The sequence below is a fragment of the Streptomyces sp. NPDC087787 genome, from assembly GCF_044743035.1.
GTDB lineage: Bacteria > Actinomycetota > Actinomycetes > Streptomycetales > Streptomycetaceae > Streptomyces.
Genome location: NZ_JBIUVQ010000022.1, coordinates 1 through 115,343, shown reverse-complemented (window position 1 = coordinate 115,343; position 115,343 = coordinate 1). Strand labels below are relative to the sequence as shown.

Here is a 115,343-nt window from a genome sequence, read left to right as displayed (position 1 = left end):
TGCCTCGGGCGGGAAGCACCAGCACCGTCACCACCACAGGAGCGAGCACCGACAGCGCCCAGCCGATCGCGGCGCGCCGGGCCGACAGAGGCGTCCGGCCCCGGTGCGTGGGGCGGACGAGGCGGGGCAGCCGGGCGGTCAGCGGGTGCTTGGACGGCCTGTGCGGCGGGATGACGTGGACCTCCACCGGCCCGGCCGCCCGGACGACTCGGTTGATCACGGAGCCGTACAGCATCTGGTAGCCGTGACTGCGGCGGCTCGCGCCCAGCACGAGCTGGCTCGCCGGCTCCGCGCGCGTGAAGTCGAGGATCGCACGGGCCACGTCCTCGCCGGCGACCTGGACATACCGCCCCCCGAGCTCGGCGAGCAGCCGGCGCTGGCCGCTCAGCCAGGGCGGGTCGGGCTCCTTCAGACCACTGGGGTTACGGACGTGGACGCCGACGAGTTCGGCCCCTGTACCGGTGGCCAGTTGGGCGGCCCGGTGGAGGACTCGATCGCCCTCCGTCTCGCCCGTCAGCGCGGCGACGATCCGCGAGCCGCGTCGGAGCGGTCGGACGGCCCCCGGCCGTGACCTCCCACCGCAGTTCACCACCGATCAGCTGCGCGAGGTCCGCACACAGACGCGGCACCAGACCGGTGACCGGAACCAGGGCACCGACAACCTCCCTCGCTTCGACGTCGAGGGGACCGTGATCGGCCAGCCGGATCCCGACCCGGCCGTCAGCCGTCCCCACGGCCACGGCGGGCGGCTCGCCGTCGGGGCTGCGGCGCAGCGCATGGGCCGCCAGATCGGTCACCACCCGGGTGAGCACCGTGGCATCCGCGATCACGTCCGGGAGATCCTCGGTCATCTCCAGCGTCAGGATGTGCCCGCCCGGCCCGAGGTCGCCGAGCGCGACCGCCATGACCTCATCCATGTCGACCGGTCGCAGATGCACGTCCGGGGCTCCGGCGTGCGCCCGGCTCAGGTACAGCACGTCGCCGACGAGCGCCCCGATCCGGCGAACGGCCGCCGCGGCACCGGCTCCAGCCCCTCGGCCATCTCCAACGTCAGCCGACGGCCGTACGGTTCCACCAGACCGATCACCACATCGGTACCGCGCCCCCTGCGACGCTGCCCCTCGGCCAGCATGGCGTACGTCTTGCCCACCCCGGGAGCCGCTCCCAGGTACACCCGCAGACGCCCACGAGCCACCACCGACCACCTCCCTGCCCCGGTCCCACGGCAGCCCGGCCACCGGTCGCATCCGGCAGCTGATCCACTGCCCATACTGCGACCGCCTGGGCGCGTGCCACGAAGGCCGACCGGAACTGTCACCCCCCCCAAGCAGCCGGTCGATCAGCGCGTCCTTGTCCTCCGGCGCCGTCCTCCCCGCCCGCTTGGCCCGCGAGACCCAGCTCGCCGGCGTCGTCTCGTTGACCCCACGCTACGAGGGCATGGTCAAAGTGATCGAGAAAATCCTCCACCACGGTCGGTGTCACCGAATTCAGCTTCCGCGATCCGATCACCAGGTTGATCTGTGCCCTGAAGTGGCTCGCCAGGGTTTTCGCGGTCGAGTACTCGGTTTTCTTGCGCTGCCGAGGCAACCACGCCTGGGCGCACTCCTCCATCGTCTGCTGCCCCAGTTGACGGCGCGCCTCCGCCACCGAGGGAGCCGTCTTCTTCCGGTTGGCGTAGAGCACCGTCAGCCTTTCGACCGCCGCGTCCTGGGTCCGATACCCGGTTTCCTCTGGCTTTTTCCCCGAGCGTCGCGAAACCGGATGGTGTAGTCGTGCGGGCACCGGCTGGGCTTGGAGCAGTCACAGGGCTCGAAGAAGGAGCCCATGCCGCGGGCGAGCCGGCGGGCCAAGGAGCGACACCTTCCGGAGGACGAGTGAACCAGCGGACCTGGTCCTGCTGACGCGCCCCGCGGTCGGCAAGTCGGGCGCCCGACGGCCGGCGCGCTGCGGATCTTCGGTGCGGCCCCGGGTTCGACGGAGGCGGTCCTGCGCACCGCGTTCCTCACCCAGGAGAAGCCACTGTTCCGGCGCTTCACCGTGGCCGAGACGCTGCGGCTCGGCCACGAGCTGAACCCCCACTGGAACCAGGGGGTCGCCGAGGGCATTGTCCGCGCGGGCCAGGTGCCGCCGGCGGCGAGGATCGGCACCCTGTCCGGCGGTCAGCGCACCCGCGTCGCCTTCGCCCTGGCCTTCGGGAAGTGCCCTGACCTGCTCATCCTCGACGAGCCGATGGCCGACCTGGACCCGCTGGTCCGCCGCGAGCTCATGGCCACGCTGACGGCGGCGGCAGCTGAACGCGGCACGACGGTACTGATCTCCTCGCACATGATCGCCGAGCTGGAACACATCTGCGACTACCTTCTCGTCGTCGCGAACGGTGGCCTGCGTCTCGCGGGCGAGGTGAACGAACTACGGGCGGCACACGCCCTGTTCGCGGTCCCGCCGGGCACCTCGTTCGCGGCCGGGAGCCCGCACCGGGTCATCGGTTCCGAGTCGCCCGGTGTCGAGGGCCGGCCCGGCGTCCTCGTACGGCTCGGCGCCCCGATCCAGCACGGCGGACAGGCCGAGACGCCCACTCTGGAGGAGCTGCTGCTCGCCTACCTGCGCTCACCCGACGCGCCCCCGCCCCGCTCCCACGGCCTCGCGTGCCCTCCGCTGCACCGGTGTCCCTCGACGAGGCGAAGCCCGTCCACCCGGCCGAGATGCGCCTCGAACCGCTGCCTCTGAACTCATGGGCATGAGCAGGTCTTCGGAGCTCTGGTCCAGCACGGCCAACCCCGGTGCTCTGCCCTCTCGGATCCGCCGGGCGATGTCCGCCGGGGCGAAGTGCGCCGGACTCGCAGTGGCCCACGCTTTCCTCTCAGCGGTGAAGGCGTGGGGCAGCAGCGTCCGTTATTCCTCTCGGAGATGCTCATGCGAGGTGCCGAGCCCGTCGGCCGGCTCCGGAAGGGCGTGCAGGCCGTTGAGGCCGAGTAGCGCAGCCGGGCAGGGCGCGTCGGAAAGCTCCGACCCGTGGCGGAGCGGAGCCTCCGCCGTCAGAGAACGCGGCCTGACCGCCGTCGGCTTGGCGGGCGGTAGTGATCTCGCTGGAGCGCCCCATGAGCGTGCTGACCACCTCGACCGGGGTGCCGTCGCGCAGCAGCCGAGTCGCACGGGTGCGCCGCCACCGGTGCGGGTCCAAGCCGATGCTGGTCCGCCGCCGCAGCCGGCGGACCAAGGCGTAGATGGCTGGACAGGCCAACGGCCGGCCCTGCGAATGCCCCCAGAGGTTGACGAAGACGTAGTCGGAGTCGAGGTCGCCGTACTCCCTGTGGAGGACTTCCGCGAACAGTCGCACCAACTCGGCGCTGACCGGGATCGTGCGCTGGGTGACGGACTTGGTGCGGGCGCCGTTCGCGTTCAGCCGGGGCCGCACCGTCACCGTGCGCTCGGCCGCGGCGATGTCCTCGTGCCACAGTCCGAGCGCCTCGACGGTGCGCATCCCGGTGTCCGTAGAGCACGGCGAACAGCAGCCGGTCCCGTAACCGCTCGCAGGCATCGAGGATCTGCCGCACCTCGGTCGCGGTCAGCACCCGGGGCAGCTTGCGCGGCTCCCTGAGGGAGATCGCCCGCCGTGGCGCGGCCATCGACTTGCTGATGTGGTGCAGGAACGGCTTCCACGAGCCCCCGCGGCCCCGGCCGGGCTGCCAGGTCACCAGCAGATCGCCCAGTTCGCCGCCGCCGCGTGCAGCGTGCTGGTAGAACGCGGACAGCTTCCGGTTGATCGTCCGCTCGGTGCACTGCGCTGACACCGCCGGCAGCACCGCCACCTCACCGCCGGCAAGCACCCGCGAGCGTCAGACATACACGCTCACCCTCGAGTTGATCAAAGACGGACGCCTTGACAACCCCAACCTCTCCTAGAAACAGCGGTGTTGCACTACAAGGAACGTGGCCGCCTGCCAGGGCGTGGCCGCCCGACCGGAGGTCACCCGACAGCCCTCTGAGGCCACCCGTTACGTTACGTGCGCTCGGGCAGGCGGCCGCGACCGATACGCCCAGCCGAGTCTGCGGGCCGGCCACCTCGTGCCGACCGCCGGCGGTCCCTCCCGGCCCGGCACGAAGCCCCGTAGCCGAAGAAAGTCTGGATTGCCGTCTCCACATGCTGAGTTACGAGGGCCGCGCCGGGCGTCCCACGCCTCCGGCCCACGATGCAAGGAGCCGGTGCGGGGCCTCTACTGCCTCCCGGATGGCGGCCACCGGGCACCGGCGCACCGGGCGCGGCCCGCCCGCGAAGCGGCCGGAAATTCACGAGACCAAAACCTAGACACCTGTCAATTTTTGGCGTTAGCTTGGCCGCACTTCACCGCTGAAAGGCAGGCCTCGCCGTGCTGCGGAAGGTCCTGGCCTCAATGACGAGGGGATCGACGATGGAACTCGACGGCAGGATCGCGGTCGTCACCGGAGCGGCGTCGGGCATGGGCCTGGCAGCCGTGAAGACCCTGGCCGGAGCCGGTGCCACGGTCTACGGCATGGACCTGCGGCAGGAGGACCTCGACCGCGCGTTCGACGGCCTGGAGCGGGTTCAGGGCCATGCGGCGGACGTGTCCGACTCCGCCGCCGTGAACCGGGTCTTCGCCCGGGTCCGGGAGGACCACGGCCGACTGAACATCCTCGTGAACGCCGCCGGCGTCGCCACACCGAACAAGGCGAAGCAAGCGTGGGTGGACGGGATCAACCACAGGATGACCGAATCCTTCAAGACCGGCGAGGTCTACCACCCGGAGTTCCTGGACGGCATCTCCGACGAGGACTTCGACCGCGTCGTCGCGATCAACCTCAACGGCACCTTCTACACGATCCGTGCCGCCGTACCGCTGCTCAAGGAGAGCGGCAGCGGCACGATCATCAACTTCGCCTCCGTGGCGGGCCTCATCGGCCTGCCGATGCCCGCCTACTACCCGGCGTCCAAGGCCGCGGTCGTGGGCCTCACCAAGGCGGTCGCGGCCGAGCTCGCCCCCTTCGACATCCGGGTCAACGCCCTGGCACCAGCCGGCATCAGGACCCCCATGCTCACGGCGTCCGGCGACGACCACGTCCAGGCACTTCTCGCCCTCCAGCCGCTGAAGCGGCTGGCCGAGCCGGATGAGATCGGCCGCACGGTCCTCTTCCTCGCCTCGGACGCAGCAGGGCACTACACCGGCCAGACACTGGCGCCCTCCGGCGGCGCCCTCATGCTCTGACGCCCTTCACCACATCGGACGGAGAAGAACCAGTGCAGCACACCGAGGCCCCGGAACCCACTGTCGCCCTCACCGACACACCTGGCGTCGAACGCCGCTTCCTCGAGGTCCTTGACGACACCATCCGCGCCGACATCGAGGCCGGCGCCTACCACGGGGCGAACATCATCGTGGCCCGGCACGGCAGCATCGCCCTGCGCGGTACCTACGGACTGGCCGACGTCGAGACCGGCCGCCCGACCCGACGCGACGACGTCTACCGCATCCTGTCCATGTCCAAGGGCTTCACCAACGCCCTGGTCTTCCGGGCCCTCAGCGAGGGCAGGCTGATGCTCTCCACCCGCGTCGTCGACCTCATCCCCGAGTTCTTCGGCACCGAGCCGTTCCGCGCGGCGCGCAAGGACCGGATCAATCTGGCCCACCTGCTCACCCACCGGGCCGGCATGCCCGCCACGCCCAATCCAGGGCTCGGCCCGGAGGGCTTCGCCGTGCTCGCCGATGTCATCGAGGCACTGGCCGGCGTGGACGTCGTGCACGAGCCGGGCACGAACCTGAACTACTCGGCGGCCATCAACCACGCCCTCATGGGCGAGATGGCCCGGCGCGCCTACGGCGCAGCCTCGTTCCGGGAGCTCATGCGGGAGAAGGTCTTCGACCCCGTCGGCATGGCGCACACCCGGTTCGGAATGCCCGAGAAGTGGCGTGACCTGGGCGTGCCGCTGAAGGTCATCGTCGCCAACGACTCCTGGCTCAAGCCCGAGGACATCGAGTGCCTCAACGACGTCATCGACCGCGACGACGCCGAGATGCCGTGGGTCGGCGCCGTATCCACCATCGACGACGTCTTCGCTTTCACCGAGATGCTGCGGAACAAGGGGCGCACCCCTTCCGGGGAGCAGCTCATCGGAGAGTCGGTGCTCGACTTCGCCGTGACCAACCAGACCGGCGACCAGATCAACGACCTCTACGGCATGGTCGCCGCCGCCCGCAAGTGGGACCTCCCGCCGGGGAACATGGGCCTGGGCCTGGCCCTGGCCGGCACCGGGACGCACGCGCGCTTCTTCGGCCCGTTCGTCTCCCCCGGCACTTTCGGCTCCTACGGGGCCGGTTCGTCCCTGCTGTGGGTGGACCCCGTCTCAGGCATGTCCTTCTGCTTCCTCTCCTCCGGAGTGATGGACGAGGGGGACAACGTCGCCCGGTTCCAGAGGCTTTCGTCGATCGCCGCCTCCGCGGCAACCAGCGTCTGACCCGAGAAAGGACCAGGCCATGACGTCACTGCAGGAAGATGTCCGTCCCAAGGGCCGCTGCCCCGTCGCCCACGGATTCGACGCGATGGGCGACGACTACTACCGAGACCCGGCCCGTCACCTGGCCACGGTCCGGGACACCTCGCCGGTGTTCTGGTACCCGCATCTCAACGCGTGGATCGTTACGCGGCGGGACGACTGCCTCACCGTCCTCTCGGACTGGCAGACCTACTCGTCTGCGGCGAACTCGGCCGCGGACGTGCCCGAGAAGCACCGTGGGATCTACCCGCCTGATCTCGTGTCGAAGATGATCGTGGGGCAGGACCCGCCCGGTCACACCGATACTCGTTCCGTGGCCCAGCGGGGCTTCGTCAAGGAGCGGATGGACCGGCTGCAGCCGGAGATCGAGGCCAGGGCCCACCGCATCATCGACCGGTTCGAGAACCAGGGTTCGGCGAATCTGCTCGAGGAGTACTCGCTGGAGCTGACCACCCAGACCATCATGGCGTTGCTGGGTCTCGGCTACGAACACGAGCCGATGATGCGGCAGTTGCGCGACGACCTGTTCGCCGTGCTGTCGTCCGCGCACGAGCCGCTGCCCGAGCCGCGACGCAGCGAGGTGTGGGACCGGTTCGTCGAGGCCAACCTGACGCTGCGTGCCATCGTGGAGGAGCGCCGCGAATCCGACGCCGACGACATCATCTCCGTGATGGCGTCGGCCAGGTCGAAGGACGGCTCGTACGCACTGCCCACACCGCAGATCGCCCTGCACGTCTCCGAGTTCGCCGCGGCCGGCACGGACACCACCGCCCAGGCGATGACCAACGCGGTGATCTTCCTGTCCCAGAACCCGCAGGCGCTGCAGGACGCTCTCACCGAGCCGGAGCTGTGGCCCCGGATCTTCGAGGAGACGGTGCGGCGCCGCCCGTCCTCGACCTTCACCTCCCGCCGGGTGACGCGCGATGTGGAGCTGTCGGGCGTGAAGATCTCCGCCGGTGACATGGTGTGGGTCGCGCTGGCCTCGGCCAACACCGATCCCCGGTACGTCGACCGGCCCTTCGACTTCGACATCCACCGCGCCGATCCCACGGACCATCTGGCCTTCACCGCCGGACGGCACACCTGCCTCGGCAATCCGCTCGCCCGCGTCCAGGGGGCCACGGGTCTGCGCGTGCTCTTCGAGCGGCTGCCGTCGCTGCGTCCGGACGACACCAATGAACTCGACTTCCTGCGCATGGCCCTGCTCCCGGTGCGCCGGTCACTGCACGTGCACTGGGACGTCGCAGACGTCGAGCGGTCCCGGACTCGCACCGTGCGGACACTCGACCTGGAGGTGACGGAACGCGTCGAGGTGTCGGACGGCGTCGTCGCCCTGACGCTGAGCCACCCGGACGGCGGGGACCTGCCGCCGTGGAAGGCCGGAGCCCACATCGATGTCCACGTGCCCGGCGGGAACGACGGGAACGGTGACCGGTGGGTGCGTCAGTACTCGCTGGCCTCCGACCCCGAGGACCACACCACGTACCGCATCGGTGTGCTGCGGGAGCCGTCCGGCCGGGGCGGGTCGGCGGCGGTGCACGACGTGCTGGTCACCGGATCCCGGGTCACCGTGTCCTGGCCGCGCAACAACTTCCGGCTGCTGCCCTCACCCCGCTACCTGTTCATCGCCGGCGGCATCGGCATCACTCCGGTTCTGCCCATGATCCGGGAGGCCGAGCGTGCCGGCGCCGAGTGGGAGCTCGTCTACGGCGGGCGCACCCACGCGTCGATGGCCTTCCGCGACGAGCTGGCCACCCACGGCGACCGGGTCACGCTGGTCCCGCAGGACCGGCACGGGCTGATCGACCTGGCCGGTCTGCTCGGTGCCGTGCGCGAGGGCACGCTCGTCTACGCGTGCGGCCCCGAGCCCCTGCTGCGCGCCGTCGAGGAGAACACCGCCCACTGGCCGAAGAACTCCCTGCGCATGGAGCGGTTCGCCCCGAAGCCCGTGGAGCGCACCGTTCCCGACACCCCGTTCCAGGTGGAGTTCGATGAGTCCGGAACGGTCGTCGAGGTCGGCCCGGACGAGACGATCCTCGAGGCCGCGGAAAGGGCCGGAATGCCCGTGGTGTCCTCGTGCAAGACCGGTACCTGCGGGACCTGCGAGACGCCCATCGTCTCCGGCCGCGCCGACCACCGGGACTCGATCCTCACCGCGTCGGAGCAGGAGGCCAACCAGACCATGCTGATCTGTGTGTCCCGGGCCGAGGCCGGATGCCCGCGCCTGGTGCTGGGCGGCTGACGGCGGACCAGCTCGCTCCCTCGCACACTCCGTCGGGAAACCCGTGCCGGGTTTCCCGACGGAGTCACGTCACGCTCGGTCGTCGAACAGTTGGGACCACTGCCGGGCCAACGCGGTGAGGATGAGTTCCTCCTGCTCCTTGTACCCGCGGATGTACATGAAGTAGAAATTGCGTTCCAGGCTCATCATGAGCGTGGCCATGTGAACTTCGCGTTCCTTCCGCTCGTCCTCCGTCGCGCCCTCCCGGTCGAGCGCCGCCTGGGCCGACGAGATGCGCCGGATCAGACTCAGCCACTCTTCGAGCACGTCCTGGTCTATGGCCATCGCCTGGTTGACGGCCTCGAACTCCGTGGCATAGCGCGCCCACATCCCGCGGGCGATCCCCAGCCATTCACGCAGGGCCTCAGGGGTGTGCGCCGGCATTCCGTCCAGCACTCCGTACAACTCGGCCACCTCGGCCTCGATCTCGGTCATGCGGGCCCTGATGATCTGGGACTTGCTGCTGAAGTACAGGTAGAGATTGGCCCGGCTGCTGCTGGCCGCGGCCGCGATCTGGGCCATGGACGTGCTCTCGTAGCCGCGGTCCTTGAACAGACGCAAGGCCTCGTCGACGAAACGCTGGCGCGTGGCGATGCTCTTGGCCGTGCGGTTGGTTGCCATACGGAGTACCTGGCTCACAGGGAGAAGCTGACAGATCGAGGAACACCCATGCGCGGACCTGAGCCGCGTGCGGTCACCTGGCGCCCACTTCCGGCAGGCGGCAGTCGGCACTGCCGGTGAAGTCTAGTGCCGAATCAGGCAACGTTTCCCTGTTGTGATGTGACGCGCAGTCCGGGGTCCTTCTCGGTGCGGGCACCGCGCGCACCGACGGTTGGGAGGCATTTCCGGCCGGTTCCCGTACCCGCTCTCCATCAGCGTACTGCCTCCGCGAAGTCGGATCTCGTCCAGGGCGGCGGGTGGCCCGAACGGACGATACGCACACACCGACCTGGCCGGCGTGATGCCACCCCGCCCAGGCGCTCGCGCTTGCCGCCAACGCGCTCGCGGGGCTCGGTGGACGCGTCCATGCAGGCCGGATCGTGTTGACAGGTGGCCTTGCCGATGCGGTTCCCATCCATGCGGGCGAGACGACCCTGATCAGCGCGTCGGGAGCCATCGCCGGCGCCCTGGGCGCCTACCTGGTGCTCTACCCGAGGGTACGGGTCTGGATCCTCGTCCCCTTCCTCCTCTTCCTGCCGCTGCGGCTTCCGGCCTGGGTCGTACTGGGCTTCTGGTTCGTCCTCCAGGCGTTCTACTCCACCGGCGAGGCCGTCGCCGAGTCGGGCACCGTGGCGTACACCGCCCACGTCGTCGGCTTCATCGTGGGCATGATCCTCGCCTGGCCCCTCAAACCGGGCACTCCCCCACCACCCGAACCGCGCGGCATCCCCTTCGGACGACAGACGCGACGAGCCCGGTAGGGCCACACGCCAGAGGCCGGGCAACGCGAGGACAGCCTGGATTGTTGCCGATTTTTTGAGCCTCCAGCAGGGCTCCGCTGACTCATCGCCGACTTTCCTGACACGCGGTCAGGCGATAAGCGCCCCACCTTCGAGCGGAGAGCAAACAGAGGGCAGGGTTCTCGCGTACCCGATGGGATGCCGAAAATCCGATCAACCCTCACACCGTTCACTGTCAGGTCATACCGAACCTGAGCGACCGTCATGAATCACTCGCGAACCGCTGACTTCGGCGCGGGAGTGACCGCCCGGGGTGCCGGTGGCAACCGTCACGTCTGCACCTGCTCAGCAGGCCTTGTGAAGGAGTCGGTGTGTTCGGCCATTGCATGGTCACACTGGTGAAGGCGCATTTCGCTCTGCCTCCCGTCCGGCGCTTGGGGACTGGTCGCCTCATGGTCGGCATGCTTTGATCCTTCGCGTAGCGCCAACTCGCGGACACGAATTCCGGTAACGGGAGCCGAGCGAGCGGACGCTGTCATTCAAAAGTGCTCATTCGAAGGGAACCGCGCGTGATGAACTCCGCCCCCCAGGTTGCGACAGCCGAGATCTCCGACGCTGAGCTGGACAACGTCTCCGGCGGCCTCGCGGTCGGCGGCTCCGGCGCTCTCTGTGTCGAGACCCCGATCGCAACCGTCACCTCCGGCGTCCTGGCCATCGCCTCCCCCGAGGGCGTTGCGGTGAGCACGGCCCTCCACACCGCCGCTCACTGACAGCGGCGATCAGCTACCGATGGGTTCCGGATCACCTGATCCGGAACCCATCGTGGTCTTTGCCGCGCAGTCGGCGGAAGGGACCCCACTTCCACGGCTGGGCGTGGGACGCATTTGGGCGCGTGGGGCGTAGGGCGCGCAGCGGTGCTGGACGCGGCCACACCCCGGACCGGATGCCGCGCACAGTCCTTCCCACCACCCGGCGAGTGGCTGCGCGCTGCCCGGCCATGGAGCCGGCCACAGCCCCCGCAACCCTGCCAGACCCCGACCACGTGGCCGCGAGGTCGGCGGGTCGTCGGCTGAAAGCGGGACATTCCGGTGGGTCAGCCCGGCGCATCAAGCCCCCGCTTCCCTGCGAGTCACATGTGGAGTAGCGCAATCCAGTTCAGGAACTTGGCGATCTTGTAGGGTTGGGCCGCCACCCGTGACACGCAAGACCTGGAACGCGTGGGCGGCGCCCCGGCGGCTCACGCCGCCTGCAGTCCGGGGGAGGTACGCGGACGGCACCAAGACAGGGGCGGGGCCGTTCATCCCCCTGGCGGGCACGCCACCTGTTCACCTCGCAGCGTTTCGAGCGGAGTTCACATGCAGCGCCATGACATGCCCATGATTTCGGCGACGGTGGCGTTCTCCTCCGCGTGAGCGGCCGGCAAGGCATCTGCCGTCCGTCCGTGCCCCGCTCAGTGAAAGCCGCCACGTCGTGACCGTCTCCTTGTACGACGCCGAGCCAGCCGGCCGGCACGCCGCCCTCCCTGCGGGCGGCCTGTTCCGGCGGGTCTACGCACCCCGCGCGTGCGACGCCCTCGCCTATTCCATGTCGACCTATGCCATGCCGCTCGTCGTGCTGGCCACCACCGGCTCCGCCTCCCTGACGGGCCTGGCGTTCGCGCTGGAGTGGATACCCCGGGTGGCCGCGTTCGGCTTCGCCGGCACCCTGGTCGACCGCAGCGGCGCGGCGATCGTGTGCTTCATCGCCTCGCTCGCCCGCGCCCTGCTGGTGGCGGGCGCCGCTGCCGTACTGGTCGTCCTGCCGCCGGGTACGGCCGAGACGGTCACCGTCATGGCACTGGCCGCTGTGACCGGGGCGCTGACACAGTTCAGCTTCATCGCCAACGAAGCGGTCGGCGCCGTCGTCAGCCGCCGCACCAACGGGCAGACCCACAAGGTGCAGTCGGTGCTGATCGGCATCGACCAGACGGCCACCCTCATAGGCCCCGCGCTGGGCGGCGTCCTGCTGCTCACCGGCCCGACGCGCATGCTGGCGTGCTTGAGCGTGCTGTCCTTCCTGTCCGCCGCCCTCGCCCTGCAGACCCCGCCCACGCCCCTGCGCGCCGCCCGCCGTGGCGGCCCGGCGCCGGGCGGTGGCCTGCGGGAAGGATGGCAGACCCTGCGCTCCCTGCCGTCCCTGCGCCGGCTCGTGGCCGGACTGGCCTGCTCCAACCTCACCCTCGGGCTGCTGCAATCGGCCAGCCCCATCATCGTGGAGGACCGCTTCGGCCACTCCGCGGCCGCCGCCGGCGCGCTCTGGTCCATCGCCGCGGCCGCCACCCTGGTCGCGGTCGCCTGCTGCCGGACCGGCCTCGACCGGCTGGGCCTGTGGGGGGTCGGCGCCATCAGCGCGACCCTCGCGGCCGCCGCCTGCCTCGCCGTACCCCAAGCCCCCTCCTGCACCGGCTACGTGACCCTCGTGGCCCTCTTCATGGCCGCCGACGGAGGGCTCACCGTCGTCCTGCGCACCCTCCGCTCACAGGTCATCCCACCCGCAGCCTTCGGCACGACCCTCTCCCTGACCATCCTGCTCCTCCTGCTGCCCTTCCCCGTCGCAGGCATCCTGCTCGCCCTCACCCCGCCGCCGTACCTGAACAACCTCATCGGAGCGTGTGCCCTGCTGCAGGCACTCACCCTGCTCCTCACCTTCATGCGACTGCGCAACGACCCCGCCCTCCGAGCCGGGACATCACCATCCCGCCACAATGCCTGACCTGCCCATTCAGCAGTCCCAGCCCGTATGGCGGCGGGTCCAGGATCCCGGCAGAACAGCCGGCTGGAGCAAGCGTCACTCTGCGTGGTCGCCCGGTCGAACTGGTGGGCGGGTTCTGATAGCCTGCCGTGATCTTGGAAATGGGACCCCCGTCGGTGTGCGCCGGCGGCCCGGCTACCGCGCGGCCGCTGCCCTTGACCGGGCGGTATCTCATCGCGTGAACGAGAGAAACCCTGGTGCCCCCGGCCTGGCAGGGTACGGTCCTGGCAGTCCACTTGGAGGGCGTTCAGCGTGCTGTTGGCGGCTCGGTACCAGCTCGAGGAGCTTCTCGGCCGAGGGGGGATGGGAGAGGTCTGGCGCGCGCGAGACGAGGTCCTTGGCCGTCCGGTCGCGGTCAAGCTGCTCCTGGCCGGCGGCATCGACCCGTCGGCCGCGGCCCGCTTCCGGCAGGAGGCGCAGACGACCGCGCGTCTGAACCACCCCAACATCGTCGCCATCTACGACTTCGGCCAGGCCGACGACCGTCTGTACCTGGTCATGGAAATCGTCCAGGGGTACAGCCTGGCCGACCGGCTGGCCTCAGCGGGGGCGCTCACACCCCGCGAGGTGGCCGCCATCGGCAGCCAGACCGCCTCAGGCCTGGCCGCAGCACACCGGCAGAACGTCATCCACCGTGACATCAAGCCCGCCAACCTCCTGCTCACCCCCGACGGCACGGTCAAGGTGGTGGACTTCGGTATCGCCCGCCTCGCCGACGACACGGCGGCCGGGCTCACCAGCGCAGGCATGATCGTGGGCTCCGTCTCCTACCTCGCCCCGGAACGAGCCCTCGGAAAGGACGCCGGCCCGGCCTCCGACATGTACGCCCTCGGCTGCGTCCTGTACGAACTCATCGTGGGATACTCCCCCTTCCGCGCGGACACCCCGACCGCACTGCTCTACCAGCACGTCCAGGAACTGCCCGCACCACCACGCAGCATGGGCGTGGAGCTTCCGGCGGAGCTCGAACAACTCATCCTGGCGCTGCTCGCCAAGGAACCGGAAGCGCGCCCCGACGCCGAACAGGTCGCGGACTGGCTGTCCGCTCCGGAAAGGTGGAGCGCGGCCGCGACGGCACAGCCCACACCACCGCCGCCCTCACGACAGGCCGCCGCGGTGGGGCGCACGGCCGTGCTGCCGGCTCCTGCCGCACGACGATCCCGCAGGCGTGACTCCCGGTCGCGCACGGTCGCCATCTCGGGACTCGCAGCGGCCGCCCTCGCGACCGCGGGATATCTCCTCTTCCAGCCGGACTCCGCACAGGTGGCCGCTGCCGACCCCCCTGCCACGGCCCAGGGAGCGACGCCGTCCACCACCGACCCCGCTTCCTCGTCGCCCGCCGGCTCAGCTGCTTCTCCTCCGCCGAGCCCGCTTGCTGCGTCGGGCGTTGCCGTCGACACGCCCGCAGCGTTGTCCAACGACCCCGGGGTGCTGTTCGGCCAGGTGTCCCAGGAGCTGAGCACTGCCGCCGGCGAAGGTCGGCTCGACCCGCGCCTCGCCGACGATCTGGAACACAAGGTCTCCCAGGCCCGGGGCAAGCTGGCTGAGGGCAGGGAGAAGGGGAAGGACAAGACCAAGGACGTTCGCAAACGGGTCCGCGACATCCGGCACAAACTCGCCGACGCCGAGAAGCGCCAGGAGTTCACCAGTACCCCCGAGTTCGACCGGCTCCTCGATCACCTCGCATCCGTGGTCGGGGAAACCGACTAGGCGATCAGGTCTGGGCGCGGCCCGAACGGGGTGGGAGATCGGCCGGCGGGCGCCCTCGATCCCACCCAGCCGCTGGGCTGCCACCCACGCCGGATCAGCGACCGCGTCTGACGCAGGCCCGGAAGGCGTCCTGCCGCTGTCCCACGCCCTGACGCTTGCCGCGCCCGGTGGTCGGCCGACCGCCATGAGTCGTCCCCGCGTCCCAGGACGGCGTCTCAGGGCATCCCAGGGACCTCTGTTTCCGCAGTGCAGCAGGGGTGGGATCGTTCCATCGTCGCAGGTGTGGCGGCAGGCGTTGTGTGGATCCCCGCCGTCCTCGAAGCTCTGGGTGTCGCACCGGCCGACGCAGAACGACCGCCCCGGCAACAGCACCTGCCCTGCGCCTGCGTACCAGGACACCTGTGTGCCCGAGTACTCAAGGTGCGGCGTTGGGCGACAAGCCGGCAGGCGACTTCGGCACGAAAGCCGGAATCGGCCGAGAGCAACCACATACGGACCAGAGAAGGAAGACGCACATGAACAGGAAGTCCTCCGCACACCGTCGTCCGGGCCGCCGCGCGGCCGTCGCCGCCGGCCTCGTCCTGGCTGTCGGACTCGGTGTGTCGACACAGGTGTCGGCACAGGCGTCCGTGCCTGCCCCCGCAAAGGCGTCCGCCGCCGCATCGCAGTCGGTCAGCGGCACGTTCGGCCAGGCGGTCACCCGGGTCGCCGACTTCTACGGCGCGTACATCGACGCGAAGGGCGACTACGCGGACCCGGACGCCACGCTGGCCACGGCGCTCCGCACTCACTACCTGACGCCCGACTTCGCCAAGCGGCTGGCGGCGTGGGAGAAAAAGAACGGGGCGGACGGCGTCCTGCGTGCCCAGAATGTCCCGGCGCAGTGGACGGTGAGCGACAACGGCGCCGTGGGTAACGGCCATGAGGTCATCGTCACCCTGGCCTTCGGCAGTGGGGAGACGACGCAGAAGACCAAGCTTTTCGTGCTGCTGGAGCGCTACGACCACATCAGCGACATCGCCACCACGAGCGCCCGCTGACAGCGGAGCGGTGCCCTCTGCCGGAAGCCCGGGCAGCCGACCGTTGCTCACGCCGGACCCGCCGCCTGCTCGGACGCGTTGTGTCACGATCTTTTGTCAGGGCTTCCAAGAGTCGACGGGCAGCCATTGACGCACACCGTCGCCGTTCGTGCCGTACCAGTAGTGGGGCAGGCCCTTGATGCTGCTGGTGCGGAACGGGCGGCCGTGGTCGTCGATGCGGACCGTGCCGGTGCGGCCCTGGGAGGACCAGTCGAGTTCCAGGTACCAGTCGCAGTCGTAAGCCTCGGTCGTCGCGGTGACCAGCAGCACCTCCGGATCCTCGGCGGAGACGCGGTAGGGGAACCGCACCGCAGGGACGGGCTTTCCGCTGTCATTGCCGCGGCCCGCGTGGGCGATCGGGCGGTCGACGTCCAGGTCGACGGAGAACTCACGGGGCGCCAGGTCGCTGCCGCAACCCTGGCCCATGGCGTACGCGTTGCCGGTGACCGGGGTGCCGCGGCTGACGATACGGACCTCGAGAGCCTCCAGGACCACGGCCGTGGACGACTTCCCCTGCACCGAGATCTGCACCCTCGTCTGCCGCCCGGGCACCGCCCCCTGCGTCGCCGCCCACACCCCGGCGTCCTGCCGCACCGGCGGCGGGGGCACCTCGGCCGGCTTCTTCGCGATGACGTAGTCGTGCCCGCAACCGCCCTGCCAGATCTGCGAGTCGGCGGTCCAGGCGAGCGGCACACCGGTCGACACCGGGGCGTCGCTCTTCGTGGCCGCCGACGGTCCGCCCTTCGGCTCGGGGCTCCCCGAAGCCCGTACTCCCGCGGAGGGCGAGGCCGATGAACGACTGGAGGAGGGGCTGGTTGCGGTGGCAGAGGGGCGATGTGACGTACCGGTTCCTGTTGTACGGGACCCGGGGGCCTTGCCGGAGCTGTCGTGAGACCGACCGGCCGACAGCGCTTGCAGACTGCCCAGCGTCACCAGCAACACGGTCGCCGCGGCGGCACCGACGGCGGTGCGGCGACGGCGGTACCAGGGCCGTCCGGTCGAGCGGGCCGCATCCCGCCGGGCCGTCGGCTCGGGACTTCCCGGTCCGGGAGCGCCGGGAAGGGGCGGCCGGGCGTCGGGTGCGCCCGTGTCGAGTGGCGGCGGTGCACCGCTCGTGCCGCCCCCGTCACCACCGATGCCGTCCGCGCCGTCACCCACGCACTGCACCGTCCGGATGTCGGGGCCCGAAGCCCGCTCGCCCCCTGCCTGCTCCAGCGCCCCCTCGGCCTTCGCCGGCTCCGCTGTCTCCTCGGCCCGAGTCGGCTCCGTCGCCCCCTCACCCGCCCGAGACCGCTGTCGTGCCGCCACCGCGAGCAGCCACAGGCGGTGCAGTTCGAGGCGTTCCTCCGGTGTCGCCCCGCAGAAGGCGGCCAGACGCTCCACCGGGGCGTAGTCCTGCGGGACCGCCTCACCCGCGCAGTAGCGGTGCAGCGTGGAGGTGTTCATGTTGAGGCGCCGGGCCAGGGAGCCGTAGCTCCGGTCCGTGCGGTCCTTCAGTCGGCGCAGCAGCGCCGCGAACTGCTCGACGTCATCCCCGGCCGGCCCCGTTCCCCGTCCTCCCACATGTCCCCCAATCCCAGGCGGTCCATGTAACTGCACGTCAGATGGGCTGGGTTGGTTCCACCGTCGCCGGACGGACGTCCGGCGTCGCGCCGGGCCGCATCCTCTTCGGCCGGCGGACGCGACGGGCTTGGCAGGGCCATGCGCGCGGACCTTCACGGCCTGACGGCGAGAAGGTCCGCCGGGCGCGTGTTCGACTGCTCAGGTCTGGCACTGCGCCGTGCCGGCGGTGGACCAGCCGCTCCAGGCGGCCCCGTCGGCACGGGCGTGTACGCGAATCTCGACCTTCACGGGCCCGCACGGCCGGGTCGAACTCCCCACCTCCGTGGGCTCGATGGCCCCACCCGCCGGGACATGGGTACGACCGCTGCCCAGCTTCACCCAGTAACCGCCGCTGACGACACGAAAGAACGCCTCATAGGAGATGTTCACCGCCCTTGACCCCGTGTTGCGTGCCTTGACGTACGCCGTGATCTCCCGAACGTAGACCCGGCCTTCCTTTCCGCGTTGGGCGCTGACGAAGCCGTTGATCGCCACCCGGCCGGTCGACACACCGCCGCCTCACACAGGGCTTCATGGGGCAGTTCCCGCGCGTGGTCCAGGCGGCCCAGCCCTTTACTCAACTCGGCTTGAGTACGCGCGCTCATGTCCGGCGAGGCCTCGCGCGGCGAGTATCGGTGCAGCGCCGCAGCCGAGTGGCGCAGCCCGATCCAGGGCTGAGACAGTTACGGAGATTCCCATGTCCCGACGTGTTGCCCTGTCCGTGGTCGCCGGTGCCGTTCTCCTCGGTGGCGCCGGTGCCTTCGTTCTCGCCCAGGCCGGGGAACGGACCCGTGCGTCGGCGCACAGCACCGCCCGCTACTCGGCTCCCGACGGCAACCGCGACGGCTCGCTGGTCTTCGTCACCGACGTCACGGAGTCCTCCGATGTCAAGAGCGTGAAGGTGCTGGCCTGGCCGCAGCACTCGTCCTTCGCCGAGAAGAGGCCGACCGCCGAGGACATGGCCGCCGCGGAGACGGCCGTCTGCAAGCCCGCCGGGCAGGACACCGTGCGCTGCACCTACACCGCCCGGGTCACCGACGCCGACGCCAAGTCGTCCCCGCGCGGTACCTGGCACGTCGCCGTCCTGGTCACCGCGAAGGACGGCACCACGACACTGAACACCGAGGCGGCCGACTTCACCGTGCGGTGAGCAAGCGGTCAACCGGGCGCGTCCACCGGATGGGCCCGCCAGGACCCCTCACGCCAGCGCGGCCTGTGTGGAGCCGTAGATCGGGAAGATCTGGTCGAGGCTTGTGATGGTGAAGATCTGACGGATGTCGGGGTTGACGATGACCAGTCTCAGGGCGCGGATGCGTTTGTGGATGCTGACGAGGAGGCCGAGGCCGGTCGAGTCCATGAAGGTCGTGCCCGTCAGGTCGACGATGAGCCGGTGGCGGCCCGCCTGGATCTTCTTGCCCAGGTCCTCACGGATGCCGGGCACGGTGTGCACGTCGACCTCCCCGCGGATCTCGATGACGGTCCAGTCGCTCTCGTCGTGGTGACGGATGTGGAATTCGGGGTGCATGCCTCGCTCAACTGCACAACCTTGGGCAGAGGTTGCGGGCAGTGCCTGGCGCACGCGCGTTCTGCATATGCGCGAACGACTGGCCATGGCTTCGCCTTCCAGGACGCGGCGATCACGGGGTCCCGTTGTCCGGGTGCCCGGCACTGGGCAGGCGGACGGTGAACACCGCCCCGTTGCCGGGCTCGCTGTCGGCGGTGACGGTCCCGCCGTGGGCCTCCACGAAGTGGCGGACGACGGAGAGACCGAGTCCGCTGCCGCCGGCGTGTCTGCTGCGGGACTTCTCGGCTCGCCAGAACCGGTCGAAGACGTGCGGCAGATCGCCGGGTGCGATGCCGCTTCCGGTGTCCCTCACCGTGAGGACGACCAGGTCAGCGGAGTGATGGGCGGTGAGCGTGACCGTGCCTCCCGCCGGGGTGTGCCGCAGTGCGTTGGAGATCAGGTTGCCCAGCGACTGGCGGATCCTGACCGGGTCGGCGTCCAGCCGGAGACCGGGTTCGGCGCGGGTGTCCAGGCGGATCCCGGCGGCTTCGGCGCGGGCACGGTGGGCCGAGACGACCTGGGCGAGGAGTTCGTCCGTCCGTACGGTCTCCCGGTGCAGTTTCAGCGTGCCGGCGTCCGCCGCGGCGAGGTCCTGCAGATCGTCGATGATGTGCTGCAGGAGGAGTGCCTCGTCGTGCAGGGAGGCGATGAGGTCCGGGTCCGGTTCGAGCAGCCCGTCGCGGGTGACCTCCAGCCAGCCGCGGATGTTGGTCAGCGGGGTGCGCAGCTCGTGGGCGATGTCGCTGACCATGGCCTTGCGCTGGGCCTCCAGTTGCTCGCGGCGCGCGGTGAGGTCGTTGAAGGCGGCGGCCAGATGCCCGGTCTCGTCCTGGGTGGTGACGACGACACGCGTGTGCCGCTGCGGCGGTTGGAGGGCCGCGGCCGTCAGGGCGCGCAGGGGCTGGACGAGGCGGACGGCGACGACGGTGGTCATGGCGACGGTGACGACCAGGACCAGCCCCGCCACGCCGGCGATCCTGGCCTTGTCGCCGGGTGAGAGGTCGAAGCCCGCGGGCTGCCCGCCCAGGTTGCCCAGATACAGCCGGGCCCTGGGGGCGACGTACGGGTCGAGTTGTGTGCGGCGTGCGGTCTCGACACAGGCCTGACGCTGCCGGCCTCCACCGAGCCGGATGACCTGGCCGTCCGGCAGCCAGCCGGGAACGTTCTCCAGCATGTACGTGAGGACCTGGGCCCGCCCCTCCTCGAAGCAGGACTCGGCCAGCACACTGAGTTCGCCCAGCGCCTTCTGCTCGGTGGACACGGGCATCCTGAGTACCTTGTCCTGGCAGTCCGGTGGCATGGACGTCGCCCCGGCGTCGCGCACAACCACCGTACGACCGCTGGGAATCCGTCGGAGGCCGGCCTCGCTGTCGTGCTTCCGCACGCACAACAGACGCTTCTCGGCGAGCGCCTTCACCAGTGACCGTTCGGTCGCGGTGAGCCGGTACGGTCCCACCGCGCGCGGGTCGATGCCGGCGAGTTGAGCTCCGGGTTCGCTGTAGGTGTCGGTGGTCAGCGGGTCGACGGAGGCCGAGGCGCGGACGGGCAGTTCGGTGCCGGGGCCGGCGGAGTCGGCGATGACATGTCCGGTCTCGTCCGTCAGGGCGATCCGTCGCCCCATGGTGCGGGAGAGCGAACGCACCATGGGGCGCACGCCGTTCCATTCGGCGTGCGTCGCGGCGTAACCGCTGATCTGCCGCAGGATGTCGGTGTCGTCGGAGAGCACCTGGCCGTGCTCCTCCTGGATGGCCCGCGCCGTGTTCTCCATGGCCAGCCAGGCGGTGGCGCCCACGGAGAGCGCGGCTATGGTCACGGAGGTGAGGAGGAGCCGCACCAGCAGGCTCTTGCGCCACGGTATGCGCGGACCGGGAGTCACGACGGCCGGCCGGTGAGCTTGTAGCCGACGCCGAAGACCGTCAGGAGCCGGACGGGTCTGCCGGGGTCCGCCTCGATCTTCTTGCGCAGGTTCAGGATGTGGACGTCGATGGCGCGTTCGGTGGAGGCCCGGTCCTGGCCCTTGGTGTGCTGGAGCAGTTGACGGCGTGAGAAGACCCGGTCGGGTTCCGCGGTCATGGCGTGCAGGATGGCGAACTCGCCCGGGGTGCAAGGGATCGGGACCCCGTCGCAGGTCACCTCGTGCCGCAGCGGATCGACGTTGATGCCGCCCGCGCGCAGCACCGGTGAGGCGTCCGCGGTGCGGAGGGTCCGGCGCAGCACCGTGCGGATTCGGGCCAGCAACTCGCGCGGGCTGTACGGCTTGGTCATGTAGTCGTCCGCGCCGAGTTCCAGGCCGAGCAGCAGGTCGTCCTCGGTGGAGCGGGCGGTCAGCATGAGAACGGGTACGTCCCCGTCCCGGCGCAGCGCGCGGCACACGCCCAGTCCGTCGACCTCGGGCAGCATCAGGTCCAGGACGACCAGGTCGGGCCTGCGGCGCCGGGCTTCGTCGAGCGCGGCGCGCCCGTCGTGGACCACGACGGGGGTGTGGCCCTCCTGAAGCAGCAGCCGCCGTACGAGCTCAGCCTGCAGGGTGTCGTCCTCGACGACGAGAATTCGTGCGCACACGCGGTGACTATAGGCACGGGCGAGGGGGGTTCAGGCCCGTGTGCGGGGCTTCCCACACCCTGACAACTTCCTGACGGCGGTGGGCAGGGTCGGGTCGTTCCCACGACGCGGTGGGAGACATCGCGGCCCAGGACTCCGGTCGGAGCTGACCGGTTCCTGATATGTCTCGTCCAGGCTGTGGTTCATGGCTTCATCGACTCGCCGCCCGCCGCGACGGCAGCTTCCGCGTGCCCCGTTCGGCGACCACCGGGCGGTCACCTCCACCCCTGCGGGCCTGAACCGTCCGGGAATACCGGCCGCCGTACTGGTCCTGTCCCTCACCCTCGCCGGATGCGCAGGGCCGGGGACGGACGCGGACCCGGCCGGAGCACTCGACGCACCGGCCGCCACGGCACAGGCCGCACCGGCCAAGCCCTCCACGGGGACGACGTCCGCGGGCGGCGACGCGTCCGCGGCCGCGTCTCTGCCGGGTCTCGGCCCCAGGACGCTCGCTGAGATCCCCGCGGACACGCGCCAGGTGGTGCTGGTCACCGGGCAGGACAAGAACTCCCCCACCTCGCAGGTGATCTTCTACCGGCGTACCGATGCGAGCTGGGCACCTGGAGCCCCGTGGCCGGCGCACAACGCCCTCAAGGGCTGGACGGACGACCATCACCTCAATGATCTGCGGTCGCCCATCGGCGTGTTCTCCCTCACCGACGCCGGGGGGCTGCTCCCCGATCCCGGCACCAGGCTGCCGTACGACCAGTCGCGTGGCTTCACGATCAGCGGCACCGGCTTCGACGGAGAGCCGCTGTCGGGTGCCTTCGACTACGTCGTCGCCATCAACTACAACCACAAGCCTGGTACTTCACCCCTCGACTGGACCAGGCCGCTCGGCGCGGACAAGGGCGGCGGCATCTGGCTCCACGTCGACCACGGCGGTCCCACGCACGCCTGCGTGAGCCTGAAGCAGGAGCACATGAAAGAACTCCTGCTGCAACTCGACCCCGCCGCGCATCCGGTGATCGTCATGGGGGACGCCGCCTCCCTCGAACGCTGACTCGGTGTACTCGCGCAAAGGTTGAACGCGTGCCGGACCGCGCCGGGGCCGTTCCCGGCGCGGTCCGGCGGTCAGAGGTCCAGCACCAGCCGGGGGCAGCGGGCGCGGCCGACGCAGATCATCATGGTGTCGTTGGCGGCGCGCTCCTCCTCGGACAGGAGGCTGTCCCGGTGGTCGGGCACCCCCTCGACGACCTTGGTCTCGCAAGTGCCGCAGATGCCCTCCCGGCAGGAGTTCGCGGCGTCGATCCCCTGGTCCTCCAGCGCCTGGAGGATCGTTGTGCCGGCGGGCACGGTGACGCTGCGGCCGGAGCGCTGGAGCACCACCTCGAACTCCCCGTCGGCGTCCGTGGCGGCGGCCTCCCGGGGTGCCGCGGCGAACCGCTCGGTATGCAGGGTGCCCGTGGGCCACGGGGCGCAGAGCCGCTCGACGGCGGTGAGCAGGGGCTCGGGGCCGCAGCAGTAGACCTTCGTCCCCTCCCGCGGCGTGCCGAGGAAGGGCTCCAGGTCGAGGAGGCCGTACTCGTCCTGCGGGCGCACCAGCACCCGGTCGCCGTAGCGGGCGAGCGCCGGCAGGAACGCCATGCTCGCTCGCGTCCGCCCGCCGTACAGCAGGGTCCAGTGGGCGCCGGCGGCGGTGGCCCGGTCCAGCATCGGCAGCAGCGGGGTGATGCCGATGCCTCCGGCGACGAAGAGGTACTCGGGGGCGTCGACCAGCCGGAACCGGTTGCGCGGCCCGGTCACCTCGACCTCCTCGCCCGGGCGCAGGGCCTCGTGAACGGCCCGGGAGCCGCCGCGGGACGCCGGTTCCCTGAGCACGGAGACCTGCCAGAGGGACCGGTCCTCGGGCGATCCGTTGAGCGAGTACTGCCGGGTGAGGTCCCCGGGCAGGTGCAGGTCGACATGCGCCCCCGGCTCCCAGGCCGGCAACTCGCCGCCGTCGGACCGCCGCAGGCGCACGGAGACCACGCCGTCGGCCTCCCACACCAGGGCGGAGACACGAAGTCGCAGCCGCTGCTCCCCGTCCGCGACGGGTGCCGCCGCCATCAGGGCACCCAGCTCAGGGTGCGGCCCAGGGCGGAGCCGAGGCGGACCACGGCGACCCGGGCGTCCGGGCCGTCGCAGGAGACTGCGTCGTCGCAGGATGGGCCGTCGCAGGATGGGCCGCCGCAGGATGGACCGTCCGGGTGCCGGACGTCCACGTGCAGGGGGTCGTCCCCCGCCAGCACCATCGCGTCGGCGTCCGCCAGCAGGTGCCGTCCCTCCACCAGCAGCCGTCCCCCGGTGGAGACCAGGACCAGCACGTCGTCCTCGGCACGGTCCACGGTCGTGCCGGCGCCGGGGTCGAGGACCTCCACGCGGGCGGTGACCGCGGCCGGGTCGGCCGCCACCTCCAGCAACGCCCCGTCCGGCAGGGCTTCGGTGACCCGCCGTGCGCCGGGCAGTGGGGCGGTGGTGGGGCCGTGCCCTGGGGCGAGCAGCCGCACCTGCCACTGCCAGGTCTCTCGGCGGGGCGTGTCCGGTGCGGCCGCGACCTCCCGGCAGCCGCCGTCCACCTGCCGGTGGGCGTTGGCGCGGAGCAGGAGTCTCATCGGTCGTCCTCCTTCGTCGTCACTCGGGGAACTCGAGGTGGTTTCCTCAAGGGTGGGTGCCAGGGGCGCTCACCGCACGGCGGCCAGGAAGGCCTTGGTCCGCTCGTGCCGGGGCTCGGTGATGACCTGCCGGGCGGGACCGGTCTCGACGACCTGGCCGCCGTCGAAGAAGACCACCCGGTCGGCGACCTCGCGGGCGAAGCCCATCTCGTGGGTGACCACGATCATGGTCATGCCGGACGCGGCCAGGTCCCGCATCACCCTGAGCACGTCGCCGACGAGTTCGGGGTCCAGGGCCGAGGTCGGCTCGTCGAACAGCATCAGCTTGGGCCGCATGCACAGTGCCCTGGCGATGGCCACGCGCTGCTGCTGCCCGCCGGACAGGTGGCGGGGGTAGGCCTGGGCCTTGTCCCTGAGACCCACCTGGTCGAGCAGGCCCAGGGCCCGCTCGGTGACGGCCTCCTTGGACTCCTTCAGCGCCCGCCGCGGCGCCTCGACGAGGTTCTCCAGCACGGTCATGTGCGGGAAGAGGTTGAAGTGCTGGAACACCATGCCGATCCGGGTGCGCCGGCGGCAGATCTCCTTGTCGCCGAGCTCGTGCAGCTTGTTTCCGCGCTGCTCGTAGCCCATGACCTCGCCGTCCACCCACATCCGGCCGCCGTCGACGGTCTCCAGGTGGTTGATGCAGCGCAGGAAGGTGCTCTTGCCCGAGCCGGAGGGGCCGATGAGGCAGACCACCTCGCCCCGGCGGACCTCCAGGTCGACGCCCTTGAGGACCTCCAGACGCCCGAAGTGCTTGCGGACCTTCTCGGCCCGGACCATCGGGACGAGGTCCGCGGCGGCATCGTCGACGGTCATGACTGCCTCCCGGTGGCGATCGGCGCGTGGGTGCTGAGCATCTGCCTCAGCCGCTGCAGCGGGGTCGGGGGCAGTGTGCGGTTGCCGCGTGCGAACCGGCGCTCGATGTAGAACTGACCGATCGTGAGGACGCTGGTGACGACCATGTACCAGATGCTGGCGACGATGAGCAGCGGGATGGTCTGGAAGTTGCGTGAGTACAGGATCTGCGCGGAGTAGAGCAGGTCGGGCACGGCCAGTACGCTCACCAGGGCGGTGGTCTTGAGCATGCCGATCGTCTCGTTGCCGGTCGGCGGGATGATCACCCGCATCGCCTGCGGGAGGATCACCCGGCGCATGGTCTGCGTCCGGGTCAGGCCCAGCGCCCCGGCGGCCTCGGCCTGGCCCTGTTCGACGGACAGGATGCCGGCCCGGACGATCTCCGACATGTAGGCCGCCTCGTTCAGTCCAAGGCCGAGGATGGCCGCGACCAGCGGGGTGATCAGCCGGTTGGCGTCGAGGGACAGGCCCGGGATGCCGAAGGACAGCGTGGGGTAGAGCGCCGCCAGGTTGTACCAGAACAGCAGTTGCACGAGCACCGGTGTGCCGCGGAAGAAGGAGACGTACAGGAACGCCGCCGACCGTACGACCGGGTTGACCGACAGGCGCATCACCGCGAGGACGACGCCCAGGGCGACGCCGAGGACCATGCAGATGGCGGTGAGTTCCAGGGTGACGGCCAGCCCGCGGCCGATGGAGATGTCCCGCAGGTAGGTGTTGACGACGTCCCACTGGAAACGGGGGTTGGTGAACACCGACCCCAGTGTCGCCGCGCTGATCAGCAGCAGCACGGCTGCCGTGAGCCAGCGGACCGGGTGCCGTTGGGGAACGACGGTCAGGTCGGAGTCGGGCACCTTGTCGATGTCCAGTGCTGAAGGGGCCGGCAGGGTGGCCATGTCAGCTCCCGGACTTCAGGAGCAGGCCGGCCGGGATGTCCCACTTCTTCATGAGCGACTCCATGGTGCCGTCGTTCAGGAGCGTCTTCATGGCCGCGTCCAGAGCCGGCTTGAGCGGGGAGTCCTTGAGCAGGGCGATGCCGGTGGGGGTCGGCTCGTAGTCGGTGCCGGGTGCGAGCTCGAACTGGCCGTTGGACGCCTTGGCCTGCAGCGCGAGCGAGACCGAGTCGGCCATGACCGCGTCGACCCGGCCGCTGACGACCGCCAGGTTGGCGCCGTCCTGCGAGGGGAACAGGTCGATCTTGACGGGAGCCTTGCCGGCGCCGGTGCACTTCTTGGAGATCGCCGGGAGTTGTTCGAGGCCCTGGAGGCTGCCCTTCTGGGCGGAGATGGTACGCCCGCACAGCACCGCCGGATCCATCCTGAGTCCCAGCGGGTTGCCCGTCCTGACCGCGATACCCGATCCGCCGTTGAGGTAGGGCACGAAGTCCACGGTCTTGGACCGTTCGGGGGTGATGGAGAAGGCGGAGGCACCGACGTCGAACTTACGGGCGGCCAGGCCGGGCAGGATGCCGTCGAATCCGGCGTTGACGTGGTCGGCCTTCAGGCCCAGCTTGGCGCCGAGGGCGTCGGTCAGGTCGATGTCGAAGCCGATCATCGTCTTGTTGTCGGTGTCGAAGTACTCGAACGGCCGGTAGGACGCGTCGCTCGCCACCGCGAGCACACCCTTGGCCTTGACGTCGGCCGGGAGCAGGGCCGCGGCCGCGGCGTCCACCTCTGCCGCGGCGGCTGGCCCGTCGGACGCCGGGCCGGACGGTCCCGGGGCGGCGGAATCGCCTTCGGCGGATGCGTTGGTGCAGCCCGCGACGGCCAGCGCGAGGACCGCGGCGAGAACGGGGAGTCGTATCGGATGGCGCACGGGGATCGTCCTTCTTGAGGGAGGGCAGGACAGGGGTGGGTGGTGCGTCAGCGGGAACGGTCGGAGCGGCGGCCGCGGATGGTCAGCCGGCGGCCGGAACGGCGGTGCCGGGGCGGTCGGCGGCCAGGTGGTAGAGGGCGTCGCCGAGGTCCACCAGCGGTGGTCGCCGGACGACGGCGACGATGCCCGCGCGGTGTGCGAGGACGGGGACGGAGGGCCGGGCGAGTTCCTCGACGGGGTGGACCCGGCCGATCGGATCACCCTCCTCGACCTGTTGGCCGATGCGGGCGATGGGCTCGAAGAGTCCCCGTGCGGGGGTGTACACGGCGCCGTCGGCGAGCAGGTCGATCCAGCGGGTCGGCGGGGCGGGCGGGGTGTCCGGCTCCGCCGGGAGGATTCCGGCTCCGGCCAGCACCCGGCGCAGTCCGTGGACCGCGTCGGACACGAAGGCGGGATTGACCTCACCGCCGCCGCCGAGCTCGGTGGAGATCATCGCGACCCCGGCGTCGTCGGCGGCGGTGGAGAACGAACCGGGTTCGAACCGGGCTGGCACGACCATCGTCCAGGGCAGCCCCATCTGCTCCGTCAGCCGCCGCTTCGCCTGCCATGCCTCGGGGGTCGGGCCGTCGTAGACGAAGGCCGACGGGAGGTAGTGGCTGCTCGATCCGCCGGAGTGCAGGTCCATCACCAGGTCGGCGTGCGGCAGCAGTTCGCCGGCCAGGGCGTGGGCGACCTGGTCGGTGGGGCCGCCCTTGTCGTTACCGGGGTAGCTGCGGTTGAGGTTCCCGCCGTCGAGCGGGGAGACCCGGGACGCGGTACGGACCGCGGGCAGGTTCAGCGCCGGCAGGACGATCAGCCGGCCGGTCAGCCGCTCGGGATCGGTCTCGCGCAGCAGGCGGTGCAGGACCACCTGCCCCTCGTACTCGTCGCCATGGGTACCGGCGACGAGCAGGGCCGTCGGGCCCGGTGCGCCGGAGAGCACCGCGACCGGGACCGGGACGACGCCGTTGTCGTGCCGGTTGTCCGAGTGGGTGAGGTGGATGGCGCCGATCTGGCGTCCGGGCGCGTCGAGGTCGATGCCGTGCAGTCGCGTCACGGCCCTCAGCCCTTCGCGGTCTGATCGGCGGCCTGCTCGGCAGCGAGCAGCCGGCCCAGGATCCGGCGGGCCTTGGCGACGCCGGCGTCCTGCCCGATGAGCACGTCGTGCTCGCCGTCGGGGCGCTCCCGCATCCCGATCTCCTGCTCGCGCAGCGCGTCGGCGTCCTCGCGCAGCACGGTCTCGAGGCCGACCTCCAGTTCCTTGGTGGCCCACTCGGCGTCGACCGCGAAGTTGCGGCTGAAGGCGTAGTAGTACCAGGTGGTCCGCTCGTCGACCGGGGTGATCCCGTTGAGCACCTTGATGAGGTGGCCCTCCTCGCGCGGGCGCCCCTGGCCGGTGATGCCGGAGTGCAGCACGTGGTAGCCCGGGATGTGGAACTCGGTGGCGTGGAACCGGTCGTACAGGCCCTCGGTGCCCATGGTCCGCGCGTACAGCGGAGGCGCCTCGACGCCGGGCATGAAGCGGTCCACGGTCACGACGGTGCCGTCCACCTCGACGGTGATGCCGTACTCGGGGATGTAGTCGTCGCCGACGGTCGTCTTGTGCAGAAACGTTTCGTGGGTGAGGTCGAGCAGGTTGTCGTGGATGAGGTCGTGGCGGCACTCGAAGAGCATCGTGTGGGTGACCGTCGCCCACGCGGGGTCGTTCATCCAGTGCGTGTCGGGGACCAGGCTCTCGTCGGCGAGGTCCTCGTCGCCGGTCCACACCCAGATCCAGCCGTCCTTCTCCACGACCGGGTAGCGGCGTACGCGGGCCCGGGCGGGGACGGCGGCCTGGGCGGGGACGCGGGTGCACACGCCGTCGGGGCCGTAGGCGAAACCGTGGTACCCGCACTCGACGGAGTCCCCCACGGTGCGGCCGGCGGACAGCGGGTAGGCGCGGTGGGCGCAGCGGTCGGCCAGGGCCACGGCCGCGCCGTCCTGGGTGCGGTACAGCACGAGGGGTTGCTTGCAGACGACCCGGCGTACGGGCTCGCGGGTGACTTCGGTGGACCAGGCAGCGACATACCAGGTGTTCAGAACGAACACGGCCAGACCTCCTCTGGATGCAGTGCGCACACCGTATACAGTGCGTTCAGGGAAGACAACGGTCCGCGCGAGGTGGAATTCTTCGGCGGAACGGAACCGGAATCCCGGTCCGGAACGGCGCTCAGGACGGAGAACAGAGGTGGTGGAGCCTTTGCGGAGCGACCCCAGGGACACCCGGCCGTTGGGAGTCCGGGTGTACGAACAACTCCGCGACGAGATCGTCTCGGGCGACCTGGAAGCCGACGCCACCCTGGTGCAGGAGCAGGTGGCGGAGCGGCTGGGCGTGTCCCGCACCCCGGTACGGGACGCGCTGAACCGCCTCGCCCACGAGGGGCTGGTCACCTGGCTTCCCGGCAGCGGATACATCGTCAACGCCCTGCAGCCCAAGGACATCGCCGAGGTCTACCAGGTGCGACAGTCCCTGGAGACGCTGGCCCTGCAACTGGCCTGCGGCCGGCACGACCGGGCCCGGCTGGCCCGGCTGTCCGCGGTGATCGAGGAGATGGCGGCCACGGATCCGGCCGACGCGGCGGCGCAGTTCGAACTCAACCGGTCCTTCCACCGGCTGCTGATCGAGCCCTGCGACAACGCGCTTCTCCTACGCATGATCGACACCCTCTGGGACCACCCGGTCAACCGCCGCATCACCCGCTCCTACGTCCACGAGCCGGGCAGCGTCCCGGTGATGGTGAGCGAGCACCGCGCCATCCTGGAGGCCGCCCGCGCTGCGGACGGTGACCGCCTGGCCCGCCTGGCGACCGAGCACATGTACACCGGCTACCGGCAGACCCTGCCCGCGGACAGCGGCCTGGAACTGGTACCGCGGCCGGAGTCGGAGAAGCCTGGCTGAGGTCGGGCCGCCTCACGCGGAGGGCAGGTCGAGTTCGGCGCGGACGGTCTTGCCGGGCAGGGCCACGCCCCGGGACACGCGGTCCAGCACCTCCCACCGGTCGGCGAGCGCGTCGACGAGGAACAGGCCCCGGCCGGTCTCGTCGAGCGGCGCCGGGGCCGTGGCCTCCTCACGCGCGGGCGGCCGGCGTTCACCGCGGGTGTCGGACACCTCGATGCGCAGCAGGACGCCCGGGGTGTGCGTCAGGCGCAGTTCGAAGTCGCGGCCCGGTACGCGGCCGTGGGTCACGGCGTTGGCGGCCAGCTCGCCGACGATCGTGGCGGCGGCGTCCGAGAGCGGAGTGCCGTGCGGGACACCCCAGGTGTGCAGCTGGACGAGGGCGAGGTGCCGGGCGAGGCGGGCGCCGAGCGGCGTGGAGCTGAAGCACTGGGTGAACGTACTGACAGTAACCGGCCGTTGAGGCGCGGATGGTGCGGTCATGGGCCCAATCTGGTGCCCCGGAACGGTCTTTCACCAGGCAGACACCGCGTACGCCGCGACGGCGTACACGGTCACGGCGCAGGCAGTACATGTGACTATCCGTGAGCGTGTTCGTTGTTCGACGTGTACGGCGGGGCGCGGGTGCACGGGAGGTGGCCGATGGCGGCGGACAGCTTGGCGGGGACGGGCACGGGCGGCGAGCCCGAGTGCTCGGACAGTCTGCGGACGTTCGGGGCGGTCGTCCAGGCGCTGCGGGAGCACGCCGGCCTGAGCAGGGCGGAGCTGGCCGAGCTGGTCCACTTCTCCAAACACACGGTGGCCTCGGTGGAGTTGGGCCGCCGCATGCCGGACCCGGTCTTCGTGGAGCGGGCGGAACAGGCCCTGGGCGACACGGGCGCGCTGCGGAAGGCCGCGGCCCATCTGGCTCGCCAGCCGGGGCTGGCGGCGTGGTTCCGGCAGTGGGCGCGGCTGGAGGCGATGGCGATCAGCCTGTGCACGTACGAATGCCGGGTCGTACCGGGGCTGTTGCAGACGGAGGGGTACGCGCGGGCGGTGTCGCTGAGTGTGCCACCGCTGCCGGACGAGGAGGAGATGAACGCGCGGATCGCTGCGCGGCTGGCTCGGCAGGAGCTGCTGTCGACCAGGCGGAAGCCTCCGACGGCGTTCAGTTTCATCCTGGAACAGGCGGTGCTGGAGCGGTACACGGGCGGGGAGGAGGTGACGCGGGAGCTGTTGGACCACTTGTTGGGGGTCGTAGAGCGGCATTGGAACGTGGAGGTTCAGGTGATGCCGCTGCGGCGACCGGTCCATGCCGGGCTGGATGGGCCCCTTCAGCTGCTGGAGACGCCGGAGAACCAGTGGTTCGCGTACTCGGAGGGACAGGAGAACGGCCGTCTCATTACGGGCCGGAAGGAGATCAGCATCCTCCAGCAGCGTTATGCGAAACTGCGCTCGCAGGCCCTCGCCCCCGAGGACTCCGTGAGCCTGCTGATGCGAATGCGAGGAGCGCTATGAGCACGTTCGAACTGGCCTGGTTCAAGAGCAGCTACAGCGGCTCGCAGGGCGACAGCTGCATCGAGATCGCCGTTGCCCGGGAGGAGTCAGGCACTGCGGAAGCGGTCCGCGTCCGGGACTCCAAGCAGCAGCACGGCCCACAGCTCGCCCTCTCCCCCGCCGCGTGGAACGGCTTCGTCTCGTACGCCGCCCACGCCTGACGACTTACGACAACGCGCCCCGCAACGGTCAACTCCGGTGCGGGGCGATTGCTTTGACTCGCTTACTCTTGGCCTGCGCCTCCTTCAGCCGCTTCTCGAAGCAGGTGTGCGGTACGCATCTCCTCCTCGTGGTTGGCCTTATAGAAGAAAACGGTGCAGCCCTCGGGAGTGAACGTGCACCACACCACCGCCGGCGACCGTTCCCAGCCGATATGCTCGGCGACCACAACGGCGGGCATCTGTGGATACTCGGTCGCCAGTTCACGGATCGCCGGCTAGGGCGGGCTGGCACCGGTGGCACGGCAGCGCCGGGAGGCGTGCGGATGCAGGCGGCGGAGCTGTCCGGCGTCGAGCTGGCGCCCATATCCCCCTGCACCAGGCCCGCGCGGCCGTGAAGACGCACAACGCAGGCAAGGTCCGCACACCGCGCCGTACGCCGGGAGCGGGCCGTATGGCGCGGGCCGGAGCCGGGCGAGTTCACCGCCGTGCTATTCGAACAACGCCCCGAACAGGGTCCTCACGGTCATTGAGACGTCGGGGTATTGGCACGCAGGAGTGCGGCTCCGAGCGGGGTAAGGGTGTGCAGCACGGATGTGGCGTGTCGGTGGCTGACGATGAGGCCGGCGTCCCGCAGGGCTGTGGCGTGCTGGCTGGCGGATGACGCTGAGACTCCTGCTGCACGGGCGAGTTCGCCGGTGGTGCCTCCTGCGGCGACGGCACGCAGGACGGAGGCCCTGGTGCGCCCAAGCAGGGCTGCCAGGGGCGCGCCGGAGCCGAAGCCTTCTGGAAGCGCGGAGTGGTGAGGCTCGTGCTTGAGCCCGTAGAGCAGGATGGGATCCAGCGTCGTGTCGCCGAAGGTCACAGGGTTTCCCCAGCAGAAGTAGGACGGGACCAGGAGAAGTCCGCGACCATTGAGACGCAGGTCACGATCCTCGGGATAGACCGTGTGCAGGACTGGGCGCCGCCATTGAAGGCTGGGCCCCAGGCTCTGGAGGATCCCTTCGGTTCCCTGGCTGAGTACGGCGCGGGCATGTGCGGACCGCTCGGCTTCGATGCGGGCTTGGATGTGGTCGCCGTAGGGGGCGATGACGATGTTGTAGTAGGTGCGCATTGCTCGAACCAGTTCCTGGCGTGTCTCCGGCTCGGCCAGGCGGGGCGCCCAGGTGGGGGCACCGCTGGTGCGGTCGAGGATGCTCACCTCGCGCAGGACCCGGCATCGCGGCGTGCTCAGGATGGCTTCGAGACCGGCGTCGAGTCCTTCAACGCCCTCGGGAGGGGTGAGGAAATCGGGGAAGTAGGTGGCGCGCGGGACCAGTGGAAGCAAGAGGGTGCGCAGGATGTGGCTGAACCCCGTGGCATGCAGCCGGGTGCGGACGGTGTGATACCAGTCCGCGTAGGCCCAACGTCCTTGGCGGGACTGGAAACGGTGGAGGCTCGCGCAGATCTCCCATAACGGATCGGGTGCGGCCGCAATACGTGTCCGGCTCAGATCGGCATCAGTGAAGTGGATCCGGAGCATTCTCTTCCCCCTTGTGGCCTGGGCTTTTCACGCAGAACCAAAAACCCTGGCTGGCCATGCTGGCGTCAAGGATGCTCAAGTTCAACGCAGCGGGGGGATGCGATCCCCGCCGGACCGTTTCCTTGTGGCGGCACCGACAGTGCCGGCATGAAGCGGTTCCACGACGAGAGGATGTTTCACATGACTGAGCGGACGAAGGCGGGCAGGGCTGCTGCCGCGATGGCGGGTGCGCTCCTGACGGTCGCAGCGGCAGGCCTCACGGCGCCGGCAGCCTCCGCCGCGCCGGCGCCCGGCCCCGCGAAGGGCGGGCCCTTCTGCGCGTACCTGATGGGCAAGAAGACCACCGCCGACACCAGTGTGTCGGTGGTCCGTCAGGCGTGCTCCACACAGTCGGACGCGGACGCCTACAACCGCCTGCAGGCCTCCAGCTCCACGCTCCTGATGACGTGGTACGCAGACGCCGGTTACAGCGGCACCAGCGCGAACATCTACGGCTCCTACGGCACCTGCGACACCGCGGGCTACGGCTTTACGCCCGACGACTGGTGGAAGAAGCACATGTCCTCCATCAAGGGCTCGGGGCAGTGCAACAAGGTCCGCCTGACCAACATCGCCGGCACGTACGCGGATTCCTACTCACTGCCGGTCTCCTTCGGGGCGACCATCTACAACGACAACGTGGGCTACGTGAAGGTCTGGCACGGGTAACAGGACCGCCCCCGGGCACCCGGCCCTGTCCGCCGCGGCGGACAGGGCCGGGAACCGCACCATCCGGACAAGGTCGTAGCCAAGGCGGCACTGTACAGGCAAGGCTTTGCCACCCCGCCTCGACGCCGGTGGCTCTGTCGGCAGTGGGCTCGGCCGGGTGCCGCGGCCAGGGGTGGAGCGTCCAGGCTGAGGAAGGTGCCGTACGCGCCAAAGTGCGGCTGGGCGGATTCCGGCATTCCGGGCTCGCGCAAGCTCGTCGCGCCATTCCGTCACACAGCCGGTACACTGCGTGTTCACCTCTCGGGTCGGTGACGGCACACCGCCTACACGTCTCCTTCACGGGGCCCTTACCTTCAGCCAGCCAGGGTGTCCGGCGGTTCGCCGGGGGCAGACGGGGTGTGTGTCGTCTGCCTAGCCTCCCGGGCCATGCGATCAACTCTGATGACACGTCTCGGTCTCGCCGCCGTCCTCGGGCTCGTCCTCGCCGTCTTCGGGCTGGCTCCCAGTGCGAGCGCGGAGTCCGAGCCGGCCTCGCTGACGTTCTCCACCGACACCGCCACCACCACGCCCGGCGGCACCGTTCAGTTGTCCATGACCATGACGAACCACAGGACGTACGACGTCTGGTTCGTCTACCAGACGATCGACCCGACCTGGCTGACCCCCCAGCGCCCCGACCTCAAGTACAGCTTCACCGGGTGCACCCTGGCGACGGCGGCCGGCAGCACCCCCTGTTCCGGTACCGGTCCCGCGAACCTCGGCGCCAACTACGGCCCGACCATTCCGCCCGGTCAGAGCCGGACCGTCACCCTGACCCTGCAGATCGCTCCCGACTCGGGCTGCAACGGCAACATCGGCTTCTACTCGTACTACTACGCCGAGTTCAGCGACAGCACGAACGCCACCGGCGGTCCCGTCTACACGCCGGAGACCCGTGTGGTCTGTTCCTGACGGCAGGACGACGGAACGAACAAAAGGACTTGACGACGCCCCCGCGGTGTCCGGATTCGACCGTATGAGCGGCCAAGTCGCGCGGGCGTCATCGACGGTACGGCCACCGGCGGACCCGACGGGTCCGCCGGTGCTTCGCGTCGGGCCCCGACCTGGGACGTCAGCCGCCGGACCATGCGGGGCACCGCGGCCTCGGCGCGTCATCGCGCGCCCCGGCGGACCGGTCCGCGACCGGGGCGCGTTCAGGTGGACACCTGCGTTTTTCCGTCACGCCTCGCAATTCGACCACAAAAGTCACACAAAGAAGTCACCCTATGACGTGACGGATGCGTCGACGACCGGCCTTCGAGGGGATGGCCGGCGTCGGCCGTGGGGGTGCGTCCGCTCCATGGGAGCTGTGCTCACCCCTGCCCGGGGGGAGGACTTCCGCATGAAGCGGACCATGCGCACCACCACGCTCACCTTAGGCGCGCTCATCGCCGCGCTCGGATTACCCGCGGGGGCCGCGCACGCCGACGGCAGCACGCCCCGTGTCGATCTGCGGACGCTGATCGTGAGCGACGGCGGCCCGGCCGTCGACGCGATCGCCGCCGAACTGGACACCGCGGGGACGCCCTACACGAAGATAGATCTGAACCAGTCCGGCAGACCCGTGATCGACGCCGGCTTCCTCGCGGACACGGTGGACGGCCGGCCGCGGGCCAAGTACCAGGCCGTCGTGCTGCCCAACGACAACCCGTTCCCGGCGAACTCGCCCGAGATGGCGGCGCTCACGGACTACGAGCGGACGTACGACGTTCCGCAGGTCGACGCCTACACCTACGCCCGCCCCGAGGCGGGGTTGCAGTATCCGGTCGCCGGTGTCGGCTACTCCGGAAGCCTCGACGGCGTCCGGGCGGAGGTGACGGCCGCCGGCAAGGCAGGCCCCTTCGGCTATCTGAAGGGCGCCGTGCCCTTCGAGGACATCTCCCCCACCGTGTCGGAGAGTTACGCCTATCTCTCGCAGCCGGCCGCCGGCGCGGACTTCACGCCGTACGTCGAGGCGCCGATCCCCGGGGAGTCGACGCGCGGCTCGCTGGTCGGCGAGTACCGGCACGACGGGCGGCGGGAGTTGGTCGTCACCTTCGTCTACAACCAGTACCAGCAACAGTTCCGGCTGCTGGCCCGCGGCATCGTCGAGTGGATGACCGGCGGGGTGCATCTGGGCGCCTCCCGCAACTACTTCGCCGTGCACGTCGACGACGTGTTCGCCGCCGACGACCGCTGGGACACCCAGCTCAACTGCACGCCCGGCGACGTCGACTGCCCGAACGGCGCGGGCACGCCCGACCCGATCCGCATGACCGCCGCCGACGTCGACCACGCCACCACCTGGCAGCGCGACCACGGCTTCACCCTCGACCTCGTCTACAACGGCGTCGGCAGTGTCGAGCAGCGCGCGGAGCACAACGGGGCCGACGCGCTGGCCGACCGGCTGATCGCCGAGCGCGGCAAGTTCCGCTGGGTCAACCACACCTACACCCACGCCTTCCTCGGTTGCGAGCAGAACGTCACCGTGGTGCCCTGGCGGTGCGCGACCAACGCGAACGGCAGTGTCAAATGGGTCAGCCGCCAGGCCATCTCCGATGAGATCGCCACCAACCGGGTGTGGGGGCAGAGCGTCGGACTGCCCCTGCAGAACGACGAGTTGGTCACCGGTGAGCACTCCGGTCTGAAGGTGCTGCCGCAGCAGCCGGACGACAATCCCAACCTGGGGCCGGCGCTCGCCGACAACGGCGTCTCCTGGCTCGCCTCGGACAACTCCCGTGACCCGGTGCTGCGCAAGGTGGGCGCCGCGACCACCGTCTCCCGCTACCCGATGAACATCTTCTACAACGCCGGGCGGGCGGCCGAGCAGGTCGACGAGTACAACTGGATCTACACCAGCCGCGCCCAGGGCGGCAGCGGCATCTGCGAGGACAACCCGGCGACCACCACCTGTCTGCCGGCCCCGCTGGACCCCGCCACCGGCTACGCCGACCACATCGTGCCGCTGGAGACGCGCATCGCCCTCGGGCACGTGCTCGCGGGCGACCCCAAGCCGCACTTCATCCATCAGTCCAACCTCGCCGAGGACCGCCTCGCCTACCCGGTCCTGGACGGCGTACTGGACGGCTACCACGCGCTGTTCGCGAACGACACCCCCGTGGTGAACCTGCGGATGAAGGACATCGGCGCGGAGCTGCAGCGCCGCGCGGCCTGGCAGACGGCCGTGCGCAACGGGCAGGTGACGGCGTACCGCGTCGGCGGCACGGTCACGGTGTCGGCACCGAACGGCGTGACGGTCACCGCCACCATGCCGGCCGGCACCACCCTGGCCGGCCGCGCCTTCGGCTCGGCGTACGCGGGCGCGCTGTCCGGCTGGACGGCCTCCACGGGGCGGCCGCTCACGCTCGGGCTGCCGTCGTCCGCCGCCGCGCCGCACACCGCCGCGAAGGCGGCGAAGCACGGCCCGGTCACCGTTCCCGCACCCCGTACCCGCGTACCCGCGGGTGTGAGCGAGCCACCGGCGCAGAACGCGGCGGGCTGAAGCGCGCAGCCCACAGGTCCCGGCCGCCACCCGGCGGCCGGGACCGGCACGACCACCCACACCTCGGCCGTGGAGCACTCCTATGCACGTTCACCGCGGCGCGCGCCCCACTGATCCGACGCGCGTCACCCTGCTCACCGAAGGAACGTATCCGCACAGTCACGGCGGCGTCAGTGTCTGGTGCGACCAACTCGTCCGCGGCATGCCCGACCTGGAGTTCGACGTCCTCGCCGTCACCGGCACCGGCCGCGAGCCGCTCGTGTGGGATCTGCCCGCGCACGTGTCCCGCATGACGTCCATCCCCATGTGGGGCACCCCGCCGGAGGGCCGGCCACCGCGAGGGCGCGCGCGCAACCGGCTCACCAGTGCCTACGAGCGGTTCCTGACCGCGCTGCTCGACCCGTGCGCCGAGGACGGGTTCGCGCCCGCGCTCCACACGATGGCACGGGCCGCCGCCGACGGCACCCTGAGCGCCTTCCTCCGCGGCGACCAGGCCATCTCCGTGCTGACCTCGGTGTGGAACCGGCCGGGACTGGTGGTGCGCGAGGCCCGGCCGACCCTGCACGACGCGCTCACCGCCACCGGCCTGCTCGAGCACGCGCTGCGTCCGCTGGCCGCGCCGCCGCCCACCAGCGGGGTGGCGCACGCGGTGAGCGGCGGAGTCGCCGTACTGCCGGGGCTGGCCGCGCTCGAACAGCACGGCGTGCCACTGCTGTTGACCGAGCACGGGGTGTACCTGCGCGAGCGCTACCTCGGCTACCGCACCGCGCCGTACCGCTGGCCGGTGAAGGCGGTCGTCCTGGGCTTCTTCCGGCTGCTGACCCAGGAGAGCTACCGCAGGGCCGCGCTGATCACCCCGGGCAACCGCTACAACCGGCTGTGGGAGGAGGAGGGCGGTGCCGCCCCGGAGTCGATCCGCACCGTCTACAACGGCGTGGACCCGGCCGCGTTCCCGCCGGCCGGACCGGAGCCCGCGGTGCCCACCCTCAGCTGGGCGGGCCGGGTGGACCCGATCAAGGACCTGGAGACCCTCATCCGCGCCTTCGCCCTGGTCCGGGCCGAACTGCCCGATGCCCGGCTGCGGTTGTTCGGCGGCACACCGCGCGGCGGAGAGGGGTACCGGGACCGCTGCGAGGCCCTGGCCGCCGCACTCGGACAGGCGGACGCCGTCCGGTTCGAGGGGCGGGTGGAGGACATCAAGGACGCCTACGCCGCCGGCAACGTGGTGATGCTCTCCAGCATCAGCGAGGGCTTCCCGTTCACGCTGATCGAGGCCATGTCGTGCGGTCGGGCGACCGTGTCCACCGACGTCGGCGGGGTACGGGAGGCCGTCGGCGACACCGGTGTCGTGGTCCCGCCGCGCGACCCGGCCACCATGGCCGCCGCCGCGCTGCGGCTGCTGCGCGACCCCGGGCGCCGCGGGGCGATGGGAGAGGCGGCCCGGCTCCGGGTGATCGAACAGTTCACCCTGCGCCGGACCATCGAAACGTTTCGCTCCATCTACCTGGACCTGGCGGCACGGGACCGGGCGGGCGCGCGACCGGTCCCGCGGCCCACGACGGACACGGGCACCACGGGGGCCACGGGCACCACGAGCGCCACGAGCGCCACGGCCGCTCCGGTCACGGAAGGCGTCGCGATATGAGCGGGCCCATGGCCCTCGAACCCGGTGGGTCCGAGCAGGACACGCTCGCGCTCCGGCTCGCCGGGACGCGGGCGCGGCGCCCGCGTCCGCGCTGGGCGAACGACAGCACGCTCGCCCTGCGGCTGCCCCGGCACGGACCGGACGAGCACGAGGTCAGCCGGCTCGCCGCAGAGCTGGCCGACCGCATCGGGCCCGCGGTGCACCCCTACGAGGTGGCCGCGCTGCTGGAGGCCGAGGGGCTGTCAGGCGACGTCATCAGGAACCAGTACGGGCATCCGAACCTGTTCTCGCTGGCCTCGGCGCTCTACGAGCGGGTGCCCCGGAGTTTCCCCGAGCCCGCCGCGGTCCCGGATCCATGGCGTCCGGACCATGTGCGCTGTCTGCTGCGTGGTGCCCTGTTCGCCCTGCCGGGACTGGCGTATCTGCTGGTCGCACCGCTGTGGCACGCCCAGGAGCACGCTTCCGCGCTCGTCGTGGCGTTGATCGTCTCCTGGGCCTGGGGGCAGGCGGTGGGGCACCGCGCGTACCTGCGGATGGCCGCTGGCCGCCGGGAGGCCGGCCGCACCCTGCTGGCGGGAGCCCCGCTGGGGGCGGTGCTGGCCACGGCCGTGGCGGTGCCGCTCTCCGGCGGGGGTCCGGTGGTCTGGGTGGTGGCCGCGCAGTCCGCGTACCTGGCCGCGGCGGGCGTCCTGCTGGTCCTCGCCCGTGAGCGGTGGCTGCTGGCCGCGCTCACTCCGCTCGTCGCCGGTGCCGTGCTGCTGCCTTGGTGGGAGCCGGGCCCGTCGGCGCGCGCCGGTCTGCCGCTGCTCGCGCTGCTGGCCACGCTCGCCGCCACGGCCCGGGCCCTGCGGGTCGTCCTCGTGGCCCCGGCCGCCGCCGACAGCCCACGGCCGCCACTCACGGCGTCCCTCCCCTACGCCCTGTTCGGCGTCGCGGCGGCGGTGCTGGTGCTGCTGGAGGGCCGCCGGCACCCGTACGCGGTGATCGTGCTGACCGTGAGCATGGGGCCGGCCGAGTTGCTGCTGTACCGCTACCGCGGCTGGTCGCTGGCCGCACTGCGCCGTACGGCGACACCCGCCGGGTTCCTGCTGCGCTCGGCCGGCGTACTCGGCCTCTGCCTGTCCGCCTACCTCCTCCCGCTGCTGCCCGCGGCCCTGCTCACCGGGGCCGGTCCGGCCGAACTGCTGCTCCTGGCCGCCACGTTGTGGACGGCGTTGCTGCTCCAGGCGTTCGGCGTGGCCTGGCCGCCCGCGGTCGTCTGCCTGCTCGCCGCGAGTTGCGCGGGCGCGGTCACCCTGCTGCGGCTGCCACCCGGGCCTGCGGCGCTCGCGTTGTGCTGCGGAGCGGCCGCGCTGTGCCTGTCGGGGTACGTGCTGTGGCTGCTCGGCCGGCCGGCCCCGCACCTGTGACCGCGCCGGGGCCGCGGAACCCGCCGGCCACCGCGGCTCCCCGTGCCACCGGCCCTCCTCCGCCCCACCGCGACTCCCGCCCCACCACGACCACATCCCACCGCGACCACGTCCCACCACGACTCCCGCAGCGCCTCAGCTCTCCGCAGCAACCCGCCGAACGCCCTGAAGGGACACAAGAGTTGACATCCGCACCGCTCGCCGCCGTCACCGGAGCCGAGGGCTTCATCGGCTCGCACCTCACCGAGGCGCTCGTCGCCTCCGGCCACCGGGTCAGGGCGATGGCCCAGTACAACTCCTTCTCCTCCTACGGGTGGCTGGAGACCCTGCCCGCCGACGTCCTGGACCACGTGGAGATCGTGCTCGGCGACGTGCGCGACCCCGGCTCGGTCCGCGGCCTGCTCGAAGGGGCCGACTGCGCCTACCACTTGGCGGCCCTCATCGCGATCCCGTACTCCTACCAGGCACCGCACAGCTACGTGGACACCAACGTCACCGGCACGCTCAACGTGCTGGAGGCGGTGCGCGCCCTGGGCACGCCCCGGCTGGTGCACACCTCCACCAGCGAGACGTACGGCACCGCGCGGACCGTGCCGATCACCGAGGACCACCCCATCAACACCCAGTCGCCGTACGCCGCTTCGAAGGCGGGAGCGGACCGGCTCGCCGACAGCTACTACGCGAGCTTCGGCACCCCCGTGGTGACGCTGCGGCCGTTCAACACCTTCGGACCGCGCCAGTCGATGCGCGCGGTGATCCCCACCGTCATCGGCCAGGTGGCGGCCGGACAGCGCACCATCACCCTCGGCGACCTGCGTCCCACCCGCGACTTCACCTACGTCAAGGACACCGCGCGGGCGTTCCTCGCGGTGGGCACCGGCGCGGCCGAACGGGTCGTGGGGCGCACCTTCAACGCCGGTACCGGCGGGGAGATCTCGGTCGGCGATCTGGTCGCGCTGATCGGCAAGGTCATGGACACCGCCCTCGACGTTCGCGAGGACTCCGAACGCCTGCGGCCCGCCGCCTCCGAGGTGATGCGCCTGGTCGCGGACGCGACGCGGCTCGCCGACGCGACCGGCTGGCGGCCCGCGCACACCCTGGAGCAGGGGCTCGCTCACACCGTGGAGTTCTTCCGCGACCCGGCCAACCTGGCCCGCTACAAGACCGGCATCTACAACATCTGACCCCGTACGGCCCGTCCACGAAGGAGAGAGGCCCCATGCACGCAGTCATCCTGGCAGGAGGCAAGGGTGTCCGGCTGCGGCCCTACACCACGGCGCTGCCCAAGCCGCTCGTGCCCATCGGCGACCAGCACGCCATCCTCGAGATCGTGCTGCGCCAGCTCTCCGCGGCTGGTTTCACCACGTGCACCATCGCCATCGGCCACCTGGGCGAGATCATCCGCGCCTACGTCGGCGACGGCTCGCAGTGGGGGATGAAGGTCGACTACTCCACCGAGGAGAGCCCGCTCGGGACCATGGGTCCCCTGCTGACGATGCGCGACCGGCTGCCGGAGACCTTCCTGGTGATGAACGGCGATGTCCTGACCGACCTCGACTACGCGGACATGCTGCGCAGGCACCGGGACTCGGGCGCGCCGCTGACCATCGCCACGTACACCCGCAAGGTGCACATCGACTTCGGGGTGCTGACCACCGACGCGAGCAGGGTCGTCGCCTTCACGGAGAAGCCCAGCCTGGACTACCGGGTCTCGATGGGGGTCTACGGGCTGTCCCGTTCGACGCTCGACGGCTACACGCCCGGACTGCCGCTGGGCTTCGACGAACTGGTCCTTGACCTGCTCGCGGACCGGCGTCCGCCGTACGCCTACGAGTTCGACGGATACTGGCTGGACATCGGCCGCCCCGACGACTACGACCAGGCCAACGCCGAGTTCACCACCCGCAAGTCACTGCTGCTCAAGGGAGCCTGAACCGCGCATGCGCATTCTCGTCCTGGGCTCCACCGGCTATCTGGGACAGCACGTCACCGCACGACTGCGCGCGCTGCCGGGCGCGCGGGTGCGTACGGCGGGCCGCTCCGCGGACGCCGACGTCGCGGTCGACCTGGCCGGTGACCCACCTGAGCGCCTGGCCGGGCTCCTCGCGCCCGAGGCGCCGGACGCCGTGGTCAACTGCGCGGGCGTGACCGGCGGCGACGCCGTCGCGCTCGCGGAGGTCAACGCCCGCGGCCCGGCCGCCCTGTGCGCGGCGCTGCGCGAGGCGGCCCCGGCCGCCCGCCTGGTGCACCTCGGCTCGGCCGCCGAGTACGGTCCGGGCCTGCCGGGGACAAAGGCGGCCGAGTCGGCCGCCACCTGCCCGCTCGGCCCGTACGGCGCCACCAAGCTCGCGGGCACGGTCGCGGTGACCGCCTCCGGTCTGGACGCGGTGGTGCTGCGTGTCGGCAACCCGGTGGGCCCGGGGGCACCGGTCACCGGACTGCCCGGCCGGATCACCGCGCTGCTGCGCGCGGCCGGTCCGGACCCGGACGCGGTGCTGCGGCTCGGCGACCTGTCCGCCCACCGCGACTTCGTGGACGTACGCGATGTGGCCCGCGCGGTGGAGCTGGCGGTCACGGCCGGCGGTCCGCTGCCGCCGGTGCTCAACATCGGCGGCGGCGAGGCCGTCCGGGTCCGCCGTCTGGTGCGCGAGCTGGCCGGGCGGGCCGGGTTCCGGGGCCGTGTCGAGGAGGACGGGGGCGGCTCCGCGCGCTCGGCGCGGGTGTCGTGGCAGTGCTCCGACATCGGCGCGGCCGCCGGGGCCCTGGGCTGGCGGCCGTCGCACACCCTCGACGAGTCGCTGGCCGCGCTGTGGGCGGCCGCCGGGCCGGCGTCCCACGCCCCGGAAGCCGAGGTCGTGCCGTGAGCCTGCTGGTTCCGTTGTACGTGCACCCGGCCGAGGATCCGGGTGCCTGGCACCGGCTGATCAGGTCGGCGGCCCGCACCTACGCGGTCGTGCTGAATCCGGCCAGCGGGCCGGGTCCGGGTCCGGATCCGGCGTTCACGGCGGTGGCCGAGGCGCTGCGGGCGGCCGGTGCCCGGCTGCTCGGCTACGTGGACACCGACTACGGAATGCGCGACGCGGCCGAGGTCGCCGACGACGTGCGCAGGCACCGCGAGTGGTACGGGGCCGACGGCTGCTTCCTGGACCGCGTGACGGCGGCGCCGGACGGGCTGCCGGCCTGCCGGAAACTGGTCCGGTCGACGCGCCGGCTCGGCGCCGGGACGGTGGTGCTGAACCCGGGCGTCCATCCGGCGCCAGGCTATGCCCGCATCGCCGATCTGACGGTCACCTTCGAGGGCCACTGGTCGACGTACGTGTCGGCCTTCAGCCGCCCGGCGTGGGCGGCCCGGCAGCCCGCCGAGCGGTTCTGCCACCTCGTCTACGGGGTGCCGGAGGCGCTCGTGCCGCTCGCGGTGCGGACCGCGTGCGCGCGCGGTGCGGCGGTGTGCGGGCCGGTGACGGGAGAACAACCGAATCCCTGGGCCGGGTTGACCCCGGCCCTGACCGGGACGGAGCGATGAGGATCAGGACACTGACGTGCGCGGCCGCTGTGACCGCGCTGGCCGCCTCCCTGCTGACGGGGTGCTCGGGCACCGACCGGGACGAGGGCGGGGCCCCGCGGCCCGGTCCGACCGGCACGGCACCGCAGGGCCCCGGCCACCCGACGACCCCGGAGGCGACGCGCTCTCCCACGGCAGCCACCACGGGGCCGGGGAGAACGAGCCCTCCCACGACGGCCGGGCCGACCCCCGGCACGCCTCGGAAGGCGCTGTGGCGGCCGCGCCCCGGACTCGCCTGGCAGTGGCAGCTCAACGGCAGAGCCGATCCGTCGGTCGACGTGCCCGTCTACGACATCGACGGCTTCGAGAACTCCGCGGCGGACGTGGCCCGTCTGCACCGGGACGGGCGCAAGGTGATCTGCTATGTCAACGTCGGCGCCTGGGAGAACTTCCGGCCCGACAAGGACGCCTTCCCGCGCTCGGTGCTCGGCGGGACCAACGGGTGGGACGGCGAGCGCTGGCTCGACATCCGCCGCCTCTCCGTGCTGCGCCCGATCATGGAGCGGCGGTTCGACATGTGCCGGGACAAGGGCTTCGACGCGGTGGAACCCGACCTGCTGGAGGCCTACTCCAACCGGACCGGCTTCCCGCTCACCGCGCGCGACCAGCTCCGCTACAACCGCATGATCGCCGAAGTCGCCCACGAGCGCGGCCTGTCGGCGGGTCTCAAGAACGACCTGCCGCAGATTCCGCAGCTCGTGGGCGACTTCGACTTCGCCGTCAACGAGGAGTGCGCGCAGTACCGGGAGTGCGAGCGGCTCACCCCGTTCGTGAAGGCCGGCAAGGCCGTCTTCCATGTGGAGTACGCGGTGTCCGCCGACGGCTTCTGTCCGATCTCGCGCAGGCTGGGCCTGTCGTCGATGCGGAAGAAGCTGGAGCTGGGGGTGTGGCGCGAGCCGTGCTGAACGGTCCCTGAGGGCCCGCGGCCTCCCGGTCAGACCGGTTCGGGGGTCCTGGTCTCCTCGGAGAAGTCGATCTCCGGCGGCGGGGTCCGGAACAGGCGGGTGAGGTAGGCGAGGTAGAGCACGCCCACGGCCAGCCAGATCAGGCCCAGGGTGATGGCCTTGCCGTCGAGCCGGGTCAGCAGCCAGATGTCGACCGCCGCGCCGATCAGCGGGAAGACGACGTGGGTGAGCGGGTTGAGTCCGCGGCCCTCGCGGCGCTCGCGCGCGAAGGTGGCGATCACGCTGAGGTTCACCGAGGTGAAGGCGGTGAAGGCACCGAAGTTGATGAACGAGGTGGAGGTCGTCACGTCGAGCCGCAGCGCGATGAGCCCGATCACGCCCGTCAGCACGATGTTGACGGCGGGGGTGCGGAACCGGGGATGGACGAACCCGAAGAAGCGGCGGGGCAGCACGCCGTCCCGGCCCATCGCGAACAGCAGGCGGGAGGCGCTGGCCTGGGCGGCGATGCCCGAGGCGAACTGGGCGACCACCAGGCCGGCCAGGAAGATCGAGGAGAACAGGCTCCCGGCGATCGTCTTGGCGATCTCGAAGGCGGCCGAGTCCGGGTCGGCGAAGGTGCTCCCGGGGTGGACGAGCTGGGTCGTGTAGGCGAGGAGGACGAAGATGCCGCCGCCGATCAGGGCGATGAGGATGATCGCGCGGGGGATGGTGCGGCGCGGGTCGACGGTCTCCTCGGTGAGGGTGGTGACGGCGTCGAAGCCGAGGAAGGAGTACGCGGCGATGGCCGCTCCGGCCGAGATGCCGACCAGGGTGCTGTTGTCGTTGAAGAACGGCGTGGCGCTGAACAGGCCCCCGGCTCCCGAGTGGTGGAAGACGTGGAGCAGCGAGAAGACCGCGAAGAAGCCGATGACCAGCACCTGGAAGGTCATGAGCAGGTCGTTGGTCTTCTCCGCGGTGCGGATGCCGCGCACGTTCAGCGCGGTGGTGATCGCGATGAAGCCGACGATCCAGACCCAGAAGGGCACGCCGGGGAACTGGGCGTGCAGATAGGCGCCGCCGATCAGCCAGATGACCATCGGCAGGAAGAAGTAGTCGAGGAGCGTCGCCCACCCGACGAGGAAGCCCGCCCTGGAGTCGATGGCCCGCCGCACGTAGGTGTAGGCCGAGCCCGCCACCGGATGGGCCGCGGCCATCTTGCCGTAGCTGTGCGCGGTGAAGATCATCGCGACCATGGCCAGCAGATAGGCGGTCGGCACGGTGCCGTTGGTCGTCTGTGCGATGACCCCGTACGTGCCGAGCACGATCAGGGGGGTCATGTAGGCGAGGCCGAAGGCGACGACTGATCTGAGGGTCAGGGTCCGGTTCAGCGTCGGGGTGGGTTGTTCCATGGCGTGGCTCCAGGAGGGCGGGTGGGGGCCGGGCGGGCTTCCGGGGAGGTGCGGGCGGGCGCCGGGGGACGGGGAGGGGGCGGACACGCGGGGCGGTCAGTCGCCGGGGCGGCGGTCCGGGTTCCAGCGGCGGGGGTCGATCCGGCCCTGGTACAGCGGCAGTTCGATGGGGGCGTCACCGTCGCGGAACTGGTCCCAGACGCGGTTGAGACCCGCCGTGCCGTGGGTTCTGACCCGGGTGACGTCGTCGAGGTCGAGCACATCGGTGAGGACGGTGGGCAGGGCGTCGGGGGACTCGACGCGTACCCGGCCCTCCGGGTCCACCACGAGGCTGCGGCCGGTGCCGACCGGGCCCGCGGTGTTGACGCTGATCACGTAGACCTGGTTGACCATGGCGTTGGCCCGGGCCAGGACCAGTTCCTGGGCGCGGTCGGCGGTCGTGGTCATGACCGGGTTGACGATCACTTCGGCGCCCATCCAGGCCAGGTGCCGGGAGACCTCGGGGAACCACGCGTCGTAGCAGATCGCGAAGCCGATCCGGCCCGCCTCGGCCAGGTCGGCCACGACGAAGCGGTCGCCGGGGTCGTACGGCTCGTAGGGGCGCCAGGGGAAGACCTTGCGGTAGGAGGCGGCGAGCCGGCCCTCGGGCGAGAAGGCCAGCGCGGTGTTGAACAGCTCGCCGCCCGCACCGCGCTCGCACACGCTGCCGGGCAGCAGCCAGACGCCCAGGTCGCCGGCGAGTTCGGCGAGCATCCTGGTCCGGGGGCCGTCCAGCGGCTCCGCGGCCTCCTGGAGCTGCGCCTCCCGTTCCTCCGCGGAACCCTCCACGCCGCACAGGTGCAGCTCGGGATACACCGCCAGACGGGTTCCGGGGAACCGTGCGACGAGGTCCTGGACCTCGTCGGCGAAGCCGGCCAGCGGCAGCCGGGAGGAGCGCGGAGGGGCCTGCGCGAGGGCGATGGGGAGGGGCCGTGACACGGGAGTCACCACTTTCGGACAGCAGGTGGCCTGATGGCGAAAAAATAGAGCACGATGAGCACTTAAACAAGAGTGTTCAAGATGAGCACTTTTGAGTACGGTGTCGCCATGCCCGACTCCCCCGTGAACTCCCGTGCGGCGCGCGCGGAGCAGGCTGCCCTCGGCCTGAACGCGCCACCGCTCACCGCCATCCGGCGGCTGTCAGCCCTGGACGCCGTGCGGGCCCGGATCGCGCTCGCCGTCGATCTCGGCCTGCTGGCGCCCGGTGAGCGGCTGCCCGGCAGCGACCGGATCGCCGAGGCGCTCGGTGTCTCCGAGATCACGGTCCGCCGCGCCCTGGTGGCACTGTGCAAGGAGGGCGTGCTCGAGCGCCGGCGCGGGCGCACCGGAGGAACACTGGTGGCCGAGCGGCCCGCCCACTCGACGGTCGGGGCCATCGAGACGTACCGGGCGGCGTCCGCGGACGTGCACCAGCTCATCGACCACCGGCTCGTCCTGGAGTGCGGGGTGGCCCATCTGGCCGCGCTCCGCGGCCTCGGCACGGAGTCCGCGCGGGAGCTGGACCGGCTGGTCGAGGAGATGGACCGGGCCCCGAGCTGGGCGGAGTTCCACGGCTGCGACGAGCGGTTCCACATGGCCGTGGCCGCCGCGACCGGACTGGACTCCGTCGCCGAGCCCTACGGCGCCGTGCTGCGGGAGCTGTACCGCTACTACCTGCCCTACCCGCTGGACTTCCTGCGCCACTCCAACGACGAGCACCGCGCCCTGGTGAAGGCGATCCTGCGCGGGGACGCGGTGGAGGCGGCCGAGGTGGCCCGCCGGCATGTCGAGGACCTCCACAAGACCATGTTCATGGACCTCCTCGACCGGCGCTGACCGGACGGGCGGTCCAGGGCCGCGCCGGGCGCACCCCCGCCCCGGCCGCCGCGGCCGGTTCCCGCACGCGCACGCCGACCGTCGGGCGACCACACTCGAGAGCACGAACGCGGAGCCGGTCACGGCCGCACGCGGTGAAGGAGGAGGCCATGTCCGCCGCGCGAGAGGAGCGGGGCCGGGCGGCGAAGGAGGCCGACCGGCTGACGGCGCAGGGAGTGAGCGGGGTCGCCCTCACCATGGTGGACACCGCCGGCATCACCCGCGTCAAGACGGTGCCGGTCACGGCGCTGGCCGACGCCGCGCGGTGGGGTGTCGCCATGCCGCCGGTCTTCGACCTGTTCCTGGCCGACGACTCCGTCACCTTCGGGGCGCCCTCCGGCACCCCCGAGGGCGATCTGCGGCTGCTGCCCGACCTGGACCGGCTGACCCCACTGGCCGCGCAGCCCGGCTGGGCCTGGGCGCCGGCCGACCGCCGCGACCAGCGGGGCACCGAGTACCCCGGCTGCCAGCGGCTGTTCGCCCGGCGGATGACCGAGCGGGCCGCCGAGCGCGGACTCGCCCTGCGCATGGGCTTCGAGACCGAGTGGGTGGTCGGCCGGGACGCTGACTTCTCCCCGTCGCCGTCCGGCCCGGCCTCGGGGCCCGCGTTCGGCATGGCACGGTTCGTCGAACTGTCCGACTACCTGCGCGACGTGCTGGACGCCCTCGTCGCGCAGGGGATCGACGTGCAGCAGCTTCACCCGGAGTACGCGCCCGGCCAGTTCGAGGTGTCCGTGGCACCGGCGGACCCGGTGGGGGCGGCCGATCTGGCGGTACTCGTGCGGGAGACGGTCAGGGCGGTCTCCGCGCGGCACGGGCTGACGGCCTCGTTCGCCCCGGTCGTCGAGGCGGGGACGGTCGGCAACGGACGCCATCTGCATCTGAGCCTGTGGCGGGACGGCCGGAACCTGTGCCGGGACGGGGACGGGCCGCACGGCATGACCGCGGTCTGCGAGGCGTTCCTCGCGGGTGTCCTCGGGGAGCTGCCCGCGCTGCTCGCCCTCGGCGCGCCCTCCGCCGCCAGCTATCTGCGGCTGGAGCCCTCGCGCTGGGCCGGCGCGTTCCAGTGCTGGGGCCCGGAGAACCGGGAGGCCGCGATCCGGTTCGTCGCCGGAGCCCCGGACGCCGTCTGGGCGGCGAACGCGGAGGTCAAGAGCTTCGACGCGGCGGCCAACCCCTATCTGGTGGTGGGCGCGGTCATCGCCGCGGGACTCGCCGGGATCGACGCCGCGGCGGCCCTCCCACCGCCCGTGGTGGACGATCCCGCCCAGGTGGGAGGGCAGACGCGGCTGCCCGGCTCGCTCACCGAGGCGCTGGCGCACTTCGAGCGGTCCGTGGTGCTGCGCGAGGCGCTGGGAGAGACGCTGTTCGGCGCGGTCGTCGCCGTACGCCGTGCGGAGGCCGCCCGGTTCGAGGGGGCGACGCCGCAGAGCGTCGTGGCGGCCACGCGCCTGCGGTACTGACGGCCGGCGAGCGGAGCACCGAAGGGCACGCCCCGGCCCGCCCCGGCGCGTCGGCGCCGGGGGAAGGGCGGCGGCTCAGCGGGCGGTCTGCGTGTGGACGTACTCGACGAGGTGGGTGAGCGCGTCGGGGTCGGTCGACGGCATGACGCCGTGGCCGAGGTTGAAGATGTGGCCCTCAAGCCCGGCGGCCGAGTCCAGTACCTCCTGGGCCTTGGCCTCCATGGCCTGCCGGGGGGCGAACACCGAGGTCGGGTCGAGGTTGCCCTGGAGCGCCTTGCCGGGGCCGACACGGCGGGCGGCCTCGTCGAGCGGGACCCGCCAGTCGACGCCGACGACGTCCGCGCCCGCGTCACCCATCAGGCCGAGCAGCTCGCCGGTGCCGACACCGAAGTGGATGCGCGGGACGCCGTACCCGGCGACCGCCTCGAAGACCTTGGCGGAGGCCGGCAGCACCGAGCGGCGGTAGTCGACGGGCGAGAGGGCGCCGGCCCAGGAGTCGAAGAGCTGCACGGCACTGGCGCCCGCCTCGATCTGCACCTTCAGGAAGGCGGTCGTGATGGCGGCGAGGCGGTCGAGCAGGTCGGCCCACAGCTCGGGGTCGCCGTACATCATCGCCTTGGCGTTCTCGTACGTCCGGGAGGGGCCGCCCTCCACGAGGTAGCTTGCGAGGGTGAAGGGGGCTCCGGCGAAGCCGATGAGCGGGGTGGACCCCAGTTCGCGGGTGAGCAGGCCGATCGCCTCGGTGACGTAGGAGACGTCCTCGGGGGTCAGGTCGCGCAGCCGGGCGAGGTCCTCGCGGGTGCGCACCGGACGCTCGACGACCGGGCCGATGCCGGGCTTGATGTCCAGGTCGATGCCGATGGCCTTGAGGGGCACGACGATGTCGCTGAAGTAGATCGCCGCGTCCACGTTGTGCCGGCGGACCGGCTGGAGCGTGATCTCGGCGACCAGCTCCGGACGCATGCAGGACTCGAGCATCGGGATGCCCTCGCGCACCTTGCGGTACTCCGGCAGGGAGCGCCCGGCCTGCCGCATGAACCACACCGGGGTGTGCGGCACGGGTTCACGCCTGCACGCCTTCAGGAAGGCGGAGTCGTAGGTGGCTGTCTGCGGCTGCCGGCTTGCGGGCGTCTCGTTGGCACTCACGTCCGCAAGTCTCGCATGCCCCCGATGACGCGAAGGCCCCGGTGTGCGGTCCCGGACGGCACCGCCGACGGCGGCGGGGTGTCTTGCCCTGCACGAAGGCCCGGTTCCCCTTAATCTTCCCGGCATGGCTGCGGCTCAGGGACGACTGTCGGACGGCACTGGCGGAATGGACGATCCAAAGGATCCGGGAAATCCAGGAAACCCGGAAAATACGGGAAATCCGGGAAATCCGGGAAAGGGGGACGGCGATACGAGCAGGAAACCCCAGGCTCCGTCGCCGTTCCGGGCGGCGGTCGACGCGCTGAGGGCCGCGCGGCTGCGGCCGCAGCTGGAGATCGAGCAGGTTCCGCCGCCGCAGCGGCTCGCCCCGTTCACGTACGCGCTGGAGGCCACGGTCGTCGACGGGGAGCAGGACCTGGCCGACGGCCGCCTCGTGCTGCTGCACGATCCCGCCGGGCACGACGCCTGGCGGGGCACCTTCCGGCTGGTGACGCTGGTGCGCGCGGAACTGGAGGCGGAGATGGCCGCCGACCCGCTGCTGCCGGAGGTGTGCTGGTCGTGGCTGACCGGGGCGCTCCAGGCGCGCGGGCTGATGTACGGCGAGCCGAGCGGGACCGTCACGCGCGCGAGTTCGCACTACTTCGGCGGGCTTTCGTCGCGCCCCGCCGCCTCACAGATCGAGATCCGCGCCTCCTGGACGCCCCGGGAGGGGATGGGCGGGGTGCCGGACACCGCGGCGCACCTGGCGTCCTGGTGCGATCTGCTCGCCCAGGTCGCCGGACTGCCGCCGGCCGGCCCCGGGGACGCGTCGGTGGTGACGCTGCCGCAGCGGCGCGGCCCGCAGCCGCGCTGACCCCGACCGGCCGCTGACGGCGGTCCCGCACCCTCGCTGACGACGGTCCCTCACCCATGCGCGTACACCTGTCCGGGTGGCCCACCGGCCTCTTGCCGTTTCTTTGTCGATACGGCCACTTTCAGGCAGGTATCGCTCTCGAACGGCCCCAAGCGGACCGATTCGACCTTCGGGTTATCGCCAATACGTTCGAATTAAACGCTCGGGCAGTCACCAGATCGTGATCATTCTCTAAAGGACACCGGGTTTGGTGCCGAAGACCACTGTGACCTTGCAAGCACGGTTCTTCCGGCTTCATCCCCACAAGCCGGCCCCGTCCCCCCACCCCCAGGAGGCCTGGTGTCCGTTCTCCTCGAGCAGCCCGCAAGCCTGGTCGCCTACCGTCCGAACAAGCCGACTGCCATGGTCGTCGTGGCGGACCCGCGCGTCCGTTCCACCGTCACCCGCCATCTGTGGGCGCTCGGAGTCCGTGACGTCATCGAGGCTTCGTCCGTCGCGGAGGCTCGTCCCCGTATCGGCAATCCGCGGGACATCTGCGTTGCCGACGTCCACCTGCCCGACGGCTCCGGGCTCACCCTGCTGTCCGAGACCCGAGCCGCCGGATGGCCCAACGGCCTGGCACTGTCCGCCGCCGACGACATCGGCGCCGTCCGCAACGCCCTGGCGGGCGGTGTGAAGGGCTATGTCGTCACCGGCACCCGCACCAACGTCGGGCTCCCCACCCGGCCCGGCGCCGCCCCCATCGGCGCCGCGGCGGCCCGGCTGCACCGCCGTCCCCCGGGTGCCCCGAGCCACCCGGGTGGTTTTCGTGAGCTGTCCGGCCGCGAGGTCGAGGTGCTGCGGCTGGTCGCGGAGGGCCAGTCGAACAAGGCCATCGGCGTCTCGATGGGCCTGTCCGCGCTGACCGTCAAGAGCCATCTCGCCCGCATCGCCCGCAAGCTCGGCACCGGCGACCGCGCCGGCATGGTCGCCGTGGCCCTGCGGACCGGCATCATCCACTGACCGCCCCGACCGTCCTGACCAGCATCTTTCTCGAATTGTCCGGCCCCGTCCCCGATTCCCCGCTCGCGCCCTTCCCCCCACTCCCCTCTCCACTCCCCTCTCCCCGCCGGCACGCACCGCAGCCGATCCGTCCGCCCCGGAAACCGTCCCCTCCCCCAGGTCGCGCCCCGCGTGTGTCCCTTGCCGGTCGTGCACCGGACGTCTCACCTGCCTGACCGGTTTACGACCACCCGGTGCCCGCCGACGGAACGTTCCGTCGGCGGGCGCCGTCCATCCACGGATACTCTTGACATGTGACCGACGCCCAAGAGACCGCAGCAGACAGCTCACTGCGAACCACCGGAGGCGCCCCTCCGGAAGACGGCGGATCTTCTGGTACCGGGGCGCCGATTCCCCTGCTCGAACCCCGTGAGGGCATCCCGCCCGTGATCGCCGACGCGGACACGCTCGCCGAGGTGACCGCCGCGTTCGCGGCCGGCTCCGGCCCCGTCGCCGTCGACGCCGAACGGGCCTCCGGCTATCGCTACGGCCAGCGCGCCTACCTGGTGCAGCTGCGCCGCGAGGGTGCCGGCACCGCGCTGATCGACCCCGTCGCCTGCCCCGACCTGTCCGGACTCGGCGAGGCGCTGTCCGGGGCCGAGTGGGTGCTGCACGCGGCCACCCAGGACCTGCCGTGCCTGCGCGGCATAGGCATGCAGCCGACCAGCCTGTTCGACACCGAACTGGCCGGCCGGCTCGCCGGGTTCCCGCGGGTCGGGCTCGGCGCGATGGTCGAGGGCGTGCTGGGCTACGTCCTGGAGAAGGGCCACTCCGCCGTCGACTGGTCGAACCGCCCGCTCCCCGAGCCCTGGCTGCGGTACGCGGCACTCGACGTGGAACTGCTCGTCGACCTGCGCGACGCCCTGGAGAAGGAACTGGACCGCCAGGGCAAGCTGGAGTGGGCCCTCCAGGAGTTCGACGCCATCGCCTCGGCACCGCCGGCCGAACCGCGCAAGGATCCCTGGCGGCGCACCTCCGGAATGCACAAGGTGCGGCGCCGGCGGCAGCTCGCGGTCGTCCGGGAGCTGTGGGAGACCCGGGACCGGATCGCCCAGCGCAGGGACGTCTCGCCGGGCAAGGTGCTCTCGGACGCGGCCATCGTGGAGGCCGCGCTCGCCGTGCCGGCCAACGCGCACGCGCTCGCCGCGCTGAACGGCTTCGGTCACCGGACCAGTCGGCGGCAGCTCGAGCAGTGGCAGAGCGCGGTGGACCGGGCCAAGGGCCTGCCCGAGTCGGCGCTGCCGCAGCAGGGACAGCAGGTGACCGGGCCTCCGCCGCCGCGGGCGTGGGCCGACAAGGACCCGGTGGCGGCGGCTCGGTTGGCCGCCGCCAAGGCCGGTGTGTCGGAGCTGGCCGAGAGGCTGAACATGCCCCAGGAGAACCTCATCTCGCCGGACACCGTACGGCGCCTGTGCTGGGAGCCGCCGCAGGGCGCCGACGCCGACGCGGTCGGCGCCGCCCTCGCCGGGTACGGTGCGCGGCCCTGGCAGGTGGAGCAGGTCACGCCGACGCTGGTGAAGGCGCTGGCGGCCCGGGACGTGTAGGGCCCGACCCGCGCCCTACCTGGTCGCCCCCTTCGTGAAGCCGTTGTAGATGAAGCGCTGGAGGAACAGGAAGACGACCAGCGTCGGCAGGATCACGAGCACCGCTCCCGCCGAGATCGTCTCCCAGTGGGCACCGAAGGGGCCGCGGAAGCGGAACAGCGACGTCGAGATCACGCCAAGGTCGTCGGAGGGCATGTACAGGAAGGGGATGTAGAAGTCGTTGTAGACGGTGATCCCCTTCACGATCACGACCGTCGCGATCGCGGGCTTCAACAGCGGGAAGATGATCTTCCGGTAGATCGTGAAGGAGTTGGCGCCGTCCAGGCGGGCCGCCTCGTCGAGGGACACGGGGATCGACCGGACGAACTGCAGGAAGATGTAGATCGACACGATGTCCGTGCCCATGTAGAGGGCGATCGGCGCCCAGCGCGTGTCGAAGAGGCCGAAGCTGTTGACGATCTGGAAGGTCGCCACCTGGGTGGTGACCCCGGGAACCAGCGCGGCGACCAGGAACAGCGTCACCACGAGCTTCTTGAAGCGGAAGGTGAACCGGTCGATGGCGTAGGCCGTCATCGAGCCGATCAGCACCGTGCCGCCGACGGCGAAGAACAGGATGAAGGCCGTGTTGCCGAACGCGGAGAGCATCCGGCCGTCCTGGAACGCCGTGCCGTAGTTGCCGAAGTTCAGCAGATCGGCGGGGAGCGTGAGCGCCCCACCGTCGTCGGCCATCTCCTCCGGCGTCTTCAGCGAGGTCAGCAGGACCGCGCCGAGCGGGAGCAGAACGACCACCGAAGCGGCGGCCAGCGAGACGTGGACCAGGGTGCGGGCGACGATGCGGCGCGTCATACGAGGTCCACCCTGTCGTCGGGGACGAGGCGCCGCTGCGCCCAGGTCACTGCCAGGACGATCAGCAGCAGCACGACCGCCGCCGCCGAGGCGAGCCCCGTCTTGTTGAACTGGAAGGCCAGCTTCACGGTCTGGATCACGAAGGTCTCGGTGCCGGTCGCCCCGCCGGTCATGATGTACGGGATCTCGAAGGCCGACAGCGAGCCGGAGACGGACAGGATCACGGTCAGCGTGAGCACCGGCTTGATGCCGGGCACGATGATGTGCCGGAACTGCTGCCGGCGGTTCGCCCCGTCCAGTTCGGCCGCCTCGTACAGCTCCCCCGGGATGGACTGGATCGCGCCCAGGAACAGGACGAAGTTCAGACCCAGGTAGCGCCAGACGGAGACCCCGGCGAGCGAGGTGTTCGCGGAGACGGGCGTACCCAGCCAGGCGTGCGAGGAGTGGTGGCCGAACAGGGCCAGGACGGAGTCGAGGGTGCCCCCGTCCTGGAAGAAATAGAGGAAGACGAAGCCGATCGCGACCCCGTTGACCAGGTACGGGAAGAAGAGCACGCCCTTGAAGAAGTTCCGGAACCGCACGTCGAAACTGAGCACGGTGGCGAAGTAGAGCGCTGCGGCGATCTGGACGGCGGAGGCGGCGAGGTAGTAGCCGCTGACGAAGAACACCTCGAACAGCTCGGGGCGGGTGAACAGCTCGGCGTAGTTGTGGGCGCCGGTGTACCGCAGTTCGGGGCTCACCCCGTCCCAGTCGGTGAAGCTGTACGCGACCATGTTGGCGACCGGCGCGTAGGTGAAGGTGATCAGCAGCGCGAGCGGGGCGAGCAGGAAGAGCCACGGGGTCAGCCCCCGCCGCACGCGCGCGCGGCGCGGGGCGGGGGCCGGGGCGGCGGCGACGGGTGGCGCGGCCGTCCGGGCGGTGGTGTCCGTCATCAGGACCCCGTGTTCTTCCGCGCCGCGTCCCACTTCCCGCCGAGGTCGCCGAGGAAGCCGTCCAGGCTGCCCTTGCGGGCGCCGCGCGCGAGGTCGACGAGGTTCTGCCGGTAGCCGGGCTTGTAGATGCCGACCTCGGACTCGTCGTCGATCAGCTTCACCCGGGCGCCGGCGGTGTCGTCCAGTTCGATGAGCTTCACGCCCGCGTCCGTGTAGGGGGTGAGGACCGCCGGCAGGGGCGCGTTCTTCAGCGGGGAGATGGCGAGGTTGTCCTTGTCGTAGCCGGACTTGTCGGTGAACCAGTCGATCCAGGCGCGGGCCGCCTCCTTGTGCGGGGAGTGGATGTTGACGGCCTGGTTGTAGTCGGGGCCCACGACCCCGCAGAACGTGCCGTCCTTCTGGGCCGGGAAGGGCATGAACCCGATGTCGGCGGTGTCCACTCCGGCCTTCTTCGCCGCGTCCTGGAACTGGATGATCGCCCAGGTGCCGAGCCACTGCGTGGCGATCTCGCCCTTGGCCAGCCGGGCCTTGGAGGCCTCCCAGTTGGTGGTGGTCGGGTCCCGCTCGGCCAGGCCCCGGCGCACGATGTCGTACAGCAGCGTGTCGCCGACCCGCAGGTCGGCGCCCTGCGCCCAGGGGTCGCCGTCGGCCAGCTTCGTGGTCGCGCCGGTGTCGCAGTGCACGGAGCCGTTGACGAAGGTCCAGGAGGTCAGCGGCCACTGGGCGGCGAAATTCGTGTAGTACGGGATCGCGCCGGTCCTGTCCTTGACGGCCTTCAGATCGGCCAGGAACTCGGCGGACGTGGTGGGCCAACGGGTGATCCCGGCCCGTTCCCAGACCTTCTTGTTGTAGACGAAGCCGGGCATCACGCCGATCGGGCTCTGCCCGTAGACCTTGCCGTCGACCGCGGTGAAGTCGGTGAACCGGTACTTCTCGGCGCGTTCGGCCCGGGTGCCGAGCGAGGCGAAGAACCTCGGGTAGTCGCTCTTCTTGATCACGCCGGGGATCATCAGGACGTCGCCGTAGTTCTCGGTGTTCATCCGGATCTTGACCTCGGACTCGTAGTCGGTGAGGGCCTGGAACTCCACCTTCACCTTCGGATACGTCCGGTTGAACGCGGCGGCGTACTTCTTCATCGTGCCGTCCTGCACCAGGTCGGTGCGCTGGGTGAGGACGGTGATGGTCCCGCTCACCTTCGCGGGGTCCTTCGGCGCTTCGGCGTCCTGCCCCTTGGCGGCGCCTCCGGTGCCGGTGCACCCGGCGAGCAGCAGGGCCGTGGTCGCGGCGGTGGCGGCGAGGAATGTGCGGCGGTTCATGTGCGTCAGCTCCGTTCTGCGGACGGAAGAGCACTGCGGATGGGCCGGTCCTCCGGCCGGGCGGCCGGGTTGGCTGGTTCGGCACTCTGACAGCGCTTTCTCAACCGGTAAAGTCCGAATCTCGCCAACGCCGCTACATCGCAGACCAATTGGGTTGGACCGGTTCAGGGAGGGCGCATGCTTCGGGCCACACCGCTCACCGAGGGATGGATCCTGCGGCACCCCGACGACACGGGTGCGGCGCTCCCGGCGGCCGTGCCGGGCTGCGTGCACACGGATCTGCTGGCCGCGGGACTGGTCCCGGATCCCTTCCTCGGCCGGAACGAGGCGGACGTGGCCTGGGTGGGCCGCCGGGAGTGGACGTACGAGAGGCGGCTGGACACCGGCTCGGGGCACGAGCGGACCGACCTGGTCTTCGACGGGCTCGACACCGCCGCCGAGATCACCCTGGACGGGGAACCGCTGGGCCGGGTGCGCAACATGCACCGCTCGTACCGCTTCGACGTGACGGGCCGTCAGGGCAGGTTGGCGGTGCGCTTCGACTCCGCGTACACCGAGGCGGAGGCCGTGCGCGCGCGGGTCGGCGAGCGGCCCGGTGCCTATGCCGAGCCCTACGCCCATATCCGCAAGATGGCCTGCTCCTTCGGCTGGGACTGGGGGCCGACCCTGGTCACTGCGGGCATCTGGCGCCCGGTGCGGCTCGAGTCGTGGTCCACGGCCCGGATCGACCGGGTGCGCCCTCTCGTCACCGTCGAGGAGGGCACGGGCGTGGTCGAGGCGCACATCGAGGTGCGGCGGACCCGCCCGGAGGCCGAACTCGCCGTCGAGGCACGGGTGGGTGGGGTGCGGGCGCGGGCGGCCGTCGACGGCACGACCGGGGTGGTACGGCTCCGGGTGCCGGACGCCGACCTGTGGTGGCCCCGGGGATACGGCGGACAGCCGCTGTACGAGCTGGAGTTGACGCTGCTGAACGGCGCGGAGGCGCTGGACGCGAGGCGTCTCAGGATCGGCTTCAGGACGGTGGAGCTCGACACCTCCGCCGACGCGCACGGCACCGGTTTCACCCTCGTGGTCAACGGGGAGCGGCTGTTCGCGCGGGGCGTCAACTGGATCCCGGACGACGTGTTCCCCTCCCGGGTCACCCGCGAACGCTACCGGGAGCGGCTCGGCCAGGCGGCCGCGGCGGGAGTGGACCTGGTCCGGGTGTGGGGCGGCGGGATCTACGAGAGCGCGGACTTCTACGACGCCTGCGACGAACTCGGCCTGCTGGTCTGGCAGGACTTCCCGTTCGCCTGCGCCGCCTACCCCGAGGAGCAGCCGCTGCGCGGCGAGGTGGAGGCCGAGGCGCGCGAGAACGTCGTACGTCTGATGCCGCATCCCTCGCTCGTCCTGTGGAACGGCAACAACGAGAACCTGTGGGGCTTCAGGGACTGGGGCTGGGAGCCGGAGCTGGCCGGCGACTCGTGGGGCGAGGGCTACTACCTGGGGCTGCTGCCCCGGGTGGTGGCCGACCTCGACCCGACCCGGCCGTACACGGCGGGCAGCCCCTGGTCCGGGTCCTGGGCGCACCACCCCAACGACCCGGCGCACGGCACCCACCACTCGTGGGAGGTGTGGAACCGGCGCGGCTGGGCCGACTACCGGCTGGACGTGCCGCGTTTCGTGGCCGAGTTCGGCTGGCAGGCGCCGCCCGCTTACGCGACCCTGCGGCGCGCCCTGCCGGGCGAGGAGCTCGCCCCGGACTCCCCCGGCATGCTGCACCATCAGAAGGCCGAGGACGGCAACGGCAAACTGGAGTGTGGTCTTGCCCCGCACTTCGCCCTGCCCGAGGGGGACTTCGACCGCTGGCACTACCTCACCCAGCTCAACCAGGCCCGCGCGGTGGCCGCCGGCATCGAGCACTGGCGCGCGCACTGGCCGGTGTGCGCGGGCACCATCGTGTGGCAGCTCAACGACTGCTGGCCGGTGACGTCCTGGGCGGCGATCGACGGCGACGGACGCGAGAAGCCGCTGTACCACGAGCTGAAACGGCTCTACGCGGACCGGCTGCTGACGCTCGGGGAGCGGGACGGCGGGCTCGTGCTGGCCGCGGTCAACCAGTCGGCAGCGCCGTGGGCGGGTGAACTCACCCTGCGCCGGATGTCCGTGGCGGGCGAGGTGGTCGCCGCCACGCACACGGATCTGAGCGCCGCGGCGCGCACGGTCATGGACGTCCCCGTCCCGTCCGAACTGGTGCCGGCCGGGCCGAAGGAGTTCCTGGTCGCGGACGCGTCGGAGTCCCCCCGCTCGAGCGAGGGCGGGGGTGGCGGCGGCCTGCGCGCCCTGTACTTCCCGGCGCCGGACCGCGACATCCCCTATCCCCGGCCGGAGTTCGACGTGGCCGTGGCGCCGGGAGCGGTCACCGTGACGGCCCGCACGCTGGTGCGGGACCTGCTGCTCCAGGCGGACCGTCTCGACCCGTCCGCGCGGGCGGACACGGGGCTGGTCACGCTGCTCCCCGGCGAACGGGTGACCATCGGAGTCGACGGCTGGCGGATCCCGGGCGGCCAGGAGGCGGCCGAAGCCGTCCGGGCCGCCCTGTACTGCGTGGAGCCCGCCCGATGACGGCTCCCCGCGTCACCATCAAGGACGTCGCCGCCCGTGCGGGGGTGTCCAAGGGGGCGGTGTCGCTGGCCTTCAACCGCAAGCCGGGGCTTTCGGAGGCGACCCGCGAGCGCATCTTCAAGGCCGCGCGCGAGCTGGGCTGGGCGCCGAACCCGGCCGCCCGGACGCTGGCCGGTTCACGCGTGGACGTGGTCGGGCTCGCCATCTGCCGGCCGGCCCGGCTGCTCGGGCTCGAACCCTTCTACATGGAGTTCATCTCGGGCGTGGAGAGCGTCCTCGCCGAGCACTCCTGCTCGCTGCTGCTGCGGCTCGTGCGCGCGCCGCAGGAGGAGGCGGGCCTGCTGGAGACGTGGTGGAAGGCCCGGCAGATCGCGGGTTCGATCCTGGTCGACTTCCGCACCGACGATCCCCGGCCGGCCGTGGCGCGGCGGATCGGGCTGCCCGCGGTGGCCGTGGGGCACCCGTCGCTGACCGGCGGGCTCACCTCGGTGTGGACCGACGACACCACCGCGGTCACCGAGGCCGTGCGCTATCTGGCGGCGCTCGGGCACCGGCGGATCGCCCGCGTCGGCGGCGCGGCGGCGCTCGGGCACACGGCGATCCGCGCGGCGGCGTTCGACACGGCGGCGCGGAGCCTGGGGCTGGCCGGGGCATGGCAGGTGGCGACCGACTTCTCCGGCGAGACGGGGGCGCGGGCGACGCGGTCACTGCTGTCCGCGGCGCCGCCGGAGCGGCCCACGGCGATCGTCTACGACAACGACATCATGGCGGTGGCCGGACTGTCGGTGGCGGCGGAGATGGGTCTGCGCGTCCCGGCCGACGTGTCCCTGCTGGCCTGGGACGATTCCCAGCTGTGCCGGCTGACCCATCCGACGCTGTCCGCGATGAGCCACGACGTGCACGGCTTCGGCGCGGACGTGGCCCGCACGCTGTTCGGCGTCCTCCTGGACGAGGGTCCGGGCCCGCATCCGGTGCCGACTCCGGTGCTGACTCCGCGGGGTTCGACGGCACCGCCGGACGTGTGACGTTCACCGCTGTGGGCGCGGGGACTGGGCAGTTACATTACTCATGAGTAGCATGGGGGTGAGCGCGCGCTCAGCGCTGCGCGGCAGTGCCGTCCCGCACCCTGGAGGAGAGCCATCGTGCCTCGTACCGTCAGGGACGTCGTCTTCGTCGACGGCGTCCGCACCCCGTTCGGCAAGGCGGGCCCGAAGGGCATCTACCACGAGACTCGCGCCGACGACCTCGTCGTCAAGGCGATCCGGGAGCTGCTGCGCCGCAACCCCGGTCTCGACCCGCGGCAGGTCGACGAGGTCGCCGTCGCCGCGACCACGCAGATCGGCGACCAGGGCCTGACCATCGGCCGCACCGCGGGCATCCTGGCCGGCCTGCCCGCCTCGGTGCCCGGCTACTCCATCGACCGGATGTGCGCGGGCGCGCTGACCGCCGTGACCACGGTGGCCGGCTCCGTCGCGTTCGGCGCGTACGACGTCGCCATCGCGGGCGGTGTCGAGCACATGGGCCGCCATCCGATGGGCGAGGGCGTGGACCCCAACCCGCGCTTCGTCAGCGAGAAGCTGGTCGACGAGTCCGCCCTGTTCATGGGCATGACCGCGGAGAACCTGCACGACCGCTTCCCGCACATCACCAAGCTGCGCGCCGACGAGTACGCGGTGCGCTCGCAGGAGAAGGCCGCCAAGGCGTACGCCGACGGCAGCATCCAGGCCGACCTGGTCCCGATCTCCGTGCGCCGGACCACCCCGGAGGGCGGCGAGACCGGCTGGGGCCTGGTCACGGCGGACGAGCCGATGCGACCGGGCACCACCCTGGAGGACCTGGCGGGCCTCAAGACGCCGTTCCGCGTGCACGGCCGGGTCACCGCGGGCAACGCGGCCGGTCTGAACGACGGCGCCACCGCCTCGATCGTCGCGAGCGAGGAGTTCGCCCGCGAGCACGGCCTGCCGGTCAAGATGCGCCTGGTCTCCTACGCCTTCGCGGGCGTGGAGCCGGAGGTCATGGGCTACGGCCCGATCCCGGCCACCGAGAAGGCCCTGGCCAAGGCGGGCCTGTCGATCTCCGACATCGGCCTGTTCGAGATCAACGAGGCCTTCGCCGTGCAGGTCCTGGCCTTCCTCGACCACTACGGCATCGCGGACGACGACGAGCGCGTCAACCAGTACGGCGGCGCGATCGCCTTCGGCCACCCGCTCGCCTCCTCCGGCGTCCGCCTGATGACGCAGCTGGCCCGCCAGTTCGAGCAGCAGCCGCAGGTCCGTTACGGCCTGACCACCATGTGCGTCGGCTTCGGCATGGGCGCCACGGTCATCTGGGAGAACCCGCACTTCACCGGAGGCGACAAGTGAGCACCACCGCTGAGCTGTTGAAGGGCGCGGCCGAGCTGTTCCCGGGCGAGGTCGTCACGCAGGCGCACGTACGCCACTTCGACCTGCCCCAGGAAGCGGGCCGCTTCGCCCTCATCACCCTGGACAACGGCCTGGACCACACCAAGCCGACCACCTTCGGCCCGGCCTCGCTGGCGAACCTGGACGCGGCGATCGACCAGGTGGAGAAGGAGGCCGCGGACGGCGAGATCGTCGGCGTCGGCATCACCGGCAAGCCGTTCATCTTCGCGGTCGGCGCCGACCTCAAGGGCGTGGAGCTGCTCAAGGAGCGCGAGCACGCGCTGGCCATCGGCAGGGGCGGCCACGAGGTCTTCAAGCGGCTGTCCACGCTGGCCGTGCCCACCTTCGCGTACTACAACGGCGCGGCGATGGGCGGCGGCGTCGAGGTCGGCCTGCACTGCACCTACCGCACGGTCTCCGCGGCCCTCCCGGCGTTCTCGCTCCCCGAGGTGTTCCTGGGCCTGGTCCCGGGCTGGGGCGGCTGCACGCTGCTGCCGAACCTGATCGGCGCCGACCGGGCCGTCACGGTCGTCATCGAGAACAGCCTCAACCAGAACAAGCAGCTCAAGGGCAAGCAGGTCTACGAACTCGGCATCGCCGACGCGCTGTTCGAGGGCGCGGACTTCCTGGAGCAGTCGCTGGTCTGGACGACGGCGGTCCTCAAGGGCGAGATCGAGGTCGAACGCCCGGTGATCGACCGGGGCGAGGCCTGGGACCAGGCCGTCGCGCGCGGCCGGTTCATCGCCGACTCCAAGGTGCACGGCGCGGCCCCCGCCGCCTACCGCGCCCTGGACATCATCGCCGCGGCGAAGAACGGCGACCTCCAGCAGGGCTTCGACGCCGAGGACGAGGCCCTCGCCGACCTGATCATGAGCGGCGAACTGCGGGCCGGCATCTACGCGTTCAACCTGGTGCAGAAGCGCGCCAAGCGTCCGGCAGGCGCCCCGGACAAGAACCTGGCGCGCCCGGTGACCAAGGTGGGCGTGGTCGGCGCGGGCCTGATGGCCTCCCAGCTCGCGCTGCTCTTCCTGCGCCGCCTCGAAGTGCCCGTCGTCCTCACGGACATCGACCAGGAGCGCGTCGACAAGGGCGTGGGCTACGTGCACGCCGAGATCGACAAGCTGCTCGGCAAGGGCCGTGTGAACCAGGACAAGGCCAACCGCCTCAAGGCGCTGGTGACCGGTGTCCTGGACAAGGCGGAGGGCTTCGCGGACGCCGACTTCGTCATCGAAGCGGTCTTCGAGGAGATGGGCGTCAAGCAGAAGGTGTTCGCCGAGGTCGAGGCGGTCGCCCCGGCGCACGCGATCCTCGCCACCAACACCTCCTCCCTCTCCGTGTCGGAGATGGCGTCGAAGCTGAAGCACCCCGAGCGGGTCGTCGGCTTCCACTTCTTCAACCCGGTCGCGATCCTCCCCCTGCTGGAGATCGTCCGCGGCGAGAAGACCGACGACGCCTCGCTGGCGACCGCCTTCGCGGTGGCCAGGAAGCTGAAGAAGACCGCGGTCCTGGTCAAGGACGCCCCTGCGTTCGTCGTCAACCGCATCCTGACCCGCTTCATGGGCGAGATCCAGAACGTCATCGACGAGGGCACCCCGGTCGAGGTGGCGGAGCGTGCGGTGGAGCCGCTCGGCCTGCCCATGTCCCCGCTGGTCCTGCTCGAACTGGTCGGTCCGGCGATCGGCCTGCACGTCTCGGAGACCCTCCACCGGGCCTTCCCGGACCGCTTCACGGTCTCCCCGAACCTCAAGGCGGTCGTCGAGGCCGGCAAGCGCGGCTTCTACGTGTACGACAGCGGCAGGCCCGAGCTGGACCCGGAGGTCGCCGCCCTTCTGAAGCAGGGCGACAGCGTCCTGACGGAGGAGCAGGTGCGGGCGCGGGTGCTCGACGCGGTCGCGCAGGAGATCGGGCTCATGCTCGACGAGGGCGTCGTCGCCGAGGCCCAGGACATCGACCTGTGCCTGATCACCGGCGCCGGCTGGCCCTTCCACCTGGGCGGCATCACGCCGTACCTGGACCGCGAGGGCGTGTCGGAGCGCGTGAACGGCAGGCGGTTCCTGGAGCCGGGGGTGGCGAGCGTCCCGGCGTAACGCCTCCGGGCCCGCAGCGGCCCCGCAACGCCGTCCGCCCCTGTCGCTCATCGCAGCGGCAGGGGCGGACGCGTACGCGCACCGCGAACGCGGCGCCGCGGCCGTCAATCACGTCAACTCCGTTCAGCACAGCGGGTGATGTACGCCACTGCCGTACAACGCCCCCCATGGGTCACGGGTCTGTCCGATAGCCCGAGCGCTCCCTGCCCGGGCATGAGGAGACGAGGACAGCGCGCGATGACAAACCCAGCCGTCGAGAGCCCCCGCGGCCCGCACCGCCCCGACCAGGAGGGAACTCCCCGTCGCCGGCGCCGCACCGGCCGGTGGATCCTGCTCTCACTGGCCGTGCTGGTCGCGGCCGGGGCGGGGACCGTGTACTGGCTGTACAGCGGCCTGGACAACAACATCAAGGGCGTCGACATCGACCAGGCCATCGGTGACGACCGGCCCGAGAGGCTGCCCACGTCCGGGCAGAACGTCCTGATCCTCGGCTCCGACTCCCGCGCCGGCGCCAACGCCGCGCTCAACACCGGCAAAGTCTCCGGCGCCCGCTCCGACACCGCGCTGCTGATGCACATACCCGAGGGCCGCACCCAGGCCGTCGCCATCAGCATTCCCCGCGACACCCTGGTGACCCGGCCCGAGTGCACGAAGTCCGACGGCACGGCGGTGGCACCGGCGAAGCGCGTGATGTTCAACTCCATCTACGGACAGGTCGGTCCGGCCTGTGTGGTCAAGACCGTGGAGCAGATGTCCGGCATCCGCATGGACCACTACATGGAGATCGACTTCTCCGGCTTCCAGGGGCTGGTGGACGCGATAGGCGGGGTCACCGTCACCGTGGACCAGGACATCCACGACAAGTCCAGCGGCCTGGACCTGACCGCCGGCACCCACCGTCTGGACGGCACCCGGTCCCTGCAGTTCGTCCGCACCCGGCACGGCATCGGGGACGGCAGCGACCTCGGACGCATCAGCCTCCAGCAGCAGTTCATGCTGGACCTGCTGAGCGAGATCAAGAAGCAGGACCTCCTGGGCAGCCCCACCAAGACGTACAAGATCGCCGACAGCCTCACCGCGGCCCTCACCACCGACTCCGAGCTCGCCTCCCTCACCAAGCTGGCGGAGTTCGGGCGCAGCCTGAACGGGGTCGACCCGTCCAGCATGGAGACGATCATGCTGCCGGTGATGTACGACAAGACCGACCCCAACCGCGTGGTGGCCGCGGAGCCCCAGGCGACCGAACTGTGGAAGGCGCTCCGCACCGACTCCACCATCCCGGAGTCCGCCAGGAAGTCCCCCGCGACGGGCGGTTGATCCGCCCAGCGGGTCACGCTCGTCCACGGGCCGGCGTCCGCCGGGCGGGACGGGCAGTGCCGGACGGGGCGGGCGGGTCGGGCGGGAAGCCCGCGGGCGCGCGACGTCACCGACACTGGTACCGCGTCTGATCCCGACCGGAAGGACCGAACAGGATGCCGACCCTGCTGATCGTCGACGGGGCCAACGTCGTCGGCTCCGTCCCGGACGGATGGTGGCGCGACCGGCGGGCCGCCGCCGAACGCCTGCGCGACCGGCTCGCCGGGTACGTCGAGGAGGGCGTTCCCGGCGTGCCCGGTCCGCTGGAGATCGTCCTGGTCCTCGAGGGCGCCGCCCGGGGCGTGCCGTCCGTGCCCGGCGTACGGGTCGAAGAGGCCCCCGGCAGCGGCGACGACCACATCGCCCGGCTGGCCGCCGCCACGGCGGACCGGTCCCGCGTGGTCGTCACCGCCGACCGCGAACTGCGCCGCAGGGTGACCGCGACGGGCGCCGCCACCGTGGGCCCGCGCACGGTGTACGCTCCCGGCGGCCAGGACGCCCCCGGTCCGGAGCGTTGAGCGCGGGACCGGGCAGGACTCGGAGACCGGGTCAGCCCACCATGGCCTGGTACAGCGCGGCACCGGCGCTGGCGACCAGTACCCCGAGGACGATCTTCTTGAAGCGGGCGGGGTCCGTGCGGGTGAAGAGACGGTCGCCGAGCCACCAGCCCACCAGCAGACCGGGGAGCCCGGCGCCGGTCAGCAGCAGGCTCTCCCCGGTCAGCCGGCCGACGGCGAGGAACCCGGCGAGGGCCAGGGCGTCCTGGACACAGAACGTGGCCTGGAGGGTGGCCCGGAACTCCCGGGGCGTCAGACCCATGGCCTGGAAGGCGGCGACCAGCGGCGGCCCGTTCATGCCGGTCGCGGTCAGCAGCGCCCCGCTGGCGACACCCGCGGCGGCTGTGGGCCCGGTGCCGCGCCGGAAGGTCAGGCCCCGGCCGATCAGGACGGCGAACACCAGCACCACACACGCGATGAGGACGGACAGCGAGCGGGCGCCCAGCACCGTCACCGCGAGCAGCCCGAGCGGCATGCCCACCAGCCCCGCTCCGCTCACCAGGCCCGCGGTGCGCACACTGACGTGCTCCCTCTGGTGGACGCAGACCGCCAGAGAGAGCACCCCGCCCAGCGCGGTGACCACGACGACGGCGTTCTGAGGGGTGGTGAGCAGGGTCAGCAGCGGCACCGCCACCAGCGCGAACCCGAAGCCGCTCAGCGCCTGCGCGAACGACGCCAGCGCGGTGACCAGCGCCACCTCGGCGATCAGGGTGGTCGTCACGTGCTCCCTCTCCGGCCGCTGCCGCCGGGGTGACCCGTCCGCCCCGTACCTCCCGCACATTACCGAGCGGAAGAACGCCGGCCACCGGAGGGCCCGTCGGCAGCCGCCGCCCGCGAGAGGCCCTAAGCGGTGCCGCCGCCCGCCGTGCGGCGCTCCAGGACCTGGCGTTCGGCGAGCCTGCTGTGCTTGCGGCCGTAGAGGAAGTACACGACGAAGCCGATGACCATCCAGATGGCGAAGCGGAGCCAGGTCTCGGCGGGGAGGTTGACCATCAGCCAGAGGGAGGCGCAGACGGAGAGGACCGGGATCACCGGGACCCAGGGGGTGCGGAAGGCGCGGGGCAGGTCGGGCCGGGTGTTGCGCAGGATGATCACGCTGATCGCGACGACGATGAACGCGAACAGGGTGCCGATGTTCACGAGTTCGGCCAGTTCGCTCAGGCTGGTGAACCCCGCGACGACGGCGATGATCACGCCGAGCAGGATGGTCGGCCGGTACGGGGTGCGGAACCGCGGGTGGGTGTGCGAGAAGAAGCGGGGCAGCAGTCCGTCCCGGCTCATCGCGAAGAAGACCCGCGCCTGGCCCAGGAGCAGGATCATGCACACGGTGGTCAGGCCGATGGCCGCGCCGAAGCTGATCAGGCCCGAGTACCACGGATGCCCGGTGGCCTTGAACGCGTCGGCGAGCGGCGCGTCGACGGACAGCGCGCTGTACTTCTGCATACCGGTGACGACGATCGACACGGCGACGTACAGCACGGTGCAGATGATCAGTGAGCCGAGGATGCCGCGCGGCACGTCGCGCTGCGGATTGCGGGTCTCCTCGGCCGCCGTGGCGACGACGTCGAAGCCGATGAAGGCGAAGAAGACGACGGACGCCGCCGTGAAGATGCCCATCACACCGAAGTTCGAGGGCGCCCACCCGAACATCAGCTGGATGAGCGGTGCCTTGAGGTTGCCGCCCGCGGGCACCGGCTGCGGCTTCGGGATGAACGGGTCGTAGTTGCCGCTCTTGATGAAGAAGGCGCCCGCGATGATCACCACGAGCACCACGGCCACCTTGATGGCCACGACGATCGAGGTGACCCGCGCGGAGAGCTTCATGCCGAGTACGAGGATGACGGTGATGACGAGGACCAGGAGGGCGGCGAGGATGTCGAAGCCGAAACCGGACGCCGTGTCACGCCCGCTGAGGTATTCGGGCAGGTGCCAGCCCGCGTTGTCGAGCAGCGAGTGGATGTAGCCGGACCATCCGACGGCGACCACCGCCGTGCCGAGCGCGAGTTCGAGGACCAGGTCCCAGCCGATGATCCAGGCGGGGAACTCGCCGAGCGAGGCGTAGGAGAAGGTGTAGGCGGAGCCGGCCACCGGGACCGTGGAGGCGAACTCCGCGTAGCACAGCGCGGCGAGCGCGCAGACCACACCGGCGACGACGAAGGACAGGGAGACGGCGGGGCCGGCGGTGTTCCTGGCCGCCGTGCCGGTGAGGACGAAGATGCCGGTGCCGATGATGACGCCGACGCCGAAGACCGTCAGATCGAGGGCGGACAGGGATTTTCTGAGCGCGTGCTCGGGTTCCTCGGTGTCCTGGATCGACTGCTCGACGTTCTTGGTCCGAAAGAGCGTGCCGCTCACGGCGTGACCTCCCCTGCTTTTCGTCCTCGACCCGGCTCGCCACTGCTCGGCACTGCTCGGCATGATCGAGAGAGCTGGGGATGCGTATGCCCCGGCACTCGCAGGTTCACGCAGACGGGCCGGTCGCGCCACCCGTAAGAGGGGGAGCGACCGGCCCGTACCGCGTCGGGGAGGTCCCGGTGGTCAGTCGCGCGCGGACTGCACCGCCGCGTCGACCCCCGTCTCGGCCTCCGGCCGCTCGAACCGGCCGTCCAGCTTGGAGACCAGGCCCGTGACCTGACGGGCGATGTCCGGCGCGGTCAGCCCGATCTCCACCAGCACCTCGTTGCGGGAGGCGTGGTCGAGGAAGCGCGGCGGAATGCCGAAGTCGCGCAGCGGCACGTCCACGCCCGCGTCCCGCAGGGCCTGGGCGATCGCCGAGCCGACACCGCCGACACGGGAGTTGTCCTCGACGGTGACGACCACGCGGTGCCGCGCGGCGAGCGGCGCCATGGCATCGTCGACGGGCTTGACCCAGCGCGGGTCGACGACGGTGGTGGTGATGCCCTGCTTGTCGAGGAGCGTGGCCACCTCGAGACACATCGGGGCCAGGGCGCCGACGGAGACGAGCAGGACGTCCGGGGTCTCGGTGCCGGGCTCGCGCAGTACGTCCATGCCGCCGACGCGGCCCACCGCGGGTACGGCGGGACCGACGGCGCCCTTGGAGAAGCGGACCACGGTCGGCGCGTCCTCGACCTCGACGGCCTCGCGGAGCTGGGCGCGGACCTGGTCGGCGTCGCGCGGGGCGGCCAGCCGCAGACCCGGGACGACCTGAAGGATCGACATGTCCCACATGCCGTTGTGGGAGGCGCCGTCGGTGCCGGTGACACCGGCCCGGTCCAGGACGAAGGTGACCCCGCACTTGTGCAGGGCCACGTCCATCAGGACCTGGTCGAAGGCGCGGTTGAGGAAGGTGGCGTAGACGGCGAAGACGGGGTGCACCCCGGCGTGGGCGAGGCCGGCCGCGGACACGGCGCCGTGCTGCTCGGCGATGCCGACGTCGTAGACCCGGTCCGGGAAGGCCTTGGCGAACTTGTCCAGGCCGACCGGCTGGAGCATGGCCGCGGTGATGGCGACGATGTCCTTCCGCTCCTTGCCGAGCCTGACCATCTCGTCGCCGAAGACGGAGGTCCAGTCGGCGCCGGAGGTGGCGATCGGCAGCCCGGTGTCGGGGTGGATCTTCCCCACGGCGTGGAAGCGGTCGGCCTCGTCCTGGAGGGCGGGCTGGTAGCCGCGACCCTTCTCGGTGAGGCAGTGCACGATGACGGGACCGCCGAACCGCTTGGCGCGGGCCAGCGCCGACTCCAGGGCCTCGATGTCGTGGCCGTCGATGGGGCCCACGTACTTCAGGCCCAGGTCCTCGAACATGCCCTGCGGGGCGATGAAGTCCTTCAGGCCCTTCTTGGCGCCGTGCAGGGTCTCGTACAGCGGTCTGCCGACGACCGGGGTGCGCTCGAGCACCTCACGGGTGCGGGCCAGGAAGCGCTCGTAGCCGTCGGTGGTGCGCAGGGTCGCCAGGTGGTTGGCGAGGCCGCCGATGGTCGGCGCGTAGGAGCGCTCGTTGTCGTTGACGACGATGACGAGCGGGCGGTCCTTGGCGTCGGCGATGTTGTTCAGCGCCTCCCAGGCCATGCCGCCGGTCAGCGCGCCGTCACCGATGACCGCGGCGACGTGGCTGTCCCGCTCCAGGAGCTGGTTGGCCTTGGCGATGCCGTCGGCCCAGCCCAGCACGGTCGAGGCGTGGCTGTTCTCGATGACGTCGTGCTCGGACTCGGCCTGCGAGGGGTAGCCGGACAGGCCGCCCTTCATCTTCAGCTTGGAGAAGTCCTGGCGGCCGGTGAGCAGCTTGTGCACGTAGGACTGGTGGCCGGTGTCCCACAGCACCTTGTCCTTGGGCGACTGGAAGACGCGGTGCAGGGCGATGGTCAGCTCCACCACACCCAGGTTGGGGCCGAGGTGGCCGCCGGTCTTGGAGACCTCGGTGACGAGGAAGTTCCGGATCTCCTGCGCCAGCTGGTCCAGCTCCTCCAGGCTGAGCCGGTCCAGATCGCGCGGTCCCCTGATGCGGGTCAGCAGCGGCACCCGTGCCTCCTTGCGTAGAGCTGATCGAGCTGTTGCCGGGCTCGTCGAGTCTAATGTTCCGTCCGAGCGCCCGGTGCCCGGGCTGGGGGTCGTATGTCACGCGAACGGCGGTACCCAGCGAAAGGACTGTCAGACACGGCCGTGCCCGGCACCGTCGTCGGTGCCGGGCACGGTCCTGGTGCGGGCGGCGCTCAGGCGCGTCCGGCCGACTTCTGGGTCTTGCGGGTGACCGAGTCGATGACGACCGTGGCGAGAAGCACACCACCGGTGATCATGTACTGGATCGGGGTGGCGATGCCCTGCAGGGCGAGGCCGTACTGGATCGACGTGATCACGAGCACACCGAGCAGCGCGTTCCAGGTGCGGCCCCGGCCACCGAAGAGGCTGGTGCCACCGATGACGGCCGCGGCGATGACGTTCATCAGCAGGTCACCGGAGCCGGCGCTCTGGTTGGCGGCCGCGATCTTGGAGGCCCAGAAGAGACCGCCGACCGAGGCGAACAGGCCCGCGATGGCGAAGACCGAGACACGGACCGCGGTGACGTTGATACCGGCACGGCGGGAGGCCTCGACGCTGCCGCCGAGCGCGAAGACCTTGCGGCCGTACGCGGTGCGGCGCAACACGAAGTCGCTGCCGACCAGGACGATCGCGAAGAGCAGCACCGCGAGCGGAAGACCCTTGTACTGGTTGAACATGAACGCCACGGCGAACGCGGCGACCGCGAGCAGCACGGTGCGCAGCACTATGTCGCTCAGCGGGCGGGACGGGATGCCCGCGGCCTCGCGGCGGCGGTTGCCGAGGAAGGCCGACAGGAAGTATCCGGCGACCGCGACGACGGCCAGGAGGTAGGCGGCTGCCACGTCCGAGAAGTAGTACGTGGTGAGCTTCCCGACCACGCCGTCGCCGTCGATGTTGATCGTGCCGTTGGCGCCCAGGACCTGGAGCATGAAGCCGTTCCAGAACAGCAGACCGGCCAGGGTCACCGCGAACGCGGGCGCACCGATGCGGGCGAAGAAGAAGCCGTGCAGGGCGCCGATGACCGCGCCGGCCGCGAGGGCGCTGACGACGGCGAGCCACTCGTTCACGCCGTGGGTGACGCTCATCACGGCCATGATGGCCGAGGAGACACCGGAGACGGAGCCTACCGACAGGTCGATCTCACCGAGCAGCAGCACGAAGATGATGCCGACCGACATCATGCCGGTGGCCACCATGGCGACGAAGATGTTGTTGAGGTTCTCCGCGCCCAGGAAGGCCGAGTCGAGGCTCTGGAAGATCGCGCAGATGGCGATGAGGCCGATGACGACCGGGATGGCTCCGAGGTCGCCGGCGCGCATCTTGCGCTTGAACTCGCCGAGGTAGCCGGCGAATCCCTGCTCGCGTACGAGCAGGCGGGGGTCGACGGCGGGGGCGGCGTCGGCCGCGGCGGCGGGCGCGTCCACGGGGGCGTCGGCGGGGGCGGCCTGGGACTTGTCGATGCTCACTTCTGAGCCTCCGCGTTGGTGCGCGCCGCACGACGGGTCACGGCGTTGTCCGTGGCACCGGTGATGGCGGAGATGATTTCTTCCTGCGAGGTGGTCCCGACCTCGAACACGCCGTTGTTGCGGCCGAGCCGGAGGACGGCGACCTTGTCGGCGACGGCCTTCACATCCGCCATGTTGTGGCTGATGAGGATGACCGCGAGGCCGCGCTCACGCAGCCGCTCGACGAGGTCGAGGACCTGGGCGGTCTGCTCGACGCCGAGGGCGGCCGTCGGCTCGTCGAGGATGACCAGCTTGGGCTCGCCGAGCATGGAGCGGGCGATGGCCACGACCTGGCGCTGACCGCCGGAGAGCGAGGCGATCGGGATGCGCACGCTGGGGATGCGGATGGACAGGGTCTGGAGCAGTTCGCGCGAGCGGCGCTCCATCTCGACCTCGTCCAGGACACCGCGGCGCTTGATCTCACGGCCGAGGAACAGGTTGCCGACGACGTCGATGTTGTCGCACAGGGACAGGTCCTGGTAGACCGTCGCGATGCCCAGGTTCTGGGAGTCGTGCGGCCGGTTGACCGTGACGGGGTTGCCCTCCCACTCGATGACACCGTCATCGATGGGGTGCACGCCCGCGATCGTCTTGACAAGGGTGGACTTTCCGGCGCCGTTGTCGCCGACGAGGGCGACGACCTCTCCGGCGTGGACCTCAAGCTCTACGTCGGTGAGCGCCTGGACAGCACCGAATCGCTTGGAGACCCCGCGCAACGCCAGCACGGGCGTAGCGGACACGTGAACCATCTCCTTCGCCGCCCGAGCCTGACCCCGGCGGGAGGTTGATACAAGAGGAGTGAGGGGGGTGTTCCGTCCGGCGCCCCGCCGTTGTGCTGCGGGGCTGTCGGCGGCAGGGCGCCGGACGAGCCGACACGGGTCCGCGTCATCGATGGACGCGGTGTCCCGTGCAGGTCGGCGGGGCCGCCGCTCGGGCGGCCCCGGAGGTGTTACTTCAGGCCGATCTTGTCGCAGGCGGCCTTGTACTTGGCCGTGCAGATCTCGCCGATGGTGTAGTAACCCTGGTCGATGACCGTGTCCTTGATGTTGTCCTTCGTCAGCGAGACGACGGGGACGATGACCGCCGGGACGCCCTTGTCGGTACCGCTGTCGACGGTGCTCGTCTTCAGCGAGCTGTCGAGCTTGCCGGTCTTGGCGATCGAGACGGCCATCTTGGCGACGGTCTCGGCCTCCTGCGGGTACGACTTGAAGACGCTCATGTACTGCTCGCCGGTCACGATGCGCTGCACGCCCGCGAGTTCGGCGTCCTGGCCGGTGACCGGGGGAAGCGTCTTGAGGCCCGCGCCCTTGAGCGCGGTGATGATGCCGCCCGCCATGCCGTCGTTGGCGGAGTAGACGCCGACGATCTTGTCCTTGCCGAGGGCGGAGATGGCACCCTCCATGTTGGCGTTGGCGTTCTCCGCCTTCCACTGCTTGGTGTCGTACTCCTTGCCGATGTTCACCTTGCCGTCGAGGGCGGCGTGGGCGCCCGCCTTGAACTGCGCGGCGTTGGGGTCGGTCACGGCGCCGTTCATCATGACGATCTTGCCGGACTTGGCCTTGTCACCCATGGCCTTCAGCAGGGCCTCGCCCTGAGCCTTGCCGACCTCCTCGTTGTCGAACGAGGTGTAGGCGGCGATCGGGCCCTCGGCGAGGCGGTCGTAGGCGACGACCGGAATGCCGGCCTCCTTGGCCCTCTTCACGCCCGAGGCGACGGCCTTGTAGTCGACCGCGTCCAGGATCAGCACGTCGACCTTCTTGGTGATCATCGTGTCGATCTGCTGCGCCTGGAGGGTCGCGTCCTCCTTGGCGTTGAGGTACTCGACCTTGCCCTTGCCGTTCGTCAGCTCCGCGATCTGCTTCTCGATGATCGGCTTGTCGAACTTCTCGTAACGAGCGGTCTGGTTCTCCGGCAGGAGCAGGCCGACCGTGATGGCGTCGCCCTTCTTCTCGCTGCCGGACGACTTCGAGGAGCCACCGGACTCCTTGGCGCTGCCACAGGCGGCGAGCGAGACGGCCATGGCACCAGCAGCAACGGCGAAGGCCGCGCGACGCATACGCGTGTTCACTTCTTCAAACCTCCCTGACGAGGCCGCGACGTTGCGGCCGAGGTGGCTGGAAGTCAACTCGGCTGCGCGTGCGACGTCAAGAAGTAAATCCTTAACGAGATGGCAACGGTGCCATCCGTTCTCTAAGTGAAGGCAGGGGTGGCCGCATGGAGCGTGCCGTCCAAAAGGGTTGAATCGCCCATCTCGCTCAACGCGAGGGCCAGCGCCCCGAGTACTTCGGCGCGGCCGCCAAGTGCGCCGGGAAGCACGGAGAGTTGGCGGGCGGCGCTGGGAATGGCGTACCGCCCGACCGACTCCCTGATCGGGCCGAGCACCAGCTCACCGGCCTCGGCGAGGTCCCCGCCGAGCACCACCCGGCTGGGGTTGAGCAGGTTGCAGAGGTTGGCGACCCCGCTGCCGATGTGGCGGCCGACGTCGGCGACGACCCGGCGGCAGCCCGGATCGCCCTCCCGCGCCAGCCGCACGACGCCCTCCATGGTCAGGTCGGTGCCGTGACTGGGCCGCAACAGCGGGAGCACGTACCCGGCGGCGGTGAAGGTCTCCAGGCAGCCGCGGTTGCCGCAGCGGCAGACCGGACCGGACTCGTCGAGCGTGATGTGCCCGATCTCACCCGCCGTGCCGCCGGGGCCGCGGTAGATCCGGCCGCTGATCACCAGGCCGGCGCCGACCCCGCTGGCGATCTTGATGTAAGCCAGGTCGCGCACGCCCCGGCCGCTGCCCCAGACCAGCTCGCCCAGAGCGCCGAGGTTGGCGTCGTTGTCCACGTGCACCGGCACTCCGAGGCGCCCCCGCAGCTCCTCGGCGGGCCTGACACCCGTCCAGCCCGGCAGGATGGCCGTGGAGCCCAGCGTGCCGGACTCCACGTCGATCGGGCCGGGTACGCCGACTCCCACGCCGGCGATCTTGGAACGGTCGACGCCCGTGGCCGCGATCAGGCGGTTGACCAGTTCCTCCGCGCGGTCGAAACCCTGCGCCGAGGAGGCGTCCACGTCCAGCGGCTCGGACTCCTCGGCGAGCACCTGGTGGGCGAGGTTGCCGATCGCGACCCGCAGGTGGGTGTGCCCGAAGTCCACGCCGATCACGATGCCGGCGTCTCCGCTCAGGGAGACGCTGCGGGCCCGGCGCCCGCCCGCGGAAGTGGGCGTGACCTGGACCGTTCCGCCGTCCTTCAGCTCGCGCACGATATTGGAGACCGTCGCCGCGGACAGGCCCGTGGTCCGCGCGATCTCCGCCTGCGTGAGTGATCCGGCAAGGCGCACGGCACGTACGACCCGCTCCAGGTTGGCTCGGTGCAGCGATGACTGCGACCCTGGAGTCTCCACGACGACCTCCTGAGCGCGGGGCCGCGTCAGCGAGGCCCCGGTCCATGTCCAACTAGTGAACTCTAAGCTGAGCTGTTCGGGTCCCCTCCCGTCAAGAGGTTGAACGGTATCCGCCCCCTTGGACAAGCAGGTGCGCCTGTGCAACGCGCCCGCGCACGACCCGAGCCCGCACGCCCTCGCAGGGGCGCCCGAAGCGGCGCTCACGGCGCGGACGCCAGGCGCGGCAGGCGCGGGCGGATCGGCGCCAAGCACGGCAGCCGCGAGCGGCCTCCGCGAGCAGGGACCTGGAAGGCGGCTCGCCAGGGCGGCAGGGAGCAAGGCCACCCGCGCGAGCGGCAACAGCACAGGACGAAAAGCCCGCGAGCCGGACCCGACAGGCACGAGGCCGACCGCTGCCGGCCCGACCGGCAAGCAGGGCCCCCGACGGCGGCCAGCGGAGGCCGCGGGAGATACAAGACGCCGCAGGTCGCAGCGATCCGAGCCGACGCGGCGGCGAGCCCGGCCCCCAACGTGAATCGCGGACACCGCGGCTTTCCGGCGGCGGTGCGGGTCGACAGGCCCGCAAGCCCGACCCGGCGAATCCGCTCGCGGAGACCACAAGGGCTTCGCGGCAACGCGCGCGAGCGGCGGCGGTGCGAGCCGACGCGCCCGTGTGCCCGGCCGCAAGGACGTTCGTGAAGGCCGCGACAGGCGCGGGACGGCGGGACGGGCCCCGCGAGTCGCGGGGCCCGGCAGGGCGGGGCGGCGCTGCGGCAGCGGGCGGCGCTCCGGGCCGCGCGTCGGCAGCCCGGTGCTTGGCGCTACTTCAGGGCGCCCGCCGTGAGGCCCTGTACCACCTGTCGCTGGAAGATGATGTACGCGGCGAGGACCGGCAGCATCGCCATCACCAGTCCGGCGAAGAGACCGGACCAGTCGCCCTTGTAGCCCTGGCTCACGGCGAGTTGCACCAGGCCCTGGGTGAGCACGTGCTTGTCCGGGTCGGTGTTGAGCACCGTCGGCAGCATGTACTGGTTCCACTGCCCCAGGAAGTTGAAGATCCCCACGCTGATCAGTCCGGGCTTGGCCATCGGCAGCATGATCTGGAAGAACGTCCGGGTGTGCGAGGCCCCGTCCACGAAGGCGGCCTCCGCCACCGAGGTCGGCAGGGTCCGGAAGAACGCGGTCAGGAAGAACACCGTGAACGGCAGCGAATACGCGATGTAGACCAGGATCAGACCGTGAATGGTGTTCAGCAGCCCCATGTTGTTCACCACGTAGAACAGCGGGACCAGCGCGAGCATGATCGGGAAACTCATGCCGCCGATGAAGAGGTAGTAGATGAAGCGGTTGCCCGGAAAGTCGAAACGGGCCAGCACATACGCCGCCATCGAACCGAGCACCAGCGTGCCGACGAGCGAACCACCCACTACCAGAACGGTGTTGAGGAAGTACGAGCTCATGTTGGCGTCGGTCCAGGCCCGCGCCCAGTTGTCGAAGTGGAGCTTGTCGGGCAGTGCCCAGGGCGAGCTGAAGATGGAATTGTCGTCCTTGAAGGACGTCATCACCGCCCACACCAGCGGCATGACCACCATGATCGCCCAGATGATCAGAACGCCGTGCGAGAAGACGTTGAGGACGGAGCCGTCCTTCTTCCGTCCGCCCGGCTTCCGGGCCGGTACTCCGGCCGTGGCGACGCCGATTCCGGACTCGGCCGGAACGGGGGCGGGGGTCTCGGTCGTTTTCATGGTCAGAACTCCAGCCGCTCGCGCCGGCCCAGCCGCATCACGGCGGCGGCGAAGGCCAGCGTGACGACGAGCAGCGCGACGCCGATCGTGGTGGCGTAGGCGGCCTGACCGTCACGGAACGCCTTCTGGTACACGTACAGGACCATGACGGTGGTCGAGTAGTCGGGGCCGCCCGGCCCGGTCGTCATGATCTGCACGACCGCGAACGACTCCGCCCCGAGGGCGAGGATGCCCATGTACACCCAGCCGGACTGCACGGTGTCCCACAGCAGCGGCAGGGTGATCCGGAAGAAGGTGGTGAACCGGCTGGCGCCGTCCAGCAGCGCGGCCTCGTACAGGTCCGCCGGGATGGAGGCCATACCGGCGGAGAACAGGACCACGAAGAAGCCGACCGTGGACCAGACCAGCACCGCCATCACGCACCACAGCGCCAGGTTCGGGTCGCCCAGCCACAGAGGCTGAACGCTGTCGAGTCCGATCCCGCGCAGCACGGAGTTGATCGCGCCGCTGTCCGGGTTGTACGCGAAGGCGAACAGCAGGGCCACGATCGCGATCGACAGCACCTGCGGGAAGAAGTAGACGATCTTGTAGAACGAGGAGCCGCGGACACCGGAGATCGCCGGTCCGCCGCGGCGGCGCCGTCCGCCCACATTGATCATGAAGGAGAAGAACAGCGCCAGACCGATCGTCACCAGCGGTAGCACCAGGGCGAACAGCAGGCTGTGCTGCAACGACTTCCAGAAGATGTCGTCGTGGAGCATCCTCTGGTAGTTGTCGAAGCCGACCATCTGGAAATCGGGGCTCAGGCCGGTCCAGTCCGTGAACGAGTAGTAGATGGACTGGATGAACGGCCAGACGACGAAAAGCGCGTACAGCCCGAGGGGAACCGCGAGGAACCCCACGATGAACCGGTACTTGCCGTGCTGCATTGCTGCCGACCCCGATCTCTGGGCGGGTGGTACCGCTGGTGACGGATCCTCGGAGTTACTGGTGCTTGTAGTGCTTGATCGACTGGTCCTTGGCGGCCTCGTCGGCGAAACCCTGGATCTTCTTGATGGCCTCGGCCGGGGTGAGCCGGCCGGCCATCATCTCGCCGATGCCGGACACACCGATCTTCTCCTTCTGGAGCTGCACGTACCAGTCCTGGAGCCGCGGATTCACCACGTTGGAGCCCGCCTTGTCCAGCGCCGCGACTCCGGACTTCAGACCGGGGGTGAGGTCGATGCCGTCCGTGCCGCCGTTGTACGCGGTGAGCGACTTCACCTTGGCGGTGAAGTTCTTCGAGGAGGCCTCGCTGAGCATGATGCGCAGCTGCTCCATGCCGCCCTCGGCGTTCTTGGCCTTGGCCGGGACGATGAACGGCTCGCCGCCGGACGCCCAGATGGTGCCGAACGGCATCTTGTCGGAGCTGTCGATGCCCGTCGGCGCGGAGACCGCCAGGTCGAAGTCGGCCGGGATGACGTTCGCGGACTCGTTCTCCACCCAGGAGCCGTTCGGGATGAACAGCGCCTTGCCCTTGGCCCAGGCGGTCTGCGACTGGATGTGGTCCAGGCCAGGGGTGCCCTTGAGGATGTAACCCTTCCGGTAGAGCTCGTAGTAGGCCTCGAAGCAGGCCTTGACCGCCGGGTGCTTCCAGGCGTTGGGCTCCAGGTTGTCGATGGCGTCCAGGACCTCGCGGCCGCCGACCTTGCCGATCATCGGGTAGAGCGAGAAGGGCAGGTAGTAGGGGTACTTGCCGGCGTACGTCCAGCCGGCCATGCCCTTCTTCTTGGCCTTCTCGCAGACCTTGAGCATGGCGTCCCAGGTCTCCGGGTACTGCTCGTCCAGCGAGTCGAGGGCCTTCTGCGAGTACCACACGCCGTACACCGTGTAGGCGTAGTACAGGATCCACACCGGCCGGCCGTCGAACTGGCCCATCTCCACGATGCCCGGGCGCAGTGTGTCGCGGACCTTCTTGCTCGGGTCGTCGTAGGACGCCGCGTCCAGCAGCGGGGTGAGATCCGCGAGCTGGTTCTTGCCCACGAGGACGCCCATGTCCATCTGTTCCGCGCCGGAGTTGTCGATGAGGTCCGGCGGGTTGCCCTGGTTGAAGCGCGGCTGGAGCGTCGACTGGATCTTCTGGGTGGCGGCGAACTTGGTCTTCGCCTTGGGGAAGTCCGTCTCGTAGATCTTCACGGCGTCCTCGGCGTATTCCTTGCCGAAGCCGCCGTCGAAGAGGACGAATTCCATCTGCGCGGTGTCGTTGACGCCGAGCGGGTTCTTCTCGGTCTTCTTGCCCGCCTTGGCCTTGCCCTGGCCGTCACCGCCACCACTGGCGCAGGCGGACAGGAAGCCCATCGCGGGAACGCTGATCAGACCGAGTGCGGCGGACCGCTTGATCAGGGCCCGGCGGCCGACGCCTCCGTGGTTCTCGGCGGAAGTGGATCCCATGCTCAAGTCCTCGCCCTCTCCAGGACTCAGGCGGTGAACCGGATCCTCCCCGGCACCGCGGTCGGGTCACGCTGGGTCGTGCAGGAAGTACGTCGTGCGTCGTGCACCGGGATCGGACGGAAGACAGGAAGGCGGACGCGTTTCACGCGCCGAGCCACCCTTTCCGACTCCCCCGGGTCCGCTTCCGGCCGGTCTCACGGTCGCGCGGACGCCGACAGGTATAGTCCACTTCCGGTCAGCGGAGCAAGATCAGGAGCAAGGTTCGCCGCGGGTCTTTTCCGAGTTGAGACCTCACGCGGAATATGAGCCGCCCATGGGCTTCCGTTGACGGAAATATCCGCGCCTTTGTGCCCGAATACCACACCCAACGCCCTTGACATCACTGGCCACTTGGCTCCCTACTGGTCCTTGCGTATAGAGCTGACAACGTTGTCCGAAACGCAGGGAGGGACGCCGCGCATGCAGCGCAGAGTACGGCACAGATGGGGTCCGGCGGTCGTCGTCACGGCCGCCTTCGTCACGGCAGCCGGCTCGCAGGGGGCGGCGGTCGCCCTGCCCGGCAAGCCCCCGGCCGTCGGCCGGGAGTTCAGCTCCTCGTTCGAGGCCGGCGACCCGGCGCCGGACTGGCTGAACACGGTCGACACCGCCAAGGGCGGCGGCAAGCGCGCCTCGGGCGTGGACGGCGGCTACAGCACCGGCATCCCCGGCAATGTGGACGACCACATCACCGAGGTCCGGGCCAGCGCGGAGAACACCGGCGGCGGGGAGGTCAAGGAGAACCTCATCGACGGCGAGTCCGGCACCAAGTGGCTGGCCTTCGAGGACACCGGCTGGGTCGAGTTCGACTTCGACAAGCCGGTGAACATCACCCGTTACGCCCTCACGTCCGCCAACGACTTCGACGGACGCGACCCCAAGGACTGGACCCTGAAGGGGTCCACCGACGGCAAGGACTGGAAGACCCTGGACACCCGTGCCGGGGAGAAGTTCTCCGAACGGTTCCAGACCAGGACCTTCGACCTGGCCGAGCCGGCCCAATACCAGCACTTCCGGCTGGACGTCAGCCGGAACAACGGCGCCTCGGGCATACTCCAGCTCGCCGATGTGCAGTTCTCCACCGGCGGCGACGACGCGCCGGTCCCGCAGGACATGCTCTCGCTGGTCGACCGCGGCCCGAGCGGCTCCCCGACCGCGAAGTCCGGCGCCGGCTACACCGGCAAGCGGGCCCTGCGCTACGCGGGCCGGCACACCGCGCAGGGCCGGGCGTACTCGTACAACAAGGTCTTCGACGTCGACGTCAAGGTGCTGCCCGACACCCAACTGTCGTACCGCCTCTACCCGTCGATGGCCGACGGCGACCGCGACTACGACGCCACCAACGTCGCCGTCGACCTCGCCTTCACCGACGGCACCTACCTCAGCGGCCTCGGCGCGACCGACCAGCACGGTTTCCCCCTGAGCCCGCAGGGCCAGGGCGCGGCCAGGACGCTGTACGTCAACCAGTGGAACAACGTGGCCTCCCGGATCGGCTCGGTCGCCGCGGGCAAGACGATCGACCGGGTGCTGCTCGCCTACGACTCCCCCACCGGCCCCGCGAAGTTCCGCGGCTGGCTGGACGACGTGGTGATCAGGCAGGTGCCGCAGGAGAAGCCGAAGGCGCACCTGTCGGACTACGCGCTGACCACCCGCGGCACCAACTCCAGCGGCAGCTTCTCGCGCGGCAACAACTTCCCCGCGACCGCGCTGCCGCACGGCTTCAACTTCTGGACACCGGTGACCAACGCGTCCTCGCTGAGCTGGCTCTACGAGTACGCACGCGCGAACAACGAGGACAACCTGCCGACGATCCAGGCGTTCAGCGCGAGCCACGAGCCGAGCCCCTGGATGGGTGACCGGCAGACCTTCCAGGTGATGCCGTCCGCCGCCGCGGGCACCCCGGACACCGGCCGCACCGCCCGCGCGCTCGCCTTCCGGCACGAGAACGAGACCGCGCGGCCGTACTACTACGGGGTGCGCTTCGAGAACGGCCTCAAGGCCGAGATGACGCCGACCGACCACGCGGCCGTCCTGCGCTTCACCTACCCGGGCGACGACGCGAGCGTGGTGTTCGACAACGTCACCGAGCAGGCGGGCCTGACCCTGGACAAGGAGCACGGCGTCGTCACCGGCTACTCGGACGTGAAGTCCGGGCTGTCCACCGGCGCCACCCGGCTGTTCGTCTACGGCTCGTTCGACAAGCCGGTGAAGGACGGCTCGTCGAGCGGCGTCAAGGGCCACCTGCGCTTCGACGCGGGCAAGGACCGTACGGTCACCCTGCGCCTGGCCACCTCCCTCATCAGCCTCGACCAGGCGAAGGACAACCTGCGCCAGGAGGTCCCGGACGGCGCCTCCTTCGACACCGTCAAGGCGGCCGCCCAGCGGACCTGGGACAAGCTGCTCGGCAAGGTCGAGGTCCAGGGCGCCACGCCCGACCAGCTCACCACGCTCTACTCCAGCTTGTACCGGCTGTACCTGTACCCGAACTCCGGCTTCGAGAAGGTCGGCGGGAAGCACCAGTACGCCTCCCCGTTCTCGCCGATGCCGAGCCAGGACACGCCGACGCACACCGGCGCGAAGATCGTCGACGGCAAGGTGTACGTCAACAACGGCTTCTGGGACACCTACCGGACCACCTGGCCGGCGTACTCGCTGCTGACGCCGGGACAGGCCGGTGAGATGGTCGACGGCTTCGTGCAGCAGTACAAGGACGGCGGCTGGACCTCGCGCTGGTCCTCCCCCGGCTACGCCGACCTGATGACCGGCACCTCCTCGGACGTCGCCTTCGCGGACGCCTACGTCAAGGGCGTGCCGATGGACGCCGAGGCGGCCTACGACGCGGCCCTGAAGAACGCCACCGTGGTGCCTCCGTCCTCGGGCGTGGGCCGCAAGGGCATGGCCACCTCGCCCTTCCTCGGCTACACCAGCACGTCCACCGGCGAGGGCCTGTCCTGGGCGATGGAGGGCTACGTCAACGACTACGGCATCGCGAAGATGGGCGAGGCCCTGCACAGGAAGACGGGCGAGAAGCACTACAAGGAGGAGGCGGACTACTTCCTCAACCGGGCCCAGGACTACGTGAACCTGTTCGACTCCCGGGTCGGCTTCTTCCAGGGTCGCAACGCCCGGGGCGACTGGCGCCTGGACTCCTCGAAGTACGACCCGCGCGTGTGGGGCCACGACTACACGGAGACCAACGGCTGGGGCTACGCCTTCACCGCCCCGCAGGACAGCCGGGGCCTGGCGAACCTGTACGGCGGGCAGAAGGGCCTCGCCGACAAGCTGGACACCTACTTCGCCACGCCCGAGACGGCCGGCCCGGAGTTCGTCGGGTCCTACGGCGGTGTCATCCACGAGATGACCGAGGCACGGGACGTGCGGATGGGCCAGTACGGCCACTCCAACCAGGTCGCCCACCACGTGATCTACATGTACGACGCGGCGGGGCAGCCGTGGAAGACGCAGGCGAACGTCCGTGAGGCGCTCTCCCGGCTGTACGTGGGCAGCGAGATCGGCCAGGGCTACCACGGCGACGAGGACAACGGCGAGCAGTCGGCCTGGTACCTGTTCTCCGCGCTCGGCTTCTACCCGCTGGCCATGGGCAGCGGCGAGTACGCCATCGGCTCCCCGCTGTTCACCAAGGCGACGCTGCATCTGGACGGCGGCCGCGATCTGGTGATCCAGGCCCCGAAGAACAGCGCCAAGAACGTGTACGTGCAGGGCGTGCGGTTCAACGGCAAGGCGTGGAACTCGACGAGCCTGCCCCACTCCCTGCTGTCCAAGGGTGGTGTCCTGCAGTTCGACATGGGCCCGCGGCCCTCGTCGTGGGGCACGGGCAAGGACGCGGCGCCGGTGTCGATCACGACCGGTGACAAGGCGCCGAGCCCGCGGGCGGACGTGTTGAAGGGCGCCGGGGCGCTGTTCGACGACACCTCGTCGACGGAGGCCGCGGTGACGACGGTGGACCTGCCGGTGTCCGGGCCCGTCAAGGCGGTCCAGTACACCCTGACCTCGTCCGCCGACCGCGCCAAGGCCCCGGCCGGCTGGACGCTCCAGGCGTCCACCGACGGCACGACCTGGACGACGGTGGACCAGCGCTCGGGCGAGTCCTTCGCCTGGGACAAGCAGACCCGGCCCTTCACCATCGCCTCTCCGGGCACCTACCAGAAGTACCGCCTGGTCCTGGACGGCACCGCGACGCTCGCGGAGGTGGAGCTGCTGGCCTGAGCCGCCGGGCATCCGGCATGACGAAGGGGCGGGCCCGCCGGGGCCCGCCCCTTCCTGCCGCCCGTCGGACCGGTCAGCCCGTGGCGACGGTGAAGACGTGCAGGTCGGCGTTGGCGGGCAGCCGCACGCCACTGATCCGCTTGCCCGCGGGGGCCTCGTACGGCGCGGTGGCGAAGACGTAGGTGGTCACCGTGTCCTTGTCCGCGCCCGCCACATTGCGGTACGCGGTCCTGGCCACCACCGTGTTGCCGAACTGGACGGTGCCGCCGCCCCCGCCGACGGTCCAGTCGGTGAAGGAGAGGTCGACGGTGCCCGTGGTGCCGTCGGTGTAGGTGACGGTCGCCTTCGTCTGCTGGTTGCCGTTGACCGCGCTGCCGACGAAGGACAACCGGGAAGCGGGCGTGGCCAGTTCGATGCTCTGGCCGGCCCCCGAGGCGTTGTCCGGGCGCCCGCTCGGCGAGTCGGGCCAGGTGAAGGACAGGCCGTTCACCGTGCCCTGCCCGCCCGGGGTCAGGCCGGCCGCCGCGAGGGCCTGGCGGGAGTAGCTCCAGCCGCCCCCGTCGTAGTCGGCCTCATCGTGGTCGCCCTCGTCCTCCGAGATCCCGGTGTTGTCATAGGCGGCCAGCAGGCTGCCCGGGGCCGCCACCGTCAGGGACACCGGCTGCTCGTAGGACTGGCCGCCGGAGGTGACCGTGACCTGCGCGTCGTAGAAGCCCTGTTCGGCGTCCGGGGCGGCGGTGAGCGTGATCTGCCGGGCGCCGTCGGTCACCGTGCCCTCGGCTGGGGTGGCCGTGACGCCGGACGGGGTGCGGACGCTGAAGCGCACCTCGGGGCCCTGGCCGCCGTTCAGGGACAGGGCGCGGACCCCGATCGTCGTGCTGCCTCCGGGCGCGAGCGTCGCCGCGGTCGGGCCCACACCGATCTGGTACGGCTGCTCGCCCTGGCGGAAGGAGGGCGGGGCGGCGGACGCGGCACTGCCCCAGGTGCGGTCCGGGGTGGCCGAGAGGGTGTAGTCGAGCCGGCCTCCGTCACGGACGAAGCTCGCCGGCAGCCAGGGGCGGTCGCTCGCCCGGCCGTTCACCTTCAGGGACCGGACGTAGGGGGATCCGGCCGCCGCTCCCGTGGCGCGCACGGAGATGTCCCTGCCGTGCGGGCGCTGGATCTCGATCCGCTCGAACAGCGGTGAGGCCAGGACGAGTTCGGCGCGGGAGGGCACCTGCGGATACATGCCGAGCGCGGAGAAGACGTACCAGGCGGACATCGCGCCGAGGTCGTCGTTGCCGGGGATGCCGCCCGGCTGAGTGGTCCACAGCTGCCGCATGGCCGCGCGGACGGTCTCCTGCGTCTTGTAGGGCGCGCCCGCGTAGTCGTACAGGTAGGGGACGTTGATCGAGGGCTCGTTGTCGAGTTCGGACTTGGCGCCGCCGTTTCCGGTGAACGCCCAGCCGCCGTCGGCGTTGTGGAAGAAGTCGTCCAGGCGGGCCAGCGCCGTCTCCCGGCCGCCCATCGCCGCGAACAGGCCGGCCGGGTTGTGCGGGACCATCCAGGTGTACTGGGCCGCCGAACCCTCGACGAAGCCGTTGCCGGTGTCCGGGGTGAAGCCGGTGACCCAACTGCCGTCGGCCTTGCGGTTGGCGATGTAGCCGCCGGAGGTGTGGGCCGCGACGTTGAAGTTGTTCTGCCACCACTGGGCGCGCTCGGCGAAGGCGGCGGCGGTCTTCTTCCGCCCGGCCGCGTCGGCGAGTTGGGCCAGGGCGAAGTCGGCCGTGGACATCTCCAGCGTTTCGGCCGCGCCGCCCCAGGCGTTGGAGACGGACGGCATGTAGTGCAGCTTCAGGTACTTGTCCAGGGAGGGCCGCTGGCCGGCCGACAGGACCGGCTTGCCCGCCGGGGACAGGTCCCGCTCGGTCGGCACGGTCGCCGCCTTCACCAGGGAGGCGAGGGCCCCCTTCAGGTCGAAGCCGGTGCCGCCGAAGGCGTGGATGCCGGCGAGGGCGGTCGGCGAGGGGTCGCCGTTCATGACGTGGGTGCCGCTCGCGCCGTGCAGCCAGCGGTCCCAGACACCGCCGTTCTGGCCGGCCAGCTCGTACAGGGACTGGGCGATGTCCGAACCGGTGTCCGGGCTGAGCAGGGTCAGCAGCTGCACCTGGTCGCGGTAGACGTCCCAGCCGGAGAAGGTGCCGTACTGGGCCTGGTGGCCGCGGCCGACGGTGTGCACCTTGTCGTCGGCGCCGCGGTACCGGCGGTCGGCGTCGCTGATGACGTTCGGGTGGAGCAGGGCGTGGTAGAGCGCGGTGTAGAAGGTGGTGCGCTCGTCCTCGGTGCCGCCGCCGACGCGGATCGCGCCCAGCCGGTCCCGCCAGGCGCGGCGGGCCGCGTCCCTGACCGCGTCGAAGGAGCGCTGGGGCGGGTTCTCCGCGGCCAGGTTGGCCTCGGCGCCGGCCTGACTGACGTAGGAGATGCCGATCTTGACGCCGACCGGTCCTGTGCCGGGCGCGAACTCCACATAGCCGCCTGCGCCCTTGCCCGCCACGGGCCTGCCGCCGCTCGCGAAGCCGCCCGTGCCGCCGGTCGCCGAGGTCGCGCCCGGGTTCAGCCTGTCGTCCTGCCAGGTGCCCGTCGCCTTGAAGGGGCGGTCGAAGCGGGCCGTGAAGTACAGGGTGTAGTAGGCGCGCCGGCCCTCGGGGTCGAGGTAGCCGCAGAAGTTCCCGGAGGTGACGGAGCCGGAGACGGTGCGCTTCGCCGGGTCGATGGTGACCGACGAGCCGGTCGAGCCCACCTCGGAGTCGGCGGTACGGATGAGAAGCGAGGCGGGCTGGTCCGCGGGGTAGGTGAAGCGGGCCGAGCCGGTACGGGCCGTGGCCGTGAGGTCGGCGGTGACTCCGGAGGCGAGGCCCACCTTGTAGTGGCCGGGCTCGGCGGTCTCGTCGGAGTGGCGGAAGTCGGAGGCGTAGACGGCGTCCTTGGTGTCGCTCGCCGGTGAGGTGGTGACCTTCCCGGCGTACGGGAAGAAGGGGATGTCGCCGCTGCCGCCCGCGCAGCCGGTGCCGGACATGTGGGTGAGGCTGAAGCCGCGGATGCGGGTCGCGTCGTACTGGTAGCCGCCGGGCGCGGCCGTCCTCGTGGCGTCGCCGCGGGTGTTCTCGGGGCTGAAGGAGAGCATGCCGAACGGGGCGACGGCGCCAGGGAAGACGTTGCCGCCGTTCCTGGTGCCGATCAGCGGGTCCACGTACGCGGTCGCGTCCTGGACCAGGGTGGGACCGGGTCCCGGTGGTGCGGCGGACGCCGCGAGGGCAGGGGTGGCGCCGCCGGTCGCGAGCACCGCGGCCAGCAGCAGGGACATGGGACGGAAACGCATGACGCGGCCCCTCCTCCTTCGGACGGGTCGCGCACCACGGGTCGCACAAGCCTCGGGGACAGTAGCGTGCGCCGGTGGTGTCACGGAAGACCGCGTACGGGAGCGCGGGCGCGCTCCGTGCCGACGCTGTGCTCACGCGGGCCACGTCCCGACGCGAGGCGCTGACATCGTTGTCGGCGGGCATGGTCACCCAGTAAAGTCATGTACAGACCAATCCCGACAACGTTGTCGCACCACGGTGTCGCACAAGCCGGCAGCACCAGGGGCGAGGTGGGAGACCCCCAGGGACGACGGGTTCCGGTCCGCCGCCATGGGAGCGCTCCCACCTCGCTGCCAGTGAAAGCTAGCGTGGACGGCGGCGGCTGTAAACGCCTGGGGAGAAAGAGGGAGGGCCGCACCCCCGTTGCCGGGGATGCGGCCCAACTGCCTTGCGGGATCCGTTACTTGCGGATCAGGCTGCGCAGCACGTACTGCATGATGCCGCCGTTGCGGTAGTAGTCGGCCTCACCGGGGGTGTCGATGCGGACGACCGCGTCGAACTCGACACCGGTGTCGGTGGTGACCTTCATGGTGCTCGGCGTGCTGCCGTCGTTGAGCTCCGTGACGCCGGTGATGGTGAAGGACTCCTCGCCGGTCAGGCCGAGGGAGTCGGCCGTCCGGCCCTCCGGGAACTGCAGCGGCAGAACACCCATGCCGATGAGGTTCGAGCGGTGGATGCGCTCGTAGGACTCGGCGATGACGGCCTTGACGCCGAGCAGCGCGGTGCCCTTCGCGGCCCAGTCGCGGGACGAGCCGGAGCCGTACTCCTTGCCGGCCAGGACGACCAGCGGGATGCCCTGCTCGATGTAGTTGCGCGAGGCGTCGTAGATGAAGGAGACCGGCGCGCCGTCCTGGGTGAAGTCGCGGGTGTAACCGCCCTCCGTCCCCGGCGCGATCTGGTTGCGCAGGCGGATGTTGGCGAACGTACCGCGGATCATCACCTCGTGGTTGCCGCGGCGGGAACCGTAGGAGTTGAAGTCGCGGCGCTCGACGCCGTGCTCGGTGAGGTACTGGCCCGCCGGGGTGTCGGCCTTGATGGCACCGGCCGGGGAGATGTGGTCGGTGGTGACCGAGTCGCCGAGCTTGGCGAGCACCCGGGCGCCGGCGATGTCCTCGACCGGGGCCGGGTCCATGCCCATGCCCTCGAAGTACGGGGGCTTGCGGACGTAGGTGGACTCGGTGTCCCACTCGAAGGTGTTGCCGGTCGGGATCGGCAGCGACTGCCACTGGGCGTCACCGGCGAACACGTCGGCGTAGGACTTGGAGAACATGTCCTCGCCGATGGCGTTGGCCACGACGTCGTTGACCTCGGCCTCCGACGGCCAGATGTCCTTCAGGTATACCGGCTTGCCGTCCTGGTCCACACCGAGCGCGTCCTCGGTGATGTCCACCTTCATGGAGCCGGCGATGGCGTAGGCGACGACCAGCGGCGGGGACGCCAGGTAGTTCATCTTGACGTCGGGGTTGATCCGGCCCTCGAAGTTGCGGTTGCCGGACAGCACCGAGGTGACCGCGAGGTCGTGCTCGTTGACGGCCTTGGAGACCTCCTCCGGCAGCGGGCCGGAGTTGCCGATGCAGGTGGTGCAGCCGTAGCCGACGAGGTTGAAGCCCAGCTTGTCCAGGTACGGGGTCAGGCCGGCCTTGTCGAAGTAGTCCGTCACGACCTTCGAACCCGGGGCGAGGGTGGTCTTGACCCACGGCTTGCGGGTCAGGCCCTTCTCCACCGCCTTCTTGGCCACCAGCGCGGCGGCGACCATGACGTACGGGTTGGAGGTGTTGGTGCAGGAGGTGATGGCCGCGACGGTGACCGCGCCGTGGTCCAGCTCGTAGGTGGTGCCGTCGGGGGCGGTGACCGGGACCGGGTTGGTCGGGGCGCCGTTGGGGTGGATGGCCGGGGCGTCGGAGGCCGGGAAGGACTCCACGCCCGCCTCGTCGACGCTGTCGACGTAGTTGCGGACGTCCTGCTTGAACTGCTCGGCGGCGTTGGCCAGGACGATGCGGTCCTGCGGGCGCTTGGGGCCGGCGATGGACGGCACGACGGTGGACAGGTCCAGCTCGAGCTTCTCGGAGTAGTCCGGCTCGGCGTTCGGGTCCAGCCAGAGACCCTGCTCCTTGGCGTACGCCTCGACGAGCGCGAGCTGCTGCTCGGGGCGGCCGGTCAGGCGCATGTAGTTGATGGTCTCGTCGTCGATCGGGAAGATCGCGGCGGTGGAGCCGAACTCCGGCGACATGTTGCCGATGGTGGCGCGGTTGGCCAGGCTCGTCGCGGCCACGCCCTCGCCGTAGAACTCGACGAACTTGCCGACCACGCCGTGCTTGCGCAGCATCTCGGTGATGGTCAGCACCAGGTCGGTGGCGGTGGTGCCGGTGGGCAGCTCGCCGGTGAGCTTGAAGCCGACGACCCGCGGGATGAGCATGGAGACCGGCTGGCCGAGCATGGCGGCCTCGGCCTCGATGCCGCCGACGCCCCAGCCGAGGACACCGAGGCCGTTGACCATGGTGGTGTGCGAGTCGGTGCCGACGAGCGTGTCGGGGTACGCCTTGCCGTCGCGCACCATCACCACGCGGGCCAGGTGCTCGATGTTCACCTGGTGGACGATGCCGGTGCCGGGGGGGACGACCTTGAACTCGTCGAAGGCGGTCTGGCCCCAGCGCAGGAACTGGTAGCGCTCCTTGTTGCGGCCGTACTCCAGCTCGACGTTCTGCTTGAAGGCGTCGTTGGTGCCGAACTTGTCGGCGATGACGGAGTGGTCGATGACCAGCTCGGCCGGGGCCAGCGGGTTGATCTTCGCCGGGTCGCCGCCGAGCTCCTTGACGGCCTCGCGCATGGTGGCGAGGTCCACGACACAGGGCACGCCGGTGAAGTCCTGCATGATCACGCGGGCCGGCGTGAACTGGATCTCCTGCGACGGCTTGGCCTGGGAGTTCCAGCCGCCGAGGGCACGGATGTGGTCGGCGGTGATGTTCGCGCCGTCCTCGGTGCGGAGCAGGTTCTCCAGCAGCACCTTCAGGCTGTAAGGCAGTCGGGCCGCGCCCTCGACCTTGTCAAGCCGGAAGATCTCGTACGACTCGTCGCCCACCTGCAGCGTGCTGCGGGCGTCGAAGCTGTTCGCCGACACGACAGTCTCCTTCATTCATGTGCGCCTACCACCACGATCCTGCCGCCACGGCGACTCGGCCGATCCAGTAAGGTACGGCTAAGTTAGGTCACCCTTACCAAATGGCGGCTGTGGTGCACCCCGGCAGATATCTCGATGTCGAGATAACTCTAGTACATGGGGGCCGGATGGTCATGCGCGGACCGGGCGGAGAGGGGGCGGGATACGCGGGGCGTCACGCCCGGCACATACACGCCACCCATGGGCGCCGCCACGCGCGGCCGGTGGACGCGCGCCAGGAACACACCCGAGGGACACTCCGGTGGGACACACCCGATGGGGCACGCGGGGGGGACGCACCCGACACGCCTGCGACACCCGCACCCTTCCGGCAGGCTCGGACCCGTCGGTCCGGGCGCCACTGACGGCTCATCACCCGAATGGACCCCCCAGAAGGCGCCATCTCATATCTGAGATAACCTCAACCTCATGGCAGACGACTACCTCGTACGCATCGGCAAGCTCATCCGTGACGCCCGACAGCACCGGGGCTGGACCCAGGCACAGCTGGCCGAGGCACTCGGCACCAGCCAGAGCGCCGTCAATCGCGTCGAGCGGGGCAACCAGAACATCAGCCTTGAGATGATCGCCCGCATCGGTGAAGCCCTGGACAGCGAGATCGTCTCGCTGGGCTACGCGGGCCCCATGCACCTGCGGGTGGTGGGCGGCCGCCGGCTCTCCGGCGCGATCGACGTGAAGACGAGCAAGAACGCGTGCGTGGCGCTGCTGTGCGCCTCGCTGCTCAACAAGGGGCGCACGGTGCTGCGCCGGGTCGCCAGGATCGAGGAGGTGTACCGCCTGCTGGAGGTGCTGAACTCCATCGGCGTGCGCACCCGCTGGATCAACGACGGCACCGACCTGGAGATCGTGCCGACGGCCGACCTCGACCTGGACGCCATCGACGCGGAGGCCGCCCGCCGTACGCGGTCCATCATCATGTTCCTCGGGCCACTGCTGCACCGGGTGGACCAGTTCAAGCTCCCCTACGCGGGCGGCTGCGACCTCGGTACGCGGACCATCGAGCCGCACATGATCGCGCTGCGCCGGTTCGGTCTGGACATCACCGCGACCGAGGGCCAGTACCACGCCGTGGTGGACCACGCCGTGCGTCCGGACCGCCCGATCGTGCTGACCGAGCGTGGCGACACCGTGACCGAGAACGCGCTGCTGGCGGCGGCCCGCCACAACGGCGTGACGGTCATCCGCAACGCCTCCTCCAACTACATGGTCCAGGACCTGTGCTTCTTCCTGGAGGTGCTCGGCGTCCGGGTCGAGGGCATCGGCACGACGACGCTCACCGTGCACGGTGTGCCGGAGATCGACGTCGACGTCGACTACTCGCCCTCCGAGGACCCGGTGGAGGCGATGAGCCTGGTGGCGGCGGCCGTGGTCACCGAGTCGGAGCTGACGGTGCGCCGGGTGCCGATCGAGTTCCTGGAGATCGAGCTCGCGGTCCTGGAGGAGATGGGCCTCGACCACGACCGCACGCCCGAGTACTTCGCCGACAACGGCCGCACCCGGCTGGTGGACCTCACCGTACGGCCCTCGAAGCTGGAGGCGCCGATCGACAAGATCCACCCGATGCCGTTCCCGGGCCTGAACATCGACAACGTCCCGTTCTTCGCGGCGATCGCGGCCGCCGCGCAGGGCAAGACGCTGATCCACGACTGGGTCTACGACAACCGCGCGATCTACCTGACGGACCTGAACCGCCTGGGCGGCCGCCTGCAACTCCTCGACCCCCACCGGGTCCTGGTCGAAGGCCCCACTCGCTGGCGCGCAGCCGAGATGATGTGCCCACCGGCCCTGCGCCCCGCCGTGGTCGTCCTGCTGGCCATGATGGCCGCGGAGGGCACCTCGGTCCTGCGCAACGTCTACGTCATCAACCGCGGCTACGAGGACCTCGCGGAGCGACTGAACTCGATCGGGGCGCAGATCGAGACGTTCCGGGACATCTGAATCTCCGCCGCACAGGTGCCGCCGCACCCTGTCTGACCTGCGCGAATGCAGCTCTGGAAGGGGTGCGGCGGCGCCTCTGGGACTTCTCTGGGACTTTGGGCCGGGATCGGGCTCTCCCGGCCGCCCGGGCTACGCGAAGACCGCGTCGATGGCGGCGCTGCCGCGCGCACCCGCGCGGGGCGGGAAGTGGGCGTACTTCCGGAGCGTGAACCCGGGGTCCGAGTGGCCGAGCCACCGAGCCGAGGAGACGACCGACTCACTGGCCCCCAACTATCCCTCCGGTCACGGTCTCCACAGCAGGAGGGGAGGTGCAGGTCCCTTGGGATAGCCAGGTTCACCCCACAGGTCGGTTTCTGTGCGTTCTGCGCATCGACGCCAAGATCATCGCGTTTCGTGTGCCGCAGGACCTGCAACGCCGTGTCGTAGCCGGGGCGGTGACTCGCGTATTCATCGCTACCGGCGGATCCGGCCTGCGTACAGGAGCGACTCAGGAGCTATGGCGGTCGCGCTGGGCAGGGATCAGCATGCTGAGCAGCGTCGCGAGGCCGCTTGCGGCCGCCGCGATGCCCAGCGAGAGGGCGAAGCCCGATGCCGACGGCACACCGCCGATCGACTCGGCGGCGATGAGCGCGCCGGCGACGGTGGCGGCGCCGGCGGTCCCGAAAATCCGGATCTGCGCGTTGAGACCATTGGCCGCCGCCGCGTCCTCGGCGGGCACCGCGGACATGATGATCTGGGGAATCGCGGCGAACACGACCCCGAAGGCAGCGCCGACCACGATGTTGACGGCGAGCAAACTCTGCGGACTTGTCAGCACGATCGCGGCGGTGATGGCGACGGTGACGATGGCGGCGCCCGCGGCAGCAACCGTTCGCGGCTCGACCCGGCGCAAGATCCGGGCGAGGAAAGGAGTGGCGATTGCCTGCGAGACCCCATTCGCCATCATGATCAGACTCGCGGCCACAGGACTGAGACCGAACCCGGCCGGGGACCTGGCGGGCAGCACGAGCAGTTGCGGGAAGACGACCATGATCGTCATGGTCGCGAAATTGATGAGCAGCGAGAGCATGTTGGTACGCAGGATCCGGGGTCGCACCGAGACGCGCACGTCGATGAGTGGCGAGGGGTTGCGTGCCATCGCGAGCCAGCCGAGCGCGAGACAGGCGGCACCGCCGATGACGAGGGCGAGGGTGACCGGTGAGTCCCATCCAAGCGTGAGGGCCTCGGCGATGCCGATGAGTAGCACAGCTGACCCAACGATGTTGGTGGCCGCACCCACGAGATCGAACCTGTCAGTTGCGCGACCCTCTGCCACCGGGACGGTGACCGCGATCCACGCCGCAGCGACCAGCGACAACGCGAGACTCACCCAGAAGATCGAGCGCCATCCGGCCCACTCGGTCATCGCTGCTCCGAGCGGGATCCCGAATGCGGCACCGACACCCATCGTCGCGGAAGCGAGTGCCAGCGCGGTTCCGAGCCTGTCCGCAGGGAGGATCTCCTTCATGATCGACATGCTGAGCGGGATGAGCCCGATCGCGATGCCTTGCACAGCACGGCCGGCGATGAGTACCCCGACCCCAGGGGCCAGTCCGGACAGGAGCGAGCCAACGGCGAGCAGCCCGACCAGGACAAGCGCAACGCGCTTGCGACCCCAGATGTCCCCCAGTCGCCCGCTGACGGGCGCGAACGCGCTTGCCGAGGCGACGGTGGCGGTGACGACCCAGGCCGTGACCTCGCGTGGCTGTGCGAGCAGGTCAGGCAGCTCGGCCTGGATGGGAAACGCGATCGTCTGGACAAGACTGGCGTTCAGGCAGCCGAACACGAGCGCGGCGACCGCTGTGCGGTCGCCGCGCTGTGGCTTTGCAGCCACCGCCATCAGTCGTGGATCGTGTTCTCGTAGTCGCGCTGCTTCTCGGGTGGGTAGTACTTCTCCTCCCACCGGCGCACGTCTTCGTAGCTGGGCTTGATGAACACGTCACCGAAGCCGACGTAGTCGGGCTGCCCGGCGAGCGAGAACGCCGCGGAGTTGTACTCGTCGATCGGGGCGAGCTCACCGGCTTCGCGCAGCTGCAGCAGGAGCCGCCAGACCTCGAGCACGCCTGGGAGGATGAACGGGGCAATCTGGATCATCTGGCCCCATTCGCTCAGTTGTGCGATCGACGGGGTCGGGCCGGCGTGCCGGGAAGCGATCGCGTATGCGGGCCCGGGAGTCTCGGCGAGGACGATGCGCACTTCCTCCCAGGAGCGCAGCCCCTCGTAGAAGATGACGTCCACGCCGGTCTCCTGCCGGTAGAGCACGCCACGCCGGATCGCCTCTTCCAGACCGCCGCCCTCCGCACCGTAGCCGTCGGTGCGGGCGACGATGACGAAGTCCTCGTCCATCTCGTCGCGGGCGTCGACGGCGGCGTTGAAACGCCCGATGGCCTCGGCGTCCGAAACCAGCTTGATACCGGCCTGGCCGCCCGCCTTCTTCGGCTCTTCCTGGTCCTCGATGTGGATGCCGGCGACGCCGGCGCGGATGAACTCCTGCACGGTTCGCCTGGTGTTGATGGCGCTGCCGTAACCGGTGTCCGCGTCGCAAAAGACCGGGATGTCGACCGAGTCGGCGATGGTCTTGCAGTGTGCGACCACTTCGCTCATGGTGAGCCAGCCGACGTCGGCGACGCCGCCGACCCACCACGTGCTCATACCGCCGGACACCTCGAACGCCGGGAATCCGGCCCGCTCCGCCATCTGGGCGTGTATCGGCAGCGTCCCGAACGGCATGATCGTCGTCTGCGGACTCTCGAACAAGGCGCGCAGCCGGGTCGTCTTCTTCTCGGTGGCGGGCATGATGGGTGCGTTCTCCTTTCGGCCGGATGCTCGGCCATGGGGCGCCGGCGGGCCGCACCTCGGTAGCGAGCTACTGAGCGGTGGCTTGTTCGCGCGACGCATGGCGAGCCCGGCGATGAATAGCGGCGACCGCGCAGCTCGTCCGCTGCTTCCAGGGACCAGGGCCTGAACACGTGACTGTCGGTCGCGCCCGTGACGGCCGCGCCGGTGGGCGCGCCGCGCCATGCGGCGAAGGATCGCCCCTTCTCGGCATGGGTTCGTGGATGACACTACGGGCGGTGCCGATCATTACGCCAATGCAATGTGGAGCCTGTTTCGATCCATGTCATGCATGAAACCGGTCATCCGGAGCCTTCGACGGAGTCCGTCCGCATGTTGTGGGCGGAGTACAACTCACGGGCACGGTCGGCGGTGAGTTGCATGACGAATCGCACCGCGGGTGAAAGCGTCCGATGGGCGGGCCGATTGAGCGTCACAGCCGTGTGCGGCAGCGCGTCACCCCGATCGACGTCGAGGCGCACGAGCCCCGCGGGCGTGGTTCCGCTGTTCGCGATCAGGACCGCGTCGACCTCATGTGCCAGGTGGGACATGATGCCGAAGTCGTCGACCTCGATCGAGGCGAACAGGTCGCGGGCCAGCTCCGGTGGGGCGAATGTGGGGAGCACTTCGTTCCAAGCCGTGCCGCAGATGCGCGGGAACCGTGCCAGGTCGGTGAACGTCACGGACGGCTGCGCCAGGAGGGGGTGCGAGGGGCGCACGAAGAAGTCCGGCCGCGCATAGCCGAGCACTACCGTGGTCAGCCTGTCGGTCCACCCCGGGTTGGGTTCCCGGGAGATGAAGAAGTCCAGACTCCCGTCGAGCATCATCGAGTACATCGTGTGGGCCTGCGACAGCACGGTACGCATCGAGATCTCCAGTCCGGAGGCGAGTACCTCACTGATGACCCCGGGCAGGATGGTCCCGCCGATCGCCGGCCCCGCACCCACGTTCACATGCCCGCGGATGCCTTGCGAACGCATCGAGATGTCGGCCTCGATGCCGCTGGCGTGGCGCAGCAGATCCTCGGCATGGTGCAGGAACTCCATGCCGATCGCCGTCAACTCGATGCCGTTGCGCCCTCGGTCGAGGAGCCGGGCATTGAGGGTCTTCTCCAGGCTCTGGACACTGCGTGTCAGCGTGGGTTGCGAGACGTGGAGCGCCGCCGCGGCGGTGGTGTAGCTGCCGTGGCGGGCCAGCACGACGAACTGCTGGAGCTTGACGAAGTCAAGCATCGTCGCCGCCCTCGATGCGCAGCGGGTCGAGGAGATCTCCTGGTGAGTAGACGTCGCCCAGCAGTCGCGCCCCCTCGACGGTGAGCCGGAGGTTCGCGACGGCCGGTTCGGTTCCCGCGAGGTCGACGACGCGGGCGAGGTGAACGCGGCGCCCGCTCGGCTCGGGGGACACCGCGACCGTCATTCGCGCGTCCCCGTCGGCGCACTCGACCATCGGATCGGCGATCAGGACGTCCAGGAACCCCCCGTGCGCTTCGAAGCGCACGCTACCGGTGAAACGGTAGGAGCCCTCCGCCATGCGTTCGCCGTCGAAGACGAACACGTCACCCTCACGCCGGGCGCCGTCCCCGCAGCTCACCGTGCCGCCGGCGGCGAGTACATAACGTTCGAAACTCTGTCGGATCGACCAGCACAGTTTCACGACCGACCCCCTTTCCATTCAGCATGTGCATTGAAATCTCAGCTTACATTCTGGTGGAGCATACGGAAGCCTGCTTACAGTGCCGAGCAGACTCGATCGCTGGAAGCCGGCGTCAACGAGGACACGACAACACGAGGAAACGGACGCGATCTCATGGCGGACTTCGACTTCACCGGGGCAGGCACGGTGATCACCGGTGCGGGCAGCGGTATCGGGCGCTCGATCGCCCTTGAGTTCGGACGACTGGGCGCCCAGGTCCTCGTCGCCGACATCAATGGCGAAGCCGCTGCGTCGGTCGCCGAAGAGATCGTCGCGACGGGTGGGACGGCCCGCGCGCAGGTGGTCGACGTCACCGAGTACGAGAGTGTGGAAGCCCTCGCGGACACGGCGTTCTCGGAGTTCGGCCGCGTCGACGTGCTCTGCAACAACGCCGGAGTGACCTGGCGGCCATTTCGCGCGGTGTGGAACGCCAGCGTGGCCGACTTCCGCTGGATGACCGAGGTGAACTACTTCGGCGTGGTGCACGGCGTCTTCGCCTTCCTGTCCCGGATGCGCGAACAGGACGGTCACAAGCACATGGTCAACACGTCGTCTCTGGCGACCCTGTCGACCAGCCCCGGTCACGCCCCCTACACCGCGTCGAAGCACGCCGTCGACGGACTCAGCGACGTCCTTCGCGAGGAACTCGTCGACCACGGCGACGACTTCGGCATCACCGTCCTGCATCCGGGGCTGATCACCACGAACATCGGCGAGACCAGCACGGCGGTGCGCCGTCAGCAGACCGACGACGACCTGACCGCGGCGATCGCCTACCAGCAGGTGCGCGACTTCGACTTCCCCCACAACCAGCCCAAGGGCCCGGAAAACGTGGGCAAGCAGGTGGTCGAGGCGATCCGTCACAACGACCCGTACTGCATCACGCACCCGGCGCCCGCCGACCAGCTCGAAGAGCGCAAGAACCTCTGGATCCGCGGCTACCGCGGCCTGTGAACCAACGTAAAAAGGGACAGAACATGACTCTGCCGACCGACATCGACGAGAAGCTCGTGGACCCCGCGTTCTTCGCCGGGACCGATTTCCACGAGACGCTCAAGCAGTTGCGCCACGAGGACCCGGTCCACTGGACGGACGCATCCGGCTACCGGCGCGGATTCTGGACGCTCACCCGCTACGAGGACTGCCTGCGGCTGCTGCAGGAGCCCGAGAACTTCAGCAGCTCCGCCGGCACGCACATCCCGCCCCTGGGTCGTGAACTCACCGACGAAGAGCGGTACAAGATGGGTTACGACGTGCAGCTGGTCGTCAAGGACCCGCCGGAGCACGCGGTCCTGCGCCGCCCGTTCAATCCGCACTTCAGCGTGCCCGCCGTCGCGAAGTTCCACGGCGACTGCGAACGCATCGTCGACGAGATCATCGACGAGATCGCGGTCAAGGGCGCCGCGGACGGCGTGCGCGACATCGCCGCGCTGTTGCCCGTGCGCCTGTTCCTGGACCTGATGGCCATCCCGCACAAGGACTGGGACACGGTGCGGGCGATCACGCTGAAGATGCTCCACCCCGAGGACCCCCGCTTCGGCGACCCGGGCGCGGCGGACTTCAACGCGGTCATCGCCGATGCCATGGGCAGCCTGTACGACTACGTCTCCGCGCACGTGCTGTCGCGCCGCGGCAACCCGTCCGACGACTTCGCCAGTCTCATCGCGAACAAGGACTACCGCGGGGAACTGCTGAGCGAGCGAGAGGCCGGCTGGATGGGCTTCAGCGTCGTCGCCGGCGGACTGGAGACCACCCGCAACGCCGCGGCGGTCGCCATCATGGAGCTCATCAAGCGACCCGAGCAGGCTGCCCTGCTCCAGGACGACGCCGTCGCCAAGACCGCGGTCGAGGAGATCATCCGCTGGGTGACCCCGTCGAAGAACCGCCTCCGTGTCGCGACCAAGGACCTGGAGATCGGCGGCCAGGAGATCAAGAAGGGCGACTGGGTGGTCGGCTGGATCGTCTCGGCGAACCGCGACGAGACGGTGTTCGGCCCCACCGCCGACCAGTTCGACATCACCCGCGACCCGAACCCGCACCTGGGCTTCGGTGACGGCGAGCACCTCTGCCTGGGCCGCAACGTCGCGCGACTCGAACTCAAGATCCTCCTCCAGAGGCTGTTCGAGCGCCTGCCCGAGATGCGTCTCGCCGGCGACGTCGAGTGGGTGCACTCCACCAACACGACCGGACTCTCCACGCTGCCCATCGCCTTCGAACCGCGGACGCCGACGGCCGCCTGAACCCCGACCCGCGCCACACGGACCGAAAGAACAACCATGCCGAAGATCACCTACATCACCCCGCGCGACGGCGCTCGACACGTCGTCGAGTTCACGCCCGGCGACGACATCATGACCACCGCCGTCAACAACGACATCCCCGGTATCGAGGGTGAGTGCGGCGGCGAGATGAACTGCGGCACCTGCCACGTCTGGGTCGGCGAAGGCGAACGCGACAAGTTCGGCGAGGTCGACTGGGACGAAGAGGTCATGCTCGACATCCTCGACGACCGGCGACCCGAAAGCCGGCTGGGCTGCCAGCTCAAGCTGGATTCCCAGCTCGACGGCATCACCGTGACCGTCGCGACCGAGGAAGCCTGAAGTCGCCATGCAGCACTTCGACGTCCTCATCGTCGGTGCCGGACACGCGGGTGTGGCGCTCGTGGGACAGCTGGCGAAGTCCGGCTACGGCGGCAGCGTCGGCATCCTGGACAGCCAGGACTGCCCGCCTTACGAGCGCCCCCCGCTGTCCAAGGGATACATGCTCGGTGAGGTGCGCGACGACGACCTCCCGCTTCGGCGGGAGGACTACTGGTCCAAGGGGACCGCCCGGTTGGTGACGGGCACGACCGTCACACAGGTGGACCCCGGCGCGCGGACGGTGACCACGGACAGTGGCGAAAAGGTCGGCTACACCCACCTGGTCTGGGCGACCGGCGCCTCGGCGCGACTGCTGTCGATGCCGGGTGCCGACGCCGAGAACGTCCTCTCCGTGCGCACGCTCGAAGACGCGCGGCGGCTGAGAACACTCGCGACCGACGCCCGGCGGGCGGTACTCATCGGCGGCGGCTACATCGGGCTCGAGACCGCGGCGACACTCGCCAAGCTCGGCAAGCAGGTGACCGTTGTCGAGTTGCAGGAAAGACTGCTCGCCCGCGTCGCCGGCGCGACGATCGCGGAACACCTGCGTCGCGTGCACGAAGACCACGGCGTCCGCGTCGTCCTCGGTACCGGCGTGAGCGAACTCGGCACCACGGACGGCGTCGTCACCTCGGTCACCCTGACCGACGGCCAGACCCTTCCGACGGACATCCTCATCGTCGGCATCGGTGTCGAACCCCTCGTCGCCCCCCTCGTCGCCGCGGGCGCCACAACCGGCAACGGGGTGCTCGTCGACGCACGCTGCCGTACGAGCCTGCCGAACGTCTACGCGATCGGCGACATCGCGGCCCAGCCCAACGAGTTCGCCGGTGGCACCGTCATGCGCCTCGAATCCGTGCCGAACACCACCGAGCACGCCCGGCTCGTCGCCGCCGACCTCAGCGGCGCCGAACCACCCCGGCGCGGGGTGCCCTGGTTCTGGTCGAACCAATACGACGTGCGCCTGCAGACCGCCGGGATCCTCAACGGGTTCGACCACGAAGTGCCCCGTCACCAGGACGACGGATCGCTCGTCGTCGGGTACTTCAAGGACGGTCGTCTGATCGCCGCCGACTGCGTCGACGCGCCACGCGACTTCAGCATGGTCAAGGCGCTGCTCGCAGCCGGCGGCGCCGTGACGGCGGAAGAGTTCGCCGACACCTCGGCTCCACTCAGCACGCTGGTCAAGCGCGGCCGGGCAGCCGTCTCCTGAACAATCCGATCACTACCGCCCCGTCGCTTCGTCGCGGATTCCGTTTCCGGCCTGATGCGAAAAGCGACCGGGCGGCCTCTACCCGCCAGGGCTGAAGAAGCGCGAGACCCGCCGGCCCCGGTGATGCTCGGTCGTCACCCGACACAGCGATGCCGTACTGCAATTGATCAACTTCCCGATCACAAAAAGGCGGTTCAATGTCGAACATCGAAACCCCTGCGAAGAGCGCGATAACCGAGGAATCGGAATGGCGCTCCGGAGGGCGAACAGCTGTCACCGCGGCAATCGGCTACGGAGCGGGGCCGGTCCTGTTCCTCACCACCGCGAGCGTGTTCGTGGCACCCACGGTCGAAGCAACGGGCTGGTCGACGCGTGAGGTACTGATCTCCCCATGGCTCTCCGGCCTTTTCGCGCTGTGCGGACCATTGGTGAGCCGAAGACTCAACAGGAAAGGAGTGCGCTCGACCGCCGTCCTGGGATTGCTGGGATTCAGCGCGCTCCTCGTCCTGTTCGCGGTCATGCCCCTGAACCACCTCACCTTCTACGGGGTCGCGGCCGGCATCGGACTGTTCGGGTCCTTCGCCTATGCGGTGACCTTCAACCGAGCCGTCGCCAACTGGTTCAGCAAGAGCGCCGGAACCGCCTTCGGCCTGGTGGGAGCGGGCGGTGCGGTCATGCCGCTCGTCGCCATCCCCGTCGCCAGTTATGTGATCTACACATACGGTTGGCGGATGGGCTACATCGCCCTGGGAGCTTTCGCGCTCGTCGTCTCCTTGCCCAATGTCCTGTTCGGCATCAAGGAGCCCCCGCTCGCGCACGTCAGGGACGAGGCCAAGTCCCGTCAGCGAGGTGAGCGCCACGCACAGCCGAGCGTTCTGCGGACCGCGCGGTTCTGGGTTCTCGTCGTCTCCTTCACAGTGGCTGTGGGCGGGGCGAACGGATTCCTCTCCAACGTCCAGCCCATTCTTCTGGACGGAGGACTCACCACTGTAGTGGCGACCTCGATCACCACCCTCTTCACCGTGGGCGTCATCGCCGGTCGCCTCGGCGCCGGAGCGTTGCTCGACCTGACCAACAAGTACGCGGTGGCCGTCAGCGTGCTCACGATCTCCGGCCTCGGCGCCCTGGCCCTGACCCAGGTGTCCGCGCTCCCGCTGATCGTCGTGGGCGCAGCCGCCCTCATGGTCGCGTTCAGTCAAGGAGCGGAAGGCGACATCGCGGCCTACTTCATTCTGGACGAGTACGGAAAGAAGGACTTCGCGACCCTGTTCGCCCTGGCCATGGCAGCTACGGCGGTGGGTGGCATCGGCGTTCCCTTCGCCTTCGCCTGGATCATCGATTCCACGGGGTCCTATCTGGGTGCCTGCGTCCTCGGCGCTGGCTGCTACCTCGCGTCCGCGGCGCTGCTCCTGGTGTTCCGCGCCATGGGCCGGAAGAACGGGCGTCACGACAGTGGGGCCGAAAATGACGCCGCCAGCGCGCTTGTCACGCCTGCGCCGACAATGCCTGCTGAGAATAAGTAACTGCTCCGGGAAAACGCCAAGAGGCACTGCGGGTGCCGACAAATCACCCGGCCTGCTCACGCGGAGGGGCATTGCGTGTTTGCGGATTGAGTGGACTCGACCCGTGATGTCCGGGGTTGCCCGGTGCCGGGGGTGAACGCAGGTGCAGGCACGGTTTCGGGATCATGACGGTGTCGAATCCGCATGACCACAACCGAAGACCGTGCCCGCGCCCTCGTCGTCTCCCATTCCGCAGGGGCTGGAACAACTGACCCGTACCACCTCACCGCAGCCGCTGCCCGACGCGGTCTGCCTGGCCCGCTTCCTCTCCGGCCTGCCGGATCCGCGCGGCCGCCGTGGACGGCGCTTCCCTCTGATCGCCATCGTGTCGGCCGCCGGGGCGAGCGTGCCGGCCGGGACAAGATCCCTGACCGCGATCGCCGAGTGGATCGCGGACGCCTCCCACCGGGTCCTCACCGCCCTCGGCGTCGCCGTCGACCCGTTCAGCAAGACGGTCACCGTGCCGCATCCCACTACGGTGATGCGGTTGCTCGCCCACCTCGACGGCGACGCCTTCGACCCCGCGGTCTCCGCGTTCCTGCAGGCCAGAAGCCAGTCTCCTCGGCAGGAGTGTCGGTGGCGGGCCGTGGCGGTGGACGGCAAGGTGCTGCGCGGATCCCGCAGGACGGGAGAAAGAGCGGTATGGCTGCCGGCCGCGATGGACCACGCCGGCACTGTGCTCGGGCAACGGCAGAACGATGACAAGGGCAACGAGACCCCCTCACCGAGACTGGCGGTCGCACACAGCCCTCTCCCTCGTCCGGTAAGCCGTGTTACTTTTTCCAACCACGGGAGACAAGCCGTACCGCACCGGGATCGCCCTTCACGGGACCGGCTCAGGGAGGCACGATGCTGGAGGAGTCGCTCACCGCTCTGGCCGCCAGTGGCGGTGCCGCCGTCGTCGCTGCGATGGCCACGGATGCCTGGGCGAGCACTCGAGCCGCCGTGGTCCGACTATTCCGGAGAGCCGGTGAGGAACAGCAGATGGCAGTCCGTGTGTGCCTGGCGGACGACGCCTCCCTGGTGACCGGGGCGTCCGACGCCGTGCAGGCGCGCCAAGCTCTGCTGACGGCATGGCAGTTGCGGCTGGAGACCCTGGTGAGGGAACACCCTGACGCCGCCGAGGAGCTCCGCGCGCTGATATCCGGGTCGCTGTCCGCGCTACCGCAGCACGAGCGCCACTGGGTCCAGAACAACGTGGCCCGGGATCACGGACAGGTCTTCGCCGCGCTGGGCGGTAACGTCATCGTCCATCAGCCACCGCCGTCGCCCGCCCCCGAGCCCCCGGACGCTCCGACCACCGACCGGTGACGGCCGGCAGATCCGGTGAGCCGCAGCCGCACATCGAGCAGCGGGTCACGGCAACGGCGGGATTCGCCTACGGCACGATCGGGGCGGACATCCACGTGTTCGGGGACGGGACGCCCGTCTATTTGCTGGCCAGATGGCGTCCTTCTCCGGAGGCCGACGCTGAGTGGCTGTCGGAGCTGCCGAGCCGGATGCTCAACGCCCGTTTCTCCGTTGTCCCGTTCACCGGCCGGAAGGCCGAACTGGCCGTACTCCGGCAGTGGCGCGACAACGGTCCGCGCCTTGCCGTGAGGTGGTTGCACGCACCCGGCGGCCAGGGCAAGACACGGCTCGCCGCCCGGTTCGTCCGTGAGTCCGCGGAAGCGGGGTGGCAGGCGGTCACCGCCGTGCACGGCCCCGGTGCCGTCCAGCCGCCACCGGGCAGCCAGGACCTGAGAACCGGCGACGACCAGGGCCTCGTCCTGCTGGTCGACTACGCCGACCGGTGGCCGCTGACCCATCTGACCTGGCTCCTCAGCAACGCCCTCCTGCACCGGCCCGGTGTCCGCACTCGGGTTCTCCTGCTGGCGCGGACCGCCGAGTCCTGGCCCGCGGTCCGGGGTGCACTGGCCAACCACCAGGCGGGCACGTCCATCCAGCAACTGGGCGAGTTACCGGACGGATCCGAGGCACGCGCGGACATGTACGCCGCCGCTCACGACGCCTTCGCCTCCCGCTACGGCCTCCCTGTCCCGGGGCGGACCCTGCCGCCGCCCGGCCCGCTCGACCAGCCGGGCTTCGGGCTCACGCTCACCCTGCACATGGCGGCGCTCGTGGCGGTGGACGCCCATGTCACCGGCCGCCGGCCGCCTTCCGAGATGGCCGGGCTCACCGTCTATCTCCTGGACCGTGAACACCTCCAGTGGGCGCAGCTGTTCAGCTCCGGCGGCCGCCCGGCCCAGCGGCCGGCCGGCTCACAGCGGGAGTTCAGAACTCCGCCGCAGGTCATGAACCACACCGTCTTCGCCGCGGCCCTCATCGGCCCGGTCAGCTCCCGGGCAGGCGTCTCGGTGGTCGAGGAACTGTCCGCGCCCCTGCCGGCTCCGCAGGTGCTCGCCGACCACTCGTACTGTTATCCCCCGCCCGAGCCTGACCACGGGAGCGTCCTGGAACCGCTCTACCCGGACCGGCTGGCAGAGGACTTCCTCGCCCTCACCCTGCCCGGGCACACTGCCGACTACCCCGCCATGCCCTGGTCCGAGACCACGGTCGCGACGCTGCTGTCCCGGGGCGGGCAGGGCGCGGCCCCCCTCTGGGCCCCGCGCGCGGTCACCTTCCTCACCGCCGCAGCTCAGCGCTGGCCGCACGTGGGATCCAGGTACCTCTATCCGCTGCTCGATGCCGATCCGGCGCTGGCGCTTGCGGCCGGAAGCGCGGCACTCAGCGCCCTCGCCGCGCTCGACGACGTTCCCCCCGAGCTGCTGGCCGCCGTCGAGTCCCACTTCCCGCTGCGCCGTCATGTCGACCTCGACGCGGGCATCGCCTCGGTGGCCTCCCGGCTGCTACAGCACCGGCTCGGCGGCGTGGACGGCGACGACCTGGCCACCCGCGCCGCCGAGTACCGCAAACTCGGCAACCGCCTGTCGAACGCGGGGCTGCACGAACGCGCCCTGGAGGCATTCGAGCAGGCCGTGACCGCCTGCCGGCCCCTGGCCGCCCAGGACGCCGCCCTCTACGAACCCGAGCTCGCTGCCGCCCTCACACATCTCGGTACCTGTCTGGCTCTGTTGGGCAGAGGTGAGGAGGCGCTGGCGGCAACACAACAAGCGGTGTCGTCCTACCGCCGGCTCGCCGCAGCCCGGCCCGAGACGTACGAAGGGTTGTATGCCGGCACGCTCAGCAACGTCGGCCTGTGGCTGGCCATGAGGGGCCGCAGACAAGAGGCCTTGGCCGCCTCGGAGGAGAGCGTGGCGGTCTGGCGCCGTATGGCGGCGGCCGACCCGGCCAGGGAGGAATTCCTGGCTCAGGTCCTGCACAACCACGGCAACCAGCTCTCCGACATGGGCCGGCCGGCCGATGCCGCGGACGCACTGCGGCAGGCGGTGGCGATCCGGCGCCGACTCGCCGACCAGGACCCCGCGACCTACGAACCCGACCTGGCGGACTCACTGATCAATCTCGCGAACCACCTTGCGGCGCAGGGGAAGCGCTCCGAGGCCCTGGAGTCCTCATGGCAGGCCACCGAGCTCTACCGTCGCCTGGCAAAGGTCAATCCAGAGGCGCACGAGGGGAATCTGGCGATCGCCCTCACCAGTCTGGGCGCCGACCTGGCGGAGGGCGGCCGCCGGGACGAGGCCATTGGGGTGACGGAGGAATCGGTCGCTCTCCGTCGACGGCTCGCCGCGGGCAACCTCGTCGTCTACGAACCCCTTCTCGCGCAGTCCCTGTCGAATCTCGGTTGGTTCCGTCTGTCGGCGAACCGTCCCGCCGAGGCGCTGGAGGCGTGCGAGGAGGCCGTGGCGATCCGGGAGAGGCTGGCTGCCGCCGAACCCGATGTGCACCGCGCCGACCTGGCCCAGTCGCTCACCCACCTCGGAGCCTGTCTGGCCCGCAACGGACGACCTGCCGAGGGTCTGAGGGCGACCGTTCGCTCGGCGGAGCTCTACCGTCACGCCGTGGCCGACAATCCGGCCGCCTACACCCTGGAACTGGCCCGCGCCCTCAACAACATCGGCCGCTTCCTCGCCCTGGCCTCCCGCTGGAAGGAAGCACTCGCCGCGGTCGACGAGGCTCTCACGCTGGCACACCGGACCGCTTCGGCGAACCCGTTGGCGTATGCGAACCTCGTCGGCAGTCTACGGGACATCAAAGAGGCCTGTCTGCGACGGCAGGTCCCAGGAGCGTCGCACGGCTGAACATCATGGGACCGCGGCACGATCAGGCAGATGCCGTACACCATCACGGTTGCGCCTGCGTCGCTCGAAAAGGGGCATCGAGTCCTCCCAGCGGCTGGGCCGCCACCGCTGGACCGTCGAGCGCAGCATGGCCCGGCCCGCCGGATGCCGCCGCCTGCACCGCCGCTATGCGCTCCAGCAAGGCCCGGGAATCTTTGGGGTGCAGGGCCTGCGACCGCAGTGTGTCATAGCGCTGTTGGAGAACTCTCACCTCTTTCGAGTCACCAATCAGCCGCCCGCTCTCCTGGCCCTCCGAGTATGCGAGTCGACGCCCTTCAGGGGTCTCCAGGCGCAGAGGCCCATCCATGCACGAGTGGTACTCGGCTTCCAACGGCATGATCTGCAACGCCACGTTGCGAGGCAACGTGTGCTCCAGAACGTGGTCCAGTTGCTCGCGCCACACCTCGGCACCGCCCAGTCTCCGTCGCAGGACCGCTTCCTCAACGATGAAGTGGAACGGAACTGTCGGACGCTCGCACAGCATCCGTTGCCGCTCCAGCCTCGCTGCAACCTGGGCCTCCAACTGCTCATCCGTCAGCAGCGGAATCCGGTTTTCGAAGAGTGCCCGCGCATACGCCTCCGACTGCAACAGCCCCGGCACCAGCCGGCACTCGTACGTGCACAGGCTCACCGCCTCCCGCTCCAGCCGCGCCCACCGCCGGAACCATGCCGCGAGACCCGCCTCGCCCCGGGTCAGATGACGGGCGGCCTTCTGCAGCGCACCGGTGTTGCCGAGGGCTTCCTCCGCGCGCTCCACGAACACCTCGTCCGGCATGCGGCGCCCCAACTCCACCGACTCCACGGTGTGTTTTGGAGAACCGCACCCGGACACCGAGGTCCGCGCGGCTGAGGCCCGCGTGCTCGCGCAGCGCCTGGACGAACGCGCCGAACGTGCGCAGGCTGTCCGACGGATGGGGCTCCCGCTCGCACTACGGGGCACCTGGGACGAGGCGAAGGAGGCGGCGGCCTGGCTCGGTGAGCGGCTGGCCGAATACGCCCCCAGGTTCGCGTCGGAGAGCGACCGGGACGCCGCGCGCCTGGCCCGGCTGGTGAGCGCCGCCGCCGAGCGCCTGCGCTCGGGTGCCGACGTGTCGTACGGCTGCTACCTCGAACGCCCCTCGTACCTCTCCCTGGCCGTAGTGACGTGCGCCCCGAACCGCGCGATGCCCGAACTGGCCTGCCATGCGCGTAGAGCAGGCTCGGCATTCGCCCCCGCCCTGACCGCACGCATCAGCGTCAGCCAACCCCAGAGGGCTCCACCAAACGGGTGATCACATCCCAAAAGCCAATGAGTGTTCTTGCCTCGTGCATAGTTTCACGTCATGCCCAACGTCAGTCACGACACCCTGCACGGCTTCCTGCCGGGACGTCCGAAAGCGCTGAACCGCGCGCTGGACCTCTTGGACCTCGGAATCCCGTCCGGTGTCACCACCGAGACCCTCCCGACGGACGCGTCCGGCGCCCCGAAGATGTTCACCCGGAACATGGACTCCGTGCTGCGGGTGGTCCGTCCCGACGGGCGAGATCCGTTCATCCTGCTGGTCGAGGCGCAGACCGGCATCGAGACGAAGAAGGAGACCTCGTGGCCCTACTACGTCGCCTACTTGCGTGACCGGTACAAACTCGAGGTCGTCCTGCTGGTCCTGTGCGTGGACACGGCGACGGCGGCATGGGCGGCCAGACCTCTGCGTACCGGTCTGGGACGCCCCACCCAGGTGACGGTGCCTCACGTGCTGGGCCCGGCCAACGTCCCGCGTGTGAGCCGGGTCCAGGACGCCTCGGCCGATCTGGACTTCGCCGCGTTCTGTCTGTGGATCCACAGCAACGACCCGGACATCGAGGGCATACTGACGGTGGTGGGCGAGGCATTGGCCCAGGACACGGACCGCGAAGCGCGGGACGACCTGGCGGGGCTGATCGAGGACGGCTTGGGCAGCGAACACGCCCGGAAAATCTGGAGGAACCTGATGGAAACCCTCTTCACCCCCAGGCGAGGCACCATCGTGGGCGATGCCCGCCTCGCAGGACAGGAAGAAGGACTCGAGGAAGGACTCGAGAAGGGACTCGAGAAAGGGCGCGTGGCCGGAAAGGCCGAGCAACTACTGCGCCTGATGGAGCGCCGCGGCCTCTCGATGACGGAAGACACCCGGCAGCGCGTCACCACCTGCACGGACATGCCGCTCCTGGATCTCTGGTTCGACCGCGCCATCGACGCCACCACCCTCGACGAGATCTTCGCCAGGCCCTCCGCCACGGACCGCGTCCCCGCCCCCGCCCAGAGCCCGGAGCACACCACGGTCCCCAGCCAAGGCTTGAGGGCCCCCGGCTCCCCGACCAACTGACAACAAGGGCGCACACACCGACGGCCGGCTGATACCGCGCCGACCAAGCCCGCCCCCATGCAACGCCTGTCACACGGGTGCCGCCTCCGTCCGGTCAACGGCGTGCAGCGGCACCCATGGCGGGCCGTCGAGCAGCACAGAAACGTGCCCGGCGGCCTGCTGCCGAGGCCACGGGGCGTCGGTGACCCGGTCGTCGTCGCGGAGCTGGCCGCCAACGCCGTCCTGCACGGCCGTGTGCCCGGCCGCTGCTTCCGGCTGACCCTCACCCTCGGCCCCGGCGCGGACCGTCTGCGCGTCGAGGTCACGGACGCCCGCAGGGACCTGTGGCCATGGCCGGCCCCGGCGGAGGACGGGCCCGGCGCGCTCCCCCTCGGCGGACGCGGCCTGGCACTCGTCACCGCCCTCGCCGACCACTGGGACTGCGTCCCCCACCCGCCCGGCGGCAAGACCGTCCGGGCGGTGCTGACGACACCGGCCGATGGATGATGGCGTCGACCGAGGAGAGCGGAAGCCCGCGCGCCTACGCCTCCGCGGGCAACGCGGGGAACACGACCACCGAGCCGTCCCTTTCGCGGGCGATCTCGATCGCCACATCCGTCGGGCGGCCGTTGACCGCGACGCCGTCGCCCAGCCCACGGATCTGGTACGCCGTGCGCATCAGCCGGTCGACCTCACCGGTCGTCAAGACGGGACGCACACTCTTCGGGCGGGCCAGCTCCAACGCCGACAGGCGCAGCAGGACACCGGCAAGGCCCTTCTCCAGCTCGTCGAGGCGCTGCTCGTCGCTCCTCAGCGCGCGGGTGAAGTTCTCGAACAGGTTGTCGGGCTCGCTCTGGGCCTGCTCGACCGCCTGGAGGACGTTGACACGCCGCTTCAACGCGATGGCCAGGGCCGCCAGTTCGAGGTGGGTGCGGAACGTGCCACCCTGGTCGTCCACGCCGGGGAACGACTCGGTCAGCGTGCCGATCTCGACGGGCTCACCGTCGGGAAGCCGGTCGAGCGCGCTCGTCCACCGGGCCAGGCGGATGTCAGCCTTGCTCAGTGCCGTGTCGATGGCGTGCACCGCCGAGTCGAGTCCCAGCGAGACACCGAGCTTGCCCTGGTCGAGCAGGATGGCCGTGGCCTTGTCGATGGCGGGACGGCAGCCGTTGAGCGCGCTGTGCTCGTCGTCGAGCTTGTCCGCCTGAAGCTGCTCCAGCAGTTCCGTGATGTGCGCGATGGCCTCCTGCCGCTTGGCGTCGGCATGCGCGCTCACCCCGACCGCCACGGCCATGAGCACGAGCGGTGCGGCCACGGTGAGCAGCGTGCCCCCGGCGGCCGCGGCACCGGCGGTCGCACCGGCCCCGCCGACCGTGCCCGCCGCTGCCGCTCCTCCGACCGGTACGAACGTCGCACCGGCGACGATCTTGCCCGTCGTCGAATCCACGAGGGGGCCGCGGATACCACCGGCCACCGCCTTCGACGACATCGAACGAACGATGCCCTGACCGACCTGCTTGGCGACCTTCGCCGGAACCACCATGACGTACAGCCCCTCGCCGGCAGCCGTCGCCTTGGCCGCCGCGGCGGAACCGCGCGCCGACTGTGTGATCAGCTGCGACAGGTGCTGTGCCAGCGGACTCGCGGCATCGAGCGAGATGCCCCGGCCGCGGTCGAGCTTGTCCGGCAGCGGATGCACCTCGAGCGTGGCGATCGGCCGGTCGGCCAACGCGGCCAGCACACCGCGCAGTTCGGCCAGACGCTCAGCCGTCATCGGCCCGTCCCCGGCCACCGCCGGCACCTGGACGTCACCTGTCGCCAGCGTCCACACCGGAACGGTTGCCTTCTTGCGGTAGTCGATCATCGCCCCCCCAACTCATCCCCACGTCAGCCCGCGGCTGACGTCCCAGCAGAACGGTATAGCCGAATCACGGCACCGTGTGTCGCTCGATCCACATCGACCACCTCCCAGCGCGGCGGGTCGGCACAGGCCGACGCGCGGACGACGGCCGGTGCCCGCTGAGTGGCCGAAACCGTGAGAGTCGAACAACTGCCAATATACGCCCTGTTGACAGCGTCAACGCACTCTCTTAGGGTTCTGGCGTTGCTTGAGTATGCGGGGCCACGTCACGGAGGACGGCCTTTCGTCCGGACCGAGGTAGAGCCGCACAGCGTGTCACTGGTTGGGGGATGGTTTGACGCGGAACCGGGTACGTCTCAGCGGCGGCTCGAGCTGGCAGACGGACTTCCGTCGCAGGACCACGGGGCGCCCCGTGCGCTCCGCCATGGACGTCGCTCGTCTCCACCGGAACCTCAACCACATCCTTCTGGACCTTCAGCGTGCCGTGGAGAGGTACGCGGTGGCTGAGGCGACCGGCCTGTACTCGCTGGCGTGGTCCCAGGTGGCGGAGGCGCCGCCCAGCGAGACCAGGAAGCAGCGGGAAGAACTCCAGGCGTTCAAGAAGGTGCTCGACTCCGCCTCCTGGCTGGAGGAGGGGCGTCGACGTGCGGCGACGGCCGATGTCCGGCAGGAGTCCCCGACCCGGCAGCGCTCCACGGTGCGTCCGGGTCGCCGCCCTGCCGAGAAGCGCGCGAGCGGTCACGTGCCGCGCCGCGGGACGAAGCCTTCAAGGACACCGGGGCGAACCGTCCGCCCTCGCACACGGCCGGTTCAGGTTCTCGGACACCGGCTCGTCGTGACGAGCCGCCCCTGCTGGGGACCGGTCAGCTGTCGGAGATCGCCACCGAGCTCCGCCCGCTGCTGGAGCAGACCGCCCGCATGGGCGCGACCACCACCTGGTCCCGTATCGCCAAGCGCCTCCCCGCACTGCCGCGGCTCCACCGGGACGACCAGAGCATCATCCTGTGGCTGGTGGACGAGGAGCGGGAAAAGGGAGAGCCCCTTCTCTGCGCCCTCGTCACGGTCGGCGACCGGCAGATGCACCCCCGTTTCCCGGTCATCGCGGAACAGCTCGGCCTGGCGTGCTCGGACACCGCCGCCCAGCAACAGATGACATGGAGCTACGAGGTGCTGAAAGCCCATCAGTACTGGCGGCATCGGCGCCCCGGGCGCGGCTGAGAGATTCGGCCGCTCATCGGGTACCCGGACCGTGTGCGAGGAAGTGGCCGGACCAACGCGCGACGAGGTACCGGAAACGTGACCGCCGCGTTGCTCACCATGACCGGCTGATCCCACAGTCCGCCTTCCCGTCCCATCACCCCGAGGAGACCCGGCCGATGGCCACCGTGCTGTTCAAGGACACGACCCACCAGGTAGCCGACCTGATCACCGACATCCGGCGCGGTGAGATCGCCCTGCCCGACCTGCAACGGCCCTATGTGTGGCAACCGGCCAAGGCGCGCGAGCTGTTCGACTCGATGTACAAGGGCTTCCCGGTCGGCTATCTGCTCTTCTGGGAGACCGGGATCGAGCCCGGGGCCCGGCAGATCGGCGAAGGGACCAAACCGGAGGCGGCTCGCCGGCTCATCGTCGACGGCCAGCAGCGTCTCACCTCGCTCTTCGCCGTCATGACCGGCACGCCCGTGGTGAGGGAGGACTACCGCACGACGCGCGTCCGGCTCGCTTTCCGTCCCTCGGAGCGGATGCCGCCGTACCCTGTCCGACCCGCGCGAATGCAGTACTGGAAGGGGTGCGGCGGCACTTGGGGGACTTTCCGCGACTTTGCGTCGGGGTCGGGCTCTCCCGGCCTCGATCCAGCCCGCCAGGCCCAGCGGGGCGGACGTCGTCGTACTCGCTTCGAGGTACGAACACACCACGTCGTCAGCCGCCACCCAACCACCAGTGGCGTTGCGGGGTGGCGCGGTGAGTGTGCCAGGGGAGCAGCAGGCTACATCTCGGCCGGCTTCGGAAGGGCTTCGCGCAGGCAGTCGAGGAGTACCCGGGCCGCGGGGCTCGAGGGACCGGTGGTCCGCCAGGCGAGCGCGATGCGGGCGCGCATCCCGGGCCCGGCAATCCGCAGGGTCCGGAGCTGCCTGTCGAGGGGGAATTCGTCCTCGCCAGCAGGTAGCACGGCAATGCCGAGGCCCCGCGCGGCAAGCCGTGCGAGTACGTGTGGCGCTGCCGCCTCGAAAGCAACCCGGGGCCGGAATCCCACCTGTGAACAGCCGCGTTCGAGCGCCGCGCGCACCCCGGTGCCGTGCGGCAGGCAGATCAGCGGGCTGTCGCGGAGATCGGCAAGCGGGACGCTCGTGCCGTCAACGCGGTCGAGAAACGGAACGCCGGGCGCAGCAGCGGCAACCAGCGGGACGTCGATCACCATCCGGAAGGCCACTTTGGGCGGGGGCACCTCTTCCACCGGCCCCAGGAGGGCAATGTCGAGCTCGCCGGCCAGGAGCGCGGCCTGCATCCGCTCCGTGGTGTCCTCGGTGAGTGCCAACTCGACTGAGGGATGGGCGTCGTGGAAGTCCGCGAGAAAAGCGGCGACGTCGAAGGCATGGCCGGTGGCGCCGGAGACCAGCCCGAGCGTGACCCGGCCGTGCAGCAGTCCCGTGTACGCATCCACCGTCTGCTGCACAGCCTCCGCCGCGGCCAGTGCGGCACGGGCCTGCGGCAGGACCGCCCGGCCCACCTCGGTAGGCGTCACCGACCGGCCGGAGCGGTCGAGCAGCGGCTGCCCCAGTTCCTTCTCCAACTGGCGGATCTGGGCGCTCAGGCCAGGCTGCGCCAGATGCAGCCGGGCCGCGGCGCGGGTGAAACCGCCCTCCTCGACCACGGAGACGAAGTAGCGCAGCTGACGAAGCTCCATAACCAATGATTCTAGGTACCAGCAGGACCATCTATTGGAGATATGTCCAAGTCGGCGGCACGCTTGATCGCATGGGAAACGCGACAACCCGCAGGGCGAAGAAGGCCGAGGTCAGGGCCGCGATCTCGGCGGAACGTGGAGAACTGGCCGATCTACTCGACTCTCTGCGAGCCGATCAGTGGAACGAGCAGAGCCTCTGCGCCGGATGGCGAGTTCGCGAGGTCGCGGCACACATGTCGATGGGGTTCCGGCTCTCCCTGCCGGTGACGCTGGGCGAGTTGGCCAAGGCTCGCGGGAACCTTCACCGCATGACCGACCGGGTCGCGCTCAGGGACGCGGCCGCCCATTCCGCCGCCGCACTCGCCGCCTTCCTGCGGGACAACGCCGACCACCCCTGGACACCGCCGATCGGCGGGCTCGCGGCGGCGCTCGGCCACGACGTGGTTCACGGGCTGGACATCACCGTCGCTCTCGGCCTAGACCGGCGCGTCCCCGAGGACCGGCTGCGCATCCTGCTCGACGGGATCCGGCCCAGCAGCCTGAAGTTCTTCGGCGCCGACCTCGACGGAGTGCGGCTGTGCGCCGAGGACCTCGACTGGTCGTACGGATCCGGGTCGCCGGTTTACGGCCAGGCTCAGGACCTGCTGCTGCTGGCCCACGGCCGAAGAATTCCGGGCGGTCGGCTCCGGGGAGTGCCGGGCAGCCGCTTCACTCGGCCGGTCGAGGGAGCATGAACTGTGCGCACCCGGCTCCTGCTTGCCGTGTCCCTGTTGTCCACCGGTCTGCTCGCCGGAGCCTTCTCCTACGGCGCCGCCAACCTCGTCCCGACCTTCAACTCCGTGCCGATCGACATGAGGCTCGACTTCCACACCGAGCTGATGAAGATGAACGGGATCACCATGCAGGGGGCGATGGCGGTCTCGGCTCTCAGTGCCCTCGCCCTGGCCGCCCTGACACGGGACGGGGGCCGGGTCCTCGCAGCGACGGCGGGACTTCTGACCGTCACGTCCTTCCTGATCACCCGGTTCGGAAACGTCCCGATCAACGGCCGTATCAAGCAGTGGGCCGCCACGACACCGCCGGCCGACCACGCCGAGATCCTGCGCCGCTGGGAACTGTTCAACGATGCCCGTACCTGCACTGCCGTGGCTGCGTTCGCCGTCCTGATCCTTGTTGCCCTGAGGCATGCGGACGCGGGACCGAGCACCACTGAACCCGCGTGGCGTCGGGTCGCGAAGGAGTGAGTCCAGGACGGCCGCGGCGCCGGCGGGGTCCGAGCCCTGCGGTGCACCGCTTCTCCGCCGGTGGGCCCGCGGGGAGCCGACCGTGGCCGGCTCCCCGCGACCCTGCGCGGCGTTCAGTACTGGTCGGGCTCCACGAAACCCGTGTTCCCGTTGTCGTCCGCGTCGAAGGCGGCGGCGGTCGGGTCGAATCCGGGCGGGCTGTCCTTCAGGGCCAGGCCCATGCCGGCCAGCTTCGCCTTGACCTCGTCGATGGACTTCGCACC

At 70.4% G+C, this 115,343-nt stretch carries 94 protein-coding genes and 6 pseudogenes (1 of these 100 running past the window's edge); 52 read left to right on the top strand and 48 right to left on the bottom strand.

Going from position 1 to position 115,343, the window contains the following annotated elements; genetic code table 11:
* The 4 genes and pseudogenes from ACIOWN_RS29300 to ACIOWN_RS29285 form a co-directional block, all read right to left on the bottom strand.
* A pseudogene (locus ACIOWN_RS29300) lies at positions 1-517 on the bottom strand (universal stress protein) (its annotated part extends 128 nt beyond the left edge of the window); the annotation flags it as partial.
* Complete coding sequence (locus tag ACIOWN_RS29295; RefSeq protein ID WP_362352443.1) at positions 423-977, bottom strand: hypothetical protein; 555 nt, start codon at positions 975-977, stop codon at positions 423-425. The pseudogene ACIOWN_RS29300 and the gene ACIOWN_RS29295, both read right to left, overlap by 95 nt.
* Positions 978-1,000: 23 nt before the next feature.
* Positions 1,001-1,195, bottom strand: a pseudogene (locus tag ACIOWN_RS29290) (pressure sensor protein); the annotation flags it as partial.
* A 119-nt stretch (positions 1,196-1,314) separates the two neighbouring features.
* Positions 1,315-1,782 (bottom strand): hypothetical protein, encoded by a 468-nt coding sequence (locus ACIOWN_RS29285; RefSeq protein ID WP_401983777.1) that lies wholly within the window; start codon positions 1,780-1,782, stop codon positions 1,315-1,317.
* Between the two features lie 147 nt (positions 1,783-1,929).
* Between ACIOWN_RS29285 and ACIOWN_RS29280 the strand changes: the two are divergent.
* Positions 1,930-2,727: pseudogene (locus ACIOWN_RS29280) on the top strand (ATP-binding cassette domain-containing protein); the annotation flags it as partial.
* Positions 2,728-2,911: 184 nt separating this feature from the next.
* Here the strand turns inward: ACIOWN_RS29280 and ACIOWN_RS29275 are convergent.
* Complete coding sequence (locus ACIOWN_RS29275; RefSeq protein WP_362352072.1) at positions 2,912-3,481, bottom strand: tyrosine-type recombinase/integrase; 570 nt, start codon at positions 3,479-3,481, stop codon at positions 2,912-2,914.
* A 910-nt stretch (positions 3,482-4,391) separates the two neighbouring features.
* Between ACIOWN_RS29275 and ACIOWN_RS29270 the strand changes: the two genes are divergently transcribed.
* Genes ACIOWN_RS29270 through ACIOWN_RS29260 form a run of 3 tightly spaced genes read left to right on the top strand, consistent with a single transcriptional unit; the run spans position 4,392 to position 8,750 of the window.
* Positions 4,392-5,222 carry an SDR family NAD(P)-dependent oxidoreductase gene (locus tag ACIOWN_RS29270; protein WP_362352075.1) on the top strand — a complete coding sequence of 277 codons (831 nt, stop codon included), beginning with the start codon at positions 4,392-4,394 and terminating at the stop codon, positions 5,220-5,222.
* A 32-nt stretch (positions 5,223-5,254) separates the two neighbouring features.
* Positions 5,255-6,469: a serine hydrolase domain-containing protein gene (locus tag ACIOWN_RS29265; protein ID WP_362352078.1), complete on the top strand. Its 1,215-nt coding sequence runs from the start codon at positions 5,255-5,257 to the stop codon at positions 6,467-6,469.
* Between the two features lie 19 nt (positions 6,470-6,488).
* Positions 6,489-8,750, top strand: a complete 2,262-nt coding sequence (locus ACIOWN_RS29260) for a cytochrome P450 (RefSeq protein ID WP_362352081.1) — start codon at positions 6,489-6,491, stop codon at positions 8,748-8,750.
* Between the two features lie 69 nt (positions 8,751-8,819).
* Here the strand turns inward: ACIOWN_RS29260 and ACIOWN_RS29255 are convergent, their stop codons facing one another.
* The gene (locus tag ACIOWN_RS29255; protein ID WP_362352084.1) at positions 8,820-9,410 is read right to left on the bottom strand and encodes a TetR family transcriptional regulator; all 591 of its coding nucleotides are present in this window, start codon (positions 9,408-9,410) and stop codon (positions 8,820-8,822) included.
* 416 nt (positions 9,411-9,826) lie between these two features.
* Between ACIOWN_RS29255 and ACIOWN_RS29250 the strand changes: the two genes are divergently transcribed.
* The 5 genes from ACIOWN_RS29250 to ACIOWN_RS29230 all read left to right on the top strand — a co-directional run bounded on the left by ACIOWN_RS29250 (position 9,827) and on the right by ACIOWN_RS29230 (position 15,729).
* A complete protein-coding gene (locus ACIOWN_RS29250) occupies positions 9,827-10,210 on the top strand; it encodes a rhomboid family intramembrane serine protease (RefSeq protein ID WP_362352429.1) in 384 nt (127 codons plus the stop codon).
* Positions 10,211-10,761: 551 nt separating this feature from the next.
* Positions 10,762-10,959 (top strand): type A2 lantipeptide, encoded by a 198-nt coding sequence (locus ACIOWN_RS29245; protein ID WP_362352087.1) that lies wholly within the window; start codon positions 10,762-10,764, stop codon positions 10,957-10,959.
* Positions 10,960-11,659: 700 nt separating this feature from the next.
* Positions 11,660-12,940 carry an MFS transporter gene (locus tag ACIOWN_RS29240; RefSeq protein ID WP_362352090.1) on the top strand — a complete coding sequence of 427 codons (1,281 nt, stop codon included), beginning with the start codon at positions 11,660-11,662 and terminating at the stop codon, positions 12,938-12,940.
* Between the two features lie 291 nt (positions 12,941-13,231).
* Positions 13,232-14,689 carry a serine/threonine-protein kinase gene (locus ACIOWN_RS29235; protein WP_362352093.1) on the top strand — a complete coding sequence of 486 codons (1,458 nt, stop codon included), beginning with the start codon at positions 13,232-13,234 and terminating at the stop codon, positions 14,687-14,689.
* A 515-nt stretch (positions 14,690-15,204) separates the two neighbouring features.
* A complete protein-coding gene (locus ACIOWN_RS29230; protein WP_401983774.1) occupies positions 15,205-15,729 on the top strand; it encodes a hypothetical protein in 525 nt (174 codons plus the stop codon).
* 96 nt (positions 15,730-15,825) lie between these two features.
* On the opposite strand, the gene ACIOWN_RS29225 is transcribed toward ACIOWN_RS29230, so the two are convergent.
* Positions 15,826-17,331, bottom strand: coding sequence for a helix-turn-helix domain-containing protein (locus ACIOWN_RS29225; RefSeq protein WP_401983772.1), 1,506 nt, complete (start codon positions 17,329-17,331; stop codon positions 15,826-15,828).
* Positions 17,332-17,529: 198 nt separating this feature from the next.
* The gene (locus ACIOWN_RS29220) at positions 17,530-17,865 is read right to left on the bottom strand and encodes a hypothetical protein (RefSeq protein ID WP_401983770.1); all 336 of its coding nucleotides are present in this window, start codon (positions 17,863-17,865) and stop codon (positions 17,530-17,532) included.
* Positions 17,866-18,067: 202 nt separating this feature from the next.
* Between ACIOWN_RS29220 and ACIOWN_RS29215 the strand changes: the two genes are divergently transcribed.
* Positions 18,068-18,520 carry a DUF5707 domain-containing protein gene (locus tag ACIOWN_RS29215; protein ID WP_401983769.1) on the top strand — a complete coding sequence of 151 codons (453 nt, stop codon included), beginning with the start codon at positions 18,068-18,070 and terminating at the stop codon, positions 18,518-18,520.
* 48 nt (positions 18,521-18,568) lie between these two features.
* Here ACIOWN_RS29215 and ACIOWN_RS29210 read toward each other — a convergent pair whose 3' ends face one another.
* The 3 genes from ACIOWN_RS29210 to ACIOWN_RS29200 all read right to left on the bottom strand — a co-directional run bounded on the left by ACIOWN_RS29210 (position 18,569) and on the right by ACIOWN_RS29200 (position 21,496).
* A complete protein-coding gene (locus tag ACIOWN_RS29210; RefSeq protein WP_401983768.1) occupies positions 18,569-18,895 on the bottom strand; it encodes an STAS domain-containing protein in 327 nt (108 codons plus the stop codon).
* A gap of 112 nt (positions 18,896-19,007) precedes the next feature.
* Positions 19,008-20,747: a sensor histidine kinase gene (locus tag ACIOWN_RS29205; protein ID WP_401983767.1), complete on the bottom strand. Its 1,740-nt coding sequence runs from the start codon at positions 20,745-20,747 to the stop codon at positions 19,008-19,010.
* A 59-nt stretch (positions 20,748-20,806) separates the two neighbouring features.
* On the bottom strand, positions 20,807-21,496 hold the full coding sequence (locus tag ACIOWN_RS29200; protein ID WP_362352117.1) for a response regulator transcription factor: 690 nt from the start codon (positions 21,494-21,496) through the stop codon (positions 20,807-20,809).
* 184 nt (positions 21,497-21,680) lie between these two features.
* On the opposite strand from ACIOWN_RS29200, the gene ACIOWN_RS29195 reads away from it, so the two are divergent.
* Positions 21,681-22,538 carry a hypothetical protein gene (locus ACIOWN_RS29195; protein ID WP_362352120.1) on the top strand — a complete coding sequence of 286 codons (858 nt, stop codon included), beginning with the start codon at positions 21,681-21,683 and terminating at the stop codon, positions 22,536-22,538.
* A 71-nt stretch (positions 22,539-22,609) separates the two neighbouring features.
* Here ACIOWN_RS29195 and ACIOWN_RS29190 read toward each other — a convergent pair whose 3' ends face one another.
* The 7 genes from ACIOWN_RS29190 to ACIOWN_RS29160 all read right to left on the bottom strand — a co-directional run bounded on the left by ACIOWN_RS29190 (position 22,610) and on the right by ACIOWN_RS29160 (position 28,968).
* Complete coding sequence (locus tag ACIOWN_RS29190) at positions 22,610-23,584, bottom strand: PDR/VanB family oxidoreductase (RefSeq protein WP_362352123.1); 975 nt, start codon at positions 23,582-23,584, stop codon at positions 22,610-22,612.
* A complete protein-coding gene (locus ACIOWN_RS29185) occupies positions 23,584-24,129 on the bottom strand; it encodes a hypothetical protein (RefSeq protein WP_362352125.1) in 546 nt (181 codons plus the stop codon). Before ACIOWN_RS29185 ends, ACIOWN_RS29190 begins: the two co-directional genes overlap by 1 nt.
* Before the next feature lie 69 nt (positions 24,130-24,198).
* Positions 24,199-24,987 (bottom strand): amino acid ABC transporter ATP-binding protein, encoded by a 789-nt coding sequence (locus tag ACIOWN_RS29180; protein WP_401983765.1) that lies wholly within the window; start codon positions 24,985-24,987, stop codon positions 24,199-24,201.
* Positions 24,984-25,922, bottom strand: coding sequence for an amino acid ABC transporter permease (locus tag ACIOWN_RS29175; RefSeq protein WP_401983764.1), 939 nt, complete (start codon positions 25,920-25,922; stop codon positions 24,984-24,986). Before ACIOWN_RS29175 ends, ACIOWN_RS29180 begins: the two co-directional genes overlap by 4 nt.
* Position 25,923: 1 nt before the next feature.
* Positions 25,924-26,841, bottom strand: a complete 918-nt coding sequence (locus ACIOWN_RS29170; RefSeq protein ID WP_401983763.1) for an ABC transporter substrate-binding protein — start codon at positions 26,839-26,841, stop codon at positions 25,924-25,926.
* 82 nt (positions 26,842-26,923) lie between these two features.
* Complete coding sequence (locus ACIOWN_RS29165) at positions 26,924-27,937, bottom strand: succinylglutamate desuccinylase/aspartoacylase family protein (RefSeq protein WP_401983762.1); 1,014 nt, start codon at positions 27,935-27,937, stop codon at positions 26,924-26,926.
* Positions 27,938-27,942: 5 nt separating this feature from the next.
* Positions 27,943-28,968 (bottom strand): aromatic ring-hydroxylating dioxygenase subunit alpha, encoded by a 1,026-nt coding sequence (locus ACIOWN_RS29160; protein ID WP_362352140.1) that lies wholly within the window; start codon positions 28,966-28,968, stop codon positions 27,943-27,945.
* A 193-nt stretch (positions 28,969-29,161) separates the two neighbouring features.
* Here ACIOWN_RS29160 and ACIOWN_RS29155 point away from each other — a divergent pair, with 193 nt between their 5' ends.
* Positions 29,162-29,818: a GntR family transcriptional regulator gene (locus tag ACIOWN_RS29155; protein WP_401983760.1), complete on the top strand. Its 657-nt coding sequence runs from the start codon at positions 29,162-29,164 to the stop codon at positions 29,816-29,818.
* Between the two features lie 12 nt (positions 29,819-29,830).
* Here ACIOWN_RS29155 and ACIOWN_RS29150 read toward each other — a convergent pair whose 3' ends face one another.
* Positions 29,831-30,298: an ATP-binding protein gene (locus tag ACIOWN_RS29150; protein WP_401983758.1), complete on the bottom strand. Its 468-nt coding sequence runs from the start codon at positions 30,296-30,298 to the stop codon at positions 29,831-29,833.
* 159 nt (positions 30,299-30,457) lie between these two features.
* On the opposite strand from ACIOWN_RS29150, the gene ACIOWN_RS29145 reads away from it, so the two are divergent.
* Both ACIOWN_RS29145 and ACIOWN_RS29140 read left to right on the top strand, forming a co-directional pair.
* Positions 30,458-31,312: a Scr1 family TA system antitoxin-like transcriptional regulator gene (locus ACIOWN_RS29145; protein WP_401983756.1), complete on the top strand. Its 855-nt coding sequence runs from the start codon at positions 30,458-30,460 to the stop codon at positions 31,310-31,312.
* Positions 31,309-31,512: a DUF397 domain-containing protein gene (locus tag ACIOWN_RS29140; RefSeq protein WP_401983755.1), complete on the top strand. Its 204-nt coding sequence runs from the start codon at positions 31,309-31,311 to the stop codon at positions 31,510-31,512. Before ACIOWN_RS29145 ends, ACIOWN_RS29140 begins: the two co-directional genes overlap by 4 nt.
* Before the next feature lie 523 nt (positions 31,513-32,035).
* On the opposite strand, the gene ACIOWN_RS29135 is transcribed toward ACIOWN_RS29140, so the two are convergent.
* On the bottom strand, positions 32,036-33,031 hold the full coding sequence (locus ACIOWN_RS29135; protein ID WP_401983754.1) for a helix-turn-helix domain-containing protein: 996 nt from the start codon (positions 33,029-33,031) through the stop codon (positions 32,036-32,038).
* 180 nt (positions 33,032-33,211) lie between these two features.
* Here ACIOWN_RS29135 and ACIOWN_RS29130 point away from each other — a divergent pair, with 180 nt between their 5' ends.
* From ACIOWN_RS29130 to ACIOWN_RS29085, 10 genes are all read left to right on the top strand, one after another.
* On the top strand, positions 33,212-33,739 hold the full coding sequence (locus ACIOWN_RS29130) for a hypothetical protein (RefSeq protein ID WP_376493435.1): 528 nt from the start codon (positions 33,212-33,214) through the stop codon (positions 33,737-33,739).
* Positions 33,740-34,180: 441 nt separating this feature from the next.
* Positions 34,181-34,690 carry a hypothetical protein gene (locus ACIOWN_RS29125; protein ID WP_401983753.1) on the top strand — a complete coding sequence of 170 codons (510 nt, stop codon included), beginning with the start codon at positions 34,181-34,183 and terminating at the stop codon, positions 34,688-34,690.
* Between the two features lie 430 nt (positions 34,691-35,120).
* Positions 35,121-37,259: a hypothetical protein gene (locus ACIOWN_RS29120; RefSeq protein WP_401983751.1), complete on the top strand. Its 2,139-nt coding sequence runs from the start codon at positions 35,121-35,123 to the stop codon at positions 37,257-37,259.
* A gap of 82 nt (positions 37,260-37,341) precedes the next feature.
* Complete coding sequence (gene pelF / locus ACIOWN_RS29115) at positions 37,342-38,904, top strand: GT4 family glycosyltransferase PelF (protein ID WP_401983750.1); 1,563 nt, start codon at positions 37,342-37,344, stop codon at positions 38,902-38,904.
* Positions 38,901-40,313 (top strand): hypothetical protein, encoded by a 1,413-nt coding sequence (locus ACIOWN_RS29110; protein ID WP_401983748.1) that lies wholly within the window; start codon positions 38,901-38,903, stop codon positions 40,311-40,313. Before pelF ends, ACIOWN_RS29110 begins: the two co-directional genes overlap by 4 nt.
* 182 nt (positions 40,314-40,495) lie before the next feature.
* Entirely contained in the window at positions 40,496-41,497 is a 1,002-nt protein-coding gene (locus ACIOWN_RS29105; RefSeq protein ID WP_362352187.1) for a GDP-mannose 4,6-dehydratase, read from the top strand.
* Between the two features lie 35 nt (positions 41,498-41,532).
* A complete protein-coding gene (locus ACIOWN_RS29100) occupies positions 41,533-42,246 on the top strand; it encodes a nucleotidyltransferase family protein (protein WP_362352189.1) in 714 nt (237 codons plus the stop codon).
* Between the two features lie 7 nt (positions 42,247-42,253).
* The gene (locus ACIOWN_RS29095; RefSeq protein WP_362352192.1) at positions 42,254-43,177 is read left to right on the top strand and encodes an NAD-dependent epimerase/dehydratase family protein; all 924 of its coding nucleotides are present in this window, start codon (positions 42,254-42,256) and stop codon (positions 43,175-43,177) included.
* Positions 43,174-43,836: a spherulation-specific family 4 protein gene (locus ACIOWN_RS29090; protein ID WP_362352195.1), complete on the top strand. Its 663-nt coding sequence runs from the start codon at positions 43,174-43,176 to the stop codon at positions 43,834-43,836. Before ACIOWN_RS29095 ends, ACIOWN_RS29090 begins: the two co-directional genes overlap by 4 nt.
* Positions 43,833-44,780: an endo alpha-1,4 polygalactosaminidase gene (locus ACIOWN_RS29085; RefSeq protein WP_401983746.1), complete on the top strand. Its 948-nt coding sequence runs from the start codon at positions 43,833-43,835 to the stop codon at positions 44,778-44,780. Before ACIOWN_RS29090 ends, ACIOWN_RS29085 begins: the two co-directional genes overlap by 4 nt.
* 29 nt (positions 44,781-44,809) lie before the next feature.
* Here the strand turns inward: ACIOWN_RS29085 and ACIOWN_RS29080 are convergent, their stop codons facing one another.
* Together ACIOWN_RS29080 and ACIOWN_RS29075 are read right to left on the bottom strand one after the other, a co-directional pair.
* Complete coding sequence (locus ACIOWN_RS29080; RefSeq protein WP_401983745.1) at positions 44,810-46,168, bottom strand: APC family permease; 1,359 nt, start codon at positions 46,166-46,168, stop codon at positions 44,810-44,812.
* A 96-nt stretch (positions 46,169-46,264) separates the two neighbouring features.
* Complete coding sequence (locus tag ACIOWN_RS29075) at positions 46,265-47,146, bottom strand: carbon-nitrogen hydrolase family protein (RefSeq protein ID WP_100572550.1); 882 nt, start codon at positions 47,144-47,146, stop codon at positions 46,265-46,267.
* A gap of 81 nt (positions 47,147-47,227) precedes the next feature.
* Between ACIOWN_RS29075 and ACIOWN_RS29070 the strand changes: the two genes are divergently transcribed.
* Both ACIOWN_RS29070 and ACIOWN_RS29065 read left to right on the top strand, forming a co-directional pair.
* Complete coding sequence (locus ACIOWN_RS29070; RefSeq protein ID WP_362352204.1) at positions 47,228-48,022, top strand: FCD domain-containing protein; 795 nt, start codon at positions 47,228-47,230, stop codon at positions 48,020-48,022.
* Positions 48,023-48,171: 149 nt separating this feature from the next.
* Positions 48,172-49,524 (top strand): glutamine synthetase, encoded by a 1,353-nt coding sequence (locus ACIOWN_RS29065; protein WP_362352207.1) that lies wholly within the window; start codon positions 48,172-48,174, stop codon positions 49,522-49,524.
* A 75-nt stretch (positions 49,525-49,599) separates the two neighbouring features.
* Here the strand turns inward: ACIOWN_RS29065 and hemE are convergent, their stop codons facing one another.
* The gene (hemE, locus tag ACIOWN_RS29060; protein ID WP_401983743.1) at positions 49,600-50,670 is read right to left on the bottom strand and encodes a uroporphyrinogen decarboxylase; all 1,071 of its coding nucleotides are present in this window, start codon (positions 50,668-50,670) and stop codon (positions 49,600-49,602) included.
* Positions 50,671-50,794: 124 nt separating this feature from the next.
* On the opposite strand from hemE, the gene ACIOWN_RS29055 reads away from it, so the two are divergent.
* From ACIOWN_RS29055 to ACIOWN_RS29045, 3 genes are all read left to right on the top strand, one after another.
* Entirely contained in the window at positions 50,795-51,523 is a 729-nt protein-coding gene (locus tag ACIOWN_RS29055; RefSeq protein ID WP_362352212.1) for a DUF3000 domain-containing protein, read from the top strand.
* A gap of 339 nt (positions 51,524-51,862) precedes the next feature.
* Positions 51,863-52,525 carry a response regulator transcription factor gene (locus tag ACIOWN_RS29050; RefSeq protein ID WP_100572546.1) on the top strand — a complete coding sequence of 221 codons (663 nt, stop codon included), beginning with the start codon at positions 51,863-51,865 and terminating at the stop codon, positions 52,523-52,525.
* A gap of 293 nt (positions 52,526-52,818) precedes the next feature.
* Entirely contained in the window at positions 52,819-54,108 is a 1,290-nt protein-coding gene (locus tag ACIOWN_RS29045; RefSeq protein ID WP_362352215.1) for a ribonuclease D, read from the top strand.
* 15 nt (positions 54,109-54,123) lie between these two features.
* On the opposite strand, the gene ACIOWN_RS29040 is transcribed toward ACIOWN_RS29045, so the two are convergent.
* The 3 genes from ACIOWN_RS29040 to ACIOWN_RS29030 are packed head-to-tail and all read right to left on the bottom strand — an operon-like array spanning position 54,124 to position 57,202.
* A complete protein-coding gene (locus ACIOWN_RS29040) occupies positions 54,124-54,954 on the bottom strand; it encodes a carbohydrate ABC transporter permease (protein WP_362352218.1) in 831 nt (276 codons plus the stop codon).
* A complete protein-coding gene (locus ACIOWN_RS29035; protein WP_362352221.1) occupies positions 54,951-55,886 on the bottom strand; it encodes a sugar ABC transporter permease in 936 nt (311 codons plus the stop codon). The genes ACIOWN_RS29040 and ACIOWN_RS29035 overlap by 4 nt, the downstream gene beginning before the upstream one ends.
* Complete coding sequence (locus tag ACIOWN_RS29030; protein ID WP_401983741.1) at positions 55,886-57,202, bottom strand: ABC transporter substrate-binding protein; 1,317 nt, start codon at positions 57,200-57,202, stop codon at positions 55,886-55,888. Before ACIOWN_RS29030 ends, ACIOWN_RS29035 begins: the two co-directional genes overlap by 1 nt.
* Before the next feature lie 177 nt (positions 57,203-57,379).
* Here ACIOWN_RS29030 and ACIOWN_RS29025 point away from each other — a divergent pair, with 177 nt between their 5' ends.
* From ACIOWN_RS29025 to ACIOWN_RS29000, 6 genes are all read left to right on the top strand, one after another.
* Positions 57,380-59,806: a glycoside hydrolase family 2 protein gene (locus ACIOWN_RS29025; protein ID WP_401983740.1), complete on the top strand. Its 2,427-nt coding sequence runs from the start codon at positions 57,380-57,382 to the stop codon at positions 59,804-59,806.
* Positions 59,803-60,831, top strand: a complete 1,029-nt coding sequence (locus ACIOWN_RS29020; protein ID WP_362352229.1) for a LacI family DNA-binding transcriptional regulator — start codon at positions 59,803-59,805, stop codon at positions 60,829-60,831. The genes ACIOWN_RS29025 and ACIOWN_RS29020 overlap by 4 nt, the downstream gene beginning before the upstream one ends.
* Positions 60,832-60,948: 117 nt before the next feature.
* Positions 60,949-62,169, top strand: coding sequence for an acetyl-CoA C-acyltransferase (locus ACIOWN_RS29015; RefSeq protein ID WP_362352231.1), 1,221 nt, complete (start codon positions 60,949-60,951; stop codon positions 62,167-62,169).
* Positions 62,166-64,295 carry a 3-hydroxyacyl-CoA dehydrogenase NAD-binding domain-containing protein gene (locus tag ACIOWN_RS29010; RefSeq protein ID WP_362352234.1) on the top strand — a complete coding sequence of 710 codons (2,130 nt, stop codon included), beginning with the start codon at positions 62,166-62,168 and terminating at the stop codon, positions 64,293-64,295. The genes ACIOWN_RS29015 and ACIOWN_RS29010 overlap by 4 nt, the downstream gene beginning before the upstream one ends.
* Positions 64,296-64,532: 237 nt before the next feature.
* Entirely contained in the window at positions 64,533-65,612 is a 1,080-nt protein-coding gene (locus tag ACIOWN_RS29005; RefSeq protein WP_362352237.1) for an LCP family protein, read from the top strand.
* A 155-nt stretch (positions 65,613-65,767) separates the two neighbouring features.
* Complete coding sequence (locus tag ACIOWN_RS29000; protein WP_362352240.1) at positions 65,768-66,169, top strand: NTP pyrophosphohydrolase; 402 nt, start codon at positions 65,768-65,770, stop codon at positions 66,167-66,169.
* A gap of 31 nt (positions 66,170-66,200) precedes the next feature.
* On the opposite strand, the gene ACIOWN_RS28995 is transcribed toward ACIOWN_RS29000, so the two are convergent.
* The 10 genes from ACIOWN_RS28995 to ngcE all read right to left on the bottom strand — a co-directional run bounded on the left by ACIOWN_RS28995 (position 66,201) and on the right by ngcE (position 79,751).
* Positions 66,201-66,929, bottom strand: coding sequence for a sulfite exporter TauE/SafE family protein (locus ACIOWN_RS28995; protein WP_362352243.1), 729 nt, complete (start codon positions 66,927-66,929; stop codon positions 66,201-66,203).
* 122 nt (positions 66,930-67,051) lie between these two features.
* Positions 67,052-68,563: an amino acid permease gene (locus ACIOWN_RS28990; protein ID WP_401983738.1), complete on the bottom strand. Its 1,512-nt coding sequence runs from the start codon at positions 68,561-68,563 to the stop codon at positions 67,052-67,054.
* 183 nt (positions 68,564-68,746) lie between these two features.
* A complete protein-coding gene (gene dxs, locus ACIOWN_RS28985) occupies positions 68,747-70,684 on the bottom strand; it encodes a 1-deoxy-D-xylulose-5-phosphate synthase (protein ID WP_362352248.1) in 1,938 nt (645 codons plus the stop codon).
* A gap of 191 nt (positions 70,685-70,875) precedes the next feature.
* Positions 70,876-72,168, bottom strand: coding sequence for an ABC transporter permease subunit (locus ACIOWN_RS28980; protein WP_362352251.1), 1,293 nt, complete (start codon positions 72,166-72,168; stop codon positions 70,876-70,878).
* A complete protein-coding gene (locus tag ACIOWN_RS28975) occupies positions 72,165-72,956 on the bottom strand; it encodes an ATP-binding cassette domain-containing protein (protein ID WP_362352254.1) in 792 nt (263 codons plus the stop codon). The genes ACIOWN_RS28980 and ACIOWN_RS28975 overlap by 4 nt, the downstream gene beginning before the upstream one ends.
* Before the next feature lie 200 nt (positions 72,957-73,156).
* Positions 73,157-74,275: a substrate-binding domain-containing protein gene (locus tag ACIOWN_RS28970; protein WP_362352257.1), complete on the bottom strand. Its 1,119-nt coding sequence runs from the start codon at positions 74,273-74,275 to the stop codon at positions 73,157-73,159.
* A 122-nt stretch (positions 74,276-74,397) separates the two neighbouring features.
* Positions 74,398-75,597 carry an ROK family transcriptional regulator gene (locus tag ACIOWN_RS28965; protein WP_362352260.1) on the bottom strand — a complete coding sequence of 400 codons (1,200 nt, stop codon included), beginning with the start codon at positions 75,595-75,597 and terminating at the stop codon, positions 74,398-74,400.
* An 800-nt stretch (positions 75,598-76,397) separates the two neighbouring features.
* On the bottom strand, positions 76,398-77,321 hold the full coding sequence (locus ACIOWN_RS28960; protein ID WP_362352262.1) for a carbohydrate ABC transporter permease: 924 nt from the start codon (positions 77,319-77,321) through the stop codon (positions 76,398-76,400).
* Between the two features lie 2 nt (positions 77,322-77,323).
* Positions 77,324-78,250 (bottom strand): sugar ABC transporter permease, encoded by a 927-nt coding sequence (locus ACIOWN_RS28955; protein ID WP_362352265.1) that lies wholly within the window; start codon positions 78,248-78,250, stop codon positions 77,324-77,326.
* Between the two features lie 55 nt (positions 78,251-78,305).
* Positions 78,306-79,751 carry an N-acetylglucosamine/diacetylchitobiose ABC transporter substrate-binding protein gene (gene ngcE, locus ACIOWN_RS28950; RefSeq protein WP_362352267.1) on the bottom strand — a complete coding sequence of 482 codons (1,446 nt, stop codon included), beginning with the start codon at positions 79,749-79,751 and terminating at the stop codon, positions 78,306-78,308.
* A 459-nt stretch (positions 79,752-80,210) separates the two neighbouring features.
* On the opposite strand from ngcE, the gene ACIOWN_RS28945 reads away from it, so the two are divergent.
* Positions 80,211-84,014 carry a GH92 family glycosyl hydrolase gene (locus ACIOWN_RS28945; protein WP_401983737.1) on the top strand — a complete coding sequence of 1,268 codons (3,804 nt, stop codon included), beginning with the start codon at positions 80,211-80,213 and terminating at the stop codon, positions 84,012-84,014.
* Between the two features lie 73 nt (positions 84,015-84,087).
* On the opposite strand, the gene ACIOWN_RS28940 is transcribed toward ACIOWN_RS28945, so the two are convergent.
* On the bottom strand, positions 84,088-87,372 hold the full coding sequence (locus ACIOWN_RS28940; protein ID WP_401983736.1) for a GH92 family glycosyl hydrolase: 3,285 nt from the start codon (positions 87,370-87,372) through the stop codon (positions 84,088-84,090).
* A gap of 440 nt (positions 87,373-87,812) precedes the next feature.
* Entirely contained in the window at positions 87,813-90,530 is a 2,718-nt protein-coding gene (gene acnA / locus ACIOWN_RS28935) for an aconitate hydratase AcnA (protein WP_362352276.1), read from the bottom strand.
* A 468-nt stretch (positions 90,531-90,998) separates the two neighbouring features.
* Here acnA and ACIOWN_RS28930 point away from each other — a divergent pair, with 468 nt between their 5' ends.
* Positions 90,999-92,528 carry a UDP-N-acetylglucosamine 1-carboxyvinyltransferase gene (locus ACIOWN_RS28930; RefSeq protein WP_362352278.1) on the top strand — a complete coding sequence of 510 codons (1,530 nt, stop codon included), beginning with the start codon at positions 90,999-91,001 and terminating at the stop codon, positions 92,526-92,528.
* Positions 92,529-92,657: 129 nt separating this feature from the next.
* Here the strand turns inward: ACIOWN_RS28930 and ACIOWN_RS28925 are convergent, their stop codons facing one another.
* From ACIOWN_RS28925 to ACIOWN_RS28905, 5 genes are all read right to left on the bottom strand, one after another.
* Positions 92,658-92,798 carry a hypothetical protein gene (locus tag ACIOWN_RS28925; protein ID WP_362352381.1) on the bottom strand — a complete coding sequence of 47 codons (141 nt, stop codon included), beginning with the start codon at positions 92,796-92,798 and terminating at the stop codon, positions 92,658-92,660.
* 217 nt (positions 92,799-93,015) lie between these two features.
* A complete protein-coding gene (locus ACIOWN_RS28920; RefSeq protein WP_401983734.1) occupies positions 93,016-94,407 on the bottom strand; it encodes an MFS transporter in 1,392 nt (463 codons plus the stop codon).
* Positions 94,407-95,363 carry an oxaloacetate decarboxylase gene (locus ACIOWN_RS28915; RefSeq protein WP_401983733.1) on the bottom strand — a complete coding sequence of 319 codons (957 nt, stop codon included), beginning with the start codon at positions 95,361-95,363 and terminating at the stop codon, positions 94,407-94,409. Before ACIOWN_RS28915 ends, ACIOWN_RS28920 begins: the two co-directional genes overlap by 1 nt.
* 341 nt (positions 95,364-95,704) lie before the next feature.
* Positions 95,705-96,634, bottom strand: coding sequence for a LysR family transcriptional regulator (locus ACIOWN_RS28910; protein ID WP_362352390.1), 930 nt, complete (start codon positions 96,632-96,634; stop codon positions 95,705-95,707).
* Positions 96,627-97,055: an HtaA domain-containing protein gene (locus tag ACIOWN_RS28905; protein WP_362352393.1), complete on the bottom strand. Its 429-nt coding sequence runs from the start codon at positions 97,053-97,055 to the stop codon at positions 96,627-96,629. Before ACIOWN_RS28905 ends, ACIOWN_RS28910 begins: the two co-directional genes overlap by 8 nt.
* A gap of 153 nt (positions 97,056-97,208) precedes the next feature.
* On the opposite strand from ACIOWN_RS28905, the gene ACIOWN_RS28900 reads away from it, so the two are divergent.
* The gene (locus ACIOWN_RS28900; RefSeq protein ID WP_401983732.1) at positions 97,209-98,048 is read left to right on the top strand and encodes an SDR family oxidoreductase; all 840 of its coding nucleotides are present in this window, start codon (positions 97,209-97,211) and stop codon (positions 98,046-98,048) included.
* A 292-nt stretch (positions 98,049-98,340) separates the two neighbouring features.
* Here ACIOWN_RS28900 and ACIOWN_RS28895 read toward each other — a convergent pair whose 3' ends face one another.
* Positions 98,341-98,667: a hypothetical protein gene (locus tag ACIOWN_RS28895; RefSeq protein WP_401983784.1), complete on the bottom strand. Its 327-nt coding sequence runs from the start codon at positions 98,665-98,667 to the stop codon at positions 98,341-98,343.
* Here ACIOWN_RS28895 and ACIOWN_RS28890 point away from each other — a divergent pair.
* The 7 genes and pseudogenes from ACIOWN_RS28890 (at position 98,555) to ACIOWN_RS28860 (ending at position 106,710) form a co-directional block, all read left to right on the top strand.
* Complete coding sequence (locus ACIOWN_RS28890; protein ID WP_401983782.1) at positions 98,555-99,334, top strand: cytochrome P450; 780 nt, start codon at positions 98,555-98,557, stop codon at positions 99,332-99,334. The genes ACIOWN_RS28895 and ACIOWN_RS28890 overlap by 113 nt on opposite strands.
* 36 nt (positions 99,335-99,370) lie before the next feature.
* Complete coding sequence (locus ACIOWN_RS28885; protein ID WP_362352399.1) at positions 99,371-99,694, top strand: 2Fe-2S iron-sulfur cluster-binding protein; 324 nt, start codon at positions 99,371-99,373, stop codon at positions 99,692-99,694.
* 7 nt (positions 99,695-99,701) lie between these two features.
* Entirely contained in the window at positions 99,702-100,946 is a 1,245-nt protein-coding gene (locus ACIOWN_RS28880; protein WP_362352402.1) for an FAD-dependent oxidoreductase, read from the top strand.
* A gap of 197 nt (positions 100,947-101,143) precedes the next feature.
* Positions 101,144-102,469 (top strand): MFS transporter, encoded by a 1,326-nt coding sequence (locus ACIOWN_RS28875; RefSeq protein ID WP_401983731.1) that lies wholly within the window; start codon positions 101,144-101,146, stop codon positions 102,467-102,469.
* Positions 102,470-102,671: 202 nt separating this feature from the next.
* Positions 102,672-103,034: pseudogene (locus tag ACIOWN_RS28870) on the top strand (transposase family protein); the annotation flags it as partial.
* Between the two features lie 323 nt (positions 103,035-103,357).
* Positions 103,358-103,819 (top strand): hypothetical protein, encoded by a 462-nt coding sequence (locus tag ACIOWN_RS28865; RefSeq protein ID WP_401983786.1) that lies wholly within the window; start codon positions 103,358-103,360, stop codon positions 103,817-103,819.
* On the top strand, positions 103,816-106,710 hold the full coding sequence (locus ACIOWN_RS28860) for a tetratricopeptide repeat protein (RefSeq protein WP_362352407.1): 2,895 nt from the start codon (positions 103,816-103,818) through the stop codon (positions 106,708-106,710). Before ACIOWN_RS28865 ends, ACIOWN_RS28860 begins: the two co-directional genes overlap by 4 nt.
* Before the next feature lie 43 nt (positions 106,711-106,753).
* Here the strand turns inward: ACIOWN_RS28860 and ACIOWN_RS28855 are convergent, their stop codons facing one another.
* The gene (locus tag ACIOWN_RS28855) at positions 106,754-107,524 is read right to left on the bottom strand and encodes a DUF5753 domain-containing protein (RefSeq protein WP_401983729.1); all 771 of its coding nucleotides are present in this window, start codon (positions 107,522-107,524) and stop codon (positions 106,754-106,756) included.
* Here ACIOWN_RS28855 and ACIOWN_RS28850 point away from each other — a divergent pair.
* The 3 genes from ACIOWN_RS28850 (at position 107,523) to ACIOWN_RS28840 (ending at position 109,577) form a co-directional block, all read left to right on the top strand.
* Positions 107,523-108,020, top strand: coding sequence for a hypothetical protein (locus ACIOWN_RS28850; RefSeq protein ID WP_401983727.1), 498 nt, complete (start codon positions 107,523-107,525; stop codon positions 108,018-108,020). The two genes, ACIOWN_RS28855 and ACIOWN_RS28850, sit on opposite strands and share 2 nt — an antisense overlap.
* A 51-nt stretch (positions 108,021-108,071) precedes the next feature.
* Positions 108,072-109,091, top strand: coding sequence for a hypothetical protein (locus ACIOWN_RS28845; protein WP_362352410.1), 1,020 nt, complete (start codon positions 108,072-108,074; stop codon positions 109,089-109,091).
* Positions 109,092-109,235: 144 nt separating this feature from the next.
* Entirely contained in the window at positions 109,236-109,577 is a 342-nt protein-coding gene (locus tag ACIOWN_RS28840) for an ATP-binding protein (RefSeq protein ID WP_401983781.1), read from the top strand.
* A 34-nt stretch (positions 109,578-109,611) separates the two neighbouring features.
* Here ACIOWN_RS28840 and ACIOWN_RS28835 read toward each other — a convergent pair whose 3' ends face one another.
* Positions 109,612-110,934 (bottom strand): hypothetical protein, encoded by a 1,323-nt coding sequence (locus tag ACIOWN_RS28835; RefSeq protein WP_401983726.1) that lies wholly within the window; start codon positions 110,932-110,934, stop codon positions 109,612-109,614.
* 915 nt (positions 110,935-111,849) lie between these two features.
* Between ACIOWN_RS28835 and ACIOWN_RS28830 the strand changes: the two genes are divergently transcribed.
* Together ACIOWN_RS28830 and ACIOWN_RS28825 are read left to right on the top strand one after the other, a co-directional pair.
* Entirely contained in the window at positions 111,850-112,149 is a 300-nt protein-coding gene (locus ACIOWN_RS28830; protein ID WP_401983724.1) for a hypothetical protein, read from the top strand.
* Positions 112,086-112,595: pseudogene (locus ACIOWN_RS28825) on the top strand (DUF262 domain-containing protein); the annotation flags it as partial. The gene ACIOWN_RS28830 and the pseudogene ACIOWN_RS28825, both read left to right, overlap by 64 nt.
* 323 nt (positions 112,596-112,918) lie before the next feature.
* Here ACIOWN_RS28825 and ACIOWN_RS28820 read toward each other — a convergent pair.
* Positions 112,919-113,836, bottom strand: a complete 918-nt coding sequence (locus tag ACIOWN_RS28820) for a LysR family transcriptional regulator (RefSeq protein WP_401983723.1) — start codon at positions 113,834-113,836, stop codon at positions 112,919-112,921.
* Positions 113,837-113,907: 71 nt separating this feature from the next.
* Between ACIOWN_RS28820 and ACIOWN_RS28815 the strand changes: the two genes are divergently transcribed.
* Positions 113,908-114,570 (top strand): maleylpyruvate isomerase family mycothiol-dependent enzyme, encoded by a 663-nt coding sequence (locus ACIOWN_RS28815; RefSeq protein ID WP_362352421.1) that lies wholly within the window; start codon positions 113,908-113,910, stop codon positions 114,568-114,570.
* A gap of 3 nt (positions 114,571-114,573) precedes the next feature.
* The gene (locus tag ACIOWN_RS28810; protein WP_401983721.1) at positions 114,574-115,080 is read left to right on the top strand and encodes an anthrone oxygenase family protein; all 507 of its coding nucleotides are present in this window, start codon (positions 114,574-114,576) and stop codon (positions 115,078-115,080) included.
* Positions 115,081-115,193: 113 nt separating this feature from the next.
* Here ACIOWN_RS28810 and ACIOWN_RS28805 read toward each other — a convergent pair.
* Positions 115,194-115,343 (bottom strand): annotated as a pseudogene (locus tag ACIOWN_RS28805) (DNA-directed RNA polymerase subunit alpha); the annotation flags it as partial.

Coding starts and splice junctions, on each gene's coding strand:
- ACIOWN_RS29055 (WP_362352212.1), top strand. CDS start 50,795: ATGGCTGCGGCTCAGGGACGACTGTCGGACGGCACTGGCGGAATGGAC.
- ACIOWN_RS28845 (WP_362352410.1), top strand. CDS start 108,072: ATGCCCAACGTCAGTCACGACACCCTGCACGGCTTCCTGCCGGGACGT.
- ACIOWN_RS29020 (WP_362352229.1), top strand. CDS start 59,803: ATGACGGCTCCCCGCGTCACCATCAAGGACGTCGCCGCCCGTGCGGGG.
- ACIOWN_RS28960 (WP_362352262.1), bottom strand. CDS start 77,321: ATGAAAACGACCGAGACCCCCGCCCCCGTTCCGGCCGAGTCCGGAATC.
- ACIOWN_RS29135 (WP_401983754.1), bottom strand. CDS start 33,031: ATGCTCCGGATCCACTTCACTGATGCCGATCTGAGCCGGACACGTATT.
- ngcE (WP_362352267.1), bottom strand. CDS start 79,751: ATGGGATCCACTTCCGCCGAGAACCACGGAGGCGTCGGCCGCCGGGCC.
- ACIOWN_RS29245 (WP_362352087.1), top strand. CDS start 10,762: ATGAACTCCGCCCCCCAGGTTGCGACAGCCGAGATCTCCGACGCTGAG.
- ACIOWN_RS29080 (WP_401983745.1), bottom strand. CDS start 46,168: ATGGAACAACCCACCCCGACGCTGAACCGGACCCTGACCCTCAGATCA.
- ACIOWN_RS29110 (WP_401983748.1), top strand. CDS start 38,901: ATGAGCGGGCCCATGGCCCTCGAACCCGGTGGGTCCGAGCAGGACACG.
- ACIOWN_RS28930 (WP_362352278.1), top strand. CDS start 90,999: ATGGCAGACGACTACCTCGTACGCATCGGCAAGCTCATCCGTGACGCC.
- ACIOWN_RS29140 (WP_401983755.1), top strand. CDS start 31,309: ATGAGCACGTTCGAACTGGCCTGGTTCAAGAGCAGCTACAGCGGCTCG.
- ACIOWN_RS28880 (WP_362352402.1), top strand. CDS start 99,702: ATGCAGCACTTCGACGTCCTCATCGTCGGTGCCGGACACGCGGGTGTG.
- ACIOWN_RS28910 (WP_362352390.1), bottom strand. CDS start 96,634: ATGCTTGACTTCGTCAAGCTCCAGCAGTTCGTCGTGCTGGCCCGCCAC.
- ACIOWN_RS28975 (WP_362352254.1), bottom strand. CDS start 72,956: ATGGTTCACGTGTCCGCTACGCCCGTGCTGGCGTTGCGCGGGGTCTCC.
- ACIOWN_RS29130 (WP_376493435.1), top strand. CDS start 33,212: ATGACTGAGCGGACGAAGGCGGGCAGGGCTGCTGCCGCGATGGCGGGT.
- ACIOWN_RS28885 (WP_362352399.1), top strand. CDS start 99,371: ATGCCGAAGATCACCTACATCACCCCGCGCGACGGCGCTCGACACGTC.
- ACIOWN_RS28915 (WP_401983733.1), bottom strand. CDS start 95,363: ATGCCCGCCACCGAGAAGAAGACGACCCGGCTGCGCGCCTTGTTCGAG.
- ACIOWN_RS29125 (WP_401983753.1), top strand. CDS start 34,181: ATGACACGTCTCGGTCTCGCCGCCGTCCTCGGGCTCGTCCTCGCCGTC.
- ACIOWN_RS29095 (WP_362352192.1), top strand. CDS start 42,254: ATGCGCATTCTCGTCCTGGGCTCCACCGGCTATCTGGGACAGCACGTC.
- ACIOWN_RS28955 (WP_362352265.1), bottom strand. CDS start 78,250: ATGCAGCACGGCAAGTACCGGTTCATCGTGGGGTTCCTCGCGGTTCCC.
- ACIOWN_RS28895 (WP_401983784.1), bottom strand. CDS start 98,667: ATGACCGCGTTGAAGTCCGCCGCGCCCGGGTCGCCGAAGCGGGGGTCC.
- ACIOWN_RS28835 (WP_401983726.1), bottom strand. CDS start 110,934: ATGATCGACTACCGCAAGAAGGCAACCGTTCCGGTGTGGACGCTGGCG.
- ACIOWN_RS28820 (WP_401983723.1), bottom strand. CDS start 113,836: ATGGAGCTTCGTCAGCTGCGCTACTTCGTCTCCGTGGTCGAGGAGGGC.
- ACIOWN_RS29185 (WP_362352125.1), bottom strand. CDS start 24,129: ATGAGACTCCTGCTCCGCGCCAACGCCCACCGGCAGGTGGACGGCGGC.
- ACIOWN_RS29005 (WP_362352237.1), top strand. CDS start 64,533: ATGACAAACCCAGCCGTCGAGAGCCCCCGCGGCCCGCACCGCCCCGAC.
- ACIOWN_RS28830 (WP_401983724.1), top strand. CDS start 111,850: ATGGGCGCGACCACCACCTGGTCCCGTATCGCCAAGCGCCTCCCCGCA.
- ACIOWN_RS29260 (WP_362352081.1), top strand. CDS start 6,489: ATGACGTCACTGCAGGAAGATGTCCGTCCCAAGGGCCGCTGCCCCGTC.
- ACIOWN_RS28900 (WP_401983732.1), top strand. CDS start 97,209: ATGGCGGACTTCGACTTCACCGGGGCAGGCACGGTGATCACCGGTGCG.
- pelF (WP_401983750.1), top strand. CDS start 37,342: ATGCACGTTCACCGCGGCGCGCGCCCCACTGATCCGACGCGCGTCACC.
- ACIOWN_RS28945 (WP_401983737.1), top strand. CDS start 80,211: ATGCAGCGCAGAGTACGGCACAGATGGGGTCCGGCGGTCGTCGTCACG.
- ACIOWN_RS29035 (WP_362352221.1), bottom strand. CDS start 55,886: ATGACGGACACCACCGCCCGGACGGCCGCGCCACCCGTCGCCGCCGCC.
- ACIOWN_RS28890 (WP_401983782.1), top strand. CDS start 98,555: ATGGCCATCCCGCACAAGGACTGGGACACGGTGCGGGCGATCACGCTG.
- ACIOWN_RS28850 (WP_401983727.1), top strand. CDS start 107,523: ATGCGGCGCCCCAACTCCACCGACTCCACGGTGTGTTTTGGAGAACCG.
- ACIOWN_RS28855 (WP_401983729.1), bottom strand. CDS start 107,524: ATGCCGGACGAGGTGTTCGTGGAGCGCGCGGAGGAAGCCCTCGGCAAC.
- ACIOWN_RS28865 (WP_401983786.1), top strand. CDS start 103,358: ATGCTGGAGGAGTCGCTCACCGCTCTGGCCGCCAGTGGCGGTGCCGCC.
- ACIOWN_RS29040 (WP_362352218.1), bottom strand. CDS start 54,954: ATGACGCGCCGCATCGTCGCCCGCACCCTGGTCCACGTCTCGCTGGCC.
- ACIOWN_RS29000 (WP_362352240.1), top strand. CDS start 65,768: ATGCCGACCCTGCTGATCGTCGACGGGGCCAACGTCGTCGGCTCCGTC.
- ACIOWN_RS29215 (WP_401983769.1), top strand. CDS start 18,068: ATGTCCCGACGTGTTGCCCTGTCCGTGGTCGCCGGTGCCGTTCTCCTC.
- ACIOWN_RS29195 (WP_362352120.1), top strand. CDS start 21,681: ATGGCTTCATCGACTCGCCGCCCGCCGCGACGGCAGCTTCCGCGTGCC.
- ACIOWN_RS28920 (WP_401983734.1), bottom strand. CDS start 94,407: ATGGCGGTGGCTGCAAAGCCACAGCGCGGCGACCGCACAGCGGTCGCC.
- ACIOWN_RS29085 (WP_401983746.1), top strand. CDS start 43,833: ATGAGGATCAGGACACTGACGTGCGCGGCCGCTGTGACCGCGCTGGCC.
- ACIOWN_RS29100 (WP_362352189.1), top strand. CDS start 41,533: ATGCACGCAGTCATCCTGGCAGGAGGCAAGGGTGTCCGGCTGCGGCCC.
- ACIOWN_RS28940 (WP_401983736.1), bottom strand. CDS start 87,372: ATGCGTTTCCGTCCCATGTCCCTGCTGCTGGCCGCGGTGCTCGCGACC.
- ACIOWN_RS29270 (WP_362352075.1), top strand. CDS start 4,392: ATGACGAGGGGATCGACGATGGAACTCGACGGCAGGATCGCGGTCGTC.
- ACIOWN_RS29230 (WP_401983774.1), top strand. CDS start 15,205: ATGAACAGGAAGTCCTCCGCACACCGTCGTCCGGGCCGCCGCGCGGCC.
- ACIOWN_RS29210 (WP_401983768.1), bottom strand. CDS start 18,895: ATGCACCCCGAATTCCACATCCGTCACCACGACGAGAGCGACTGGACC.
- ACIOWN_RS28875 (WP_401983731.1), top strand. CDS start 101,144: ATGTCGAACATCGAAACCCCTGCGAAGAGCGCGATAACCGAGGAATCG.
- ACIOWN_RS29065 (WP_362352207.1), top strand. CDS start 48,172: ATGTCCGCCGCGCGAGAGGAGCGGGGCCGGGCGGCGAAGGAGGCCGAC.
- ACIOWN_RS29150 (WP_401983758.1), bottom strand. CDS start 30,298: ATGACCGCACCATCCGCGCCTCAACGGCCGGTTACTGTCAGTACGTTC.
- ACIOWN_RS29025 (WP_401983740.1), top strand. CDS start 57,380: ATGCTTCGGGCCACACCGCTCACCGAGGGATGGATCCTGCGGCACCCC.
- ACIOWN_RS29180 (WP_401983765.1), bottom strand. CDS start 24,987: ATGACCGTCGACGATGCCGCCGCGGACCTCGTCCCGATGGTCCGGGCC.
- ACIOWN_RS29145 (WP_401983756.1), top strand. CDS start 30,458: ATGGCGGCGGACAGCTTGGCGGGGACGGGCACGGGCGGCGAGCCCGAG.
- ACIOWN_RS29275 (WP_362352072.1), bottom strand. CDS start 3,481: ATGCGCACCGTCGAGGCGCTCGGACTGTGGCACGAGGACATCGCCGCG.
- ACIOWN_RS29030 (WP_401983741.1), bottom strand. CDS start 57,202: ATGAACCGCCGCACATTCCTCGCCGCCACCGCCGCGACCACGGCCCTG.
- ACIOWN_RS29175 (WP_401983764.1), bottom strand. CDS start 25,922: ATGGCCACCCTGCCGGCCCCTTCAGCACTGGACATCGACAAGGTGCCC.
- ACIOWN_RS28815 (WP_362352421.1), top strand. CDS start 113,908: ATGGGAAACGCGACAACCCGCAGGGCGAAGAAGGCCGAGGTCAGGGCC.
- ACIOWN_RS29190 (WP_362352123.1), bottom strand. CDS start 23,584: ATGGCGGCGGCACCCGTCGCGGACGGGGAGCAGCGGCTGCGACTTCGT.
- ACIOWN_RS29255 (WP_362352084.1), bottom strand. CDS start 9,410: ATGGCAACCAACCGCACGGCCAAGAGCATCGCCACGCGCCAGCGTTTC.
- ACIOWN_RS29070 (WP_362352204.1), top strand. CDS start 47,228: ATGAGCACTTTTGAGTACGGTGTCGCCATGCCCGACTCCCCCGTGAAC.
- ACIOWN_RS29120 (WP_401983751.1), top strand. CDS start 35,121: ATGAAGCGGACCATGCGCACCACCACGCTCACCTTAGGCGCGCTCATC.